Here is a 115031-nt window from a genome sequence, read left to right as displayed (position 1 = left end):
GACGCCGGGTACGCCGTCCCCACCGAACTGGGACGGCGCTTCACCAACGACGTGGTCGCCCTGTTCCTGGCCTGAAAACGCCTGGCCGCCGCACCCCGGCGTGGTTGCGCCGGCGGAAACGTGCTACATACCGGACCCGGAAAAAGTAAACGGCGATCACAGGATGTCATTGTCTGCTACCCCGTCGGCCAGCCCGGCGACGCTCGCTGCGGCCGCCCTGCCCACGCGTGTGCGCGACATCCTGGACACGCTCAAGACCTTGCTGTGGCAGGCGCTGGACGCGCCGCTGCAAGCGACCCTGGCCGAGCTGGAGCGCGAGCTGTTCGACCAGGCCGAGCGCGCGCGCAACAGCCAGCTGCAACAGGACATCTACCAGGAACTGCAGGGCCTGCGCGCGCGCCGCGAGCGTTTCGCGCCGTTCTACAAGGCGCAGCTGGAAGCGGCGCTGGCCACGATCCGGCTGCCGCCCGACCCCAGCGGCCCGCGCCGGCAGGAAAAGGCCAACGCAGCGATGCAGATGCTGACCCTGGTCGCCGACGTGGACATCGACCGCGACATCGTGCTGCACGACATCGCCCGGCGCGAGGCCGCGCGCGCCAGCATCCCGCTGCAACTGCTCGGCCAGCGCTTCGGTGTGCTCGCCGCGCGGCCGGCGTTCGAGGCCGAGCACACCCCGCTCGGCCCGCACCTGCTGTGCCGGATCCTGCGCGAGGCCGGCGAGGAACTGCGGCTGGGGCTGGACGCGCAACTGACCCTGTATCGCGCCTTCGAACGACAGGTGCTGGCGCGCTACGGCGAGATCGTGGAGCGCGCCAACGTGTCGCTGACCCATGCCGGCGTGCTGCCCGGGCTGGTCTATCTGCCGTACGTGGCGCGGCCGCCGGCCGAGCCGGCCGCCGGCGCACGCGGTGCGGCGCGGCCGTCCCCCGCCATGCGCCCGGCCACCGGCTGGTCGGGGCAGGCGGCGCCCAGCGCTTGGTCCAGTCCGAGTTCCGGTGCAGCGGCCAGCGAGGCCCGGCCCGGCACGCCGGCGATGCCAGCCACACCAGGCCCGCCACCCGCGGCCGCGGCCGCAGCGCAGCAGCGCGCGTCCGGCGCCGCGGCGACGGCGGCCACCACCCCGGCGGCGACGGCCACCGGCAACGAACCGGCCGACCTGGCCACGCTGCGCCAACTGCTGGCCGTCGCGCGCGACCGTGCGGCGGCAGCGGCGCCGGCCGGCACTGCCCATGTCGCATCGGAAGGCGGCCAGTACGACGCGACCGCCGCGGCGACGCCCGCCGCGGACGGCGTCGCCACGTCGGCCACGCCACGCACCACCGCGGCGACCGGCACGTCCGCGGCAGCCGCCAACGGCACTGCCCCCGCCGTGCCGACCGCTTCGCTGCTGCAGGCGCTGGGCGAGCTGCAGGCGCAGCCGCCCGCGCACAGCGCGCAGGCCGGACTGCGTGGCCGCCGCCAGGTCCGCGACGTGCAGGCCGCCTTGCTGGCCACGCTGCGCGCCGAGCATGGCGCGCAGGCCGCGCTGGCGCCGCAGGATGCCGACACCTTCGAACTGCTCGGCCTGCTCTACGCCGAGGTCGAGCGCGAAGTGCGCAGCGAAGCGCCCGCCGCCGCGCTGCTGGAACGCCTGCAGGTGCCGCTGGTGCGCGCCGCGCTGCAGGATCCCGCGTTCTTCGTGCGCCACCAGCATCCGGCGCGCGAACTGCTCAACGCGGTCGCCGAATCCGGCGCGACCTGGCTCGGCGAAGAAGACACCGATCCGCAACTGCTGTTGAAGCTGAACCAGACCGTGGACCGGGTGGTCGAGGACTACGAAGGCGACGAGAGCGTCTTCGAACAGGCCCACCAGGACATCCAGGCGCAGTACCGCGCGCTGGCGCACAAGGCCGAGATCGCCGAGCGCCGGCACATCGAGGCCGCACGCGGCAAGGAGCGGCTGGAGGTGGCCAAGCAGTTGGCCAATGCCACGCTGGACGACCTGTGCCGGACCTGGCAGCCGCCCAAGTTCGTGCAGGCGCTGCTGAAGCAGGCTTGGTCCGACGTGCTGACCCTGACCCTGCTTCGCCAGGGCGAGGACTCGGAAGCGTGGCGCGAGCGCCAGCAGCTGACCCAGTGCATCGCCGAGGTCAGTTGTCGCGACAACGGCGGCGATCCCGATACCGGCCTGGCCGACGAGGTGCGCAGCGCCTTGCTGCAGGTGGGCTACCACCAGGACGAAGCCGCCGCGATCGCACGGCGCCTGTCCACCCCGGGCGGCGGCGACGAACTGGTCTCGCGCACCGAACTCAGCGCCAGGCTCAAGTCGCGCACCCGCCTCGGCGACCAGGGCGAGGACGAGCGTCCGCTGCTGGCGCCGCGCAACGAGACCGAGCAGGCCGCGTACGCGCGCTTGCGCAGCCTGCCGTTCGGCACCTGGTTCGAGTTCGTCACCAACCAGCAGGGCGACCTGAAACGGCAGCGCCTGTCCTGGTACAGCCCGATCACCGATCGCGCGCTGTTCGTCAACCAGCGCGGGCACAAGACCGCCGAATATTCGCTGGACGCGCTGTCGCGGTTGCTGGCGCAGGGCCAGGCGCGGATCGTCACCGAAGACCGCGCGCGGCTGATCGACCGCGCCTGGCACGCCACCGTGCGCGCGCTGCGCACCCTGGCCGGCGCACCTGCGCCCAACGCCCCCCTGGAGGACGCATGATCGCCGAAGCCCGCCGCTCGCCGCGCCGACAGGTCCCGGACATGGTGCCGGTGCTGGACATGATGGAAGACGCCGTGGTCGGCCGGCTCGGCAACGTGTCCGAGAGCGGCATGCTGCTGCTGGCGTCGGCCCCGCTGCACGACGACGCGCTGTACCAGTTGCGCTTCGCGATCCCGCAACTCGGCCGCGACACCCAGATCGACGTCGGCGTGCACCTGCTGTGGAGCGAACGTTCGCATGCGCCGGGCCAGTCCTGGGCCGGCTTCCGCTTCCTGACCATCTCGCCCGCGCACCGCGAACTGCTGCGGCAGTGGATCAAGGCGGGGCCGGCCGGGTAGCGCATCGGGCACCTGTCCGCATCGCCGGCGACATGGTGCGGAAGCAACACCGATGAGACAAGCAAAGCCGGACGGGCGGCGGACGCGGGGACTGAAGCCTCCACCACCAGTCCGTGGCCTGCTGCTGCAGGCGCGGCTTGAACAGATGCGCACTACGCACGAACGTGACGTCGCGGCACGTGCCCGCCGCCCACCCACCTGTGGGAGCGACTTCAGTCGCGACGGGCGTTACCGGTAGCGCCCGTCGCGACTGAAGTCGCCCCCACAAATCCCGATCGCGGCGCCACGCCCTCCTCGCTCCTGGAGCGGCGCTGGCGCCGATCGCGTTGGCAAGCGCCGCGACGTTTGCGGCAAACTGGGCGCCTGCTTTTCGCATCGCCGACCGAGCCTTCGCCATGATCCAGCACGACCCCAGCGCCCTGTATGCCGACCACCTGCGCACGCTGGCGCAACGCGCCGACACCGCGCTGGCGCGCGGCGGCTTCGACCATCTGCTCGTGCCCAGCGGCACCCTGCACTACCAGCTGTTCGACGACCGCGACTATCCGTACGCGGTGAACCCGCAGTTCAAGGCCTGGCTGCCGTTGACCCGGGTGCCGAACAGCTGGCTGGTGTACACGCCCGGGCGCCGCCCGCAGGTGATCTTCCACCAACCGCGCGATTACTGGCACGTGGTGCCGGCTGCGCCGAACGGCTGGTGGGTGGAGCATTGCGACATCCACGTCATCCGCAGCCCGGAAGAGGCGCTGGCGCTGCTGCCCGCGCCGGCGGCGCGCTGCGCGATCCTGGGCGAGGCGCAGAGCGCGCTGGGCGACTACGTGCCGAACAATCCCGACGCGGTGGTCCAGTACCTGGAGTACCACCGCGCCTACAAGACCGCCTACGAACTGGAACTCATGCGCCAGGCGCAGCACCTGGCGGTGCGCGGCCACCGCGCCGCCGAAGCCGCGTTCCGCGACGGCCGCAGCGAGTTCGAGATCCACATGGCCTATTGCGGCGCGGTCGGCCAGGACGCCAACGACCTGCCGTACGGGAACATCATTGCGCTCAACGAGCACGGCGCGGTACTGCACTACACCGAACTGGAGCGGCAGGCGCCGGCGCAGCGGCGCAGCTTCCTGATTGATGCCGGCGCCTCTGCGCACGGCTACGCCAGCGACATCACCCGCAGCTACGCCGCCGACACCGGCAGCGAGTTCCAGGCGCTGATCGACGCGGTCGACGCCGCGCAACTCCGCATGGGCCAGGGCGTGCGCGCCGGCGTGGACTACAAGCAGCTGCACCTCGACGCGCACCTGGCGCTGATGGGCGTGCTCAAGGACTTCGGGGTGATCACCGTGTCGCCGGAAGCCGCGCTGGCCACCGGCGTCAGTGCCGCGTTCTTCCCGCACGGGCTCGGCCACCCGATCGGCCTGCAGGTGCACGACGTGGCCGGCTTCGCCGCCAGCGACCGCGGCGGCCGCATCGAGCGCCCCGCCGGCCATCCCTACCTGCGCATGACCCGCGTGCTGGAACCGGGCATGGTGGTGACCATCGAACCGGGCGTGTACTTCATCGACATGCTGCTGGACGAAGCCAGACAGGCCGGCCACGCCGCCAGCATCGACTGGGCGCGCGTGGCGCAGTTCAAGCCCTACGGCGGCATCCGCATCGAGGACGAAGTGGCCTGCACCGACGGCGATCCGGAGAACCTGACCCGCCCGGCGTTCGCCGCGGCGGCCTGACCGCCACGCGTGTTGTTCGCCGGGCAGCGCAAGCACGGCGAGACTGTCGGCCTTCCCTCGGGTTTCTGGGCAGCTGGCGGCACGGAGGCTCGTTGCCGCCAGCGCGCAATGAGCGTACCGCGGCTGCCTGCTGCGTCTACCGGCAAGCCCGCAGTACCCGCGAATGACGCCGGCCTACGAGCGGGGATGGCCGTATCCATGACGCCAAACGCTGTTCTATTTGCCCGCGCGAAGCGCAACGTGCCGGTGCTGGACTGATGCCGCGCGTGGAAGCGAACGCTTCGGCTGTCCGACGACGGCCAGCGCAAGCCGATGCATTCCACCAAGGAAAGGGCCGCTCGTAGCCGCTGATCGCATGTCCTTGCGGAGGGCGAGAAGACATCGCGGCACCGCCTACGACACGCAGCGCCAGCCGCCGCGGATCGCCCACCAGTCACCGGACCGCCGCTTCCCGATCGCGCGCAGCCAAGCGCGCAGCCACATTGACATACGCGACGTATGAAAATAACATACGTTGCGTATGTCAACTGGCCACCACATGCCACGCCGCCGTTCCCGCACCGAAATGATCGAGGACACCCGCGCCAAGCTGCTGGCGGCGGCGCGGCGCGCGTTCGCCGCGCAAGGCTTCGCGCACACCTCGATGGACGACTTCACTGCCGACGTGGGCCTCACCCGCGGCGCGCTCTACCACCACTTCAACGGCAAGGAAGGGCTGCTGACCGCGGTCATCGAACAGATCGAGGTCGAGGTCGGCGCACGCCTGCAGGCGGTGTCCGATGCGGCGCCCTCGCCGTGGGAGGGGTTTCGCCGCCGCTGCCGCACCTATCTGGAACTGGCGCTGGAGCCGGAGATCCGCCGCATCATCCTGCAGGACGCGCGCGCCGTGTTCGGCGACGTCCCGCCGGCCGCGCAGTCGGTAGGGATCGGCGCATTGCAGGCCGCGCTCGAGACCCTGATCGCCGCCGGCACGGTGGCGCCGCTGCATGCGGGGGTGATGGCACGCATGCTCTACGGCGCCATCACCGAAGCCTCGTTCTGGATCGCCGAACCGGAGGGCGACCAGCAGGCGCGCCTGGCCGATGCGCTCGACGGCCTGGAACGGCTGCTCGGCAGCCTGCTCGCCCGCTGAACGATCGCATCCGCACGCTGCCAGGATTCCCCTCATGCAATGGCGCACCACCGCACACCGCTTCGGCTTCGTGGCCAAGCTGTTCCATTGGACCACCGCCGCCGCGTTCATCGGCGCCTACGTGGTCGTCTACTACGTCATCTGGTTCATGGACGACACCTCCGACGCGTCCTTGCCGGTGCTCAACCTCCACTGGGTGCTCGGCCTGCTGGTCGGCTTCCTGGTGCTGCCGCGGCTGCTGTGGCGGTGGCTGGACGTGCAGCCGGACGATCCGCCGGGATCGCCGCTGGAACACCGGCTCGCGCATGCGGCGCACTGGGGCCTGTACGCCCTGCTGATCGTCATGCCGCTGACCGGTTACGTGGGCACCGGTGCCGACACCGACGTCGGCCTGTTCCGCGTCACCGGGTTCAACGACACCCGGCTGTTCGCGTGGATCAGCCAGCGCTTCGCGCTCAGCTGGGAAGCGTTCGAAGCGCCCATCGATGTCGTGCATCACTTCATCGGCAAATGGATCGCGTGGCTGGTGGTCGCGCTGCACGTCGCCGCAGCGCTGTTCCACCACTGGGTGCGCCGCGACGACGTGCTCGCGCGCATGCTGCCGTGGCGGACGGCGCGCGCTGCGCCTGCGTCCGCAGCGGCCGCCGAGAGCGGCACTCCGGCGCCCTGAGCACCGACGTCCGGCGGCCGCGGCCTGCCGCGCGAATCACAGGCGCGGCAGCGCGACCGGTTCGCCCGCCGGCAGCGGCCAGCGCAGCAGGAAGCTGGTGCCGCCCGTGCCCGAGGGCCGGCAGGTCGCATCGCCGCCGTGCGCCTCGGCGATGGCCTTGACCACGGACAGGCCCAGCCCGCTGCCGCCGCTCTTGCGCGAGCGCGAAGGATCGCCGCGGCGGAAGGCCTCGAACACGCGCGCGGCGACGTCCGCATCGATGCCGGGGCCGTCGTCCTCCACGCTCAGCTCGCACACGCCGTCGCGGTTGCCCGCGCGCACCCGCAACGCGCCGGGTTCGGCGTACGCGAGCGCGTTCTGCAGCAAGGCCATCAGGGCCTGGCGGATGCGCACCGCATCGCACACGACCTGCATCCGCGGATCCAGCTCCACCTGCAGCACGAAACCGCGCGCGGCCAGGCCGCCGGCGAAGGCGTGGACGACGGCGGACAGTTCCTGCGCCAGGTCGGCCGGCGCCAGGTGCAGTTCCAGATGGCCGCTGTCGTTGAGGCTGAGCACACGCAGATCCTCGATCAGCCTGCTCAACCCCTCGACCTGGCGCAGCAGCCCCTGGAACGTCTCGACCTCGGGCTCGAACACCCCTTCCGCCAGGCCCTGCAGGCGCCCGCGCAGGATGGTGACCGGCGTGCGCAGTTCGTGGGCGATGGCCGCGTTCCAGAACTCGCGCTCGCGGGTCATGCGCTGCAGGCGCTCGGCCATCGTGTTGAAGTCGCGCACCAGTTGCGCGGTCTCGCCCAGCGCATGTTCGTCCATCGCCGCGCGCGCCTGCAGGTTGCCCTGGGCGATCTCGCGCAGGCTGTGCGCTACCGAGTTCAGCGGCAGCAGGATCCGGCGCGACAGGCGCACGGCCACCAGCACCGCCACCGCCAGCGCCGCCACCGCAGTGCAGACGATCCATGCCAGCTCGACGCGTGACGGCATCCATGTTTCGGAAATGCTGCCCGGCAGATACGCCACGGCCAGCGCATAGAACACATAGGAACCGACCACCGACAGCAGGATGATCCCCAGCGCCAGCACGCCCAGCGACAGCACGACCTGCCGGCGCAGCCCCGGTTCCTGGCTCACGCGCCGTGCCCGAACCGGTAGCCGACGCCGCGCACGCTGGCCGGCGTGCCCTGCACGCCGAGGGCCTCGAGTTTCTTGCGCAGCTTGCTGATGTGGCTGTCGACCGTGCGTTCCTGGCTGTCGCCCTCGGGCAGGCACGCGCTCAACAGCTCGGCGCGACTGAACACGCGCCTGGGCGCGCGCATCAGCCGGCTCAGGATCTTGAACTCGGTCAGGGTCAGGTCCAACGTGTGGCGCCGCTCGCCGACGCGCACGCTGGCGTGGTGCTGGTCCAGATCGAGATGGAACGCGCCCACCCGAAGCGCGCGCGCTTCGGTCGCGCCGTTGGCCTGGATCCGCCGCAGCACCGCCTGCACGCGCGCCACCACTTCGGCCGGGTTGAACGGCTTCACCACGTAGTCGTCGGCGCCCAGGCGCAGGCCCATCAGTTTGTCGATGTCGTGATCGAGCGCGGTGAGCATGATCACCGGGGTCTGGCCGCGATGGCGCAGCTCGGCGAGCACCTTCCACCCGTCCACGCCGGGCATCTGCACGTCCAGCAGGACCAGGTCCGGATCCAGCGTCAGATGCATGGCGAGCGCTTCGCGGCCATTGACCGCATGCGCTGTGCGCAACCCGCTGCGCGCCAGATACGCCGCCAGGATCTCGGCGATCTCGCGCTCGTCCTCGGCGATCAGGACGAGCGCGGCGGACGCGGGCACCGGTGACGGGCCTGAGGCGGAGGCGGGCATGTGGACGCTGGAATGCTTCGACGCTGAATGGTCGATGGGCCTCCATCATATCTCCACACTGCATCGAAAGCGCCGCAACCATCGCCTGTCACGCTTCCCGCTTCGCACTTCCGCCGCGCGCGTGCGGCGACACCATCGAGGCTCGTGAGGCATGTGCATGCGACAGTGGTACCGAAACCTGGCGACGGCCGGCCTGGCCGCGCTGGCGCTGGCCGGCTGCGGAACCGGCGGGCAGGACGCTGCCGCACCGCCACCGGCGCAGGTCACGGTGCTGACCCTGCGCCCGGAGCAGGTGACCGCAAGCGTCGACCTGCCAGGGCGGATTTCCGCAGTGCGCAGCGCGCAGATCCGCCCGCAGGTCGGCGGCATCGTGCAGCGGCGTTTCTTCGAACAGGGCGCCGAAGTAACACGCGGCGACGCGCTGTTCCAGATCAACCCGGCCCCGTTCAAGGCCGAGGTCGACAGCGCGGTGGCCGCGATGCAACGCGCGCAGGCCGCGCTGTCGCGCGCCAGCGGGCAGGCCGCACGACTCGAGCGCCTGGTGCAATCCGACTTGGTCAGCCGGCAGACGTACGACGACGCGGTGGCGCAACGCGACCAGGCCGCGGCCGACGTGGCCGAAGCGCGCGCGACGCTGGCGCGGCGGCGCCTGGACCTGGCGTTCGCGCGGGTCGATGCGCCGATCTCCGGGCGCATCGACCAGGCGCTGCTCACCGAGGGCGCGCTGGTCGCGCCGACCGACAGTGCGCCGCTGGCGGTGGTCCAGCAGATCGACCAGGTCTACGTCGACGTGCGCCAGCCAGCGACCGCGCTGGACCCGATTGGCGATGCGCCGGGCACGCAGGCGGCCGGCGACCACGGCCTGCCCGCACAGATCCTCGATCGCAGCGGGCAGCCCTCCGGCGTGAGCGGGCGCGTGTTGTTCTCCGGCATCGACGTCGATGCCAGCACCGGGGACGTGCTGCTGCGCATCCTGGTCGACAACCCGCAGCGGCGATTGCTGCCCGGAATGTACGTGCGCGCGCGGGTGCCGCGGGCCAGCTATGCGCAGGCGCTCACCGTTCCCCAGCAGGCAGTCACCCGAATCGGCGCGCAGGCGTACGTGTGGGTGGTGGATGCGCGCGGACGCACACACAGCGCCTCGGTCGAACTCGGCGAACTGGTCGAGCGCCGCTACCGCATCGCCTCCGGCCTGCACGCGGGGCAGCGGGTAGTCATCGAGGGCATCGAACGCCTGAGCGCCGGAGCGGCAGTCACCGCTCGCCCATGGAGTGGTCCGGCCAGCGCGGCCACGGCCGCAAGCGCGCGCTGAGCGGAGGAATCGAGCATGCCCCAGTTCTTCATCGAACGTCCGGTGTTCGCGTGGGTGATCGCACTGTTCATCGTGCTGTTTGGCGCCATCGCCATCGGGCAGCTGCCGGTCGCGCGCTATCCCTCGGTGGCGCCGCCGTCGGTGACCTTGTACGCGAGCTATCCCGGTGCCACGCCGCAGACGATGAACGATTCGGTGGTCGGCCTGGTCGAACGCGAATTGGCCGGCGTCAAGAATCTGCTGTACTTCGAGTCGTCGGTGGACACCTCCGGCACCGCGCAGATCACCGCGACCTTCAAGCCGGGCACCGATCCGGAGTTGGCGCAGGTGGACGTGCAGAACCGGATCAAGGCGGTGGAACCGCGCCTGCCGCAGGCGGTGCGGCAAAGCGGCCTGCAGGTGGAGTCGGCCGCCTCCGGCTTCCTGATGCTGATCGGCATGACCTCGCGCGACGGCCGCTACGACGAGGTCGCGCTCAACGACTACATGGCGCGCAACATCGTGCAGGAGCTGCGCCGGATCGACGGCGTCGGCCGCGTGCAGCTGTTCGGTGCCGAGCAGGCCATGCGCGTGTGGGTGGATCCGGACAAGCTGGTCGCCTACGGGCTGGCGATGACCGACCTGGCGCAAGCGATCGAACAGCAGAACGCGCAGATCGCGCCGGGCAGGGTCGGCGACGAACCGACCCTGCCCGGCCAGCGCCTGACCGTGCCGCTGACCGTCGTCGGGCAGCTGTCCACGCCGGAGCAGTTCGCCGCGATCGTGCTCCGCGCCAGCGCCGACGGCGCCAGGGTCGTGCTCGGCGATGTGGCGCGCGTGGAACTGGGCGCGCAGTCCTATGCATTCTCCAACCGCGAGAACGGCGCGGCCGCGACCAGCGCCGCCATCCAGCTTTCGCCCGGCGCCAACGCGGTGCGGACCGCGCAGGCGGTGCAGGACAGGCTCGACGAACTGGCCGCCAGCATGCCGGCCGGGATGGCCTACTCCATCCCGTTCAACACCGCGCCGTTCGTAAAGATCTCCATCGAGAAAGTGCTCCACACCCTGCTCGAAGCGATGCTGCTGGTGTTCCTGGTGATGTACCTGTTCCTGCAGAACGTCCGCTATACGCTGATTCCGGCGATCGTCGCGCCGATCGCGCTGCTCGGCACGTTCGCGGTGATGTTGCTGGCCGGGTTCTCCATCAACGTGCTGACCATGTTCGGCATGGTGCTGGCGATCGGCATCATCGTCGACGACGCCATCGTGGTGGTGGAGAACGTCGAACGGCTGATGGCCAGCGAAGGGCTCTCGCCCAGGGACGCCACGTCCAAGGCGATGCGGGAAATCACCGGCGCGGTGGTCGGCATCACCCTGGTGCTGACCGCGGTGTTCATCCCGATGGCATTCGCGGCCGGCTCGGTCGGCGTGATCTACAAGCAGTTCACCCTGTCGATGGCGGTCTCGATCCTGTTCTCGGCGTTCCTGGCGCTGACCCTGACGCCGGCGCTGTGCGCGACGCTGCTGCGTCCGCCGCAGCCCGGCCACCACGAGAAACGCGGCTTCTTCGGCGCCTTCAATCGCCGCTTCGAGCGCCTGACCGGCGGTTACGCAGCGCGCGTGGCGCGCATGGTCCGGCACAGCGGGCGCATGATGGCGGCGTTCTGCGTGGTCTGCGTCGCGCTGGTGTTCGCGGCGCGCCAGCTGCCGTCTTCGTTCCTGCCGGAAGAGGACCAGGGCTATTTCATGACCTCCATCCAGTTGCCGACCGGCGCCACCAGCGAGCGCACGCTCGATGTGGTGAAGGCCTTCGAGGCGCATGTCGCAACGCGCCCGGCGCTGGCCTCGAACCTGGTCATCCAGGGCTTCAGCTTCGCCGGCGCGGGGCCGAACGCGGCGATGGCCTTCACCATGCTCAAGGATTGGGACCAACGTGGCGGCGCCACCGCGGGCCAGGAAGCGGCGCTGGCCCAGCAGGCCATGCGCGGCACCGCCGAAGGCACGGTGATGAGCCTGATGCCGCCAGCGATCGACGAACTGGGCACGTCCTCGGGCTTCACCCTGTTCCTGCAGGACCGCGGCAACCGCGGCGACGCCGCGCTCATGGCCGCGCAGACGCGGCTGCTGGACCTGGCCGCGCACAGCAAGCTGGTCAGCGACGTCTATCCCGACGGCATGCCGCCGGGGAAGAGCATCCAGTTGCAGATCGACCGGCAGAAGGCCGAAGCGATGGGCCTGTCGTTCAGCACGGTCAGCGCGACCCTGTCGGCGGCGATGGGCTCGCTGTACGTCAACGATTTCCCCAACGCCGGGCGCATGCAGCAGGTGATCGTGCAGGCCGACGCGCCGGCGCGCATGCAGCTGGACGACGTGCTGGCGCTGCGCGTGCGCACCGCCTCCGGCGGCATGCTGCCGTTGCGCGAAGTGGTGGCGCCGGCGTGGATCGACTCGCCGCAGCAACTGATGCGCTTCCAGGGCTTTCCCGCCGTGCGCATCGCCGGCGGCGCGGCGCCCGGCATCTCCAGCGGCGAGGCGATGGCGGAAATGGAGCGGCTGGCGGCGCGGCTGCCGCCGGGCTTCGCCGTGGCCTGGACCGGGCAGTCGCTGCAGGAACGCCAGTCGGCGGCGCAGGCGCCGATGCTGACCCTGCTGTCGGCGCTGGTGGTGTTCCTGGTGCTGGCGGCGCTGTACGAGAGCTGGTCGATTCCGCTGTCGGTGATGCTGGTGGTCCCGCTCGGGCTGCTCGGCGCGGTGGCCGCGGTGATGCTGCGCGGCCTGCCGAACGACGTGTTCTTCAAGGTCGGCATGATCACCATCATCGGCCTGTCGGCCAAGAACGCGATCCTGATCGTGGAATTCGCCCGGCAGCTGCACGCCGGTGGCCAGGGCCTGGCCGAGGCGGTGGTGAACGCGGCGCGCCTGCGCCTGCGCCCGATCCTGATGACGTCGCTGGCGTTCGCGCTGGGCGTGGTGCCGCTGATGCTGGCCTCCGGCGCCAGCGCCGAGACCCAGCATGCGATCGGCACCGGCGTGTTCGGCGGCATGGTCAGCGGCACCTTGCTGGCGGTGTTCTTCGTGCCGGCGTTCTTCGTGTTCGTGCTCGGCCTGCAGGGACGTTTCGCGGCCTGGCGCGCACGGCGCGGCGCGGCGCGCTCAAGCGCACAGGAGTGAGCGCCGACGTGCCCTGCAACGGTGACGATCCGGAAAACCTGATCGGCGCCTGGCTCGCTCCGCCGCGGTCACTGCTTGCCGGTCAACGCATAAGGGCCGCGATTGAAGCTCATGGGCACCGTGTCGTAACGCCGCTGCCCTGCCGCAGCAGGATACGGCGCGGTCTTGAAATCGCGCGCCAACGCCTCGAGTCCGCGCGCCGCGCTCGGCGACGGCAATGCCTCGATCACCAGCGACGACTCGGGACGTCCGCCTTGCGGGTCGCCGCGGAGCAGGAACAGGGTCAACGCCGGGGTGACCGGCAAGTCCATCGGGCTATCGCGCACGGTCTTGCGCCGCTGGTTCTCGGCGCGTGGCGCAAGCCCGGCGCTCTCGCCCGTGCCCTGCGCGTGCAGCGCGTCGATCTGCGCGAACAGCATGCGGTCCAGCACCTTGCCCCGCTGCAGCCGGAGTTCGTTGAACCAGGCCAGGCCGATCGCGTTGCGATCGCCCGACGGCATGGCGGCGTAGCACCGCTCCAGCAGATAGGCGTGATACGCGGTATCGCGATTGAGCTGGCTGGGCCGAAGCGTGCGGCCGCTGGCCTCGCGTTCGCGCGCCGTGAGCTCGCGATCCAGTGCGATCCAGGCCTGCGCCCACTGCATCGCCGGCTTGGGGTTGCCCGCGGACAGTTCCAGTTCCGCCAGCGAGGCGAGCGCCAGCAACGGACACCGTGTCATCCCGAGGCATGTTTCCAGCCAATAGCGCGCGGTATCGTCGTCGCGCTGCACCAGATGCGCCGGATGCGCATCGCCGTGTCGGTAGAGCACGCCGAGGTAGAAGGCCGAAGCGCCGTCGCCGTTGCGCGCCAGCGCCACCAACTGCGCCAACAACTGCTCGCGGGCCGCAGGCACGGAGCGCACCGACAACAGCGTTTCCAGATCGGCCAGCGCCATGCTGGGAACGCCGGCCGCAACGCTGGCCGGCGCTGGCGCTGGCGCCGCATCGTGCGCCTGCGGTACCGCGCCCGCACTGGCTGCAAGCCACATCGTTGCCGTGAGCAATCCCGCCACCGTATTCTTCAACATTCATCCCCCCTCGTACCTGCACACTGTGCGCAGCGGACGACAAGCGCGCAAGCGACGTCAGCGCGCGGCCATCTCCGCCTCGATCTCCTCGGCGCTGCGCGCCAGCGCGGCGGTCAGCACGCGGTGGCCGTCGTCGGTGATCAGCACGTCGTCCTCGGTCCGGATGCCGATGCCGCGCCACTTCGCATCGACCTCCTTGTCGTCGGGCGAGACGTACAGGCCGGGCTCGATGGTGAACACCATGCCCGGCTCCAGCAGGCGCGATTCGCCGGCCAGCTTGTAGTCGCCGACGTCGTGCACGTCCAGGCCCAGCCAGTGCCCGGTCTTGTGCCGGTAGAAGCGCCGATAGTCGCCGCTGGCCAGGTTCTGCTCCAGGCTGCCCTTGAGCAGCCCCAGGCGCAGCAGGCCCTCGGTGAGGGTCTGCACCGCGGCCAGGTGTCCGGCCTCGTAGGCCACGCCCGGCCGCGCCTGCGCCAGCGCCGCCGCGTGCGCGGCGCCGACCAGGTCGTGCAGCGCGCGCTGCTCGGCGCTGAAGCGGCCGCTCACCGGGAAGGTGCGGGTGATGTCGGCGGCATAGCCGCGGTACTCGGCGCCGGCGTCGATCAGCACCAGCTCGCCGTCGCGCAGGCGCGCGGCGTTGGCGCGGTAGTGCAGCACGCAGGCGTTGGCGCCGGTGCCGACGATGCTGCCGTAGGCCGGCCAGGCATCGCCGGCACGAAATTCGCGCTCGATCTCCGCCTGCAACTGGTATTCGTGGACGCCCGCGCGCGCCAGCCGCATCGCCGCGCGATGCCCCTCCACGCTCAGGTCGGCGGCCACCTGCATCAGCGCGATCTCGTCGCGCGACTTGAACAGGCGCTGCTCGTGCAGCAGGTGGCCCAGCTCCAGGAACTCGTGCGGCGGCTGCGCGCCGTGCCGCACCTGTTCGCGCACGCGCTTGACCCAGCCGATCAGCTTGAGGTCGAAGTCGACGTCGCGGCCGAAGTGGTAGTACACCCGCGAACGGCCTTCCAGCAGCCCGGGCAGGATCTCGTCGAGGTCCTCGATCGGGTACGCATCGTCCATGCCGTAGCGCTCGACCGCGCCGTCCTGGCCGGCGCGCGGGCCGTCCCAGGCCTCGCGCTCGGGGTCGCGCTCGCGGCAGAACAGCAGCGCCTCGCCGTGCTTGCGGCCCGGCACCAGCACCAGCACCGCCTCCGGCTCGGGGAAGCCGCACAGGTACCAGAAATCCGAGTCCTGCCGGTACGGGTAGTGGGTGTCATGGCTGCGCACCCGTTCCGGCGCGCTCGGCAGCACCAGGATGGCGTGCTCGCCGGCCATGTCCATCAGGTGTCTGCGCCGGCGCGCGTATTCGCCCGCGCCGATCCCGGTGAGTCGCTTCATCGCTCAGTTCAGGCGTTGCCGGTGGCGCGGGCCGAGCACGCAGTCGCTGTGCAGCAGCAAGGCCGCCACGCGCACGAATTCCTCGATCTCTGCCAGCGCGTCCTCGTCCTCGTCGGCGCTGTCGAAATCGTCGGTGCTGGCCTGCGCCAGCCGCGCCAGGTCCTGCAGCGCCTCCTCGCCTTCTTCGGACAACGGCGGCTTGGCGCCGGCGGCCAGCCCGAAGCCGCCGAGAAAGCCGCGGCACCAGTCGAACAGGCCGTCGGCGCGTTCGGACAACGGCGCGCCGGCGTCGGCCAGCACCAGGTCGAAGGCGAAATCACGGTCCTCCAGCTGCGCGACGGTGGCCTCGCGCAGCCGGTCCAGCGCATCGCCGGGGCGCGGCGTGGCGACGCCGGCATCGGCCAGCACCGCCGCCGGCCAGGCCGCCAGGTCGGCGCCGCCGCCGGCCAGCCAGCCGCACAACGCGCCGTGGAGTTCGGCCGCCGACGCGGCCAGGCCCAGTTGCTGGCTGGCTTGGTGGACGTCGTCGGCGGTGGGAAGTTCGGTCATGGACGCAAGGCCTGTTGGGCGCCGATCGCCGGAGCGGGGCGCAGCGGTGGATCGGGCCGCGCAGTGTAGCAATCCGCATGCGCCGCGCTGCTTGTGAAGGCTTCCGACCGGCGCCTACACTCCACCACCCTTTCCTGCTCGAAGCCCCTACCCGCCATGTCGATCGAGCACGTCGCTGCGGGAATCACGGGTCATGCCGGCATCGACTGGCGTTGGGGCTGGGCCGCCGCGGCGGCGATCCTGGCCGTGGCCACGGGGGTGGCGGTGCTGCAGGCCTTGCACTGGCGGCGGCGCATGCAGCAGCAACTGCAGCGCCAGCAGCAGCTGCAGCAGCGCGACCACCACCTGAAACTGGCGCTGTGGGCCTCCGGCGAGCACTTCTGGGACTACGACCTGCAGCAGCGCAAGCTGCGCCGGATGCGCGCCGACGAAGCGGCGCCGCACGCGCAGGAGATCACCATGGTGATCCGCGAGGACGACCCGCTGCGCATCCATCCCGACGACGTGCCGCAGGCCGAACGCGCGCTGCGCGAGCACCTGCAGGGGCTGACCCCGGTCTACGTGGCCGAGTACCGGGTGGACCTGGCCGGCGATGGCGTATGGCTGTGGGCGCGGGTCCGCGGCCGCGTGGTCGACTACGGCGCCGACGGCAAGCCGCGCCGGCTCGCCGGCACCGCGCGCGACATCACCTCGCACCGCCAGGCCGACCTGGAGCGGCGCATCGCCAGCGAAGTGCTGCGCAGCATGAGCGAAGCGGTCGCGGTGCTGGACGAGGAATCGCGCTTCATTTCGGTCAATCCGGCCTTCACCCGCATCACCGGCTACAGCGAACGCGAAGTGCTGGGCCAGCCGATGGCGCTGCTCGACCACGCACCGGACGTGCCGGTCCCCGCCGCGTTCGAGAATGGCCGGCAGTGGCGCGGCGAAGCCTGGAAGCGGCGCAAGGACGGCCAGGAGATCCTCTGCCACGTGCGCCGCAACACCGTCGTCGACGCCGATGGCCGGCACAGCTTCTACGTGGTGGTGCTGGAAGACATCACCGACCAGAAGCGCGCCGAGCAGGAACTGCGCTACCTGGCCAACTACGACACGCTGACCAGCCTGCCCAACCGCGCCTTGCTGTCCGAGCGGCTGGCGCGCGCGATCGTGCGGGCGCGGCGCCAGGGCAGTTCGGTGGCGGTGTTGTTCCTGGACCTGGACCGGTTCAAGGACATCAACGATTCGCTCGGCCACGCCATCGGCGACCGGGTGCTGCGTGCGGTCGCCGAACGCCTGCAGCAGGCGGTGGGCCCGCAGCACACGGTCGCGCGCCTGGCCGGCGACGAATTCACCGTGGTGGTGGAGGACGTCGCCGACCAGGCCCAGGCCGAGGCCGTCGCCGCGCGCGTGCTGACCGCGTTCGATCCGCCGCTGCAGCTGGACGACCGCCGCGAAGTGGCGATCTCCTCCTCGATCGGCATCTCGCTGTTCCCGCAGCACGCGCTGTTGCCCAGCGAACTGCTCAAGCACGCCGACACCGCGATGTACCAGGCCAAGGCCGCCGGCCGCCGCAACATCCAGGTGTACTCGGCGCGCATGGACGAGGCCACCCGCCACCGCGCCACGCTGGCCAGCACCCTGCGCAAGATCCCGCTCGACCAGGAACTGAAGCTGGTCTACCAGCCGCGCTATTCGCTGCGCGAGCAGCGCGTGGTCGGCGTGGAAGCGCTGCTGCGCTGGCACAGCGCCGATTTCGGCACGGTCTCGCCGAGCCAGTTCATTCCCCTGGCCGAGGAGACCGGGCTGATCCTGGAGATCGGCGAGTGGGTGCTGCGCCAGGCCTGCACCACCTTGCGCGGCTGGCGCGAGCTGGGCCTGACCGAGTTGTGCATGTCGGTCAACGTCTCGGCGATCCAGCTCGAGCGCGGCGACCTGCCGGCGCTGATGGCGCGGATCCTGGCCGAGACCGGGGTGCCGGCGAACAGGGTCGAACTGGAACTCACCGAAAGCGTGGTGATGTCGCAGGTCGGCAAGAACGCGGCCACCCTGCACGCCTGCCGCGCGCTGGGCCTGGCCCTGGCGATCGACGACTTCGGCACCGGCTATTCCTCGCTGGCCTACCTGAAGCGGCTGCCGATCAACACCCTGAAGATCGACCAGGAATTCATCGGCGACCTGACCCGCGACCCGGACGACGAGGCGATCACCAGCACCATCATCGCCATGGGCCACTCGCTGGCGCTGAAAGTGGTGGCCGAAGGCGTCGAGCTGCCCGGCCAGCTGGCGTTCCTGCGCGAGCACGGCTGCGACGAGATCCAGGGCCACCTGGTGGCGCCGGCGCTGGAGCCGGAGGTCTGCCTGCAGTTGCTGCGGCAGCCGTTGCTGCTGCCCGCCTGAGCGGCGGCCGTCGCGGCGCCGCGCGGCGTCTTGACCGCCGCTCGGGCGCATGCCTATCGTGGGCGCCATGGACACCCCCGAAACCCTCGCCCAGCTACGCACCCTCGCCACACGCGTGGAAACGCTGGTCGAGCGCTGCCAGCGCCTGGCCGACGAGAACCGCAGCCTGCGCCAGCAGCAGGAGCAGCTGATCGGCGAGCGCTCGCAGCTGCTGACCAAGAACGAGCAGGCGCGCTCGCGGGTCGAGGCGATGATCACCCGGCTCAAGTCGTTGGAGCAGCACACGTGAGCGAACCGGTCAGCGTCCGCATCCTCGATCGCGAATACACCGTCGGCGTCGAGGCCGAGGAGCGCGACAGCCTGCTCGCCGCCGCGCGCCTGCTCGACGCGAAGATGCGCGAAGTGCGCGGCAGCAACCGCATGGCGGCGGTGGACCGGGTCGCGGTGCTGGCCGCGCTGAACCTGGCGCACGAACTGCAACAGCTGCGCGACGAGCAGACGCGGCGCGATCATGAGATGACGCGCACGCTGGCCGATCTCAATCGCCGCCTGGACGGCGTGGTCGATACGGCGCGCTGATCCGCGCATCGCATTTCGATCATCAACGTGAATTGCGCCGTACCGCGCGACCGACGAACGGACTAGCCAAGCGCGGCGACGGCGCTATACTTCGTTTGCGTTCTCTGCTGTGAACGACAGCGTGTGCAAACATTCGCCTTGTCCCTTAATTACGACCACGGGATGGCGACGGAATCGGGTGTGCAGGTCCGCCTCGTAGCGGGAAGCCCGATGGTTCCCCAGCTATCCCACTTGAACCCCGGGTTCAAGGTCGTTTCGCACGCATCGTCATGGCGGAGAATGCAATATCCCGGAAACGGCGCCGCAAGGCGCCGTTTCCTTTTGTGTGTCCGCGTGTTGTGCGCGCATGCCGTGCGCCATGCGCGTGGGTTTCCGCCCATGCCGCACGCCGCCACGCCGCGACCAGCCGCCGCACAAGCCTGGGATACTGTCGCCCCCACCCAGGAGACGCCGCATGCCTTCGCTCGCCCAGCTCGTCGACCGCTTCGACCCGGCCGCCGGGTTCGACGTCCCCGCCAGCTGGCGGCAGGGACGTACCGCCTTCGGCGGCCTGTCCGCGGCGCTGGCGCTGCAGGCCGCGCTGCGCGCCGCGCCTTCCGCGCTGCCGCCGCTGAAGTCGGCGCACATCTGGTTCGTCGGCCCGACCGATGCCGCCCTGCGTTTCGATGCGCGCCTGCTGCGCCAGGGCAAGTCCGCCACCTCGATCGCGGTCGACTGCCTGGCCGGCGAACAGGTCGCGTTGCGCGCGGCGCTGCTGTTCGCGCAGCCGCGGCCCAGCGGCATCGTCCACGACTTCATGCCGGCGCCGCCGGCGGTGTGCGCACCCGACGCCGCCGCGCCGATCGCCGACAGCGCCGCCACCCCGGCGTTCGTCGCCAATTTCGAGATGCGCCTGGCCGGCGGCGCGCTGCCGGTCTCCGGCGCCGCCACCCCGGAACTGCTGGTGTGGGCGCGCCATCGCGACGGCGGCGGGGTGGACCCGAGCGTGGCCCTGGTCGCGCTCGGCGACTGCCTGCCGCCGGCGGCGATGGCCTGCTTCACCGAACCGGCGCCGGTCAGTTCGATGACCTGGACCCTGGATTTCCCGCAGCCGGCAACCGCCGGCGACTGGTTCCTGCTGCGCTCGGCCAGCCGGCACGCCGCCGACGGCTATTCGCTGCAGGACATGCAGATCTGGGACCGGGCCGGGCGGCTGGTGCTATCGGGCCGGCAGACGGTGGCGATCTACGCCTGACGCGCTGCAGGCGCCGCCCAGTAGCCAGTGCGCACCTGGGCACCGACAATGGCGCCCTCTCCTGCCGCCCTGCCCGATGACTTCCGACGACCGCGACCTCCTGCGCCAGCACTTGCGCGCGCGCCGCCGCGCGCTCCCCGCCGCCGCGCGCCTGGCCGCCGCCGACGCGCTGGCGCTACGCCTGCTGGACCTGCCGTTCGCGCCGCAGCACGGCCACGTCGCCGGCTATTGGGCGCTGGACGGGGAGATCGCGCTGCACCGCTGGCAGCTGAGCCTGCCGTCCACGGTGCAGTACTGCCTACCGGTGCTCAGCGGCAAGACCCTACGCTTCGCGCCGTGGCGCCCGGGGCAGCCGCTGACCGCCAACCGCTACGGCATCCCCGAACCCGACGTCGCCGCCGAAGCGACCCTGGCGCCGGAGCAGATGGCGCTGGTGGTGGCGCCGCTGGTCGGCTTCGACGCCGGCGGCGGACGCCTGGGCATGGGAGGCGGCTGGTATGATCGCAGCTTCGCATTTCGCCAGCGGCACGCGCCTCCGCCCTGGCTGGTCGGCGCCGCCTTCGCCGTGCAGCAGGTCGCCGCGCTGCCCGTCGCCGCCTGGGACGTGGCGCTGGATGCGGTCTGCACCGACTCCCTCACCCTCCTGACCGCGACCGATTCCCCCGCATGACCGCACGCAAGCGCTACTGGCTGATGAAGTCCGAACCGGACGCCTTCTCGATCGACGACCTGCAGCGGGTCGGCACCGAACCCTGGAACGGGGTGCGCAACTACCAGGCGCGCAACTTCATGCGCGACGGCATGAAGCTCGGCGACGGCATCCTGTTCTACCACTCCAACTGCAAGGTACCGGGCATCGTCGGCACGGCCACGGTGGCCAGCGCGGCCTATCCGGACGTCACCCAGTTCGATCCCACCTCCGACTACCACGACCCCAAGGCCACCCGCGAACAGCCGCGCTGGTACCTGGTGGACGTGGCCTTCGAGCGCAAGCTCGCGCGCACCATCGCGCTGGACGAGATCAAGCAGCACGCCGACGCGCTCGGCGAAGGCTTTCCGCTGACCGCGCGCGGCAACCGCCTGTCGGTGTTCCCGGTCAGCGCCGCGCAGTGGAAGCTGTTGCTGGCGCTTGAGTAGCCGGGATTGGGGATTGGGCATCGGGGATTCGTCTCCTGCCCTGCCCGCCGGCCGCTTTTCACGAATCCCGAATCCCCAATCCCGAATCCCGAGCCTCCAATGTCCGAAAGCAAACGCCTTGCCGCCGAGAAAGCCGTCGAATACGTCGAGGACGGCATGATCGTCGGCGTCGGTACCGGCTCCACCGTGGCCTACTTCATCGACGCGCTCGGCCGCATCGGCCACCGCATCAAGGGCGCGGTCTCCAGCTCCGAGCAGAGCACCGCGCGCCTGCGCCAGCACGGCATCGAGGTGCTGGAGCTGAACCACACCGGCAACCTGTCGCTGTACGTGGACGGCGCCGACGAGTGCGACCCGAACCGCTGCCTGATCAAGGGCGGCGGCGCCGCGCTGACCCGCGAGAAGATCATCGCCGAGGCCAGCGAGCGCTTCGTCTGCATCATCGACCCGAGCAAGCAGGTCCAGACGCTGGGCGCGTTCCCGCTGCCGATCGAAGTGATCCCGATGGCGCGCAGCCTGGTCGCGCGCGAGATCCTGGCGCGCACCGGCGGCCAACCGGTGTGGCGCGACGGCGTGGTCACCGACAACGGCAACGTGGTGCTCGACGTGCACCACCTGCAGATCACCGACCCGGTGGCGCTGGAGCGCGAACTGAACCAGATCCCCGGCGTGGTCTGCGTCGGCCTGTTCGCGCGCCGCCCGGCCGACGTGGTGATCGTCGGCGGCGAACCGCCGCGCGTCCTGTAGGACGCGCGCGGGATTGGGGATTCGTAAAGGCCAGAATCTCTTCCCGGCCTCCGGATCCGCTGTTGCGAATCCCCAATCCCGAATCCCGGCCCTATTGACTCGCCAAGCACCATGCAACAAGGTGCGCGCTGATCCCACCTTCCCGGCAACGCCATGTCCCTGTTTCGCGCCCTGTCCGTCCTCGTCCTGCTGACCCTCAGCGGCTGCGCCAGCGCCGGCGGCACCTGGGTGGAACTGGCCGGGCACCGTTACCAGGTCGAGCTGGCCCAGGACGATGCGACCCGCGCGCGCGGGCTGATGTTCCGCGAGCAGATGGACGCCGACCACGGCATGCTGTTCATCCACGACCGCGAGGAGCCGCAGGCGTACTGGATGAAGAACACCAAGATCGCGCTGGACATCCTCTACTTCGACAACCAGCGCAAGCTGGTGGCGCAGCAGCGCGACGTGCCGCCGTGCTCGGCCGGCAACGCCTGCCCGCCCTATCCGAGCAACGCGCCGGCGCGTTACGTGCTGGAACTCAACGCCGGCCAGGCCGCGCAGATCAAGCTGCAGAACGGCGCCGAACTGAGCTTCGGCCCCGGCATCCCCAAGGCGCGCTGAACCGCGCCGACGTGGGGAAAAGCGCCACCGTCGTGGCGCTGAACCCGACACCGCTGTCGGGAACTTCCGGACTTGATCGCGCCGCACTTTGCGGCCAGTCTTGGTCCATGGTGGACCGACTGACATTGCCGAGCTGGAATACCCTGGCCGCGCTGGACGACGACGCGCTGCCACTGATGGCCACCGCGCTGCTGATCGCCCGCGACGAGTATCCGGAGCTGGATGCCGAGCACTACGACACGCTGGCGCAGAACCACGCCGAGCACCTGCGCCACGAGGTGGCGATGATCGAACCGTGGCCGCTGAAGATGGCCGCGATCAATCGCCACCTGTTCGAAGAACTCGGCTACAGCGGCAACCACGACGAGTACTACGACCCGCGCAACAGCTACATGAACCAGGTGTTCGAGCGCCGCCTGGGCAATCCCATCTCGCTGGCGCTGGTGCAGATGGAAGTGGCGCGGCGGCTGGACATCCCGCTCGACGGCGTGTCCTTCCCCGGGCACTTCCTGGTGCGCCTGCCGGTGGACGACGGCCTGCTGGTGATGGACCCGTTCAACGGCGGCCGCCCGCTGGCGGTGGAGGAACTGCGCGAACGCGCCCGTCCGCACCTGGGCGGCGAGACCCCGGACGACCGCGCGCTGCTGCAGATCCTCGACCCGGCACCGCACCGCGCGATCCTGACCCGGGTGCTGCGCAACCTGCACGGCGTCTACGCCGAACGCGACGAATGGGACCGCGCCGCGCGCAGCGCCGACCGCGTGCTCAAGCTGATGCCCGACCAGCCCGAAGCCCTGCGCGACCGCGGCCTGGCCTACCTGCAGATGGACTACGTCCCCGGCGCGCGCCGCGACCTGGGCCGCTACCTGCAACTGAACCCGGAAGCCAACGACGCGCTGCCGATCCGCGAACGCCTGGTGGAACTGAGCGCGCGGGCGCAGCGGATGCATTGAGGGCTGGGATTGGGGAGTCGGGATTGGGGATTCGCTAAAGCGGCCTCAGCGGTTACCCGGCGATTTGCTTCGCCTGTAGGAGTGGCTTTAGCTCCGGCGCATGCCAATGAATCAGGTCGGAGTTGAACCGCATCCCACAGGATGCGGCGAATCTGCAGCCATCGCCGAACCGGCTTTTGCGAATCCCCAATCCCGACTCCCCAATCCCGGCCTTCAATCCATCTCCACCATCTCGAAATCGTCCTTGGTCACGCCGCAATCCGGGCAGGTCCAGGTATCGGGCACGTCTTCCCAGCGGGTGCCGGGGGCGATGCCTTCTTCCGGCAAGCCGTCGATTTCCTTGTAGATGAAGCCGCAGACGACGCACATCCAGGCGCGGTAGGTGGTGGCAGTGACGTCGCTCATCGGATAATCGCGGATCTGCAGGCTGGGCGGAGCGGCATTGTCCCACCCTCGCCTGCGCACCGGAAGGCTCCTCCATGAATGCATCACCGCCGCCCCGTGGCATCTACCTGATCACGCCCGACGACGCCGACGGCGAACGCCTGCTGGCGCGCGTGGCGCCGCTGCTCGGCCACGGCCCGACCTGGCTGCAGTACCGCAACAAGCGTGCCGACGCGGCGCAGCGCCTGGCCCAGGCGACGGCGCTGCAGGCGCTGTGCGCGCAGGCCGGGGTGCCGCTGATCGTCAACGACGATGTCGACCTGGCGCTGGCGGTGGGCGCGGCCGGCGTGCATCTGGGCGAGGACGACGGCGACTTGGCCGCCGCGCGCGCGGCGCTCGGCCCCGATGCGCTGATCGGCGCGTCATGCTACGCGGACCTGGCGCTGGCCCGGGCCGCGGTCGCCGCCGGCGCCAGCTACGTCGCCTTCGGCGCGTTCTTCCCCAGCCTCAGCAAAGCCACCACCGCGCGGGCCACGCCGGCGCTGCTGGCCGCCGCCGCGGACCTGGGCGTGCCGCGCGTGGCCATCGGCGGCTTGACCCCGGACAACTGCGGCCCGGCGATCGCCGCCGGTGCCGACCTGCTCGCGGTCATCAGCGGCGTCTGTTCGGCGCCCGACCCGCTCGCCGCGCTGCGGGCGTATCGCGCGTGCTTTCCGGAACTGCGCTAGCCGGTGTCCACGGAGGGCGGTGCCTGAAGGCGCGGCGACCTCATGCCATCGGTCCGGGCGCATCGGCCACGCACGGTGGGCGCACTCCTCGCGCCGGGCCGCGCCGCTGCGCCGGCGCCCTGCCGGTTCACTTCAGTTCGGCGATCGCGGCCGGGTCGGCCTGCGCCTGCACCCGCTCGAGCAGCCGCAGCAGGTTGCCGCCCCAGATGTTGGCGATCTGTCGTTCGCTGTAGCCGGCCTGCAGCAGGCGCTCGGTGATTCGCGGCAGTTGCGAGACGTCCTCCAGCCCGGCCACGCCGCCACCGCCGTCCCAGTCCGCGCCCAGGCCGACATGGTCGGGACCGGCGACCTCGAGGATGTGCAGGATGTGCTTCATGTAGTCGTCGAAGGTGGCGCGCGCGACGCCGTATTTGGCGTCCAGCGCCTTGCGCTTGGCCATCACCTCGCGGTACTGCGCGGGCTTGATCGCCTGGCGTCCGCCGTAGCCGGCGAACAGCGCGCGCAGTTCCTCGCCATAGGCGGGATCGCGGTTGCCCGGGATCAGGTAGCCGGACAGCGAATTGACCTGGATCACGCCGCCCTTGGCCGCCAGCTTGCGGATGCGTGCGTCGTCGATGTTGCGCGGATGTGCATTGAGCTCGCCTGACGCGGTGTGCGACAGGATGATGGGGGCGGTGGACAGTTCCAGCAGTTGGTCGAACACCGCGTCGGAGGCGTGCGACTGGTCGAGCACGATGCCCAGGCGGTTGGCCTGCGCCACCAGCGCCCTGCCCTTCGGGCTGAGCCCATGCCACTGCGGCCCCTTGCTGTCGGTGGAGGAATCGGCGAAGTCGTTGTTGCTGGTATGCACCAGCCCGAGCATGCGCACGCCGAGCCGGTAGTAGGCGCTCAGCAGCGTCGGATCGGCGGCCAGCGGCGAGGCGTTCTCGATGCTGATGTAGACCGAGCGCCTGCCGGCGGCCTTGATCCTGGCCGCATCCCCGGGCGCGGTGGCCAGTTCGAATTTGTCCGGGTGGGCGGCGACCATCTCGCGGATCTGCGCCAGGCGCTGCAGGCCGAAGTCGCGCGCCTGGCGATTGCCCGCGTCGCTGCGTTCGCCCTGCGCCGTGTAGATCACCCAGAAGCCGCCGTCCAGGCCGCCTTCGAGCATGCGCGGATAGTCGACCTGGGTGCCGTCTTCATCGTAGTGGTGGTGGTCGAGGATGTTCCAGCCGGGGCGCGCGAGATTGGCCGGCGTATCCAGGTGCGTGTCCAGCACCGGGAAGCGCGCATGCAGCGCACGCGCGCGCGACAGCCCGTCGGCGGCCGGCAGGTCGCCGCAGCAGCAGGCCAGGCACAACAGCAGCAGCAAAGGACGGAGTTTGGGCATCGGGTATCCGTTCGTACGCAGCGCGGGCATCGGCGGTCCGCGCCGGTGCCTTCGCCAGGGGGAAAAGGGTCCGGCCCGCCGCGCGGCGGGCCGGTGCGTGGATCAGAAGTCGTAGCTGAGCGTGACCCGGCCCGAGCGCGGCGCTTGATACGCTACTACCTGGTCCCACAGCGGGTTCGTGCTGTTGTCGGGAAGCTGCGAGAACGGATAGATATTGGTCGCGGTCTGCTCGTTGGTCACGTTGAACACGTCCAATCGCAACGCCAGCTTGCCGCTGGCGAACGCAGGCTTGTAGGTCACGCCCAGGTCGAGCTGGGCGATCCAGCCCAGGCGCCCCTGCGAGCCCGGAGGCGACGGTTCGCCGGTGCCGGTTTCGGCGTTGTAGCAGAAGTGGTAAGGACCACCGGTGATCGCGCTGCCGCCATATCCGGCCGGGTCCCTGCCGGGGTAGTTGTCGCCGTAGTAGTTGCCCAGGCAGTTGCGCGGCGCGCCCGAGATCAGGCTGAAATTGGCCGATGCGCCCCACTGCGGCGTGAACTGGTAGAAACCCAGCAGCTTCAGCTGATGGCGGTGATCGTTGGATTGATCGCCGTTGAAGTGCTCCATCAACGCCGCATGGTCCCAGCTCTGCGTGGTGGAGACCGAGGCCTGGCCCTGGTAGCTGCCCAGCGCGCCGCCGGTGCGCCACAGGTCCGAGCGCACCTGGCCTTCGGTGGTGCCGTAGCTGTGCGACCACACGTAGTTGGCCTTCGCATACCACTTGCCGTCGAACGGACGCTCCAGATTGAATTCAAGCGCCGAGTAGTTGCGCTTGAACTCCGGGAAACCCGCCGCCTGGCGGCTCACCGACACCTCATGGAACTGCCCGTCGGTGCCGATCACGCCCCAGGTGTTGGTCTGCCCGGGATTGATCAGCGCCGCGCCGGAGACTTTCGACCAGTCGATGGTGACACCCTGCGCGGCGGCGGCCTCGATCAGCGCGGTGTTGGAGACGTCGTAGTTCTGGTCGTCGATACCGGCGTTCAGGCGGCGATGGGTGCCGCGGAACCCGAACACCCAGCCGCTCTCCAGCTGCTTGGTGAAGCCCAGGATGATCTCGTCCTGGTTCTCGCCCTCGATGTCCTTGGCCACCGCCGTGCGCACGTCGGCGACGCGGCCGAAGCGCGAGTTGGCCGACACCGCAGAGCCCAGCTGCTGGGCGAGGACCGGCGTGCCATCGGCATTGACGCCGCTGTAGGTGAAGTAGGTGTCGGTGTTGATCGCCGGCGTGAACAACCCGACCGGCGACAAAGGCAGGCCCAGATAGTAGCGGCCGACGCTGCCGAACACCTTCAGGCTGGAATCGCCGTTGACGTCCCAACTGAAACCCAGCCGCGGCGCCCAGGCGTCGTCGACATCGATGTAGGCGGCGCCGAACGGGGTGTAGTTGGTGAACTCGTCCTTGCGCAGCCCGAGGCTGAGCAGCAGGTTGTCGGTGACCTGCCATTTGTCTTCGATGTAGTACGCGCGCTGCTTGGCTTCGTAGGAATAGAGGCTGGTGTTGACGGTACGGATGACGTAATAGCCCTGCGCCCCGTAGACCGGATCCACCAGGCCCGGACTCGGCGCGCCGACGCCGCCGGCCTCGTTCGCCGACTGGCTCACCAGACCGCCGGTCTGCAGGCCGAGCGGATCGCTGGTCTGGCCGTACGTCCACGAATAGCCGGGGCCTGACAGGATCGACCCCACGTCCGTGCCCTTGGACTTCTGGTTGTCGATGCCGAAGTTGAGCGTGTGCTTGCCCACGCGCCATTCCAGGTTCAGCCGCTGGTTGTCCTTCTCGTATTCGCGGTCCGGCGAACTCACCGAGGTGACCAGCTGCCGGCCGACGATCGGCGCGCCGCCGACGTAGGCAGGGTTCTGCAGCGCCGCGCTGATGATCACCGGCCCGTTGCCGGCGTCGTAGTTGTAGGGGGTCAGCTCGTCCGGGGTCTTCATCTTGCCGTACAGCGCGGTCAGGGTGATGTTGTCGCCGAAGTAGCCGGTGTATTTTCCGGAGAACAGCGTCGGCCCAGTCTTCCACGTGGACTCGTCGGTGAGGTAGCTGCCGCGCTCGCGATTGACGTAGTCGTAGCGGTAGATGGAACCTTGGGTTTCGGCTTCGTCGCTGGCGCCGGTCACCTCCAGCAGGTGGTTGTCGGTGATGTACCAGTCCAGCTTGGCGTACCAGCGCTTCTGTTCGTAGTCGTAGTCGGTCAGGCCGCCGGTGCGGCCGTTGTCCGAATCGCGATTGGAGACCGTGCGCACGCCGTCGGAATCCACCTTCTCCGCGGCCAGGAAGAAGAACAGCTTGTCCTGGACGATGGGGCCGCCGATGTAGGCGCTGTACGTGGTCTGGCTGGCTTCGGCCTCGCTCTGCGGCTGGTACAGGCCGTTGGCCGAGCGTGCGTACCGGTAGGCGGCGTTGTTCACGCTGCTGCCCTGGCTGTCGGGACGCCAGTACAGATCGCGCTGGTTGGCCTTGAGGCCGTTCGGCTCCCAGATCACCGCCGCGCCGAACTTCCATTCGTTGCTGCCGCGCTTGCCGATCTGGTTGATCACCCCGCCGTTGGAGCGGCCGTACTGCGCGCCGTAGCCGCCGGTGAAGATTTCCTGCTGATCGATGGCGCCATACGGCAGGGTCAGCCCGCCCAGGCTGTTGCTGGCGGTGGTGGTGTTGAAGCCGTTGAGATAATAGGCGTTCTCGCTGGCCGCCGATCCGCCGAAGCTGGGCAGCGAGCCGCCGAGCGGGCCGTTGTCGAAGCCGCCGCTGTTGACGACCACGCCAGGCGCCAACAGCGCGATGGCTTCGGCGGTGCGTCCCAACGGCAGCTGCTGCAGTTGTTCGGCGGTGATCACGGTGCGCGTGTCCACGCTGCTCACGTCGATGGGCGACAACCCCGACGCGTTCACGGTCACGCCTTCCAGGGTCTGCACACCGGCCGCAGAGAACGACACGTCGGTGCTCGCGCCGACGGTGATGCTGACGTTCTCGCGGGTCTGCACCACCGCACCGTCGCGTTTGACCGTCACCTTGTAGGTGCCCAGCGGCAGGTTGCCGGCCTGATAGCGGCCACGCGCGTCCACCGGCACCTCGCGACTGAACCCGCTGTTGTTCTCCACCAGCACGGTCTGGTTGGCGCCTTCGGCGACGCTGCCGGCAATGCTGCCGGTGGTGGACTGTGCAAAGGCGCCGCCGACGGCGGCGGTCAGCGCGAGCGCCAGGGCGCTCTTGCGGATCAATCGATTCATGCTCTCTCCCCGAAGATGTGAAAGTCGTTGACGGCCCAACGAGACCCAGCGCGACGCCGGGCGGCGATCCGTCCCGGCACTCTGGAAAAAACCTGCCCGATGCATGGCCGATGCCGATTGGCGATCGGGTCGTGCGTCCCCTGGCCGCTTCGATACTAGGCAGCCCATCACGTCGTGGACCCACCCGCGACGGGTAGGTGCGCAGCCGGCGGGTAGGCGACATGGCACGTGCAGGCGGGAGCCGCGACAATAGGCGGCATCGCTCCGCGCCCGGCCCACTCGGCCCGGCCAGCATCGCCAAGGATTTTTCGCCCATGAACCATTCCCGCTCGCACGCCCTCTTCAGCCAGGCGCAGTCGCTGATCCCCGGCGGCGTCAATTCGCCGGTCCGCGCCTTCAAGTCGGTGGGCGGCGAACCGTTCTTCGTGCAGCGCGCCGACGGCCCCTACCTGTACGACGTGGACGGCAACCGCTACATCGACTACGTCGGCTCGTGGGGCCCGATGATCGCCGGGCACAACCACCCGGCGGTGCGCGAGGCGGTGCAGCGCGCGATCGGCAACGGCCTGTCGTTCGGCGCGCCCTGCGCGGCCGAGGTGACGATGGCCGAAACCATCACCCGGCTGGTGCCCTCGTGCGAAATGGTGCGCATGGTCAACTCCGGCACCGAGGCCACGCTGTCGGCGGTGCGGCTGGCGCGCGGCGCCACCGGACGCAGCCGCATCGTCAAGTTCGAGGGCTGCTACCACGGCCACGGCGACTCGTTCCTGGTCAAGGCCGGCAGCGGCATGCTGACCCTGGGCGTGCCGACCTCGCCGGGCGTACCAGCGGGCCTGAGCGAGCTGACCGCCACGCTGAGCTACAACGACGTCGAGGGTGCCACCGCGCTGTTCGACGAGATCGGCGGCGAGATCGCCGCAGTGATCATCGAGCCGGTGGTCGGCAACGCCAACTGCATCCCGCCGCGCGCAGGCTACCTGCAGCACCTGCGCGACCTGTGCACGCGCCACGGCGCGCTGCTGATCTTCGACGAGGTGATGACCGGTTTCCGGGTGGCGCTGGGCGGCGCGCAGGCGCACTACGGCGTGGTCCCGGACCTGACCACCTTCGGCAAGATCATCGGCGGCGGCATGCCGGTCGGCGCCTACGGCGGCCGCGCCGACCTGATGCGGCAGATCGCCCCTTCCGGGCCGATCTACCAGGCCGGCACGCTCAGCGGCAATCCGGTGGCGATGGCCGCCGGCCTGGCGATGCTGGAACTGGTGCAGGCACCGGGCTTCCACCAGCGCCTGGACGCGGCCACCGCCGCGCTGTGCGCCGGGCTGGAACAGGCCGCCGCGGCCGCCGGCGTGGCGGTCACCACCAACCAGGTCGGGGCGATGTTCGGCCTGTTCTTCACGACCGAGAAAGTGGAGACCTACGCCCAGGCCACCGCCTGCGACACCGCCGCATTCAACCGCTTCTTCCACGCCATGCTCGCGCGCGGCGTGTTCCTGGCGCCGTCGGCGTACGAGGCCGGCTTCCTGTCCAGCGCCCACGACGAGGCCGTGATCGAGGCGACGTTGGCCGCGGCGCGCGAGGCATTCGCCGTGGCCGCCGCCGGCTGAGCGAAAACCGAGCACCCGGTCGCGACTTTGCTTTTGTTGCGGCCGTGTCATAAGTTCGACATTCAAGGCCAACGGACGGCGTCAGGGCGGGGGCCCGTGGAATCACGCGGCACGCGAGCTTTCCGCGCTCTGCGCGGCAGGCCGGCACGTGCCCGGTTCCGTACCGTCACCCGAACCGCCAGAGGGCGCAAGGGCGACAGCTGCAGACACTTCCTGGCGACATGCTCAAGCCTGTCACGCTGTTGAATCCGCGTTCCTCGCCAGCCGGGCACGACAGCCCTGCCGTGCCCGACTGGGTGCTGGCCGACAAACTGGCGCCGCCGCGCTCGCGCGTGGCGGCGGTGGCGCGCGAAGCGTTGCTGCAGCGCCTGGACCGCGCCGCCGAACTGCCGCTGACCCTGCTGCTGGCGCCGCCCGGCTTCGGCAAGACCACCGTGCTCGGGCAATGGCACCAGCGCCTGCGCGAACGCGGCGACGCCGCAGTGGCGTGGCTGTCGCTGGACGAGGACGATGCCGATCCCGGACGCTTCCTCGCCTACCTTGCGCTGGCCGCGCGCGGCGCCGGCGTCGAACTGGGCGCGCCGCTGCAGGCCGCGCTGCAGCAGCAGGGCCAGGACCTGGACGTGGCCGCCACCCTGCCCGGCCTGATCCGCGCGATCCGCGCCGCGCCGCGCCGCCTGCTGGTCATCCTCGACGACTACGACCGCGGCCATGCCGCCGCGCTCGACGACGCGGTGACACGGCTGGTCGAACATGCCGGCGGCCAGCTGCACCTGCTGCTGGCGACGCGGCGCGCGCCGGCGCTGCCGCTGGCGCGCTGGGCACTGCAGGGCCAATTGGAACGCATCGGTGCGCGCGAACTGGCGCTGGACGAAGCCGAGACATTCGCGCTGCTGGGACCGCACGTGCCGGCCGCGACCGCCCGCCAGCTGCGCCGGCAGACCGAAGGCTGGGCGGTCGCGCTGCAACTGGCCGGACTATGGCTGGGCGGCGACGAACAACGCCGCGACGACCTCGGCCGCTTCTCCGGGCGCACCGCCGAGCTGGCGGCCTACCTGGCCGAACAGGTGCTCAACGACCTGGACCCGGCGTTGCGCGCGTTCCTGCTGCAACTCTCGCCGCTGGAGCGGTTCAACGCCGCGCTCGCCGACGCGGTGCGCGAACGCGACGACAGCGGCCGCCTGCTGGAGCGGCTGGCGCACTTCCAGGGCCTGCTGGTGGCGCTGGACGGCGAGCACGAATGGTTCCGCTTCCATCCGCTGTTCGCCGATTACCTGTATCAGCAGTTGGAGCGCGACACGCCCGGGCTGGCGCCGCAGCTGCACCGGCGCGCCGCACGCTGGTTCGATGCGCACGGACAGTTGCCCGAAGCGGTACGGCATGCGGTGCGCGGCGGCGCGATCGACAGCGCCGCCGACTGCATCGCCCGCGCCGGCACCTGGCAGCTGCTGCTGCGCCACGGCACCGCGTCGGTGCGCGCGCTGCTGCGCCGGTTCCCGCGCAGCAGCATCGGCGAACGGCCGGCGCTGAACCTGACCCAGGCCTACCTGCACATGAAGCTGGGCGAATTCGCGCATGCGCAGACCCTGCTGGAACGCTTCCGCGATTTTCCCGAGCCGGTGCGCGCGCCGTTCGAGCGCGACTACACGGTGGTGGTGGCGCTGCTGCGCGATCTGCTCGACCAGGTCTGCGCCAACCCGCGCGGGCAGGCGCAGATCGCCGCGCAGGCGGCGGCGCTGGACGAGGACGACCATCTGGGCCGCGGCACCCTGTGGTGCATCTGCGCCACCACCGCGCTGGGCCGCGCCGATTTCGCCGCCGCCGAACGCTATGCGCAGCTGGCCGGCACCGCGATGCAGGCCAGCGGCAGCGAGGTCGGCGCCAGCTATGCGCTGATCCATCTGGCGCAGAGCCACTACTACCGCGGCCAACTGGAGCGGGCCGAGGCCATCTGCCGCCAGGCGCTGGCCATCGCCCAGCGCCAGCAACAGCTCGACCCCACCCTGCAGGCGGTGGGCCAATGCCTGCTGGCGCAACTGCAATGCGAGCACGGCCGTTACGACGACGCCGCCGACTGCCTGCAACCGGCGCTGGGCTTCCTCGAGCAGCACGACGGCTGGCTGGACGTGTACGCCGCCGGCTACGAGACCGCGCTGGTGCTGGCGCGGCAGCACGACCGCAGCGGCCGCGCCGCGCTGGACCTGCTCGACCACATCGACCGCATCGCGCATGCGCGGCACCTGGGCCGGCTCGCCGACCTGGCGCTGGCCTGGCGGCTGCACGTGCTGCTCGACCAGCCGCCCTCGGCGGCGATCGACGTGCTGGTCGCGCGCGCCGGCGGCGAGGCGCGTTTCGCGCACGCGCTGAGCCAGCCGCAGGATTGGCGTTTCCTGGCCGCGCTCGGCTTCGCCCTGGCCCGCTGGCATCGTCTGGGCGGCCGCACCCGCGCCGCGCTGGCGGTGCTGCAGGGCGTGGAGGCGGCATGCGTGGCCGCCGACAACCGCGTGCATCTGGCGCGCGCGCGTGCGCGCATCGCGCTGGTGCTGCACGACCGCGGCGAGTCCGCCGCGGCCCTGCCCTACCTGCGCCACACGCTGCAGCACGTCGCCAGCACCCAGGCCTGGCAATGCCTGCTGGAACTGGGCGTGCCGGGCAAGGCGTTGCTGCGCATGGCACGCCAGCAGGATCCGCAAGCGGCGCCGAACACGACCCTGGCCATGACCATCCAGACCCTGCTCGACAAGCTGCGCCACGGCCAGGACAGCGCTGCCGAGCTGTTCAGCGAACGCGAACTGGAAGTGCTGGCGCTGCTGGCGCAGGGCGCCGCGAACAAGCAGATCGCGCGACGCCTGGCGTTGTCGGAGAACACGGTCAAGTTCCACCTGAAGAACCTGTACCGCAAGCTGGAAGCCGGCACCCGCGAAGCCGCGCTGGCCAGCGCGCTGCAACGCGGCCTGCTGCAGCGCATGGCACCGCCGGATGCCGCACTGGACTGAGTGCGATCTCGCAATCGCGAGAGTGGTCGCTATTTTGTGGGAGCGACTTCAGTCGCGACAGGCGTTACCGAGAAAGCCCGTCGCGACTGAAGTCGCTCCCACAGGTTGAGTCGGCGCTGACGCAGGCCGAAGCCTGCGGCGCCATCATGTTCGAAAGGCTCTGCAGATCGCTGATCGCAACCTGCAGCGCAACTGCGGCCGCTCAGCCGAACACGAACTTGCCCTTCATCATCGCCCAGTGCCCGGGGAACGAGCAGAAGAACGTGTAGTCGCCGCCCTTGCTCAGCTTGGCGGTGGAGAACTTGACCGTGTCCGACTGCCCGGCACCGATCACCTTGGTATGCGCGATGATCCGCGCATCGCCCTTGGGCAGATAGTTGTCGGCCAGGCTGGAGCTGGTGCCGGCATTGGCCACCGCCTGGAAGTCCGCGGTCTTGGTCAGCACCCAGTTGTGGCCCATCACCGCGGCGGCGAGCTTGCCGCTGTGCTTGAGCGTCAACGCCACTTCGGTGCAGTCGGCGGCGACCTTGATCTGGGTCTGGTCGAAGGACATCTGGTCGGTGCCGGTGATGGTCACCGCGCAGGTCTTGGCCCAGGCGGCCGGCGCGAACGCGAGCGCGGCAAGGACCAACAGGGGAGACAGGAACTTCGCTTTCAAGACGGACTCCTTGGACAGTGGGAACGGCAAGCGCGAGCAACCTCGCCACCGATGCGACGCGCGTGCAGCGACGTCGCCAAGACTGTCTGCCTTTGCACAAATGTTTGTCAACGACGATCGCTCGTGCACTGCAGCATCGGCGCAGCGGGCAGTGTCGTCCTTTCCTAGGCGGATCCCGCCGCGCTCGCGCATACGGAGCACGCGCGCAGCGCGCAATCCCGCGCAGCAGCGGTCACGTGGATGGGGTCCGCCCGAATGCAGGACACGTTTTAAGCGCTGCAGAAGAATGCGTGCAATGGATCGTACAGCGCCATCCTCGGCGCCGGCACCGGCAACGGCCCGCGCTTGCCGGCCGCCACCTGCGCGAACACGTGCTTGAACCGCGCCATCTCCGGCGCGGTGCCGATGGTGATGCGCGAGCGGTTCGGCCACAACGCCCAGCTGCGGCCGACGAACACGCCATGGGTCGCCATCGCATCCATGAACTCCTTCGCCGGGCGTTTCACGTCGACCATGAAGCAATTGCTTTCCGAGGCGGTACACGCATGGCCCTGCGCGCCGAGCCAGCGCACCACGTCGTTGCGGATGGCGCTGTTGAGCGCGCGCCGCTGCGGCACCAGCGCCGGATCGCGCAGGCTGGCCAGGCCGGCGGCGACCGCGGTCACCGGCAGGCTGTTGACGCTGTAGAACTTCAGCTTGGCCAGCAAGTCCGGCCGCGCCACCGCATAGCCCAGGCGGATCCCGGCCATGCCGTAGAGCTTGGAGAAGGTGCGCAGCACGATCACATCGTCGCCGGCGGCGACGCGATCGACCATGCTGCTGGCGCTGTCGGAGAAATGCAGGTACGCCTCGTCCACCACCAGCACGCTGCCCTTGGGCTTGTGCGCCAGCGCGTAGTCCAGGTCCTTGCGCGCCGTCACCGAACCGGTGGGATTGTTCGGGTTGCAGATGTAGATCACCCCGGCGTTGGCGTCGGCGGCGCACATCGCCTGCACGTCGTGTGCGTCGTCCTTGCGCAGCGGCACCTTGATCACCTTGGCGCCGTTGCGCGCAGCGGCGCGCCAGCCGGATTCGAAGGTAGGGTCGGCGGTGACCAGCGACGCGCTGGGCGAAGTGAACGCCAGCATGGCGTAGTCCAGCGGCTCGGTGGAGCCGGCATAGGCCATCAGGTGATCGATGCCGACGCCGAGCTGGTCGGCGAGGGTCTGCAGCAATTCCAGTTGCAGCTCGCCCAGGTAGCGTCCGCCGCTGGACGCGATCGCGGCGATCGCGCGCTGCGCGGCCGGCGACGGCCCGCCGGGATATTCGTTGGCGTTGATCAGCACTGGCGCCAGCTCGGCGCGGGCCGCTTGCGCCGCGCCGGGCGCGGCCTGCGCCAGCCACGGCGCGCCGAAGCCGGCCGCGGCGACGAGCGCCGATTCCTTGAGAAACGTGCGGCGCGAACGCGACGGTCGTTGCATGGCGGATTCCTCGAAAACATGGTGGAAAAGGGGGTGCCAACGCGATTTGGACAAGCCGGCCTGGCGTGGCCACGCACGACCGCCCCAGCACCGGACACGGCCACGCGGCCGGCCGCATTGCCGACAGGCGCTACGGACGCACCGCGACGACTTCGATCTCGATGCGGTACAGCGGATTGCCCAGCGCGGCGATCTGGAACGCCGAGCGCGACGGCAGGTTGGGCTGCTCGGGAGTGCCGAAGAACTGCCGGTAGCCCTCCATGAAACCGGCGAAATCCATCTTCCCGTCCAGCGCCGGATCGCCGACCAGGAACGCCTGCATCTTGACCACGTCGCGCATGCCCAGGCCCATGCCTTCCAACTGCGTCTTGATCTGCGACAGCACGCTGATGGTCTGCGCCTTGGTGTCGCCGTAGGCGGCGGGAGAATCTTTCGGCGCGGCGGGGTCGATCGGCCGCGGCACCGCGCCGCTCAGATAGACCGTGGTCTTGCCGGCCGGAATCTCCACCGCCGCGGAAATCGGGAAGTCGCTGTTGGGGATCTTGTGGCGCACGATCTCGGCGGCGCTAGCCAGGGCGGGCAGCCACAGCGCGGCGCACAGGCCGGCACGGAGCGAGCGGGAAACGGACGAACGGCGCATGCGGAATTCCTCGCGATCGAAAAAGGGAATGGAGCGGTGACGGCTCAGTGCCGCAAGGTGCGCACCTCGTCGGCGCTGAGCTTGCCCGGATAATCATTGCCGAACTCGCTGCGCACGTAGTGCACGACCTCGGCGACCTGCCGGTCGTTGAGCATGCCACCGAAACCGGGCATGCCGCCGCGGCCGTCGAGCACCATCATCGCCACATATGGCGCCGCGGCCACCTTGGGGTTGCCGGCCAGCGCCGGATATTCGCCGCCGCCGCGCGCGCCCTGTCCGCCCGGCATGTGGCAGCCCTGGCAGATCGCCGCGTACACGGTGGCGCCGGAGGCGGTGGCGAAGGTGGCCTGCGGATACAGCGGGGTGGCGTCGGAACTCTGCGCCGCGACCGGGCCGATCGCCGGCGGCAGCATCAGCGCCAGCACCCCGGCGGCGGCCGCCGCAGCGAGCATCCAGTGACGGTCGAGCTTCATGCGTGGGCTCCGTTGACGGCACGGCGATGCAGGCGCTCGATCGCATCCAGCGCCGAGGTGATGGCCCCTTCCTGCCAGGCCGGAATGTACGAGGCGTGTTCGCCGGCGAGGGCGATCCGGCCATCGATCTGGCACAGGTTCTCGTAGTGCTCGGCGCGCGCCGCGTCGCTCCACATGCCGAAGCAGCCGTGGGTGAACGGCACCCGGTGCCAGCCCACGGCGATGCCGTTGTCGAATTCGCGCGGATACTGCGGATGCAGTTGCGTGCCGTACTCCACCGCCTTGGCCACGCGTTGCTGCGGGGTCATCGAGGTGAACTCGAACGCCTCCAGTCCCCACACGTAGGCGCCGAGCAGCACGCCCTTGCCGGCGCTCTGGAAGCCGGTGCTCGGATAGCTGATCAGGGTGATCGGCAGGTCGGTGTAGCTGATGCCGCCGTAGATCGCCTCGTCCTCTTCCCAGAAGCGGCGCTTGAACTGCAGCCCCACCTTCACCGACGCCGCGTACGGCACCTGGCCGATCGCCGCGGCCATCTTCTCGCCCACCGCCAGCGGAATGCGGCTGAGGATCGACAGCGGGATCGTGCACACGCACCAATCGGCTTTCGCCAGCTGCTCGGCGCCGTTGCCGTCCTGGTAGGCGACGCTGACCCCGTGCGCGTCCTGGTCGATGCGGGTGACCCGCGCGTTGTAGCGGATCGCATCGCCGAGCTCGCGCGCAAACGCCTTGCCGATCTGATCCATGCCGCCGACCGGCTGGAACATCGCGGTCTGCATCTCGTAGTTGTTGCCCGCCGCCAGCGTGGTCCACAGCCGCGAGCGCAGGATGTCCTGGGCGGTGAACGGTTCGGAAAATTCCGGTTTGCCGGACAGCCCGCCGCCGGGATATCGGGCGAAGCCGCGGCGCTCGCTGCTCTCGCGACCCCTGACGTAGCCGAAGTCCTTGTCCAGCGCGCCCCAGTTGCGCAGCGACTCGAGCAGGATCTCCCGGTCCTCGCGCTGCACCTGCGCATCCAGCGCGCCCTGCCGGGTGCTCTTGGCCAGCAGTTCGGCCACGTGCCCCTTGTAGTCGGCGTCGATGTCGCGGAAGCGCTGCGGCTTGCCGCCGAATCCGGCGCGGCTGTGCAGCAACGCGTTGAAGTTGACCTGCACGAACGGTTCCAGCGCCACCCCGAACTGCTTGCAGTAGGACAACACCGCCTTGTGATGGTGCGGGATGCGCCACGGGCCGGGATTGAGGTACATGCCCTCGTCGAACCCGCACTGCTGCTCGAAGCCGCCCAGCTCGGTGTAGCGATCGCCGCCGCGCAGCGTCCAGTTGCGGCCGCCGGGACGCGCGTTGTACTCGAGCACCTGCACACGATAGCCGGCCTTGCGCAGCTCGTAGGCCGCGGTCAGCCCGGCCAGGCCGGCGCCGAGCACCAGCACCGACGCGCCCTTGGCATCGCCGTCCAGCCGCGGCACGCCGCCGAAGCGCGATTCGGCGGCCAGGCCCAGGCTGTGCATCGCCTGGTACATCATCGCGCCGCCGCCGGCCAGGCCGATCCTGGCGAGCAATTGGCGGCGGGTCATGGCGCCCCTGGTGGTTGCTTGCATCGTCGACATCGCCTCACGGAGTGCGGATCGACCATAGCCGCCGCGACGGCGGCGCAGGCCGCGTGCGGCGGGTAGGTCGCGATGGAGCGGGTAGGGCCGCGGATGGCGCGGCATTACGCGGGCGAGCACTCCGCTGGCGGACGTACCCTCACCCCAACCCCTCTCCCGGGAGAGAGGGGCTCGAACCACTCAGAAGCGGTAGGTCAGCTTGGCGTAGTAGCGCGCGCCGAAGTAGCCGATCGGGCTGCCGGTCAGGTACGGCGAGTTGTAGTAGCTGAGGTAGTTCTTCTCGAGGTAGCCGTATGCCGCTGCCGGGACCTTGTCGGGATATTTGTTGAACACGTTGTCGCCGCCGACGCTGACGGTCAGCTGCTCGTTGGGCCGGAACGTCAGTTCGACGTTGGTCAGCGCCATCGTGCCGATCTTGTGCTTGTAGTACGGTGCGCCGTTGACGTCGACCACGTCGAGCTGGCTCAGCACGCTGTCGGGGAAGATGTCGCCGTTCCACTCGTCGTACGGCGCGATCAGCTGGTACTGCGGGCCATAGATCGCCTCGGTCACGCGCAGGCTGAACTTGCCCACATTGAACGTGGCGCCCAGGTTGACCCGGTACTTCGGCGCGTTGTTCTCCAGGTTGGTCAGGGTCGCGGCGCTGTACATCGTGGCGCCGCCGAGCACCTCGGGCGCTGGCTTGGCGCTGAGCACCTCGGTCTTGTTGTAGTTGGCGGCCAGCACCCAGTCGATCGAGCCCCAGTCGAATTCGGCGATGTAGTTGGTCACCCAGTCCACGCCGGTGCTGCGGGTCTTGAGCGCATTGTTGAAGATCGCCACCGAGATGTTCTGGCGTGCGGTGGCGTCGAGCGAACCGCCCGGCGCCGCCGGGTCGATACCGCCGAGGTAGCCGAAGTCGACCAGCGCCTGGCCAAGCGCGGCGTTGTAGGCGTCGTCGGGGGTGCCGTCGCCGTTGGTGTCGCCCGGCTGGCCGGCCTTGGAATACTCGAAGGTGCCGACGCCGATGCGGTCGGAGATGGTGATGCGGTAGAAGTCGAGCGTGCTGTCGAAGTTGGGCATCGGCCGGAACACGAGACCGAGGCTGTAGTTGGTGCTGGTCTCCGGCTTCAGGCTGCCGAAGCCCAACGCCGCCGCGGCCGCACTGTTGGGCTGCAGCGTCGGGGTGGCGCTGGTCGGGCCGACCTGCACCGCCGAGTAGTAGCCTTCCTGCAGGGTCGGCGCGCGGAAGCCGGTGCTGGCGGTGGCGCGCACCGCGAAGGTGTCGCTGAGGTCGAAACGCGTGGTCAGCTTGCCCACCGCCTTGCTGCCGAAGTCGCTGTAGTCCTCGTAGCGCCCGGCCACGTCGACCAGCCATCTCTCGGTCGGGTTGAACACCACGTCGGCGTACGCGGCGTAGCTGTGGCGGCTGTAGGAACCGGTGTTGAACAAGGGGTTGTAGCCGGGGAACGAGGACGCGCCGGCACCGTAGTACGAGGTCGGATCGCCCGGATCGATGCCGTACTGGTCGCGCCGGTACTCGACGCCGGCATTGAACGTGAGCGGCTGCGACAGCCCCACGTCGAAGTCGTGCGTGGCATTGAGGTTGGTGGTCCACTGGCTGGCCCAGAACGTGCCGTCGTAGAAGTCCTCGGGCGAGGCGCCGAACTCCTGCCACAGGCTGAAGTTCATCGAATTCAGCGTGTACACGTCCATCTTGTTCTTGCCGTAGCTGCTGGAGAAATCCCACGACCAGCCGGCCAGCACGCCCTTCAACCCGGCGCTCAGGTCGTAGTCGACTTCGTCGGAGGCTTCGGACGGATTGAAGCCCAGCGGATACTTGTGCGAGACCTCGCCGCTCGCCGGATCGACGTAGCCGCCGTCCTGGCTCGGACGGCGGTAGTTCTCCTCCGACTGCGCGGTCTTCTTGCCGAAGCTGCCGAAGGCATAGAACTCGAGGGTGTCGCTCAGCACCGCGCCGGAGTTGAAGAACAGCGTCTTGCGGTGCACTTCCGGCGGATTGAGCCAGGCGTTGACGTTGGGGAAGCGTCCGTTGAGGGTCATGCCCTGGACGTCGTCGGCCAGGAACTCGGCCATGTCCGGATTCACCGCCGAGCAGTCGGCGTAGTTGGCCACGCAGTCGGCGTAGCTGTACGAACCCAGCCGGTACACGGTCTTGCGGTTCTCGACCTCGGCGCTGAGGCTGAAATACGCATCGTCGTTGCCGAAACCGATGTTGGCGCCCCACGTATCGGTGCCGCCGCCGCCATCCTTGTAGCCGGCGTAGCCGGCATCCACCTCGCCACCCTCGTGGTTCTTCTTGAGGATGATGTTGATCACCCCGGCGATCGCATCCGAGCCGTACAGCGCGGCGGCGCCGTCGGTCAGCACCTCGACATGGTCGATCGCCGCGGCCGGGATGAACGACAGATCGGCCGAGGCCGCGCCGGTGGTGACGTTGACGTTGGACGTGATGTGGCGGCGCTTGCCGTTGACCAGCACCAGCGTGTGGTTGGGCGACAGGTTGCGCAGGCTGGCGGTGAGCGTCTGGCTGGCCATGTCGCTGCCGGTCTGGTTGGCGTTGTAGGACGGCACCTGGTTGGCGATGGCATTGATCAGGTCCGGCGCGGCCGACTGCTTGAGCATCTCCGCGCTCACCAGCTGGATCGGCGCCGGGCTGTCGGTCACCGCCATGTTGGTCTTGCGCGTGCCGGTCGAGATCACCGTGATCGCGTCCAGCGTCTTGGCCTCGCCGCCCGGCTCCTCCGCCAGCGCCGGCGCGCCGGCCAGCAGCAGCGTCAGTGTGGCCAGCCCGCGGCCGTGACGCGCATTGCACAGTCCCCTGCCCACCGATTCCGCCAGACGATCGGATTGCAAACGCTTGCTCATGTCCAAGACCCCCGTGATGACGTGGATGTGGCGTGGATGCGCACCGGCCCCCGGACCGGCGACGGCCGCGATCGCGGCGTGCAGGGACCATAGCCAGCGCGCAGCGCCGGGCGGCCGCATCCGACGGGTAGGTGCGCAGCGCCCGGGTGGGCAGGCGCCGGCCAGGGCCACGACGCGGGTAGCGGCATCCGTCGCCGCGGGTACTGCGTTAATCTCGGCCGCTGCCGCTACGGACCCCGCACATGCTTCAGCTCCGCCGCTCGTTCTCGCGCCACGCGCCATGGCCGTGCTGATCCAGCCGCGCCCGCAGCTGCTGCTGCTCGATTTCGACGGCGTACTGGCGGGCTACGCGCGCGCGGCGCGCATCGCGCATCTGGCCGACCACAGCGGCTGCGATCCGGCGCGGGTGCGGCAGGTGCTGTTCGCCTCCGGGTTGGAAACCGCCTACGACGGCGGCGACATCGCCACGCCCGATTATCTGCAACGGCTCGGCGCGGGCCTGGGCGCGCACGTGAGCGAGGCCGACTGGATCGCCGCGCGCGTGGCCGGCAGCCGCGGCGACCCTGGCGTGATCGAACGCGTGCTGGCGCTGGCCGACCGGATCGACATCGGCGTGCTGACCAACAACGGCGCGCTGATGGCGCAGGCGATCCCACGGATCGTGCCGGCGCTGTTCCCATTGCTGCAGGGGCGCGTGCTGTGCAGCGGCGCACTCGGCGCACGCAAGCCGCAGGCCGAGGTCTACCGGCGCGCGCTAGCCCACTTCGGCGCCGCAGCGCGGCACGCACTGTTCATCGACGACCTGTTCGTCAACGTGCGCGGCGCACGCGCGACCGGCATGGCCGCAGAAACCGCCAGCGGCACCCGCGCCCTGCGCCGCGCACTGGCGCGGCACGGCTTGCCCTGACATACCGCGAGCAACCGGCAAATTCGCCGTCGCTGTCGCTTTGCTATCGCGTCCATTGCAGCGAACTGCGGCTGCTGTTGCTATTGCTATTGCTATTGCTGTTGCTATTGCTGTTGCTGTTGCTGTTGCTGTTGCTGTTGCTCAGGATTTTGATCTTGCCGTTCGGGGCCCCCTAGAGCGCGGCGAGGTGGACAGGTACAACCCCCGCAGGGGGCGCCACGCAGGATGCGTGGCGTTTTCCGCTGGCACATGGATGTGCCATCGGAAAATTCCTGTCCACCTCGCGCACCCGGAGCGCAGCGGAGGGCGCGCGACCGGGGTGTGCTTTCTTTTGGTTACTTTTCTTTGCACAAGCAAAGAAAAGTAACTCGCGCAAAGCGCGAAAGCTCTGCTTTTTCTGTTGCCCGAATCACAAACCAGCCAACACCCCAAGTCATCCGACTCACCGCTTCCCGACGTACTCCTGCAACGCCACCCGCAACCGCTTCAACCCTTCAGTCACTTCCTGATCCGTGATATTCAACGAAGGCACGAAGCGCAACACATCCGGCCCCGCCTGCAACGTCAACAACCCATGCGCCGCAGCGTGATCGAGGATCACCCCGGCCTGCCCCGCATGCGCCTGATTCAACACCGCGCCCAGCATCAAGCCACGCCCGCGCACCTGCGAAAACAGCTTGAACTCCTCGTTGAGCGCAGCCAACCCCTGCCGCAGCGCCGCCGCCTGCCGCGACACATTCGCCGCGATCGGCGCCGACGCCAGCTTGCGCAGCGCCACCCGCGCCACCGCCGCCGCCAGCGGATTGCCGCCGAAGGTGCTGCCGTGCGCACCGAACTGCATGGTCTCGGCGACCTTCGGCCCGGCCAGCAGCGCACCGATCGGGAAACCGCCGCCCAGCGCCTTGGCCAGCGTCACGATGTCCGGCGTCACGTCGTCCTGCCAGTGTGCGAACAAGGTGCCGGTGCGGCCCATGCCGCACTGGATCTCGTCCAGCAGCAGCAGCGCACCGTGGTGGTCGCACAGCGCGCGCACCTGCGCCAGGAAACCCGGCGCGGCCGGCATCACCCCACCCTCGCCCTGCACCGGCTCGATCATCACCGCGGCCACGTCGCCGGCGGCCATCGCCGTTTCCAGCTGCACGATGTCGTTGAAATCCACGTAGCGGAAACCGCCCGGCAGCGGCTCGTAGCCTTCCTGGTACTTCGGCTGCGCGGTGGCGGTGACCGCGGCCAGGGTGCGGCCGTGGAAGCTGCCGCGGAACGTGACGATGACCCGCCGGTCCGGCGCGCGGCCCTGGCTGGCCGCCCACTTGCGCACCAGCTTGATCGCCGCCTCGTTGGCCTCGCTGCCGGAGTTGCACAGGAACACCTTGCGCGCGAAGCGCGAGGCGGCGACCAGCTCCTCGGCCAGGCGCAGCGGCGGCTCGCTGTAGAACACGTTGCTGGTGTGCCACAGCTTGCCGGCCTGCTCGAGCAGCGCCGCGGTCAGGTCCGGATCGTTGTGGCCGAGTCCGCACACCGCGATGCCGGCGGACAGGTCGATGTAGTCGCGGCCTTCGCTGTCCCACACCTTGGCGCCCTGGCCGCGCTCCAGCACCAGCTGGCGCGGGCGGTAGATCGGCAGGTAGTAGTGCTGGCCAAGGGCGATCAGGTCCGCGGCGGAGGAAGCGGTCATCGAAGGAACATCCTGCGGGAAAGCGTTCGATTATAAGACCGCCGGCGGCGCCTGCCGGGATCGCCGGCGGCGGCCCGCCCGACACTTCTGGGCCACGGCCCGGCATCCACCGCGGCGGAGCGCGAGCCGGTTCGCACGCCCACCAAGATTTCACCGGCGCGCCGCCTCCGGCTCGTCCGCCCGGCGCCGCGATCGCGATGCGGGGTCGGTTAGCATGAGGGCATGCGACTGTTCACCGATCCCCAGCTCGCCCCGGCGAGCGAGCACGGCTGGCGGCGACGCTGGTTCGACATCATCTATCGGCACGATACCCGGCCCTCGCGCAACTTCGACCTGCTGCTGGTCGCGGCGATCGTGGCCAGCGTCGCGGTGATCATGGCCGACAGCGTCCCGGCGCTGCACGCGCGCTACGCCCGCCCCATGTACGTGCTGGAATGGGGCTTCACCGCACTGTTCACCGCCGAATACGTGCTGCGCCTGGCCACGGTGAAGCGGCCGCTGCGTTATGCGCTGAGCTTCTGGGGCGTGATCGATCTGCTGTCGACCCTGCCCACCTACGTCTCGTTCCTGCTGCCTGGCGCGCAGACCCTGCTGGTGGTGCGCGTGCTGCGGGTGCTGCGGCTGTTCCGCATCCTCAAGCTGACCCGCTACGTCGAGGAAAGCAGCCTGCTGGTCGACGCGCTATGGCGCAGCCGGCGCAAGGTGTTCGTGTTCCTGTTCGCCGTGATCACCCTGGTGGTGATCTTCGGTGCACTGATGTACGTGGTGGAAGGGCCGGCCAACGGCTTCACCAGCATCCCCACCGCGATGTACTGGGCGGTGGTGACGATGGCCACCGTCGGCTTCGGCGACATCGCCCCGCTCACGCCGCTGGGCCGCGCGATCACCTCGGTGCTGATCCTGATCGGCTACAGCATCATCGCCGTGCCAACCGGCATCTACACCGCCGAGCTCGCCAACAGCCTGCGCGACGCCGACCGCGATCGCGCGCCGGACCAGCGCAGCTGCGCGCGTTGTGGCCTGCAAGGCCACGACCGCAGCGCCGGCTATTGCCGCAACTGCGGCCAACCGCTGCCCGACGCCACGGCCTGAAGACTCACCACACGCCGGTGTTCGGCATCGACGCCCACGGTTCGGCCGGGGCCAGCGCCGCGCCCTTCTGCAGCAGTTCGATCGAGATCAGGTCCGGGCTGCGCACGAAGGCCATGCGCCCGTCGCGCGGCGGGCGGTTGATGACGATGCCCTGCGCCTGCAGGTGCGCGCACGTGGCGTAGATGTCGTCGACCTCGAACGCCAGGTGGCCGAAGTTGCGCGCGCTGCCGTAGTCCTCGTCCGAGCCCCAGTTGTAGGTCAGTTCGACTTCGGCTTCCGGGTTCTCCGGCGCGCCGAAGTACACCAGGGTGAACTTGCCGGCTTCATTGTCGATGCGGCGGGTCTCGTGCAGGCCCAGGCCTTCGGTGAAGAACTTGCTGGTCTTCTCCAGGTCGTGGACGCGGATCATGGCGTGCAGGTATTTCATGGCGACAACTCCAGTGGATGGGGGAAACGGCAGGATCGGCAGACGCTACGACAGGGATCCCGCACAAGCGCATAGGGTAGCGCCCGCGACGTGCAGGCGCGGGCAAGCGCGGCGAGCGGCAGGCGCTACCGTGCGCAAGGCAGCGCTCAACGTCAGCCTCTCCAAGGCCTTTTCGCAACCATCGGCGCACGCAGTCTCCCGCAGGAGAAAACGGTGCCTCGGGTCATCCGCCGCGGCGAACGAATGCGGCGCTTCCCAGGCTGCGGATGGGATCGTGTCGGGGCTGAAGCCCCTCCTACAGGGCACCGGTCAGTTCATCCAGATCCCTGTGGAAGTGGCTCCGGGCGACCACCGCCATCCGTCGCAATGAGCAGTTGCCACGAGCGCATCGGTGAACCCACCGGCTGCGGACCCCGTCGAGGTTGAACCCCCCTGCAGACAGATGCGCCAGCACGCCGCGCATCGCCACCGCACGGTTCCTGCCTGGTCACGCCGTCTTGCCGCTCCGGCGCATGCCGGCGCATTCAATCCAGGAACAGGTCCGGCAGCAATGGCTGCGACGGATCCAGCGCATAAGCGGACAGGTCGGTCACCCCGGCCGCGGCCAGCACCTCGTCGTCGATCAGGAACTGGCCATGGAACCCGGCCGCCGGCCGGGTCAGCAGCGCATGCGCCGCGTCGGCCATGATCTCCGGACGACGCCCGTTGCCTGCGCTGACGCCCGGGATCATGTTCAGCGCCTCGGTGGCGATCAGCGTGCGCGGCCACAGCGCGTTGACCGCCACCCCCTGCGGGCCGAATTCGCCGGCCAGGCCCAGGGTCACGAAGCTCATGCCCATCTTGGCCAGCGTGTAGCCGGTGTGCGGCGCCCACCATTTCGGATCCAGCGACGGCGGCGGCGCAAGGGTCAGGATGTGCGGATTGGCGCTGCGCAACAGATGCGGCAGACAGGCCTGCGCGCACAGGAAACTGCCGCGCGCATTGACCTGCTGCATCAGGTCGAAACGCTTCATCGGCGTGTCCAGCGCGCCGCGCAGCCAGATCGCGCTGGCGTTGTTGACCAGGATGTCGATGCCGCCGAACGCCTCGACCGTGGCCGCCACCGCTGCGTGCACCTGCTCCTCCTCGCGGATGTCGCACTTCAGCGCCAGGCCGCGCCCACCGGCCGCCTCGACCGCCGCCGCCGCGCTGTGAATGGTGCCGGGCAGCTTCGGATTGGGCACCGCCGACTTGGCCGCGATCGCCACGTTGGCGCCATCGCGCGCCGCACGCAGCGCGATCGCCAGGCCGATGCCGCGCGAGGCGCCGGTGATGAACAGGGTTTTGCCTTGCAACGTCATGGGATTGGGGATTCGGGATTGGAGACTCGTCGCAGCTTAGCGCTTGTGGCCTGGGGCAACCCAGACAACCAAACGCCTACCAATCCCGAATCCTCAATCCCAAGCCCTCGGGAGATTCGAAGACTCCCCACAACTCAAGACCCTGCCGCCCTGCCAGGAAAATCCGCAGCCACAGCCATGCGCCGTTACCAATCCCGAATCCCAAATCTCCAATCCCGGCCTCTCAGGGCTTCGGCCCCTGCCCCTCGTTGTCTTCCCACTTGAGCAGGCGCCGGGTCACGAACCGGTAGACCGGCTTGCCGGTGGCGAACCACAGTTCGCGCACCCAGGAGTGGCGCTTGAGCAGGCGCAGTTCGACCGGGGTCAGTGCGTGCCGGCAGTACATGCGCTTGTGCTTGAGCAGGTGGCGCAGGTCCTCGCGCGCCAGCAGCCGCATCCAGCGCGCGCGCGGCGCGCCGCGCACCGCCAGCTGGAAGTCGATCAGCGCCGGGCTGCCGTCCTCCAGCACCAGCCAGTTGGCTTCCTTGGCCAGATCGTTGTGCGCCACGCCGCGCCGGTGCACCTGCTGCAGCAGGCGCCGCGCGGCGCGGAAATAGGCCAGGTCGCCGCGCGGCGGACGCTGGTACATCGCGTCGCCGGCCAGGTAGCTGCGGTCCAGGAAGGTGCCGTCCCAGCCGCGCAGCTGCGGCGTCGCCGCCATGCCGGACAGCTGCTGCAATGCCCGCGCCTCGCGCCGCGCCAGCCACCAGGCCGGCAGCCGCAGCCACCACGGGGCGGCGGTCAGATCGCGGCGCACGAACACGCCCGCGCCACCGTCGCGCACCAGCAGGATGCGCCCGAAGCTGTCGGACTTGAGGATCTGGGTGGAGGCGGCCGGCGCGCGTGTCATCACCCCAGTTTAAGCGGATCGCCATGCTCGCCCACTTATAATCCCCCCATGAATGCATCATGGATCGACGCCACGCTGGAGTGGGTCGCAGCGCATCCCCTCCTGGCCGGCGCGGTCATCTTCGCGATCGCGTTCTGCGACGCGGTGATCGTGCTGGGCACGATCGTGCCGGCGCTGCCGCTGCTGTTCGCGATCGGCGTGCTGATCGGCCTGGGCCAGATTTCCGGTCCGTACGCGGTGGTCAGCGCCGCCCTCGGCGCGCTGGCCGGCGACGCGCTCAGCTACTGGGTCGGCCATCGCTGGGGCCACCAGCTGCGCAACTACTGGCCGTTCCGGCGCTATCCGCAGCTGCTGGACCGCGGCGAAACGATGTTCCGCCGCAACGCCTTCAAGAGCATCCTGATCGCGCGCTACGTCGGCGCGATCCGTCCGTTCGTGCCGGCCGTGGCCGGCATGATGAAGATGCCGCTGCGCCGCTATTTCCTCGCCAGCAGCGTCGCCGCGGTGACCTGGGCGCTGCTGTTCCTGGGCCCGGGCTGGCTGCTCGGCCAGGCCTACGACGCGGTCGCCGCGGTCGCCGGGCGCCTGTTCCTGGTGCTGGGCCTGCTGGTGCTGGCACTGGGGCTGGTGTGGGCGATCGTGCTGTACGGCTATCGCTGGTCGGCCGGGCACATGGACGCGCTGCTGGCGCGCGGCCTGGACTGGTCGCGCCGGCACCCGCTGCTGGGCCGCTATCCGATCGCGGTGTTCGATCCGCAACGGCGCGAATCGGTGCCGCTGGCGATGCTGGCGGTGATGCTGCTGGCGCTGGGTTGGGGCTGGTTCGCGCTGCTGATGGTGGTGGTGGGCCACGGCGAGCCGCTGTCGCTGGACCTGGCCGTGCACGACCTGATGCTGGCGCTGCGCAACCCGCTGGCCGACTACCCGATGACCGCGCTGGCCTCGCTCGGCGACTGGCAGGTGCTGGTGCCGGCCACCACGCTCGGCCTGGCCTACCTGATCTGGCGCCAGCGCTGGATGGCCGCGGCGCACTGGCTGGCGGCGCTGGCCTTCGGCCTGGCCCTGACCAAGCTGCTCGGCACCACCGTGCACGTGGTGCGCCCGCCGGCGGCCAGCAGCGGCTTCGGCTTCCCGTCGGTGGCGGTGACCATGGCCACGATCAGCTTCGGCTTCTTCGCCGTGCTGATCGCGCGCGAACTGCCCGGGCGCTCGCGGGTGTGGCCGTACCTGCTGTCGGGCGTGCTGGTGACGCTGATCGGTTTCGCCCGCCTGTACCTGGGCGCGCATTGGCTCAGCGACGTGGTCGGCGGCATGCTGTTCGGCATCTTCTGGCTGCTGGTGCTGGGCATCGCCTACCGCCGCCGCTTCAACCGCTCGTTCTGGATGAAGCCGCTGGCGTGGCTGTTCTACGGCGGCTTCGTCGCCGCCGCGCTGTGGTATGCGCCGCGCGACCTGGAGCGCAAGCTGGCCAAGTTCGAACCGCCGCCGCCGGTGCGCATGGATCTGGCGGCGAGCGCGTGGTGGCGGGACGAATGGCGCCTGCTGCCGTCGCGGCGCAACGAGTTCGACGACAGCCAGCGCTGGCCGCTGGACCTGCAGGTGGCCGGGCCGTTGGCGCCGCTGCAGCGCCAGCTCCAGGCCGCCGGCTGGCGCGTGCAGACGCAGGCCGGCTGGCAGCAGGCGCTGCAGTTGCTCGACTACAAGGCCCAGGCCGAACAGGTCCCGGTGCTGCCGGCGACGCTGGACACCCAGGTGGAATCGCTGCTGATGCTGCGCAGCGGCCCGCGCCCCGGCGAACTCTACGCGCTGCGCCTGTGGCCGGCACCGGCGCGGCTGCAACCGGGCAACGTGCCGTTGTGGCTGGGCAGCGCGCAGAGCCTGCGCTACGAACGCCACTTCAACCTGATCGGCCTGTGGCGCCCGCTGCGCGGCGCCGACCCGGCGCTCAACGCGGTCACCGAGGCGCTGAGCGCGCTGCCCACGCGCAAGGACATGCACCGCCCGTCGGATGTGCCGGTGCTGCTGGTGCGCAGCGAGGGCGAGGCGCCGGTGGAGGCCGAGTAACGCGTCCCCTTCTTCAGCCGTTACCGCCAGGGTCGTGTAGCGAAGCCATGTAGGAGCGACTTCAGTCGCGACAGGCACTACCAACAAACCTGTCACGCCCGATGATCAAGGCCACCTTGCGTTGCACCTACACGTTCGGTGCCATGGTGTGGAACGACCCGGTCGCGATGGCGCATGTCGCGGCTGAAGCCGCTCCTACAAAACGCCGGGCGCCTGGCATTCGGCAGAAAGCACCTGGCAGGCGCATGGCAACTCGCCCACGCACCCGCCACCGATACCCCGCCAATCCCCAATCCCGAATCCCGAATCCCAGTCCTCAGGGTATCCACCCCAGCAACTGCTCCAGCCGCTCGTGCGGATCGTCTTCCTGCAGCAGCGCCAGGCGCTGGCGCTCGTCCAGCGGCAGCAGTTCGGCCAGGCGCCAGCCGACCCAGGCCGCCTGGTCGAGCAGGCGCGGGCCGGCCACCGGGTACACGTCGGCGGCCTGGTCGAGGATGCTGTCCAGCACGGTCGACAACAACGCGTGTTGCGGCTGTAATTCGTCGTCCTCGTCCGGCTCGCGCCAGTGCACGTCGCCGACCACCAGGCCGTTGTCGCGCACGCGGCTGCGCAGCACGTGGAAGCGGCGCTCGCCGCGCAGGCTCAGCACCAGCACGCCATCGGCGCCAACGTCGAAATCGACGATGCGCGCCTCGGTGCCGTAGGCCGCCGGCACTGCCGGCGTGCCGGTCTCGGTGCCCTCCAGGATCAGGCACACGCCGAAGCCGCTGTCGTTGCGGCCGCATTCGCGCACCATGTCCAGGTAGCGGCGTTCGAACACACGCAGCTTGATCGCCGCACCCGGCAGCAGCACCGCGTGCAGCGGGAACAGCGGCAGCGTGCTGCGCTCCTCGCTCATGCGCACGCTCCGTCGTGCCGCACGCTCACTGCAGCGCCGCCAGGAAGCGCCGCGGCGCGCCGTCGAAACCGCCATTGGACATGAACACCACATGGTCGCCGGCCCGCGCCTGCGCCTGCAGCGCCGCCAGCAACGCCTCCACGTCCGCGGCGGCACAGGCCTGCCCGCGCACCGTGGCGATCACCTTGGCCGCGTCCCAGGCCAGTTCCGGCCGCTGCAGGAACACCACCGCATCGGCCGCGTCCAGCGCCGGCGCCAGCGCCTGCGCGTGCGCGCCCAGGCGCATCGAATTGCTGCGCGGCTCCATCGCCACCACGATGCGCGCCGCGCCGACCTTGGCGCGCAGGCCTTCCAGGGTGGTGCGGATCGCGGTGGGGTGATGCGCGAAATCGTCGTAGACGGTGATGCCCTGCGCCTGCCCGATCACTTCCATGCGCCGCTTGACGCTGCGGAACCGCGCCAGCGCCGGCATCACCTGCGCCGGCGCCACGCCGACCGCGTGCGCCGCGGCCAGCGCCGCCAGCGCGTTCATCACGTTGTGCCGGCCGAGCAGCGGCCAGCGCACTTCGCCCAGTTCCTGGCCGTGGTGCAGCACCGCGAAGTGGCTGCCGTCGGCGGCCAGCGCGCGTGCGCTCCACTCGAACGCCGGATCGAAACCGAAGCGCTCCACCGGCGTCCAGCAGCCCATCGCCAGCACCTCGCGCAGATGCGCGTCCTCGCCGTTGACGATCAGTCGCCCGCGCCGCGGCACGGTGCGCACCAGGTGATGGAACTGGCGCTGGATCGCGGCCACGTCGGGAAAGATGTCGGCGTGGTCGTATTCAAGGTTGTTGAGGATCGCCACCAGCGGCCGGTAGTGCACGAACTTGCTGCGCTTGTCGAAGAACGCGGTGTCGTACTCGTCGGCCTCGACCACGAACAGCGGCCGCTGCGCCGCGGTCGCGCCTTCGCCGCCGTCCGCAGCGGACGCGTTCGCAGCGGCGGCCGGGGACGCGGTGCGGCCCAGCCGCGCGGACACGCCGAAATCCTCGGCCACGCCACCGATCAGGAAGCCCGGCTCGCGGCCGGCGGCCTGCAGCAGCCAGGTGAGGATGCTGGTGGTGGTGGTCTTGCCGTGGGTGCCGGCCACCGCCAGCGTGTCGCGCCCGGGCAGCACCTGCTCGCTCAGCCACTGCGCGCCGGAAGTGTAGGCGCGGCCGGCATCCAGCACCGCCTCGACCGCGGCGTTGCCGCGCGACAGCGCATTGCCGACGATCACCTGCTCGCAATCGGCGCCGATGTGCTCGGGCAGATAGCCCTGCTTCAGCGCGATGCCGAGCTGCTCCAGTTGCGTGGACATCGGCGGATAGATCGCCTGGTCGCTGCCCTCGACCGCATGGCCGAGTTCGCGCGCCAGCGCGGCGACACCGCCCATGAACGTACCGGCGATGCCGAGAATATGGATCTTGCTCATGCGCCGATTGTCGCCGATCCCCCGGCGCGCGCAAACCGGCGCGACGGCGGCAGGGCCCGCCGCCGCCCAGCATCGGCAAGGCGCGCGCGCCACCGAGTGCATGCGGATGGCAACCGCGTCAAGTAGGGAATTCCCCACACCCCCTGCAGAAAACTCCCGATAGGCAAGTCGGGAGCCGACATCGAAAATGAACAGGCCAGCCGCAGCACCCTGCGGTCCTACTCCCCAAGAGGCCATCCCCAAGGGAGCTCATGTTGCGGGGCCCTGAGCAAGCCCGTTCGCTGGCACCTGACGGTTCCGGCCTCCCGCCCGCGTCCACGCGTGGCGGGAGGCATGGATTTGGTCTTGGCCCACTGCTGGCGCCGGATGACGTTGAATCCTGCGCAGAATGCGGCTCGCCGACGACATGGCGCGGACGCGCGGCAGTCGAAGTTAGGACGACGCCTGGCGGGCTTGAGCGCTGCGCGCACCCCGCACACGCCTGCCTTACGTCCTTATCCCTTGCAGGAGCGGCTTCAATCGCGACGAGCGAAGTGTGAGAGGTGCAGACTTCGGACACAGCCTGTCGGGGCTGAAGCCCCTCCTACAGTGCACCCAGTTAGTTTGCCGCACGTCCCTGCAGGAGCGGCTTCAGCCGCGACGAGCGAAGTGGGGCACTTCCGGCGGCGCAATGCGTTGGGACTGAAGTCACTCCTATAGTGCACCCAGCCGACTGGCCGCCAGCTTTCTGTGGAAGCGACTTCAGGCACGACGAGCGCAGCGGCAGGCCGCGCAGTATTGGACAGGACAGCGTCGGGACTGAAGTCCCTCCTACAGTGCACCCAGCCAGTACACCCAGCGAACTGGCCGCTAGCCCCTGCTGTGGGAGCGACTTCAGTCGCGACGAGCACAGCGGCGGACCGCGCAGTATTCGGGCAGGCTGCGTCGGGGCTGAAGCCCCTCCCACACTGCCCCAGCCAGCGAAGCGCGCGGCGCTTGCAAGAGCGGTTTCAACGGCGACGAGCGCAGCGGCGGACGTGCCGGCGACGGATACGGTCGAGGCGAAAGCCCCTCTACAGTGCACCCGCCCAGCGAAACGCGAGCCTCCTGTAGGAGCGGTTTCAACCGCGACGAGCGCAGCAACGAGCCTTCCGGCGACGGATAAGCTCGGGGCTCAAGCCCCTCCTACGGTGCACCAGGCCAGGTTGCCGCAGCTTACGCAGGAACGCCCCGGGAGCATTCGTGCCGAGCGCCGCATCGAGGCGGCCGCCCGGCACAGGCCGCCTCAGCGGCCGATCGACGCCAGAATGCGCGCCAGCACGTCATCCTGCGAGCCGACGCCGTCCACGCGCGCCAGGGTGCCGCGCTTGTCGTAGAAGCCGATCACCGGCGCGGTCGAATCGTTGTACACCTGCAGGCGCTTGCGCACCGACTCGGGATTGTCGTCTTCGCGGCCTTCGGCCTTGGCGCGGCCGGCGATGCGCTCGACCAGCAGTTCGGTGGCCACGTCCAGCTGCACCACCGCGTCCAGCGGCTGGCCGATCTTGGCCAGCAGTTCGTCCAGCGCCGAGGCCTGGGCCAGGTTGCGCGGATAGCCGTCGAGGATGAAGCCGTTGGCGACGTCGTCGCGGCCCAGGCGCGACTCGAGCATGCCGAGCAGGATGTCGTCGGAAACCAGGTCGCCGCGCGCCATCACTTCCTTGGCCTGCACGCCCAGCGCGGTGCCGGCGGCGACTTCGGCGCGCAGCAGATCGCCGGTGGAAATGTGCGGAATCTGCAGCTTGTCCTTCAGGCGGGCCGCCTGCGTGCCCTTGCCCGATCCGGGCGGTCCCAACAGAACCAATCGCATCAACCTGACTCCTCGAGGAAATTACCGTGCGCGGCCGGCGGCGTTAGACTCGGGGGCCACGCCTGCGCTGTACCGCAATTTCCCCAGCTTACCGCATCCGGGCAATGTCCCGGCAATGTCCCCACCCCAGGAGCGAGCCCCGACCATGGCCCAAGGCACCCTGCTGTACGCCCAATCCGGCGGCGTCACCGCCGTCATCAATGCCAGCGCCGCCGCCGTGATCGGCGAGGCGCGCGCGCGCAAGGTCAAGGTCCTGGCCGCGCGCAACGGCATTCTCGGCGCGCTGCGCGAGGAGCTGATCGACACCTCCAAGGAGTCGGCCGCGGCGATCCGCGCGCTGGCGCACACGCCCGGCGGCGCGTTCGGCTCGTGCCGCTACAAGCTCAAGTCGCTGGAGGCGGACCGGGCCAAGTACGAGCGCCTGCTGGAGGTGTTCAAGGCGCACGACGTGCGCTACTTCCTCTACAACGGCGGCAACGACTCGGCCGATACCGCCTGGAAGGTGTCGCAGCTGGCAGACGCCTTCGGCTACCCGCTGCACTGCATCGGCGTGCCCAAGACCATCGACAACGACCTGGCGGTCACCGACACCTGCCCCGGCTTCGGCTCTGCCGCCAAGTACACCGCGGTGTCGGTGCGCGAGGCGGCGCTGGACGTGGCGGCGATGGCCGAGACCTCGACCAAGGTGTTTGTCTACGAAGCGATGGGCCGCCACGCCGGCTGGCTGGCTGCCGCGGCCGGGCTGGCCGCGCAGTCGCCGGACGACGCGCCGCAGATCATCCTGTTCCCCGAGCGCGCCTACGACGAAGCGGCATTCCTGGCGCAGGTGCGCAAGGTGGTGGACAAGGTCGGCTGGTGTGTGGTGGTGGCCAGCGAAGGCATCCAGACCGCGGACGGGCGCTTCGTCGCCGATGCCGGCGGCGGCACCGACGCGTTCGGCCACAGCCAACTCGGCGGCGTGGCCTCGTATCTGGCCGGCAAGGTCAAGGCCGAACTCGGCTACAAGGTGCATTGGACCCTGCCCGACTACCTGCAGCGTTCGGCCCGCCACATCGCCTCCAAGACCGACTGGGAGCAGGCGCAGGCCGCCGGCAAGGCCGCGGTGCAGTTCGCACTGAAGGGCATGAACGCGGTGATGCCGGTGATCGTGCGCAGCAGCGACGCGCCCTACCGCTGGAAGATCGAGGCCGCGCCGCTGAGCAAGATCGCCAACCATGAGAAGAAGATGCCGCCGGCGTTCCTGCGCAAGGACGGCTTCGGCATCACCGACAAGGCGCGCCGCTACCTGCAGCCGCTGATCCGCGGCGAGGCCTATCCGCCCTACGATCGCAACGACGGCCTGCCGAAGTACGTGGCGCTGAAGAACGTGGCGGTGAAGAAGAAGTTGCCGGCCTGGGAGGAGTGAGGGGTGGCGCTGGTGCCGGAACTCGGGACTCGGGACTCGGGACTCGGCCATCAGCGTGCTTCGCTTGTCGCCGAAGAACAGTGCTGCTTCGGTGAAGCCTGGTCGCGGACGCCAGCCATCGCATTCGCGACGCGCCGGATGAGTGCTGAGCGACATCAGTCCGGCTGGCGCAGGAGCTTCTTCAGACCGCCCTGGACGATCTCCGCGAATACCTTCGGCTCGCCGTAGGCGCGCGCGGTGAGCATCGCGCCGTACACGATCGACATGAACGCTGCCGCCTCCAGGCGGGCGGAGCCTTGCAGCTGGAACCGGCCCAGTTGCGCGCCCTTGGTCAGCACGATTTCCAGCCAGTTCGACAGGTCGCGAAAATGCGCACGCACGTGCTCGGCCAGATCGTCGGGCAGGGTGGGCAATTCGCTGGCGAGCATACCGGCGACGCAGAACGGGGCGGACGCGTCGGCGATGCACCTCTCCCAGTAGCCGGTGTAGAAGCCGAGCTGTTGCTCGGGATCGAAGACACCGCTTTCCAGCATTCGCGTCTGCGCGACGATCAGCGCGCGGGATTCCTCCACCACCGCCCGCGCCAGATCGGCCTTGGCAGGAAAGTGGTGGTGGATGCTCGCCTTGCGCACCTGCACCTGTTCGGCGATGTCGGCATAGCTGAAGCCGTTGTAGCCCCGCGTCTGGATCAGGTAACGGGCCGAATCGATGAGTTTCTGCTGTGTCGTCGTCATGAGGCGATTCTACCACCTGGTAGGTAGCCTACCAAGCCCGATCAGCCCATACGACCTCTATAGCAGCCCCCAAATATAATTCATTGACTATTTATCTACCTACTAGTAGGGTGACAACATTCCTCAAGGTCGCTCCCCATGAACTCACTTCGCAACTTCTACTTCCTGCGCGCTGGCGTCGCTTTTGCCTGGGTGGCCGCAGTTCTTCTCTCCGCGCCCGCACCCGTGGCGCTCGCCGCAACGCTGCTGGCGTTGTACCCGGCCTGGGATGCGTTCGCGAACGTTCTGGATGCGCGCCGCAGCGGCGGACTCCAGGCCAACCCCGGGCAGACGTTCAACGCGCTGGTCAGTGCCGTCACCGCCGTCGCCATTGCCATCGCCTTCGCGATGCACGGCAACGCGGGCGGCGTCCTGGTCTTCGGTGCATGGGCGCTGCTGGCCGGACTGTTCCAGCTCGCCGTCGGCATCCGCCGCCGCAAGCTCGGCGGCCAGGCCTTCATGATGGTCAGCGGCGCCCAGTCGGCGCTTGCCGGCATCTTCTTCGTCGTCCAGTCGTTCGGCACTGCGCCGGCGCTCGCCCAGCTCGCGCCTTACGCTGGATTCGGCGGCGTCTATTTCTTGCTCTCCGCGCTGTGGCTGAGCTTCCGCAAGCCGCGTCCGGCCTCCTCGGGTTCCTGAGGCCTCCCGCCAGAACGCGCCGCCAGCTCGGAGAATTCTTGTCCAGGTGCACAGCGCAACGGATTCGCGGCGAAGGATGCGGTTACGCTGCCGCGTGCCAACCGGCATCCGCTCTGCGAACCGACGACGAGGAACCAGAATCGACATCGATTGGCACAACGGTCCGATCACGCGCGCGACGCCGGTCGACGAGACCTACCGGAATACGCAGGCCGTACGCCGGTTCCTCGCCGGCGCGTGCGGGGCCGAGTTCAAGTTCGATCGCGCCTTCATGGCGTGGATCAAGGACGGCGCCGCCCAAGAACATGGGCGAGGTCGCCGACGAATGGATGCGGCGACGGCGCGACGGGCTGGAATCGATTCGGTAACCTGCACTGGCGCACGTGGTCCATGCGCCGATCGAACAACGACGGTGAGCGGCAGCATGCGAAGCAGGTTGAGAGACGCGTTGCCAGGCCGCCACCAGCGACGCGGTGAGCGGTGAGCGGTGAGCCGGGGGTAGCCTGCGCATCGAGCCATGCGAGCGCATGGCACTACCGATGCCCATGGATGGCATGGTCAGCACCATGCGCGCGAGCACCCAACGGCAGCCGTCCCGTAAGCCTGCCGCCACGCACCCGACTCAGCGGCAGGCAGTCCCTTCCACTTTCATCTGCGCGGTGAACTGCGGCACCTGCGCGATCGCGCCGGCCGCCGCCTGCTTCTTCGCCTCTTCCAGATAGATCCGCGACTGGCCCTGGCCGTCCAGATCCGCCTTGGTCGCCACCGGCTTGCGCCAGACCCGCACCACCGCCTGCTGCGACGGGCAGGCCGCGCTGGGCACGCGGATCACATCGTTGAACTTCCACCCCGTCGCCTCGCTGGGCTTGGCCTGGTCGAACTCCACCAGCTTGGCGCGCGGCTGGCAGGTGGGGCTGCTGCGGACCGCGGAAAACTTGTAGGGCTGCGCGGCCTCGCCGGTGTACACACCTTCGAAACGCACGCAGGCCTCGGGAATCTGCCGGATCGTGTGCACCACGCCCACCGCCTGCGCGGCACCGGGCTGGCGCTGCAGTTCGGGCACCGGATCGGCGGCCATCGCCAACGGCGCGCAGGCGCACAGGCCCAGGGCCAGGGTCGAAGCGAGTGCGCGCATCCGCGCCGGGGTCGTCGATTGCATGGGCGTGCTCCTTGAAAGCGATGCGCAACGCTGCCACGCGCCGACTGAACGAGGCGCCAAGGCAGGCAAGGCGCCCGCCGCTGGCGATGGGCAGGACCCGGGCGCATACTCGGTCCGGTTCAAGCCAGGTCGAACATTGCGATACGCACCACCGGCGCATTGCGGCCGCGGAGTCGTTGCATGCCTCAGACTCCTTCCGGTGTGATCCCGTTGTACGTCCCACCGCTTGGGCGTCATCCACATCCTTGGGAGGGGTCATGCTGGAACGATATGCGGTCACCGTGGCACTGGCGTGCGCGGCCTTGGCAATACTCTATGGCATCGTGTCCACACGCTGGATCCTGGCGCAGCCAGCCGGCAACGAACGCATGCGGCAGATCGCCGATGCGATCCAGGAAGGCGCCCGCGCCTATCTCAACCGGCAGTACCAGACCATCGCCATCGCCGGCGTAGCGCTGTTGCTGCTGGTCGGCTTCTTCCTGAGCTGGTACACCGCCGGCGGTTTCGCCATCGGTGCGGTGCTGTCGGGCGTGGCCGGCTACATCGGCATGAACCTGTCGGTGCGCGCCAACGTGCGCACCGCCGAGGCGGCGCGGCGCGGGCTGGGGCCGGCGATGGACGTGGCGTTCCGCGGCGGCGCGATCACCGGCATGCTGGTGGTCGGGCTCGGCCTGATCGGCGTGGCCGGCTACTACGGCGTGCTGCAATGGCTGGGGCGCAGCGTCGAGGAAAGCCTGCACGCGCTGGTCGGCCTGGCCTTCGGCAGTTCGCTGATCTCGATCTTCGCGCGGCTGGGCGGCGGCATCTTCACCAAGGGTGCCGACGTCGGCGCGGACCTGGTCGGCAAGGTCGAGGCCGGTATCCCCGAGGACGATCCACGCAACCCGGCGGTGATCGCCGACAACGTCGGCGACAACGTCGGCGACTGCGCGGGCATGGCCGCCGACCTGTTCGAGACCTATGCGGTCACGGTCATCGCCACCATGCTGCTCGGCGGGCTGATGGCGGCCGAGGCCGGACGCAACGCGGTGCTGTATCCGCTGGTGCTCGGCGGCGTGTCGATCGTCGCCTCGATCGTCGGCACCTTCTTCGTGCGCGTGCGCCCCGGCGGCTCGATCATGGGCGCGCTGTACAAGGGCGTCATCGTGTCGGCGGTGCTCGCCGCGGCGGCGTTCTGGCCGGTGACCCAGCAACTGATGGGCGATACCGCCGCCGGCGCGACCAAGCTCTACGGCTGCGCGTTGATCGGCCTGGTGCTGACCGGATTGATCGTATGGATCACCGAGTACTACACCGGCACCCAGTACAAGCCGGTGCAGCACGTGGCGCAGGCCTCGACCACCGGCCACGGCACCAACATCATCGCCGGGCTCGGCATCTCCATGAAATCCACCGCGCTGCCGGTGATCGCGGTGTGCGCGGCGATCTGGGGCGCGTTCGCGCTGTCGGGCCTGTACGGCATCGCCATCGCCGCCACGGCGATGCTGTCGATGGCCGGCATGATCGTCGCGCTCGACGCCTACGGGCCGATCACCGACAACGCCGGCGGCATCGCCGAGATGGCTGAACTGCCGCCGGAAGTGCGCGCGGTGACCGACCCGCTGGACGCGGTCGGCAACACCACCAAGGCGGTGACCAAGGGCTATGCGATCGGCTCGGCCGCACTGGCCGCGCTGGTGCTGTTCGCCGACTACACGCACAACCTGCGCGCCGCGCACCCTGGCGAAACCTTCGCCTTCGACCTGTCCGACCACACGGTGATCATCGGCCTGCTGCTCGGCGGGCTGATCCCCTACCTGTTCGGCGCGATGGCGATGGAAGCGGTGGGCCGCGCCGCCGGCGCCGTGGTCGAGGAAGTGCGGCGCCAGTTCCGCGAGATCCCCGGCATCATGGAAGGCACCGGCAAGCCGCAGTACGACCGCGCGGTGGACATGCTGACCCGCTCGGCGATCCGCGAGATGATCGTGCCGTCGCTGCTGCCGGTGGCGGTGCCGGTGGTGGTCGGGCTGCTGCTCGGCCCGCGCGCGCTCGGCGGCCTGCTGATCGGCACCATCGTCACCGGACTGTTCGTGGCGATCTCGATGACCACCGGCGGCGGCGCCTGGGACAACGCCAAGAAGTACATCGAGGATGGCCATTTCGGCGGCAAGGGCAGCGAGGCGCACAAGGCCGCGGTCACCGGCGACACCGTCGGCGATCCGTACAAGGACACCGCCGGCCCGGCGATCAATCCGCTGATCAAGATCATCAATATCGTGGCGTTGCTGATGGTGCCGCTGCTGTAGGGCCTGTCATTGGACGCATCGGCGCTGGCGACCCGCCGGCGCCGGTGCATCTGCTCCGCGGTTACAGGCAATCGATCAGGCCGTCGTTGACGCTGCGCTGGCTGTGCGGCAACGGCGCAAACAGCGGATGCTCTCCCGCCAGGGCCTTGTACAGCGCCACCAGCCGGGTCTGCGGCAGCAGCGGCGTCGGGCATTGCCAGAGCTTCGCATCGACCAGCACCTGCCCGGTGGCCGGGTCGATGCTGGATTCGCTGGCGCCGAAGGTCCATACGCACTGGCCGAGCACGCCGTCGCGCTGGCGCACCGAGCAGCGGTAGCGCAGCGGCTGGTAGTCGCTGTACTCGCCTTCGCAGAAGGTGTCGCCGCAACTCTGGTCGAAGTCCTCGGCCAGCCGCCGCTCCAGGTCGTAGAACGCCTCCCAGCCTGCGCCCGGGGTGGGATAGTCGACCGCATCCACGTAGACCTGTTGCGCCTGCGCCCGTGGCGCGCCGAGGGCCAGCAGCGCGACCGTCAACAGCATGCCCATCGAAAACCGGATTCCCTTCATTGCCTTGCTCCTTGGGGGTGGACTGTGGACACAGCGTCGCGTCGCGCCCGGCCGGGCACCATCGGAAATCCTCCCATGCGCGTGGGTACGGAGCCCGAAAACCTTGTAGGAATAGGCTGAGGTGTGTCGATGCGCATCGGGGGTAGATCGCCCCACGCTGGGGCGCGTGTCGGCGAGGAAAAACCAAGGAGCTCACGCCGCACGAGCTGGTGATGCCGCTACGTCGGGCGCCCCCAAGCCGGCCCGGCGGCGGTCACATCCGCCGCTCGGCGCATGACTTGGCCCACGCGCGCCCTTGGCGACTACGCCGCCACGCACAGTCACCTGGCGCCGCATCCGGCAGCCTGGCCGGCCAGATCGCAGGCCCTCCCCGTTCTCGCTGCATTGCAACAGCCAACCGACTAGAATGCAGACCTCTTTGAAGCCACTCCACTGGAGCTAGCGCATGGGTCTGGAACTGGTCACCTCCGGCAAGAATCTCCCGGAAGAAATCAACGTCGTCATCGAAATCCCCAAGGATTCGGAGCCGGTCAAGTACGAAGTGGACAAGGCCAGCGGCGCGATCTTCGTCGACCGCATCCTGTCCACGCCGATGCGCTATCCCTGCAACTACGGCTATGTGCCCAACACCCTGTGCGGCGACGGCGACCCGGCCGACGTGCTGGTGGTGCTGCCGCTGCCGCTGGTGCCCGGCTGCGTGGTGCGCTGCCGCCCGGTCGGCGTGCTGAAGATGAGCGACGAGGCCGGCAGCGACGAGAAGATCCTGGCGGTGCCGGTGGCCAAGGTGTTCGAAGGCTACGGCCACATCGAGGACATCGCCCAGGTGTCGGGCCACTGGATGGAGCGCATCGGCCACTTCTTCGAGCATTACAAGGATCTGGAGAAGGGCAAGTGGGTCAAGCTGGACGGCTGGGGCAACGCCGCCGAGGCCAAGCAGATCCTGCTGGACGCGGTCGAGCGCTACAAGGCCGGCGCCTGAACCCGGCGCCGCGGCGGGCGTCCGTCCGCCGCGGCTGACCCGCTTCACGTTTTACGACGGCGAACGCTGCCGCATTCCGGGGTTTGGGGTACATTGCGGATCGAATGTCCGGCTGGTCGAACGCCAGCCGGTCTCTATTGGGGGATAGTCTCTTGCGCATCCTGTTCGTCGGCGACGAAGCGAGCCTGCCGGCCGAAGTCACCGAATACATCCGCGAATTGGGCGAGGACTGGCAGGTCCAGACCGTGACCGACGGCAATGCCGCCATCGCCGCCGCCGCGACCGTGCAGCTGGATGCGGTGATCGCCGCGCCGGCGCTGCCGGACCTGACCACGGCCACCCTGCTCGGCCAGATCCGCACGCTGAGTCCGGAAACCATCCGCATCGCGCTGATCGAGGCGGAGCAGAGCAATCGCGCGCCCCCGGCGCGGATCATCGGCGTGGCGCATCGGTTCCTGCCGCTGCCGCTGTCGCCGGAGATGCTGCTCGAGGCGGTCACCAGCATCGAGGAACTGCAGGAGCTGCTCGGCAACCCGATCCTGCGCGCCAGCATCGGCCGCATCGAGAAACTGCCGTCGCCGCCGCATCTGTACCTGAGCCTGATGCACGCACTGGAACAGGACGACGGCAGCAATGCCGCCGACCTGGCCAAGCTGGTCTCGGCCGATCCGGCGATCGCGGCCAAGGTGCTGCAGCTGTGCAACTCGGCGTACTTCTCCAACGGCCGCACGATGTCCGACCTGCGCACCGCGGTGACCCGGCTGGGCATCGCCACCTTGCGCGACCTGGTCCTGGCCAGCGAAGTGTTCTCGGTGCAGGCGTTGTCCAACGCCGAACGCAACGCGCTGCAGCAGCGCTCGCTGCTGGCCTCCAAGCTGGCCTCGAAGATGCTGCCGTCCTCCAGCGCCGAACTCGGCGCGACCGCGGCGCTGCTGGCCGACATCGGCCTGCTGCTGCCGGGCATCCGCAACGAGCGCGAGCCGGTCGACCCGAACGACGATCGCCCCGGCCATGCCGAGGCCGGCGCCTATCTGCTCGGCCTGTGGGGCCTGCCGATGCCGATCATCGAGGCGGTAGCGTTCCACCGCCAGCCGCAACGCTCCAGCACGCGCAGCTTCTGGGTCACCGGCGCGGTGCACGTGGCGATGGCCTTGGCCAGCGGCACGGAGATCGACGAGGACTACCTGGCCAAGACCGGCGTGCTGAACAAGCTGCCGACCTGGCGTGAGCAGGCGGAAAGCCTGATGGGGCTGACTTCGGCGTAGCGCCGCGTCGGCTGCCCTCGCAGCACAAGACGCCTCCCGGGGCTGGTTTCGCCAGGACGACCCGACATCGCAATTGACGCATGAGCGGCAGCGCAACGCTGCCGCTGCCGCTGCCGACGGTCTTTGTCGACGCTACCGATACACATGTACCCGCCATCGGCGCGAGCGGTCCAAGGGACTGACAGCCCGGCTTCCCGATGTCCGCATCCGCCGTGTTCGTCAACAACTGGCGCGCCATCGATGCCTCGTGCGCGGCGTCGGCGCCATGCCAGCTTGTGCAGCGACACCTGCTAGACACGGATTTCGAGCGTTCCCGGCTCGGCCGTTTGTGGGAGCGACTTCAGTCGCGACGCGCTACCGGGAATGCCCGTCGCGGCTGAAGCCGCTCCTACACAAAAACAACTTCTCGCGCATCGCCCGCCGCCGCGATCGGCGGATATCGCGGACAAAAAAAGACGGGCCTTGCGGCCCGTCTTTTTTTATTGCTCAGACGCCAGTGGATCAGAAGCGCTGGGTGTACTTCATGTAGAGCATGCGACCGATGTCGAAGCTTCCGTTGTACGAGAAGTTCGAGTTCGGCTGGCTGTACATGATCGGGCCTTCGTGGTTGAACACGTTGTTGGCACCCAGCGACACGGTGGCATCCCACGGCGCGTTGTAACGGACCTGCACGTCGTGGAACGTGTTGGAACCGACCGTGCGCGACGGCTGCTCCAGCGTGTACGCCGAGGTGAAGCCCGGCTCGTTGCACTCCGAACCGCCTTCCAGATCGTACGCACATGCCTCGCGCAGACCGGAGTAGTAACGCACGCCCCAGTTGACGCCGAAGTTGCCGTAGCTCCAATCCACGTTCAGGTTGGAACGGACGCGGAAGTTGGAACCCCAGTCGCTGCTGCCCCAGCCGTTGCGCTGTTCGACCGGCGTTTCCGACTCGTTGTCGCGCTTGTATTCCTGGTAGTCCACGTAGGTGGTCTTCCAGTCGAACACGAAGTTGCCGAAGCCGGTGTCGGCCAGGCGATAGCGCACGCCCAGATCGTAGCCCGCGGTTTCCTGGTAGCCGCCGTTGATCAGCGTACGGGTCACGTCGGTGACCTGGCCGCTGGTGGCGTCACGCACGAAACGGTCGCAGGCCGCGCCGATGTTCTGCACGTAGCACTGGTTGAGGATGGAGGTGACCGACTCGGCGGCGATGACGTCGTCGATGCGGATCTTCCACCAGTCCAGGCTGATGTCCAGACCGTTCACGTAGCCCGGGCTGTAAACCAGGCCCAGCGTGTAGGTCTTGGAGGTTTCCGGCAGCAGCTCCGGGCTGGAGCCGGACAGGTACGCGTAGTTCGACTGCGACCCGGGGCCGCTGGCGTCCACGCCGCCGGAGGCTTCCTGGCGGAAGTTCGCCGGCACCACGGCGCCGCAACGCCCGGCCACGCCCGCGTTGCGGGTCGCCGCACCGAACAGGGTGTCGCACGGATCGGTGTAGGAGTCGAAGGTCTCCGAGGTGCCGCCGTACAGATCCGACACGGTCGGCGCACGGAAGCCGGTGGCGTAGGTGCCGCGCACCAGCAGGTCGTCGATCGGCTTCCACTTCAGGCCGAACTTGCTGTTGGTGGTGTCGCCGAAGGTGTCGTAGTCGGAGTAGCGGCCGGCCACATCGAACGACAGTTCCTTGGCAAACGGCATGTCGGCCAGCACCGGGATGTTGAACTCCAGGTACACCTCATCCAGCGAGTAGCCGCCCTTGGTCGGCGCGCCGGCCAGGTCGGTGCTCAGGCCGGACTGCAGCAGCGCGTCGGGATCGTAGCGCGCGTCTTCGCTGCGGTGCTCGATACCCGCGGCCATCGCCAGGTCGCCGGCCGGCAGCGCCATGATGGTGCCGCTGAGGTTGGCGCTGTAGACCTTGGTGGTGCTCACCGAGGTGTCGTGCGACGGCAGGAACAGGTAGGCCTGCAGGGCCGGATCGGCCAGCGAGCCGGCACCGGTGGCGCCGTTCGGCAACAGCGGGTTCCACGGCATGCAACCGGCGATCACGTTGCCGGCCGAGCCGCACTTGACCACGCCGTCGCTGTCCAGGAACGACGGGCCGACCGCGTTCTGCACATTCGGCACGAACAGGTTGCCGGTGCCGGTCTTGGTGCCCTTGTTGCGGTTGTAGACGTAACCGACGTCCCAATCCCAGTAGTTGTCGCCCAACTGGAACGACCCTTCGAGCCCGCCGCTGAAGCGGAAGGTGTTCAGCTCCGAACGGGTCTGGCGCGGCACTTCCCAGGTACGACGCATGAAATCGACGTCCTGGCCCGGCAGCGGATTGAAGTAGCTCTCGCCCGACAGCGGGGTGTCGTAGGCGACCGAACGGTACGGATAGCCGGCGATCTGCTGCAGCGTCTCGCGCTCGGTGTACAGCACGCTGGCGGTACCGCGGACGTTGTCGGTGAAATCGAAGTTGCCGTTGGCGAACACCGAGCGGCGCTCGATCCCGGTCTGCAGGAACATCTGCTGGCTCGGGTTGGACAGGTCACCGTTGCCGAACTCATGGTAGTCGGCGAAGTTGCGCGGATTGCCGCCCGGATTCACCGAGTACATGTTGCCCGCACCGTCGATCAGCACGCCCTTCTCGCTGATCGCGCTCCAGCCGTTGGCGTCCGCGTCGGTCGGAACCGGGTGGAAATAGCCGTTCGGCGAGGCGCTGTAGTCGCGATCCTTGGCGTAGACCGGATCTTCCTTGCTGTACTCAGCGCCGAGGGTCAGCGAACCGCGATCGTTGCTGGCGCCGTAGACGAAGTTGTAGGTTTCCTTGTGGCCGTCGCCCTGGCCGTACTGGCCGACGTAGGCGCTGGCTTCCAGGCCGTCGAAGTTCTTGCGGGTGATCACGTTGATCACGCCGGCGATGGCGTCGGAGCCGTACAGCGCCGAGGCGCCGTCGGTCAGCACTTCCACGCGCTCGACCATCGAGGTCGGAATCGAAGCCAGATCGGTGTAGCCGCCGGAGCTGACGCCCATGCGCTTGCCGTCCAGCAGCACCAGGGTGCGCTGCGGGCCGAGGTTGCGCAGATCGACGTACTGGCCGCCGACTTCTTCGCCCGAGGACAACGCATCGGCGCGGCTGATCGCCGGCGAACCGGTCGCCGACAGGTTCTGCACGATGTCGGCGACGCTGGTGTAGCCCTGCTTCTCGATATCGGCACGCTGCAGCGCGATCACCGGCTGCGCGGTCTCGGAACTCGCCTGACGGATGCGCGAACCGGTGACCTCGATGCGGTCGAGGTTGGTCGGGTTGCCATCGGTGGCGGTGGACTCTTGCGCGCCGGCAATGGCCGGCGTCAACGCGATCGCGATGCTGGCGGGCAACAGGCCCAGCCGCACTGCGGAAGTGCGAAGGTTCATCAATCTCTCCAGGGTAACGTTAGGGGCGTGTTAAGCGCCCTCGGCACGTTACGTTCCGGTGAGCATGGCTGCTTTGCCGCGGCCGTTCGCAGACTTTGCCGAATCTGGCGGCACCGCCGTCTCTTGTCGATATTGCGAAGCGGAGACGCCGAAGCGCGCACGGAAGGCGCGAGCGAAACTGCAGCAGTTGTCGAAACCGCTGGCCGCGGCGACCTCGCCGATCATCATCGTGGTGTCGCGCAGCAGATCCGCGGCGCGTTCCAGCCGCAACCGCGCCGACAACGCCTGCGGGCTTTCCTCATACAGGCTCTGGAAGGTCTTGGACAGATACCAGCTGGAGAAGTTGGTCAGCTCGGCCAGTTCGCTGATCCGCACCACGCGGTCGCGGTGCCCTTCCAGGTACAGATGCGCGCGCTGCATGCGCCCGAACACCTGGCGCTTGCGCACCCGCGAACGGCCCGGGCACCGCTGCACGCGGTGCGACAGTTCGTCCTGCATCGAGGCCAGGTGCAGCAGCACCGGGCGCATCGCCAGCACGTCGCCCGGCCGCGCTGCCGCCTGCCGCCACAGCCGCAGCGCGATCCGCGCCTCGCGCGCCGGCAGCAGGCCGCGGCCGGTGTACAGGGTCGCGTCGGCCATGCGCCCCAGCGCCTTCAACGCATCGGCGTCCAGGCTCAGGCCGATGCACAGGCCATCGCGATCGGCCTGCACCAGCGGCCGCGAATCGCGCTCGAAGGCCAGCCACTGGCCGCGGCGCAGTTCGAAGCGGCCTTCCTTGGCCTCGATCCAGGCGCTGCCGCGCAGCTGGATCCACACCGTGAACGCGGCGGCCGAGGCCTGCAGGCTGCCCAGCCGCGCCGCGCCCAGGCAGGCCGACCCGCTCGGCGCGTCCTCGTTGTCCAGAATCCGTTGTTGCCCACGATCGGCCATGAACACGTGCCGCATCCGACGCACCCGCTTTGCTTGAACCGGCGCGCAGTCTTGCCGGATGTGGCGGCAGGGTCAGGACGATGTGGCGATGTTTGTCCGAAATCGGCACGAAGCCGTCACGAACAACTTACGATGCTCATTTTCCCTTGTGCGGCAACCACTTGGAGGTCACCACCGAGAACCAGCCGGCGCTCTCGGGCATGCGCATGAAGCCGATGTCGCTACCATCCTCCACCGCCAGCGACGCATACACGTCGCCGCTGTGCGGGTCGATGCTGAAGCCGTTGACCGAACTGAGCCGGTCGCGGTCCAGGCACACGCTGTCGCCGAGCCCGCCACCGATCCGCGCCAGCCGGCTGGCGCACTCGCCGGTCGGGAACAGATAGCGCACCTCGCCGGCAGCGCCGATCGCCCAGGTCCGGTAGCGCCACAGCGACGGCACCGCCGTGTCGACCGCCGCGACGCTGGCCGGGCTCAGCGCGACATCGGCGCGCCACAGGCCGCTGCGCGCCATTCGGGTGAACAGCACCTGCCCGCCGTGCGGATCCATGCGCAGCTGCGAGACGTCGTCCAGTGCGGCCAGCCGCCGCCACGGCTGGCTGCGCCGGTCGTACAGCTGCAGGCGGGTGCGTCCGTTCTCGCCGAGCAGCACCAGCAACTGCGCCGGATCGGCGGTGTACAGCGCCTGCAGCGGCTCGCCGGACGGCACCGGCAGGGGCACGACGCTGCCCGACTGCGGCCGCACTTCGTAGATCACCGAGCGTCCCTGCGCGTCGCGGCCGCTGACCAGCAGCGACTGGCTGTCGGCCGACCACGCCGGCGGCTGCCGGTTTTCAGGGCGCAGCCCTTCGATCAGGCGCAGCGATTGCGGCCGGGTCACGTCGCCCCACCACAGCGCGTAGCTGCCGGAGCGGTCGGAGGTGAAGACCAGCTGGCGGCCATCGGGCGCGATCACCGGCTGGCCGTCGCGCCCGGTGGAGGCGAACAGGCGCTGGCTGTCGCGCTTGCCGCGGCCATCGCCGGCGGCGATGCGATACAGCGCGAACTGCGGGCGCCGGTGCACGAAGCCGAGGCGCCCTCCGTCGCGCGACAGGGTCGGCGACTGCGCGTCGCCCAGGTCCAGATCGCGCAGGCGCCGCGAGGCGGTGTCCAGCCGGTACAGGCGGGTCTCGCTGTCGACCCGGCGTCCGAACACGATGCCGCGGCCGTCCTGGGTCCAGTCCCAACCGCGGATCTCGGCGAACTCGCGGGTCAGCGGCTCGGCGCGGCCACCCGCGGCTGGGATCCGCCACAGGCCGCCCATCTGCGGGTTGCGCACGAACGCGATCCACTGCCCGTCGGGGGAATAGCGCGGCATGTAGTCGAACTCGCCGGCGGCGACCGTGTAGGGCAGCGCGCGCCAGCGGCCGCTGGCCAGGTCGAGCACGCGGATCCCGCGGCCGGGTTGGCGCCCGGTCATGCTGCCGAACAGCAACCCGCGCCCGTCGGGGGTCCAGGCGAAGCTGAGCAGCTCGGTGCCGTCGCAGCGCACCGCCGGGCGCGCCGCGCGATGCCCATCGGCGGCCGCCACCATCACCTGGCACTGGCCATCCGGCCCGAGCCGGGCGAAGGCGATGCGGCCGCCGTCCGGCGACCAGGCCGGCAGGCGGTCGGAATAGCCCGCGCCCGGCACCAGCAGCGGACGCGGCGGCGCGCTGCCGGCGGCACGGCCGGTCGCCTGCACCAGCAGTTGCGTGCCGCCGCGACCCTCGATCCCGGCGGCATACACCACCTGGGTGCCGTCCGGCGACAAGGCCGGCTCCAGTTCGAAGCCCGGCATCGTGGTGATCAGCCGGTACGGCCGCTCCGGGCTGCCGACCACCCGCTCCTGCTCGCCGTCGACCGGATCCGCAGCGCCATGCGGCAGCCACCACAGCAGCATCGCCAGCAGCATCACGCCGGCCCCGGCGACGGCGGCCAGCGCCACCTGCACGCGGCGCGGCGGCGGGCGTGGCGCAGGCGGCACCACGGCCGGCGGCGGCAAGGCGGCGGCAGGCGCCTCGGCGGCGGCGCGTCCGCCGTCGGCCAGCGCCGCAGCGGCCAGCGCAGGCGCGTCCGCCTCCACCTCCGGCAACGCCTGCACCGGCGCCACCAGCCGATAGCCGGTCTTGGCCAGGGTCTCGATGTAGGCCGGCGCGTCGTCCTTGGCGCCGGCGGCGAAGGCCTTGCGCAACTGGGTGACGGCCTGGGTCACCACATCGTTGGTCGGCAGCGTGTCCGGCCACACCTGGGCCAGCAGCGTCTCGCGCTCCACCACCTGCCCCGGTTGCGCCAGCAGCACGCGCAGCACGCCGATCGCCTTGGGTGTGAGCCGCTGCGGCCGGCGCGCGCGCGGCGCATGCACTTCGCGCAGCGACAGCAGCACCAGGCAGTCGCCGACCTGCATCCGGTCGGGAAGCGGCGGGGTGGCGGGGGATGGCGAGGACATGCGCGACTAAGGCAACGACGATCTGCGATGGGGTGGGAACCACGTCACGGCGCGGAGGCGCCATGTGGCGCCAACGGGCAGATTCGGCAAACCAATGCGACGAATGCAGCCAGGCGTGGCGACGCCGACAAATTCTACCCTAGTCGTTGCCGCCGCCAATCGCGGCGAAGCAACTACAGGCTCTCTCTCCGCCGACGACGCTCACATAAACGCTGCAAGATTACGCGCCCACTTGGCGCGTTTTTTTTAGCTGCGATTCAGGCTTTCGGTTTGTGCGTGATGGTGAGCCCAATCAGCCGCGACACCACCAGCGCGATGTACATCACTCCTGCGAACTGTTCGAGCATGACCAGCGAACGCGCCAGCGGCTTCACCGGCACCACATCGCTCAGGCCCACCCCGGACAGCACGCTGAAGCTCAGGTACAGCAGTTCCATCCAGGTTCTGGGCGAGGATGCGTCCACCGCGGCGGTGAAGCTGCCGGGCAGCCACTGCTGGCACACCGAGAACGCGAAGGCGAACGCCCACGCCAGCAACGTGAAGGTCGCGCCGGCCGCATACAGTTCGTCGCGGGTGACCTCGTGGTCCTGCAGCATGTAGGCGATCAGGCTGACCGCGGTATAGAAGTACAACAGGCTTTCCAGCAACTGCGCGAATGCGCCGAGTGTCACGCTGTCGAGCATGGCCGCCGCGATCGACAGCACCACCGACGGCACCGCCAGGCACCAGGCGATCCACAGCATCGACGGGCTGCGGTTGACCACCCACACCGCCAGCGCCAACACCACGATGCCGAATGCGCCGAACAGGGCGCGCCCGGCCGCGGTGTCTTCCATCAGCGGATACAGCAGCAATCCCAGCAATTGCACGCCCAGCAGCAACGCGGACGGGTGGCGGCGCAAGGCGAGCGCGTAGCGGAGCATGCTGAATTCCGGAGGTGACGTGCGCGCATCATAGACAAGCGCACGCCACCACGGCGGCACGCGGCGCTAGCCCTGCCGATAGACCTCGGCGCCGGCGTCCAGGAACTGCGCCGATTTCTCGGCCATGCCGGCCTGCAGCGCGTCGGTTTCGCCGACGCCGTGTTCGGCGGCGTAGTCGCGCACGTCCTGGGTGATCTTCATCGAGCAGAAGTGCGGCCCGCACATCGAGCAGAAATGCGCCAGCTTGTGCGCGTCCTTGGGCAGGGTCTCGTCGTGGAATTCCTTGGCCTTCTCCGGATCCAGGCCCAGGTGGAACTGGTCGTCCCAGCGGAATTCGAAGCGCGCCTTGCTCAACGCGTTGTCGCGCACCTGCGCGCCGGGATGGCCCTTGGCCAGGTCCGCGGCGTGCGCGGCGATCTTGTAGGCCATGATGCCGTCGCGCACGTCCTGCCGGTTGGGCAGGCCCAGGTGTTCCTTCGGCGTCACGTAGCACAGCATCGCGGTGCCGAACCAGCCGATCATCGCCGCGCCGATCGCCGAGGTGATGTGGTCGTAGCCGGGCGCGATGTCGGTGGTCAGCGGCCCCAGCGTGTAGAACGGCGCCTCGCCGCATTCGCGCAGCTGCTTGTCCATGTTCTCCTTGATCAACTGCATCGGCACGTGGCCGGGGCCTTCGATCATGGTCTGCACGTCGTGCTTCCAGGCCAGCTTGGTCAGCTCGCCCAGCGTCTCCAGCTCGCCGAACTGCGCCGCGTCGTTGGCGTCGGCGATGCAGCCCGGGCGCAGCCCGTCGCCCAGCGAGAAGGCCACGTCGTAGGCCTGCATGATCTCGCAGATGTCCTCGAAGTGGGTGTAGAGGAAGTTCTCCTTGTGATGCGCCAGGCACCACTTGGCCAGGATCGAGCCGCCGCGCGAGACGATGCCGGTGACGCGCTTGGCGGTCAGCGGCACGTAGCGCAGCAGCACTCCGGCGTGGATGGTGAAGTAGTCCACGCCCTGCTCGGCCTGCTCGATCAGCGTGTCGCGGAAGATCTCCCAGGTCAGTTCCTCGGCGCGGCCGTCGACCTTCTCCAGCGCCTGGTAGATCGGCACGGTACCGATCGGCACCGGCGAGTTGCGCACGATCCATTCGCGGGTTTCGTGGATGTGCTTGCCGGTGGACAGGTCCATCACCGTGTCGCCGCCCCAGCGGATCGACCACACCAGCTTCTCCACTTCCTCGGCGATGCCCGAACTCACCGCGCTGTTGCCGATGTTGGCGTTGATCTTGGTCAGGAAATTGCGGCCGATGATCATCGGCTCGCTTTCCGGATGGTTGATGTTGGCGGGCAGGATGGCGCGGCCGCGGGCGATCTCCTGCCGCACGAACTCCGGCGTGATCGCGTGCTGGATGCTGGCGCCGAAGGCTTCGCCGGGATGCTGCTGGCGCAGCAGCGCGTCGCGCACCGCTTCCAGCCGCTGGTTCTCGCGGATCGCGACGAACTCCATCTCCGGAGTGACGATGCCGCGCCGCGCGTAGTGCATCTGGGTGACGTTGGCGCCGGCCAGCGCGCGCCGCGGCAGGCGCCGGGCCGGGAAGCGCACCGCGTCCAGCCGCGCGTTGTGCTCGCGGCCGCGGCCGAAATCGGAGCTGAGCTGGGCCAGCGCCGCGGTGTCGCCGCGTTCTTCGATCCAGCGCGCGCGCAGCGGCGCCAGGCCGGCGCGCAGGTCGATGCTCGCGTGCGGATCGGTGTAGGGGCCGGAGGTGTCGTAGACGGTGACCGGCGGGTTGTCCTCGCCGCCGAACAGGGTCGGGGTGCGGGTCAGCACGATCTCGCGCATCGGCACGCGCAGGTCCGGGCGCGAGCCCTCGACATGGATCTTGCGCGAGCCGGCGATCGGCCGCGTCACCGATTCGGAGAGCCGCTCGGCCTGCTGGATCAGCGTGGAGGGGATTGCGTTCATGGCCTTCGTCCTGTGCGAGCCCTTGGCGGGCGGGACGAAGCGGCGGCGCATGCCCGCCGCGCGCACGGAGCCCGGGCGCATGGCATGGCTGCGAAGCTTCCCTACGGCGGTATGAGCCGCGTCAGGTTCGAAGGGACTGTCTCAACCCGCCGGCCGTGTGGCCGCAGGTACCCCCGCTTCGGCACGGATTAGAGCACGAAACGCGCAGCGTCCCAACTCCGTCCCGCCATGCGCCGAACGCAGGCCGCTTCGCTGGCGCCGATCTGGACGCAGTCACACCCGCCGGCCATGATGCGCCCCCATCCCGACCGGACGCTACCGACCATGCCCTCCACCATCGCACGCCGCCCCTTGAGCGACAGCGAGGCCGCCGAACTCCAGGCACGCACCCCGCCGAGCTGGGAGCAGCTGCGCTTCCGTGCCGGCGAGGAAGGCTTCGATGCCTGCGACGGCCCGTTGCTGCTCGATGGCGCGCTGGAGATCGAGGAAAACGTGCTGGTGGTGCTGGGCGACCTGGAGTGCGACATCCTGTTCGTCAACGACATCGCCAGCCTGATCGTCGCCGGGCGGCTGCGCGCCCGCGCGGTCATCGGCAACGGCGGCATCTACGTGCTCGGCGACCTGGACTGCCAGACCCTGGTCGGCCTGTCCTACGGCGATCGCATGTTCGGCTGCGCCGGGCACGCCCGCGTGGGCGCGTTGCTCGAAGACGCGCACACCTTCGCGTTCGTCGGCGGTTTCGAGGCCGACCTGGTCGCGCCGGTGTCCAATGTCCTGAGCCTGCCGGCGGACGCGCGCATCGCGCGCGATTTCAGCGACGGCATGACTCCGCAGCAAGCGCGCGAGGCGTTCGTCGAGGCCGTGCTGGAGGACGACGCGCTCGACATCGACAGCGTCTGCGGCGAACTCTGGGAAGGCCGCTCGCCGCTGCGTTGAGCCTGCGCGTGGCGGCCGGCTGAATCGGCGCACAACCGGGTCCGCTTCTTGTCAGTGCCGCCACGCGCGCAGCGCCTTGCGGCACACCACGGCGAACTGCCGGGCGTAGCCTGGGCCCCACAAGAACGACGACTCTCTCTCCCTGCCACCGGTCATGCCGGTGGCTTTTTTTTGTCCGGCGTCCGCGCGCGGCGCTCACTCCAGCACGTAGGCCACGCGCAAGCCGCCCCAGTGGCGGCCGCGCACGTACACCGGCACCGACAGGTCGAACAGGATCTGCCCGGTGTCGCGCCGGTACACCTGCAGCAGATAGGGCTGGGTGTGGCGGCCGACGCTGCGCCCGACCCGGTCGGTGAACATGCGCTTGGTGCGGTTGCCGACCAGGTCGCGGGCGCGGTCGCCGCTCAGCGGCTGGCTGAAGCGCAGATTGTGGGTCGGCACGTAGCCGTCCGCAGTGGCGCAGATCGCGAACACGATCCACGGATGCGCGGCCAGCAGCGGTTCCTGCAACGGCGGCAGCAGTTCGTCGCACAGCGCGTCGAAGGCGGTGCGGTACTTGGGCGGATCGATGCCCGCGATCGGCGTGTAGTCGGTGGAGAACAACGCCTCCTCGCCGATGCGGCCGCGTGAGATCGCCTCGGCCAGCGCCTGCCCGATCCTGCCGGCGGTGGCCGTCGCCAGTTCGCGGATGCGCGCGTGGCGCGGCTGCTGCATCGGATCGGCCGGCAGCCGGAACAGGCCCACGCAGTCGTGCAGCGTGGCGCTGCCCGCGGCCAACGCCGCGCTGCGCTCGACCACCTGCGCCACATGCTCCAGATTGCTGCGACTGAGCCCGACCACGTGCTCGACCGCGCGGTCGATGCCGCCGATTTCCTCGCTCTGCGCGGCGACGCGGGTGGCCACGGTCTCCATCGCCGCGCTGGCGCGGCCCAGCAGTTGGCCGATGCCGCCGAGCACCTGCTCGGTGCGCTGCGCCGAGGCGGCGCTGTCGTTCAACGCGCTGCCGGTCTCGCCGATGATGGTGCGCACGTCGCGCGCGGCGGCGGCGGCGCGTTCGGCCAGGCGCCGGATCTCGCTGGCGACTACGGCGAAGCCGCGCCCGGCGGCACCGGCATGCACCGCCTCGATGCTGGCGTTGATGGAGAGGATGTTGGTCTGGAAGGCGACCGCGTCGATCACCTCGATGACCTCGGTGGCGCGCGCCGAACGCCGCTCCACTTCGCGCATGGCCTGGCCCAGCGTGCGCGCCGCCTCCACGCCCTGGCGCGCGCTGTCGTCGGCGCTGGCCGCCACCGCGATCACCGCGCGCAGTTCCTGGTCCATCTCCTGCAGGCCCTGCAGCAGCCGCCGGGTGGTCGCCACCACCGTCTGCAACGCCTCCATCTGGGTCTGCGATTGCTGCGCCAGCTCCTCGTTCTCGGCGACCACGTGCGGCACGTCGGCGGCGATCTGCAGCGACAGCGCCACCGCCTGGCGGATCGCCTCGGCCAAGTTGCCGAACCCGGCCGACAGGCGCCGCCCGGCCATCGCCTCGGTGTCCTGCGCGGACAGCGGCGTGCTCAGGCCCAGGTCCAGGTCGCAGCCGGTCAGGCGCTCGCCGACGCGCTCCAGCAGCGCCTGCGCTTCGGCGCCGGCCTGCAGCCGCTGCGCCAGCGCCTGCAGCGCCGGGCTGGTCGCGCCCTGCGCCTGCCCGGCGCCGAGCAGGGCCACGTCGCGCAGCAGCGCGGCGGTCTCCGGATGCGGCAGCGACAGCAGCCAGCCGTCGCCGTCGCGATCGCGCTGGTAGCGCACGCGCCGCGCCGGATCGTCCGCCGACGCCAGCCAGCTGCCTTCGGCGCCGGCCAGCGATGCCAGCGGCAGGCCCCACACCGCGTCGCAGGGTTCGCCGATCAAGCCGTCCGCGTGTACTCCGAGCAGGTCCAGCGCGGCGCGATTGGCGGCGGCGATCCGCCCTTGCGGGTCCAGCCGCAGCAGCGCCACCGGCGCATCCGGCAAGGCCGCGGCGTGTCCGGCGTCAGCATCCGGACTGCGTGTGAACAACGACATCGTCTTCCCCTCCAGGAATTCCACGCCATGGTATCGGCCGCCACCGCGCAACCTGAGGGCATGCGCGCAAGCGCGACCGGCGTCATGCTCGTTCAGGTGCCGGCCGCCGCCCCGCCCGTTCCCGTCTGTCGCACTCTTCGCGGCGGCGAAGACCGTCCGGGGACGCGCACGGCGGCGGAGGTCGTGGCGATTCCCAGGTTCAGCCCGAGATGCGTCGGTCGGCGGTATGCTCTGGCGATACTTCTGCATGGGCGGCATGAAGCACGCTCACGCCATGCGCAGCGGATCGCGCCATAACGGCACCGTGACGATCCGCCCGGTACCCTTGCCTGCTTCGTTCCTGCGTTGCCCTTCACTGCCGCCGCAACGCTTGCAGACCGGCAACCGCTGCGTGCCGCTCGCGCCTGCGCATCGCTGCGAGGCCGGCACGCTCCCTCTCTCGATTCTTGATCGGAGACGCTCCTTCATGGTGTTCCGTATTTCCATCGCGCTGGTGGCCTTGCTGGTGCTGATCGCCGGCCTCGCGCCCGGCCCGTTCGACGACGTGGTGCAGGCGGCGCTGGCCCAGGTCATCCGCGGCGCCGGCTGGATGTACCTGCTGGTGGTGTTCCTGACCCTGGCCTTCATGCTGTATCTGGCCTTCGGCCGCTTCGGCCATCTGCGCATCGGCGGCGAGGACGCCGAGCCGGACTTCTCGCGCGCCAGCTGGCTGTCGATGCTGTTCGCCGCCGGCATGGGCATCGGCCTGGTGTTCTGGGGCGCGGCCGAGCCGATCTCGCATTTCCTCAAGCCACCGGAAGGGCTGGCACCGGAGAGCATGGAGGCCGCACGCGCGGCGATGCGCTACGCGTTCTTCCACTGGGGCCTGCATCCCTGGGCGATCTATGCGCTGATCGGCCTGGCGATGGCCTGGTTCCAGTACAACCGCAACGGCCGCGGGCTGGTCAGCGACATGCTGCAGCCGGTCATCGGCCGCCACCACCGCGGCTGGTTCGGCCACGCCGTGAACATCGCCGCGGTGGTGGCCACCGCGATCGGCGTGGCCACCACGCTGGGCTTCGGCACGATCCAGATCGCCGCCGGCCTGCACCGCGTGTTCGGCGTGCAGGCGAGCATCCCCGTGCAGATGGGCATCATCGCCGTGGCCTTCGTGCTGTACATGGCCTCCACCGCCAGCGGCGTGGAGCGCGGCATCAAGTGGCTGTCCAACTTCAACCTGGCGCTGGCCGCGCTGCTGCTGGCCGCGGTGCTGGTATTGGGCCCGACCGGCTTCATCTTCGACGCCTTCACCACCACGCTGGGCTCCTATCTCAACCAGCTGGTGACGATGAGCCTGCGCATGTCGCCGTTCTCCGGCAGCAAGTGGGTGGCCGAATGGACCATCTTCTATTGGGCATGGTGGATCGCCTGGGCGCCGTTCGTCGGTGCGTTCATCGCCCGCGTCTCGCGCGGACGCAGCATCCGCGAGTTCGTGGTGGGCGTGGTGCTGGCCCCGACCCTGCTCGGCTTCGTGTGGTTCTCGGTGTTCGGCGGCGCTGCGCTGTGGGCGCAGCTGTTCGGCCACGTCGACATGCTGCAGGCGCTGGGCAACGGCTACGAGACGGTGCTGTTCACCCTGTTCGACAGCCTGCCCGGTTCGCTGCTGCTGTCCAGCGTGGCGTTGCTGTTGCTGACGATCTTCTTCGTCAGTTCGGCCGACTCGGCGGTGCTGGTGCTGGCCAGCATGTCCACCGACGAGGCCGGCGACCCGCCGCTGGCGCGCAAGCTGGTGTGGGGCGTGGCGGTGGCGCTGATCGCGGCGGTGCTGTTGCTGGCCGGAGGCCTGGACGCGCTGCAGGGCATGATCACCATCGCCGCGCTGCCGTTCGCGGTGCTGATGGTGCTGGTGATCGTTTCGCTCTACCGCGTGCTGGACGCCGAGCACACCCGCGAACGCCGCCGCGCGCAGCGTACCCGGCACATGATCGAGGCATGGATCGCCCGCGAACAGGCGGCGCAGGAACAGACGCGCGGCGAGGCGGAACGCGCGCAAGCGCAGGAGTGAGCGCGCGGGCTGGCCTGGCGCGTCCAGCGGCCGGCCCGCGCGCGCCAGGCCAGCCCGCGGCGCCGGCTCAGTAGCCGGCGGCCTGGCCGTCCTTGCGGCTTTCCGAGGCGCCGTAGTACACGCCGCTGGCCGGATCGCGGGCGATCGCCTGGTAGCCGCCGTACGGGCCGTCGGCGAAGATCACCCGGTGGCCCTTGCGCATCAGCGCGCGGACCGTGTCGTAGGAGAAGCCCGTCTCCAGGTTGAGCTCGCCGCCATCGCGCATCGCCGCGGCCTGCCCGGTCGGTTCGGTGGAGCCTTCGTGCTGGATGCGCGGCGCATCGCCGGCTTCCTGCAGGTTCATGTGGAAATCGACCAGGTTCATCACGATCTGCACGTGGCCCTGCGGCTGCATCGCCCCGCCCATCACCCCGAAGCTCAGCCACGGCTTGCCGTCCTTGGTCACGAACGCCGGGATGATGGTCTGGAACGGACGCTTGCCCGGCGCGTAGCCGTTGGGATGATCTTTCTTCAGCACGAACATCTCGCCGCGGTCCTGCAGGATGAAGCCCAGTCCCGGCGGCGCCATGCCGCTGCCCATGCCGCGGTAGTTGGACTGGATCAGCGACACCATCATGCCGTCGGCGTCGGCCACGGTCAGGTAGATGGTGTCGCCCTCTTCCAGCTGCTTGGGCGTGCCCGGCTGCACTTCCTTCAGCGCCTTGTCCATCGAGACCAGCGCGCGGCGCTGCGTGGCGTAGTCCTTGGAGAGCAGCCTGGCCAGCGGCGCCGGCTGGAACGCCGGATCGGCATAGAAGCGCGCGCGGTCGGCGAAGGCCAGCTTCTTGGCCTCGGCGAACAGATGGATGTGCTCGGCCGAGCCGAACGCGATCTTGGAGAAATCGTAGCCCTCCAGGATGTTGAGCATCTGCAGCGCGGCGATGCCCTGGCTGTTGGGCGGCAGCTCCCACACGTCGTAGCCGCGGTAATTGGTGCTGACCGGCTCGACCCATTCGCCGTGGTGGCTGGCCAGGTCCTCGTAGCTGAGGAAGCCGCCGTTGGCCTTGAAATAGGCGTCGATGGTGCGCGCGATCTTGCCCTTGTAGAACGCGTCGCGGCCGCCATCGGCGATCTGCTGCAGGGTGTCGGCCAGGTTCGGGTTCTTCCACAGCTCGCCCTTGCGCGGCGCATGGCCGTCGATGGTGAACTGCTCCTTGAAGCCGGGATACTGCGACAACCGCGGCACCGAGCGGTCCCAGTAATAGGCGATGGTCTCGGCAACCGGATGGCCTTCGCGCGCGTAGCGGATCGCCGGCGCCAGGTTCTGCGCCATCGGCCTGCGACCGAAGCGCTCGTGCAGCGCGAACCAGCCGTCCACCGCGCCCGGTACCGACACCGGCAACGGCCCGGTCGGCGGGATGTCCTTCAGTCCGCGGCGCTGGAATTCGGCCAGGGTCAGCGACTTGGGCGAGCGGCCCGAGCCGTTGTAGCCGTAGAGCTTGCGCGTCTTCGGATCCCACACGATCGCGAACAGGTCGCCGCCGACGCCGTTGCCGGTCGGCTCCATCAGGCCGAGCGCGGCGTTGGCGGCGATCGCCGCGTCCACCGCCGAACCGCCCGCCTGCATCGTGTCCAGCGCGATCTGCGTGGCCAGCGGCTGCGAGGTGGCGGCCATCGCGTGCGGCGCGATCACTTCCGAACGCGTGGCGAACGGCTGCCCGGTGATGCGGTCGGCCGCGTGCAGCGACGGCGGCACGGCGAGCGCGGCGCACAGCAGCGCCAGGCGGATCGTCGGAATGGACATGCGCAACTCCCCTTGGTGGATACCGCGCCACCCTACCCGACGCGGCCGCGTCCTGCAGCGGCGATGCATCAGCGGTGGCGATGCCGGGCACGATGCGACGCCGGATCGGCATCGCGACCGGCACTGGCGGTGCCTGCGGACATGCTTACTTACGCAGCGCTTACGCGCGGCTTACGTGGCGGTTACGGCGCGGGCCTATCCCTGCATCGCGCATGCCTGCCGCATGCGTACCCGCGTCATCCGGCGCGGGGCCGTCATGCGGATCACCCGGCCATGCTCCCCCCCTTTCGACGCATCGCGCTCGGCGCCGCGATGCTGCTGCCCGCCGCGGTGGCGCCCGCCGACGCCGGGCCCGCCTCGCCGGCACGCCTGAGCGCTGCCGCGGCACGACCGCTCGGCGGCATCAGCGGCCTGCCGCTGTGCAGCGCCGATGTGCGCGACCTGCTGCTGGCGCCGGTCGCGCGCGCGGCCCATGCCGTCCCCGCGACCGACGCCGTGCCGGCCGATTGCCGCGGCGCAGCCAGTGCCGCGCGCTGCCTGCGCACGCACGGCACCGATCGCGACGGCCCGGCTGCCGGCGGCGCCGCATGAGCACGCGCGCGGCCAAGCGTCGATCTTGCCGGCCCATTCCGGCGATGCGATGCCTGCGCCGCCTTCCGCTCGCGCGAAGACGCCGCAGCGTTCCCCGCCCGAACGCTTGCGGTCGGCGGAATATCGAGAGGTTGTGGATGGCATCCAGCCAGCGGGCGACGCCGTCGGCCGGTCGCGCGTGTCGCGACTGACGTCGCTCCCACAAGATGGTGCCTGCTAGCGCGTCGCCTGCAACCGGGTTGGCGACGGAACAGCCTTGTCTGCCGTTGCGCGCAAGCGCTCAGCCTGGCGGCACGATGCCCGCGCGCAGGGCCGCGGCCAGAAGGGCGGTATCGGTCGCCGGTGCCACGCCCAGTTCGCGGCGCAGCCGGCGCTGCAACTGCTCGAATTCCAGCCATGCCAGCTCGGGCGCGCCGGCGCTGGCCAGCGTGCGCATCAGCCCGCGCGCATAGCGTTCGTTGCACAGGTCCAGCGCCGCCAGACGCCGCGCCAGGCCGATGGCCGGGCGCAGCTGCCCGGCCGCCAGCAGCGCATCGCGGCGGCGTTCCAGCCAGCATGCCGAATACGCCGCGCACTGCGCGCGCGCCGCCTGCAGCCAGCTCTGGAACTCGCTGCAGTCGTCCAGCTCGATGCCCTCCAGCAGCATGCCGCCGGCATCGCCGGCGCTGCCCGCTTGCAGCGCATCGGTGTCGCAGTTGGCGCGCGGGTCCAGCGACAGCGTGGCGCGCGTGCACCGCAGCCACGCTTCGCGATCGATCGCGCGCAGCGCGCGGCGCAGGTCGCCGACCACTTGGCGCAGGTTGGTCAGCGCCGCAGGCTCGGGCAGCGTCGGCCACAACAGGCAGGCCAGCGCCGCGCGCCGATGCGCGCGCCGCTGCAACGCCAGGTAGGCCAGCAGCGCCCAGCTCTTGCGATAGCGCAGGTCCACCACCTGCACGCCGCCGCCCAGCGCCGGCTCGCCGAGCAGGCGGATCGCCGTGACCTCGGCGGCATCGTCCACGGTCGACGCGCCGTCCGGCATCCACAGCGCGCCGGGCGCGCTGTCCGTGTCGTGGCCCATTCGGTGTGGCCGATCCATGCCGCCCCCTTGCCGTGATGCGCCGTCGCCCGCGCTGCCCACCGGCACGAACCGTGACCGGCATCCCGCCCCGCGCCGCAATGCGGCCCCGGGGTTCGGCAGCGACTATGCCCAGGCGGCAGGGGCGCCGCTTGATCGCTCTTGCGGTGCGGTGGTCAGCCCTGCAGCGGCAGCACCACGTCCAGGTCGTGGCGGCCATCGCGCGGGCGCCATGGCGGCTGGCGGAAGAACTGGTAGCCGCCGTTGGCGTCGGCGGCGAAGGTCTCGCCGGCGCCGTGCAGCCAGGCGAAGCTCAGCGCGCGGTAGCTGTGGAACAGCTCGGTGTAGGCGCCCTGGTGGCGCAGCGACACGTAGCGCCCGGGTTCGAAATCGATCGCGGTCAGCGCGCTGCCGCCCGCGTCGATGCCGGTGTCCACGATCGCGCAGTCGTAGCGCAGCATCGGTGCCGGGGTGATCTCGGGCGTGTCCTTGATCACGCCGACCGCTTGGCACGCATCCGGGTCGACGCCGATCCCGCGCAGGACCTCGGCGAAGCGCCGCCAATAGTCCTCCACCTCGGTCCACGGACCGAAGAAGCGCAGTGCCAGCAGGCGCTGGCCGCCGTGCCGGGCCACGCGCGCCTGTGCGGCGCGTTCGGCGTCGCCCGGCGCCGGACCGACCGACACCTGCCGCGCGAAGGCGCGGTACTGGCTGGGCACCAGTCCGAACTGGCGCTGGAACGCGCGGATGAAGGCCTCGTGGCTGGCATAGCCGCAGGTCAGCGCGATGTCCAGCACGGGCGTGTTGCTCATCGCCAGGTTCATCGCCGCGCGGTCCAGGCGCACCCGGCGCAGGTAGGCGCTCGGGGTCTCGCCCATGGCCTCGAGGAACGTGCGCTGGAAATGGAACGGGCTCAGCCCGACATGGCCGGCGATTGCATCCAGCGACAGCGGCCCGGCCGGGTTGCGCTCCATCAGCCGCAATGCGGCGGCGATGCGCGCATCGTCCAGCAGCGTCGGCAACGGCGCCTTGCGCTGCAGGTGCGGCGCCGCAGCCGGCGGCGGATCGCCGAGCAGGCTCCACTCATAGGCGATGCGTTCGGCGCTGGCGGCCTCGTCGGGCGCGGCGGGCGGTTGTTCGTCGGTACGATCCATCGGCAGGCTCCGGCAGGGGCGGATATTGTCGTCGCTGCGCGGTACGCCCGCACCTGCCGGCGACGGGCCATCGCGATGCCATGCCGCCGCGCGCTTGCCGCGCCTGGAACGGTGATCCCTCACCTTGCGCGCAACCGGTCACAGGAAGCGGCACCGATGGAATCTGCGCAGGCATCGCATGCACTGGCGCTTCAACCGACGGTGCGACGGGAGGTCGCCGATCACCTGCGTCGCGGCTCATGGCCGACCCCGGCCAAGGCTGCTTTAGCGCGGTGGCGCGAACTCGATCGGCCAATAGTGGAAAGGCGTTGGTTGCGCGCATCGAGGCAGCGTTCTTGCAGCGCTCACCAGTGGAAAGCGCAGCGAAACCGCCTAGCGCGACGCCAGCGCCTGGCCGGCGAGCAGGCGACGCAGCGCGTCGGCCTCCGGCGCCAGCTGCGCGGTCAGCACCGGCTGCGCCTGCCGCAGTTGCGCCTGCGCCTCGCCATGGCGTCCGGCGGCGAGCAGAGCCTCGGCCAGCGCGACCCGCGACATCGCCGTCGGCACCGCGTCCGCGCCCAGTTCGGTCTGGTTGGCCTGCACCAGCCGCTGCCAGTCGCGTACCGCCTGCGCCACGTCGCCGGCGCGCTGCGCCAGTTCCGCGGCGAGCGCGTCGCGGCGTCGCTGCAGTTGCGGCGACGGCCATCCCGACGCCGGTTGCAGCGCGTCCAGTTCGCGCCGCGCGCGCGTCAGGTCGCCGCGGCGCATCGACCATTCGATCCGGGTCATGCCCTGGATCAGCCGCCGTGGATGATCGGCCGGGTACAGCCGCGCCATGCCGTCGGCGGCGCGCGTCAGCAGCGGCTCGGCTTCCGCCAGACGGTCCTGGCGCATCAGCATGCGGCCGAGGTTGCCTTCGGCGTTGAGCGTCATCGGATTGTCCGCGCCCAGGCGCTGGCGCCGGATCTGCCACGACTGCCGGTACAGGGCTTCGGCCGTGGCCAGCGCGCCGCGCGATTCTTCCAGCGTGGCCAGATTGTTGAGGTAACGCGCGTGGTCGACGCTGCCCTCCAGTCCCAGCCCGGGCAACAGCGCCAGCGCGCGCGCGTAGTGGCTGCGCGCGGCGGCGTAGTCGCCGGCATCCTGCTGCACCGAGGCCAGTTCGTTCTCCGCGCTGGCGACCTGCTCGCTGCGCTCGCCGTACAGCGCGCGCGCCAGCTCCAGGTTCTGCGCCAGCTGCGCCGCGGCCGCGCCGAGCGCGCCCTGTTCGGCCAGCGACTGCGCCAGCGCTTCGGCGCTGTTGAGATAGTCGACGCTGCGCGTGCCGTACTCGCGCTGCTTCATCGCCAGGGCCTGGCGAAACCACTGCTCGGCCTGGGCGTACTGGCCCTGCGCCTTGAACACCAGGCCAAGGTTGTGCAGCACGGTGGCCACGCCGCCATCGACCTTGACCCCGGGCTGCCGGCGCAGCGCCAGCGAGCGCTGCAGCATGGCCTGCGCCTCGGCATAGCGCGCGGCGCGGTGCAGGCCCAGCCCCAGCGCATTGGTCGCCTTGGCCAGCGCATCGAGATCGCCGCTGCGCGTGGCCAGCGCCAGCGCCTGCCGGCCCGCCGCCTGCGCATCGTCGCCGCGTTCGCCATTGGCCAGCAGCGTCGCCAGATCGCTCCACGCCGCCGCCGCCAGCGCGGGCTCGTCGACCTGCGCGCTCTGCAGTTCGGTCGCCGCCTGGCGCAGCATCGCCTCGGCGCGTTCTTCCTGGCCGAGATTCATGTAGGCCAGGCCCAGCGTCGCGCGCAGCCGCGCGCGCACCGCCGGCGACTGCGCCAGTCCCTGGTCCAACTGCATCGCGCAGCTGTCCAGCACCTGCCGCGCGCTGATGGTCTCGGTGCCGCGGGCGCCGCGCTTGCGCGGATCGGCGGCATCGAACGCGGCGGTGAGGAACTGGCTCACCTGCTGCGCGATCGCCGCTTCGCGCTGCGCCTGCGCGCGCGTATCGAGCAGCCGCCACATGAAGCCGCCGCTGAGCAGCAGCATCGCCGCGACCGCCGCGCTCTCCTTCCAGCGCCGGCGCAACAGCCGCGACAGCGCATAGCGGCGTCCGCCGCGGCGCGCATGCACCGGATAACGGCCGAGATAGCGCTGCAGATCGGCGGCGAGGTCGGCGACGTTGGCATAGCGCTGCGCCGGATCCGCCGCACAGGCCTTGGCCGCGATCGCGTCCAGATCGCCGCGCAGTTTCCGGCGCAGCGCCGGCAGCTGCGTCAGCGCGCTGGGTCGCGGGCAGGCGCCGGCGCTGGTCTGCGCCGGCAGGCGTTGCCCGGCCAACACTTCCACCAGCATCACGCCCAGGCTGTAGACGTCGCCGGCCACGCCCACCGGCTGCCCGGCCAGCAGCTCCGGGCTGGCGTAGGGCGGCGTGCAGAAGCGCCCGCGCTCGGCGCCGTCGGCCGCGTCCTGCAGCCGGGCGATGCCGAAGTCCAGCAGCACCGGCTCGCCGTCGGCGCGGACCAGCACGTTGCCGGGCTTCAGGTCGCAGTGCAGCACCAGGCGCTGGTGCGCCGCCTGCACCGCACGGCAGATGCGCAGGAACAGCTGCAGCCGCGCCGGCAGGTCCGGCGCCTGCGCCTGCAGGTAGCGGTCCAGGGCGACGCCGTCGACGTACTCCATCACCAGGTACGGCTGTCCGCCCGGGGTGGCGCCGCCGTCGTACAGGCGCGCGATGTTGGGATGCTGCAGGCTCGCCAGGATCTGCCGTTCGGCGGCCAGCCGCTGCGCGGTCAGCGCGTCGGGCAGGCCGCGCAGCAGTTTCACCGCCACCTGCCGCTGGTACTGCTCGTCCGCGCGCTCGGCGACGAACACGCTGCCCATGCCGCCGCTGGCCAGGAAGCGGGTCAGCCGCCACGGGCCGAGCCGGTCGCCCACCCCCAGTTCCGGCGCGGCCATGCGCCCGGCCAGCGCCCGCAACGGCTCGGCCAGTTGCTGCAGCTGCACGGTCTGCGCGGCGAGCAGGTCCAGCACCTCCTGCACCAGCGCCGGATCGTGGCTGAGCCGCTCCAGGGTCGGCTGCCACTGCGGCGGCGGCAGGTCGCAGACCGCTTCGAACAAGTGCCGCACCTGTTGCCAGCGTTCGCTCATGGGCGGCCCGGTTCGGCGCTGAGTTCGCGCTTGAGCCAGGCGCGGGCGATGCGCAGGTCGCGCTCGACGGTCGGCACCGACACCTCCAGCAGGCAGGCGATCTCGTCGTGGGTCATGCCGCCGAAATAGGCCAGCTCCACCGCATGCGCCGCGCGCGGATCGAACCCGGCGAAGCGCTGCAGCGACTGGTGCAGGGCCAGCACCTGGTATTCCTCGCTGGCCGCGGCGCCGTCGTGGTCGGCATGCGACAGGGTCATCATCATCGCCCCGCCGCCGCGCTTGGCGGCCAGGTTGGCGCGCGCGTAGTCGACCAGCACCGCGCGCATCTTCAACGAGGCCAGGGCGAAGAAATGCACGCGGTCGCGGTATTCCACGTTGGCGTCGAGCATGCGCAGCAAGGCCTCGTGGACCAGTGCGGTCGGCTGCAGCAAGGCATCGTCGTGGCGCGCGGCCATGCGCGCGGCGGCCATGTCGCGCAGCGCGGCATAGACCAGCTCCAGCAACTGCGCCTCGGCCTGGGCGTCGCCGCCGCGCCAGCGCTGCAGCAGGCGGGTGACCTGCTCGCTGTCGGCCACCGCCGACGCGGAGGCCTTGCGCGCGACAGCCACGGGAAGAGGTTCGGAGTGCATGCGCCGGATTCGTCGAACGGGAAAGGGCGGCCTGCCGACGACCGCATGGCAGGAGCGGCGCCAGATTACCGCAGGATCGCGACCGCCTGTTGACGCCGGATGGCATGCCCCAGCGAAGCGCGCCCGGAGCGGATATTCCGCGCAATCGGCCACGCGTGCGCTGTGCCGGAGCACCGTTTCAGGCGTAACGATGCTGTCCTGGTGCGGCTTTCGGCACATTCGCCAGCGCGCATCGGCGACGGGGTTGACAGTGCCGCAAAGCCCATGTTTATCTCGCTGCATGTTGCATCGCCACACCAGCCCGAAGCCGACCCGCCTGCCCGCCGCGCTGCGCGCGGACGCCGCCGCGTCGCTCCTCGTACTCGTGCTTATTACCTCGCCCACAAGTGCGGGACGAACCGGCGTGTAAGCGACAAGCAGCCTGGATTCGATCAGACCCCGCACCGGCAACGGCGCGGGGTTTTTCATTTTAGTAACCGCGAAACGCAAACCCCTTCCTACCCACACCGTCCCGAGGAAATCCGCCCCATGACCAGTTCCGCCCAGCCCACCACCAAGATCGCCATCGTCGGCTACGGCAGCCAGGGCCGCGCGCACGCGCTGAACCTGCGCGAGTCCGGCTTCGACGTCACTGTCGGCCTGCGCGCGGGCGGCCCGACCGAAGCCAAGGCGCAGGCCGACGGCTTCGTGGTCAAGAGCCCCGCCGAGGCGGTCAAGGACGCCGACCTGGTCGCGGTGCTGACCCCGGACATGGTGCAGAAGACGCTGTACGACGAGGTGCTGGCGCCGAACATGAAGCAGGGCGCCTGCCTGCTGTTCGCGCACGGCCTGAACGTGCATTTCGACATGATCAAGCCGCGCGCCGACCTGGACGTGGTGCTGGTCGCGCCGAAGGGCCCGGGCGCGCTGGTGCGCCGCGAGTACGAGATCGGCCGCGGCGTGCCGTGCATCTGGGCGGTGTACCAGGACCAGAGCGGCAAGGCCGAGCAGTTCGCGCTCGAGTACGCCGCCGGCCTGGGCGGCGCGCGCGCCAACCTGATCAAGACTACCTTCAAGGAAGAGACCGAGACCGACCTGTTCGGCGAGCAGGCGGTGCTGTGCGGCGGCGCCTCGTCGCTGGTCCAGGCCGGTTTCGAAGTGCTGGTGGAAGCCGGCTACCAGCCGGAAATCGCCTACTACGAAGTGCTGCACGAACTGAAGCTGATCGTGGACCTGTTCTACGAAGGCGGCATCACCCGCATGCTCGAGTTCGTTTCCGAGACCGCGCAGTACGGCGACTACGTCAGCGGCCCGCGGGTCATCGACGCGGCCACCAAGGAGCGCATGCGCGACGTGCTGACCGACATCCAGAACGGCACCTTCACCAAGAACTGGGTCGCCGAATACGAAGCCGGTCTGCCGAACTACAACAAGTTCAAGCAGGCCGACCTGGAGCACCCGATCGAAGTGGTCGGCAAGCAGCTGCGCGCCAAGATGGTCTGGTTGAACGGCGAGGCGGCTGCCGCCAAGCCGGCCACCGGCCAGCAAGCCGCGTAATCCGCGGCTCCCCCACCCGCTTTCACCGAAAGGTCGCCACCGTATGAACTCCTCCGCTCACGGCACGCCCCGCAACGGCGCGCGCTGGCTGACGCAGGCCCTGGAAGCCGAAGGCGTGGACACGCTGTTCGGCTATCCGGGCGGCACCATCATGCCGTTCTACGACGCGCTGGTAGACAGCCAGCTCAAGCACATCCTGGTCCGCCACGAGCAGGGCGCGGCACTGGCCGCCAACGGCTACGCCCGCGCCAGCGGCCGGGTCGGGGTCTGCGTCGCCACCTCCGGCCCGGGCGCCTCCAACCTGGTCACCGGCATCGCCGACGCGATGCTGGACTCGGTGCCGATGATCTGCCTGACCGGGCAGGTCGCCACCCCGCTGCTGGGCACCGATGCGTTCCAGGAACTGGACGTGTTCGGGCTGACCCTGCCGATCGTCAAGCACAGCTTCCTGGTGCGCCGCGTGGACGACCTGCCGCAGGTGGTGCGCGACGCGTTCCGCATCGCCCGCGAAGGGCGTCCAGGGCCGGTGCTGATCGACCTGCCCAAGGACGTGCAGCTGGGCGACGCCTCGCACCTGCCCGACCACGTGCCGGCCGAAGTGCCGGTGCCGCCGTCGCCGCACGCCGAGGCCCTGGCCGAAGCGCTGGCGGCGATCGCCGGCGCCGAGAAGCCGGTCATCTACGGCGGCGGCGGCATCGCCCTGGCCGACGCGGTGGACGCGTTCCGCCAGTTCGTCGACAGCACCCGCATCCCCACCGTGCTGACCCTGCGTGGGCTGGGCGCGTTGCCGCACGGGCATCCGCACTACCTGGGCATGCTCGGCATGCACGGCACCCGCGCCGCCAACATGGCGGTGCAGGAATCGGACCTGCTGATCGTGGTCGGCGCGCGTTTCGACGACCGCGCCACCGGCAAGCTGGCCGAGTTCGCCCCGTTCGCGCGGGTCATCCACCTGGACGCCGATGCCTGCGAGATCTCCAAGCTGCGCCATGCCGACATCGCGGTGCCCGGCGACGTGGCCGAAGCGCTGCGCACCCTGTGCACGGCCACCAGCACCTGCGAGGCGTGGCACGCGCGCTGCATCGGCCATCGCGAGAAGTTCGGCGCCCGCTACGACGCGCCGGGCGAGGACATCTACGCGCCCGGCCTGCTGAAGCGGCTGAGCGAGCTGGCCCCGGCCGACACCATCATCGCCTGCGACGTCGGCCAGCACCAGATGTGGGTCGCGCAACATTGCCGCTTCAACCATCCGCGCAACCACCTGACCAGCGGCGCGCTGGGCACGATGGGCTTCGGCCTGCCGGCGGCGATGGGCGCGCAGTTCGCCTGCCCGGACCGCACCGTGGTGCTGGTCAGCGGCGACGGCAGCTTCATGATGAACGTGCAGGAGCTGGTCACCATCGCGCGCTGCAAGCTGCCGGTGAAGATCGTGCTGCTGGACAACAGTTCGCTGGGCATGGTGCGGCAGTGGCAGGAACTGTTCTTCGCCGAGCGCTACAGCGAGATCGACCTGTCCGACAACCCGGATTTCGCCGCGCTGGCGCAGGTGTTCGGTATCCCGGCCAAGCGCATCACCGCGCGCGGCCAGGTCGAGGACGGGCTGGCCGAACTGCTGGCGCAGCCGGGCCCGGCGCTGCTGCACGTGGCCATCGACGCGCGCGCCAACGTGTGGCCGCTGGTGCCGCCGAACACCGCCAACAGCACCATGCTGGAAAGCAATCCCGCGACCCAGCGCCAGGAGACCCCCCATGCGATACCAGCTTGACCTGGTGCTGAAGCCGGCCGAAGGCGCGCTGCTGCGCGCGATCGGCATGGCCGAGCGGCGCGGCTTCGCGCCGCTGTCGATCACCGGCGCGCCGGTGGCCGACGACGCCGGCCGCTGGCACCTGCAGATGGTGGTCGACGGCACTCGCCCCGGCGAGAGCCTGCGCCTGCAGATGGAGAAGGTGTACGACTGCGAGTCGGTGCGGGTGACTGCGTTGGATGGGGTGCCGTGAGGCGCACGGGACCAGGGACCGGGGACCGGGGACCCGGGATGGGCATTGCCGGCGCCTCGTGCGTCGCGCGCCGTCCGCAAGCTTCCGCTCGCCCGCGGAGGGGCCTTCTTCCATGGAGGTCGCTTCTTCGCGCCAACCCGCTTTTCCGGGTCCCTGGTCCCCGGTCCCCGGTCCCGCAGCCGCAACAGCCCCATGCCTGACCCCGGCCGCCCCGCCCCGCAGGAACCGGACGTAGGCGACGTAGCGGTCAGCGTCGCCGACGTGCTGGCCGCGCAGGCGCGGCTGCGCCGTTACCTGCCGCCGACGCCGGTGCATTACGCCGAGCGCTTCGGCGTGTGGCTGAAGCTGGAGAACCTGCAGCGCACAGGGTCCTACAAGGTGCGCGGCGCGCTGAACGCGCTGCTGGCCGGGCTGGAGCGGGGCGACGAGCGCACGATCATCTGCGCCTCGGCCGGCAACCATGCGCAGGGCGTGGCCTGGGCCGCGCACCGGCTGGGCGTGCAGGCGATCACGGTGATGCCGCACGGCGCGCCGCAGACCAAGATCGCCGGCGTCGCGCACTGGGGCGCCACCGTGCGCCAGCACGGCAACAGCTACGACGAGGCCTTCGCCTTCGCCCGCGAGCTGGCCGAGCAGAACGGCTACCGCTTCCTGTCCGCGTTCGACGACCCGGACGTGATCGCCGGCCAGGGCACGGTCGGCATCGAGCTGGCCGCGCATGCGCCGGACGTGGTGATCGTGCCGATCGGCGGCGGCGGCCTGGCCGCCGGCGTGGCCCTGGCGCTGCGCTCGCAGGGCGTGCGCATCGTCGGTGCGCAGGTCGAAGGCGTGGATTCGATGGCGCGGGCGATCCGCGGCGATATCCGCGCCGTGGACCCGGTGCCCACCCTGGCCGACGGCGTCAAGGTTAAAATCCCCGGGTTCATCACCCGCCGGCTGTGCGCCAGCCTGCTCGACGACGTGGTGATCGTGCGCGAGGCGGAACTGCGCGAGACGCTGGTGCGCCTGGCGCTGGAGGAGCACGTCATCGCCGAGGGCGCCGGCGCGCTGGCGCTGGCCGCCGGCCGCCGCGTCTCCGGCAAGCGCAAGTGCGCGGTGGTGTCCGGCGGCAACATCGACGCCGGCGTGCTGGCGACGCTGCTGTCGGAGGTGCGCCCGCGCACGCCGCGCAAGCCGCGCCGCCGCAACACCGAGCGACTTCGCAGCCAGCTCGCCGCCGCTCCGCCCGCTCCACGCCGTCCCATGCCCACGCCACCCCATCCGCCAGCCACCGCCGCCGTAGAGGAAACCATCTGGTGAACACTTCGTCTTCTTCCCAGACCCCCCGCATTCGCATTTTCGACACCACCCTGCGCGACGGCGAGCAATCCCCCGGCTGCAGCATGACCCCGCCGCAGAAGCTGGTCATGGCCCGCGCCTTGGCCGAGCTGGGCGTGGACATCATCGAGACCGGCTTCCCGGCCAGTTCGCAGTCCGACCGCGAGGCGATGGCGCTGATCGGCCGCGAACTGCGCGAGCCGACCCTGGCGGTGCTGTCGCGCTGCCTGGCCACCGACATCGAGATCTCGGCACGCGCGCTGGAGGCGGCGGCCAAGCCGCGCCTGCACGTGTTCCTGTCGACCAGCCCACTGCACCGCGAGCACAAGCTGCGGATGAGCCGCGAGCAGGTGCTGGAATCGGTACGCAAGCACGTCTCGCTGGCGCGCCAGTACGTGGACGACGTGGAATTCTCGGCCGAGGACGCCACCCGCACCGAGGAGGATTTCCTGGCCGAGGTCGCCGCGGTGGCGATCGCCGCCGGCGCCACCACCATCAACCTGCCCGACACGGTCGGCTTCACCACGCCCGAAGAGATCCGCGGCATGTTCGCGCGGCTGATCGCCAGCGTGCCCGGCGCCGAGCGGGTGATCTTCAGCACCCATTGCCACAACGACCTGGGCCTGGCCGTGGCCAACTCGCTGGCCGCGGTGGAAGGCGGCGCGCGGCAGGTGGAATGCACCATCAACGGCATCGGCGAGCGCGCCGGCAACTGCGCGCTGGAAGAGATCGCGATGGCGCTGAAGGTGCGCAACGCGTTCTACGAGATCGACACCGCGATCAACACCCAACGCATCGTCGCCAGTTCGCAGCTGCTGCAGCGGCTGGTCGGCATGCCGGTGCAGCGCAACAAGGCGATCGTCGGCGGCAACGCCTTCGCCCACGAGTCGGGCATCCACCAGCACGGCATGCTGCGCCACCGCGGCACCTACGAGATCATGCGTCCGGAAGATGTGGGCTGGGAGTCCTCGCAGATGGTGCTGGGCCGCCACAGCGGCCGCGCTGCGGTCGAGCAGCGCCTGCGCGCGCTGGGCTACGTGCTGGAGGAAGCCGAACTGAACCTGGCGTTCGAGGCGTTCAAGGCGCTGTGCGAGCAGCAGCGCGTGGTCAACGACGCCGACCTGCAGGCGATGATGCAGGATGCGCCGGAAAGCCAGGGCTACCGGCTCGCGTCGATGACCGTCAGCGACCGCGGCCAGCGCGCCAGCGCGCAGGTCGAGCTGTCCGATCCGGACGGCCAGCGGGTCACTGAGCGCGCCGAAGGCGATGGCCCGGTGGATGCGCTGTTCGCCGCGCTCGCCGCCGCCACCGGCGTGCAGCTGACCCTGGACAGCTACCAGGTGCACAGCGTCGGCATCGGCGCCGATGCGCGCGGCGAGGCCAACCTCAGCGTGCGTCACGGCGAAGTCGAGTACGACGGCACCGGCACCAGCCGCGACATCATCGAGGCCAGCGCGCTGGCCTGGCTGGACGTGGCCAACCGCGTGCTGCGCCAGCGCCAGGGCGCGCACGCCGGCGCCGCGACGGCGGCCGCCTGAGCGGCCACGCCCCCGTCATCGTCGCCATGCACCCTGCTCCGTTCCCACCCTCGCCCAGCGTCCCTGCCAGGTAGTCCCGTAATGTCTTCGACCCCCCGTACCCTGTACGACAAGCTGTGGGACGCGCACGTCGTCGTCCCCGAAAGCAGCACCGCCCCGGCGGTGCTGTACATCGACCTGCACCTGATCCACGAGGTGACCTCGCCGCAGGCGTTCACCGAACTGAAGTCGCGCGGCCTCAAGCCACGCCGGCCCGACCGCACCAAGGCGACGATGGACCACTCCACGCCGACCCTGCCGCGCGGCGCCGACGGCAAGCTGCCGTACTACACCAAGGCCTCCGAGGCGCAGGTGGACATGCTCGCGCGCAATTGCGCCGACTACGGCATCGAACTGTTCGACATGGCCTCGGACAACCGCGGCATCGTGCACGTGATCGCGCCCGAGCAGGGCTTCACCCAGCCCGGCATGACCATCGTCTGCGGCGACAGCCATACCTCTACCCATGGCGCGTTCGGCGCGCTGGCGTTCGGCATCGGCACCAGCGAGGTCGGCCACGTGCTGGCCACGCAGTGCCTGCTGCAGCGCAAGGCCAAGACCATGGCGATCAGCGTCGACGGGCCGCTGGCGCCGGGCGTGGGCGCCAAGGACGTGATCCTGCACATCATCGGCGTGATCGGGGTCAACGGCGGTACCGGCCACGTGCTCGAATACCGCGGCTCCACCATCGAAGCGATGGACATGGAGCAGCGCATGACCCTGTGCAACATGTCGATCGAGGCCGGCGCGCGCGCCGGCATGGTCGCACCTGACCAGATCACCTTCGACTGGATGGCCAAGACCCCGCGCGGACCGAAGGGCGCGGAGTTCGACGCCGCGGTGCAGCGCTGGTCGCAGCTGCGCAGCGATCCGGGCGCGCGCTTCGACGTGGACGTGCGCATCGACGCGCGCGACATCCGCCCGACCCTGACCTGGGGCACCCACCCCGGCACCGCGATCGCAGTGGACGTGCCGATCCCGGCGGCGCAGGACGCGGCTGCGCAGAAGGGCCTGGACTACATGCATTTTGAATCCGGCCATGCGCTGATCGGCACCCCGGTGGACGTGGTGTTCGTCGGTTCCTGCACCAACGGCCGGCTCAGCGACATGCGCGAAGTGGCGCAGGTGCTGCGCGGCCGCCGCGTCGCGCCGAACGTGCGCATGCTGGTGGTGCCGGGCTCGGAGATCGTCAAGCGCCAGGCCGAGGCCGAAGGCATCCACGAGGTGGTGCGCGCCGCCGGCGCCGAATGGCGCGAGTCCGGCTGCTCGATGTGCATCGCGATGAACGGCGACCTGGTCGCGCCGGGGCAACTGGCGGTGAGCACCAGCAACCGCAATTTCGAAGGCCGCCAGGGCCCCGGCGCGCGCACCCTGCTGGCCTCGCCGATGACCGCGGCGTGGGCCGCGGTGAATGGCCAGGTCAGCGACCCGCGCACGCTGTTCGCGGAGGTCGCGTGATGGTGCCGCACATCGCCGCGCTCGCGGCCACGCTGACCTTCGTCGCCGCGACCACCCGCGCCTTCGCCCACCGCGGCAAGCCACTGCTGCCGCCGCACGTGCCGACCCCGGCGCTGCCGCCGGCGATGCAAGCCGACGCGGCCGCCGCACCTGCCACCGTGTCCCAGGAGACCTGCTGATGGCCGGATTCGCCGCCCTCACCTCGGCCAGCGTGGTGCTGCGCCAGACCAACATCGACACCGACCAGATCATCCCGGCGCGGTTCCTGTCCACCACCGAGCGCGCCGGCCTCGGTCGCAACGCGTTCAACGACTGGCGCTGGCAGGCCGACGGCACACCGAACCCGGAGTTCGCGTTCAACCAGCCGCACAACGCCGGCCGCCAGATCCTGCTGGCCGGGCGCAACTTCGGCTGCGGCTCCTCGCGCGAGCACGCGCCATGGGCGCTGACCGACCTGGGCCTGCGCGCCATCGTCAGCAGCGAGATCGCCGACATCTTCCGCAACAACAGCCTCAAGAACGGGCTGCTGCCGATCGTGCTGGCCGAGGCCGACGTGCAGACGCTGATGCAGCGTCCGGACGACGCGCTGACCGTGGACGTGGCCGCGCGCGAACTGCGTACGCCCGATGGCCGGGTCTACGCCTTCCCGCTCGACGAGTTCTCGCAGACCTGCCTGCTCGAAGGCGTCGACGAACTCGGCTACCTGCTGCTGCGCGAACCCTTCATCGAACAGTACGAGGCCGCCCATGCACGCTGACATCGTCGTCCTGCCCGGCGACGGCATCGGCCCGGAAGTCACCGCCGCGGCGGTGTCGGTGCTGCGCACCATCGCCCGCCGCTACCAGCACACGTTGGAGTTCCACGAACACGACATCGGCGGCATCGCCATCGACCGCCACGGCGAGCCGCTGCCGGCGGCGACGCTGGCCGCCTGCCAGCAGGCCGACGCGGTGCTGCTGGGCGCGGTCGGCGGGCCGAAATGGTCCGATCCCAATGCCAAGATCCGCCCCGAGCAGGGCCTGCTGGCGATCCGCCGCGGCCTGGGGCTGTTCGCCAACCTGCGCCCGGTCAAGCCGCACCCGGCGGCGCTGGACGCCTCGCCGATCAAGTCGCATCTGCTCACCGGCGTGGACATCGTGGTGGTGCGCGAGCTGACCGGCGGCATCTACTTCGGCGACAAGACCCGCAGCGCCACCGACGCCAGCGACCTGTGCCGCTACAGCGTCGAGGAGATCGAGCGGGTGCTGCGCAGCGCGTTCCGGCTGGCGCAGCAGCGCCGCAACCACGTCACCTCGGTGGACAAGGCCAATGTGCTGGAGACCTCGCGGCTGTGGCGCGACGTGGCCGCGCGCATCGGCCGCGACGAGTTCCCGGACGTGCGCCTGGAGCACCAGCTGGTCGATTCGATGGCCATGCACCTGCTGGCCAAGCCGCGCGAGTACGACGTGATCGTCACCGAGAACATGTTCGGCGACATCCTCACCGACGAGGCCTCGATGCTGGCCGGCTCGCTGGGCCTGCTGCCGTCGGCGTCGCTGGGCGAAGGCCGGATCGGCCTGTACGAGCCGATCCACGGCTCGGCCCCGGACATCGCCGGCAAGGGCATCGCCAATCCCTACGCCACCATCCTCAGCGCCGCGCTGCTGCTGCGCCATTCGCTGGGCCTGAGCGCCGAAGCCGAGGCGATCGAACAGGCCGTGGACGCCGCGCTCGACGCGCAGGCCTTCACCGCCGACCTCGCCGCGCCGGGCCAGGGCATTTCCACCAATGCGGCGGCACGCGCGGTGGTGGAGCGGCTGCAGGCGGCTGGGATTCGGGAGTAGGGATTGGGGATTGGTAAGGCGTTCGGCCGCTGCGGATAGGCGGCGGCCGGTTCGTCGCGTGGAATCGCTCCTGTAGGAGGGGCTTCAGCCCCGACAGGAACCAACGCCGCAGGCCCGCCGTGCCGTGTGTCGCGGCTGAAGCCGCTCCTACAAGAGCGTGTTGTCATCTAGCGACTGCGCTTGCCCCCTACCCGATCACCCGATCGCGTCCCTCGCGCTTGGCCTGGTACAGGCGCTGGTCGGCCAGGGCCAGCAGTTCGCGGCGGGTCTGCAGCGTCGGGGCCAGGCAGGCGAAGCCGATGCTGGCGGTGCATTGCAGTGCACGGCCGTCGCCATCGAGGACCACGATCGCGGCGACGCGGCGGCGCAGCTCGTCCAGCCGCGCCCGCGCCTGTTCGCGGTCCAGGCCCGGCAAGACCAGCAGGAATTCCTCGCCACCATGGCGCGCGGCGAACGCCTGCTCGCCGAGGCTGGCACGCAACGCCTCGCCGACCCGGCGCAGCACTTCGTCGCCGAGTTCGTGGCCGTGCGTGTCGTTGATCCGCTTGAAGTTGTCGATGTCCAGCAAGGCCACGCACAGCGGCGCCGGCTTGGCCAGCGCGCGCTCCAGCGCCGCGGTCAGGTGCGGGTCGGCGGTGCGCCGGTTCGGCAGGCCGGTCAACGCATCGTGGCCGGCCTGGTGGGCGAGCTTGCGCACCAGTTCGTCGCGTTCGCGATCGGCCAGCTTCAGCGCCAGGTTCTTCGCGCGCAACTCGTGGGTACGCTCGGCGATGATGCGGTTGAGCCGGCGCTGGCGGCGCAGGTAGCGATGGCTGCGGCTGCGGTACCACCACATCAGCAGGCCGCTGCAGGCGATCGCCGCGATCACCACGAACGGACCGCGCTGCCAGAACGGCGGCACCAGCTCCAGTTGCAGCGAGGTGCGCCCGACCAGCGCGCTGCGCGACCAGTCCATCGCGCTGGTGGTGGCCTGTATCTCCAGGCGATAGCTGCCCGGCGGCAGGTTGGTGTAGACCGCGGTCTCGCTGCTGCCGGCGTCGATCCACTGCCGGTCGAAGCCATGCAGGCGATAGCGGTAGCGCACCTTGTCCGGCGAGCGGAAGCTCAGCCCCGCATAGTCGACGGCGAGCCGGCCGACGCTGCCGTGCAAGCGGTAGTCGTGGCGCAGCGGCTGTTCGCGGCCGTCGACCTGCAGCCGCTCGACCACCACCGCCGGCGCGCGCAGCGCCTGCCGGCTGGGCAGCGCCGGGTCGATCAGGGCCAGGCCGGCCGAGGTCGGGATCAGCAAGGTGCCGTCGCGGGTCAGCCAACCGGCCGGCGCACTGCTGCCGTTGCCCTGGCTGCCGGGCATGCCGTCGCTGCGGTCGACCGCGTCCACCGCCAGTTGCGTGCGGCGGCCGGCACCGAGTTGCGCGATGCTGTCGCGGGCGATGCGGAACACGCCCTGGTTGCTGGTCGCCCACAGATGGCCGTGGCCGTCGTCGATGATCCGGAACAACTTGTCGCGCGGCAGCCCGACCCGATGGTCGTAGACCTGGAAGCGGTCGCCGCGCAGCCGCAGCAGGCCGCGGTCGCTGGCGATCCACAGCGAGCCGTCGGCATCGCCCAGGAAATCGAACGCGTTGTGCGCCGGGAACGCGGCGCCGCTCGGCCACGCCCGCAGCGCGCCGCTCGCCGACAGCGAGGCGATGCCGTCGCTGGTGCCGATCCACAGCACCCCGGCACGGTCGCGGTACAGCGCCTGCACCTGCGCCGCCGGCAGCCCGTCGGCCACGGTGTACACGCGGCTGCGACCGCCGCGGCGATGGATCAGGCCGGCATTGCTACCGATCCACAGGCCGCCGTCCGCATCCTGCAGCAGTGCGCGCACCATCGTGCGCGGCACGCCGGCCTCGGTCCCGAGGCGCTGCCGGACCGCGCCGTCGGCCGCCAGCAGCAGCACGCCCTGGTCGTAGGTGCCGACCCACATGCCGCCGTCGTTGGCCGGCGCCAGCGCCAGCACCGACGGGTCGCGACCGCCGGTGGCGATGCGCAGCGCGCCGACGCGGCCGCGCTGCCATCGGTCGAGCCCGGCCGCATGGCCGATCCAGATCGCGCCGTCGGCGCTCTGCCGCACCACGCGCACGTAGTCGCCGGAGAGGCCGTCGCGCCGGGTCAGGCCGCCGGCATCGCCCGCGGCGACGCGAAACAGGCCGTCGGTGCTGCCGGCCCAGATCAGGCCTTCGCGGTCTTCGATCAACGCCGGGCTGACCACGCCGGAGATCGACAGCATCTCCTCGCTGGCGCCGTTGCGCGAACGCCGCAGCAACTGCCCGCTGGACAGGCTGGTCCACAGCTGGCCCTGGCGATCCTGCAGCGCGGCGTCGACCCGCTGGCCCTGGCGCAACCACTGCAGCGTGCCGTCGGCATGCAGCCAGAACACGCCGGCATCGCCGGCGACCAGCAATCCGCCGTCGCGGTCGTGGCCCAGGCGCCGCACCGGCGCCGCGCGCATCGCCGCGGTGCGGCCCCAGCGCTGCGCGCGCGTCGTGGCGGGGTCGAGGCGGAACAGGCCCTGCGCGGTGCCGACCAGCACGCCGCCATCGGCCTGCTGCAGCAGCGCCGCGACCCGCGTCTTCGGCAAACCGGCCGCAGTGCCGACGGCGCTCAGGCGGCCATCGGCCTCGATCCGGTACAACCCGTCCTCGCTGCCGACCCACAGCGCACCGTCGCGGTCGCGCAGCATCGAGACCACCGACAGCCGCCGCGCACGCGCATCGCCCAGGTGCTCCCAACTGCCCTCGGCATAGCGGAACACGCCGTCGTAGGCAGTGCCGATCAAGACCCCGCCCTCGCGCTCGGGCACGATCACGAACACCCCGGACATCTCCATGCCGGGCGTGTTCTGCCGATCGAAGACGGTGAAGCCGCGGCCATCGAAACGTGCCACGCCCTCCCAGGTGCCGATCCACAGCAGGCCGTCGCGGTCCTGCGCCAGCGCATGCACCAGGTTGTGCGGCAGGCCTTCCTCCATGGTCCAGCGCACCACCGTGGGCCGCTCGGTGATGGCATGTTCGGACAGGGCCAGCGCCGCCTGCTGGGCGCCCGCACCCGCCGCGCAGCAGGCGCACAGCAGCGCCAGCAGCAGGCAGACGCGCACGCGGCGGCGCAACGCATGCGCGCCGCCGACAGTCGAATGACGGTGTGCCCCCTGCTCCATTGCCTTCCGATCGCGCCGCGCCAGCGCGCAGCCATCCCCTACCATGCAAGGAATGCAATTTATCACTGCGCGTTCGCCGCCGATGTCAGGACGTTCCCTACGCCGCGGGTGCTGCGGCACGCTGCGTTCAGCATCGTCCGGGCGGCGTGTACACGGCTTTTTCGGGCCAAGGCGGCGCACGGGTCGCACCCGACGGTCTGGCCAGCAGGCGCCATGAAGATCGCCGCAGCCAATAGTGCACTACACGGTATAGTATAAATATCGAACCGACTGGTCTAGTATTGCCGCCATGGTCAGCAAACCCTCCGTCGTCCCCTCCCCCAAATCCTCCACCCGTGCCGCCGGCCCGGGGCGGCCCAAGGACATGGGCAAGCGCGCGGCGATCCTGGAAGCGGCCAAGCAGTTGTTCACCGAACTGGGCTTCGGCGGGGTCAGCATGGACGGCATCGCCGCGCGGGCCGGCGTGTCCAAGCTCACCGTCTACAGCCACTACGGCGACAAGGAGACCCTGTTCGCCGAAGCGGTCCGCGCGCAGTGCCAGGCGCTGCTGCCCGACGACCTGTTCGGGCATGCGCGCAAAGGGCCGCTGCGCGCGCAACTGGTGGAGATCGGCCTGGCGTTCTTCGCGATGATCGGCAGCGACGCGGCCATGGCGACCCACCGCATGATGCTCGCGCCCGGCACCGGCGACGAACACGTGCGCGAGATGTTCTGGAATGCCGGTCCCAAACGGACCCAGCAAGACCTGGCGCAGCTGCTGCAGGCGCATGTCGCCGCCGGCGAGCTGGAGATCCCCGACCTGCCCCTGGCCGCCTCGCAGTTCTTCTGCCTGGTCAAGGGCGAACTGCACTCGCTGATGATGTGCGGCCTGTGCCGCGATCCCAGCCAGGCCCGGATCCAGGCCCATGTGCAGGCCAGCGTCGACTTCTTCCTGCGCGCCTATGCGCCGCGCTGAGTCCGCCCCGGCAGGCCGGCCCGGTGACTTCCGGCACTGCGCGCCATGGCCCGCCTGCGGCGATGCTGCAGCATACGCACGGCCTTTGGGCCGGCTAAAATGCGCGACCCACCGCGTTGGATGCCCCAGATGACGATCGACTACTCCCAAGCCCGCGAAAAGATGGTTGAACAGCAGGTGCGTCCCTGGGACGTGCTCGACCTGCGCGTGCTCGACGTGCTGGCGCGGCTGCCGCGCGAGCTGTTCGTGCCGCAGGCGCATCGCGCGGTGGCCTACGCCGATCTGGAGATCCCGCTGGGCCACGGCCAATACATGATGAAGCCGGTGATCGAAGGGCGCATGCTGCAGGCGCTGGACCTGCAGCCGGGCGAGGATGTGCTGGAGATCGGCACCGGCAGCGGCTTCGTCAGCGCCTGCCTGGGCGAGCTCGGCCGCGACGTGGTCAGCCTGGAGATCGAGCCGGCCCTGGCCGCCAGCGCGCGCGCCAACCTGGATGCCGCCGCGCTGGGCAGCAACGTGCGCATCGAAACCGCCGACGCGTTCGGCTGGCACAGCGAGCGCCGCTTCGACGTGGTCTGCGTCACCGCCGCCGTCACCGAAATCCCGGCGCAGTTCCTGGCCTGGCTGCGTCCCGGCGGCCGCCTGTTCGCGATCCGCGGCCGCGCCCCGGTCATGGACGCGGTGCTGGTCCACGCCGATGCCGGCGCGCCGCGCGTGGAATCGCTGTTCGAAACCGATTTGGCGTACTACCTGCGCGGTGCCGCGCCGGTCCCCCAGTTCACATTCTGATCCATCCAAGGAAGCCGCAATGATCCGCCGATCCCTCGTCCTGGCGCTGGCCGCCGCGCTGTCTCCGTTGGCCGCCAACGCCACGGACCTGCTGCAAGTCTACGAAATGGCGCGCAACAGCGATCCGCAGCTGGCCACCGCCGAATCGAACCGGCTGTACAACAAGGAAGGCGAAGTGCAGGCGCGCGCGGCGCTGCTGCCGCAGTTGAACGGCTCCGCCTCGCTGCAGCGCAGCCACAGCGAGATCGAGCGCGGCACCGGCGAACTGGCCGGCACCGGCAAGAGCCGCAGCTACGCGATCCAGGGCCAGCAGACGCTGGTCAACTTCGCCCAGTTCGCCACCCTGCGCGCGCAGAAGGCCAACAGCCTGGCCGCCGACTACACGCTGGAATCGGCCAACGACGACCTGATCGTGCGCACCTCGGCGGCCTACTTCAACGTGCTGGTGGCGATCGAGTCGCTGGTCGCCGCGGAGACCAACGAAGCCGCCGCCAAGAAGCAGTTCGACTACGCCGACAAGCGCCTGGAAGTGGGCCTGGCGCCGATCACCGACGTGCACGAAGCGCGCGCCGAGTACGACCAGGCGCGCGCCGATACGATCACCGCGCGCAACTCGCTGCAGGACCTGTACCAGGCGCTGACCGAGATCACCGGGCAGCCGGTGCGCGACCTGCGCAGCCTGCCGGAGGACTTCCGCCCGCAGCTGCCGGCCGAGAGCAGCAACATCGACGGCCTGATCGCCTCGGCGCTGGACAAGAACCCGTCGCTGCGCGCCTACCAGTACCAGGTGCAGGCGGCCGAGAACAGCGTCTCCGCCGCGCGCGCCGGCCACCTGCCGACGCTGAACCTGGCCGCCAGCGTCGGCCGCGACGCCAGCTGGGGCGACGGCGTCTCCGGCAGCAACTCGCCGCGCTCGGACAGCAACGTCATCGGCGTGACCCTGAACATCCCGATCTTCGCCGGCGGCGCGACCCAGTCGGCGGTGCGCCAGGCGCTGGCGCAGCGCGACATCGCCCAGGACACCTACGAGCTGCAGAAGCGCGCGCTCGATCGCAACACCCGCAACGCGTATCAGACCGTGGTCGCCGGCATCAGCGAAATCGAGGCGCGGCGCCTGGCGGTGGTCTCGGCGCAGGCCGCGTACGACGCCTCGCAGGTCGGTCTGGAAGTGGGCACGCGCACCGTGCTGGACGTGGTGCAGAACCAGCGCACGCTGTACCAGGCGCAGCTGGCCTATGCGCAGGCGCGCTACAACTTCCTGCAGAACCGCCTGCTGCTGAGCCAGGCGCTGGGCTCGCTGGACGTGGCCGAGGTGCAGTCGATCAACGCGCTGCTGACCCAGAGCGCCGAATCCAAGCTCAACTCCGGCAGCAGCACCCAGTAACGCCGATACCGGCGTCTGTGCGACACCGCGAACGGCGGGCCTTCGGGTCCGCCGTTTTTGCTTGAGGGCCGGCACAGTGGCCAGGGACAATGCCTGGTGGCACCGAGGACTCCGAGCAAGATCCTGGGATGAGGGACTCGCTGGCGCTGATGCCGCGTTTTCGATGAGCGCCTTGGCATCGCGAGCGCTTCATCTTTCTGTCGCGGCTGAAGCCGCTCCTACAGTGGCAGCACCGCATTTTTGTAGGAGCGGCTTCAGCCGCGACAGAAAAGGCGCGCGCCAGTGATGCCCTGTCGCGCAGATTCCGGCCGCGAGATTCTCGAGGTTCCTTTCAGCCCCGACGGGCTTTACCGGCTACGCATGTCGCGACCGGAGCCGCTCCCACGACACGTCTGCGGCCGCAACGCCCAGGACGCAACGCCTATTCGCCCGGCGGCAGATCCGGCGCCACCGGCGGCAGATCGTGCGCGATCAGTTGCAGCGCCCGCTGCAGCGCGCCGCGGCCGTTGGCGACCAGCGCGCACCCGGCCTCGGCCATGCGCGCGCGCGCGGCGGCATCGCCCAGCAAGTCGTGCAGCGCCGTGCACACCGCCGCGGCGTCCTCGCAGATCCCGACCGCGCCGGCCTCGCGCATACGCCGCGAGATGTCGGCGAAATTGTGCAGGTGCGGCCCGGTCACCGACGGCGTGCCGACCGCGGCCGGCTCCAGCAGGTTGTGCCCGCCGATCGGCTGCAGGCTGCCGCCGACGAAGGCGACCTGGGCGCAGGCATAGAACGCCATCAGTTCGCCCAGCGTATCGATCACGAACACGTCGTCCTCGGCGCCGGGCCACTGCTGCTGGCGGCGCGTGGCCACGCGCCAGCCCTGGTCGCGCGCCAGCGCCTCGACCTTGGCGAAGCGCTCGGGATGGCGCGGCGCCCACAGCAGCAGCAGGTCCGGCCACTGCCGGCGCAGTTGCCGGTGCAGCTCGATCACCGCCGCCTCCTCGCCCTCGTGGGTGCTGGCGGCGATCCACACCGGCCGCGTCGGCGCCACGCGTTCGCCGAACGCGGCGACGAACTCCGGCAAGTGCTCGGGCACGGCGATATCGAATTTCAGGTTGCCCAGCGCGCGCACCTGCTGCGGGCGCGCGCCGAGCTCGATGAAGCGTTCGGCGTCCGCCTGCGACTGCGCCGCCACGCAGGTGACGGTGCGCAGCGCGCGCCCGATCAACGGCCGCAGCAGGCGGTAGCCGCGCAGCGAGCGTGCCGACAGCCGCGCATTGAGCACATACACCGGGATGTCGCGATCGCGGCAGCCGAACAGCATGTTCGGCCACAGTTCGGTTTCCAGGATCAACGCCAGACTCGGGCGGAAGTGCTGCAGGAAACGGCCCACGCTGCCGGGCACGTCGTACGGCAGGTAGACGTGGTCCAGCGCATCGCCCCACAGCGCGCGCACCCGCTCGGACCCGGTCGGGGTGATGGTGGTGATCACCCAGCGGATGTCCGGGCGCAGCACGCGCAGCGCGTTGACCACCGGCGCGGCGACGTTGACCTCGCCCACCGACACCGCGTGCAGCCACACTCGCGGCCGCCCGCGCGCCTGCGGATACGAGGCGTAGCGCTCGTCCCAGCGCTGGAAGTACTGGCGCACGCGGAAACCGCGCCAGACCAGGTGATAGACGGTGACCGGCAGCAGCATGTACAGCACGGCCGAATACAGGCCGCGCAGCAGCCGCTCGATGAAATCGTTGCGCATCGCGGAAGCATAGCGGGTTGCGCCGCGCAGGCGGCAGACGATCGCGACCGCCATCCCTGCACGCGCCATCGCGACGCGGCGCCGACGCCGCGTTGCTCGCTCCCGGCTAAACTTGGCGCATGTCCGACCCATCCCCCGCCCTTCCGGCCGCCGCCACCACCGCCGCACCGCCGCCGCGTTCGCCGCGGCACTGGCCGACCTGGTTGCTGCTCGGCATCGCCGTGGCCCTGGCCCGGCTGCCCTGGTTGCTGCAGCGCGCGCTCGGCCGCGGCGTCGGCTGGATCGCGCTGCGCCTGGCCGGCACCCGCCGCCACGCCGCCGAAGTGAACCTGAAACTGTGCTTCCCCGAGCAGAGCGAGGCCTGGCGCACGCGCCTGCTGCACGACAGCTTCGATGCGCTGGGCGTGGGCGTGTTCGAGTTCGCCCGCGCCTGGTGGGGCAGCATCGCCCCGATCCGCCGCCGCACCCGCATCGAAGGCCTGGAGCACCTGCGCGCGCTGCAGGCGCAGGGCCGCGGCGTGCTGCTGGTGTCGGGCCATTTCATGACCCTGGAGATGTGCGGGCGGCTGCTGTGCCAGTACGTGCCGCTGGCCGGCATGTACCGCCGCCACCGCAATCCGGTGTTCGAGTGGGCGGTCAAGCGCGGCCGCCTGCGCTACGCCATCGCCATGTTCGCCAACGAGGACCTGCGCGGCAGCGTGCGCCACCTCAAGCGCGGCGGCTTCCTGTGGTACGCGCCGGACCAGGACATGCGCGGCAAGGACACCGTGTTCGTGCCGTTCTTCGGCATGCCCGCCTCCACCATCACCGCCACCCACCAGTTGGCGCGGCTGACCGGCTGCGCGGTGGTCCCGTATTTCCACCGCCGCGAAGGCGCCGACTACGTGCTGCGCATCGCCCCGCCGCTGGAAGATTTTCCGTCGCAGGACATGATCGCCGACACCGCGCGGGTCAATGCCGCGATCGAGGCCATGGTGCGCGAGGCGCCGGCGCAATACCTGTGGATCCACCGCCGCTTCAAGCGCCAGCCCTGCGGCCGCAGTACGTTCTACGCGCGCGATTGAGCAGGGTGCGCGTTGCGCCGATCGCGCTGCGGATGTTCAGTCAGTAGGACTGGTTGGGTGCAGGCGCAGCCTGCACTCGAAGACCGCGAGACGCAGCCTTAGCCCCTCTCCCACCGGGAGAGGGGTTGGGGTGAGGGTCCGGCGCGAAGCGGCTCGCTGATCTGGGTTCCCGAGGCTTTGCCCGTACCCTCATCCGGCCCTTCGGGCCACCTTCTCCCGGTGGGAGAAGGGAACAGCCTAGCCCCTCTCCCACCGGGAGAGGGTTGGGGTGAGGGTACGGCGCGAAGCGATCAGCCCGCCGCAGGCGAACCAGCCCCCGCAGCGCCGTCGGCGTCGTCCTCCGCCGCCAGCAGCGCACCGACATACAGCCCGACCAGCATCAGCGCCAGCGAGCCCCAGAACGACGAATAGAACGCCAGGTGGGTGTTGAACGGGAACACCGTGGCCAGCAGCGCCAGCATCGCCGGCCGCGCCCGTTCGCGCGCCTGCGGCGAGGCGTAGCGCCACGCGCGCCAGGCCTGCGCGGCGCCGGCCAGCCACAGCAGCAAGCCGATCGCGCCGGTCTCGCTGAGCACTTCGAGCACGATCTGGTGGGCGTGGAAGGCCGGCTCGCGGCCCCAGGCGCCCCCATGCGCAGGATCCGGGTCGCAGGCGACATAGGCTTCGCGGAACCCGCGCACGCCCACGCCGTTGAGCGGATGCTGGCGGATCATGCACCAGGAGGCGCTCCAGATCTGCGTGCGCCCGGCCAGCGCCGCGTCGAGATCGGCCGGACGCCCGCTCAGCGCCAGCGTGGTGCGGGCGAAGCGCTCGCGCACCTGAGGCGAAACCGCGCCGAGCACGCCGGCGACCAGCACCGCGGCCACGCCCAGCGCCAGCAGCCGGCGCATGCCCAGCAAGCGCCAGCCCGACAGCAGCAGCACCAGCGCGTAGGTGATCCACGAGGCGCGCGACCCGGCCAGCACCAGCACCACGCCCACCGCCGCGGCGGCGCACAGCCAGCCCCAGGCGCCGCCGCGGCGCCCGGCCAGGAACAGCAGGAACGGCGACAGGCTGGCCAGCACCTGGCCGAACTTGAGGTTGCACGGCCCGAACACCCCGCTGAGACGGTCGGCCAGCGCGATCTCCTGCGGCGTGCACAGGCCGTGGTGGCTGATCGCCCACTTCAGCTGGTCCATCGACCAGAACAGCGGACTGCTGCCGCACAGCGCCTGCGCCAGTGCATCGGCGGTCCAGATCGCGGCGATGATCGCCAGGCCGTTGAAGGTGGTGCGGCGGCCACGCGGCGTCGCCACCGCCATCGCCACCAGCCACAGGAACGGCAGGAAGCGCAGGTCCACCGCCGATTCGCGCAGCGCCAGCGGCACGTCCACCGCGTCCAGCGCCGACAGCGGCTGCGGCAGCCAGTAGCTCAGGAACAGCAGCGTGGTCAGCGCCCACGCCGGGCCACTGAGCAGGCTGGCGCCGCCGCGGAAACGGCTGTGCAGCAGCCGCGCCAGGGTGACCAGCGCGCCCAGCGCCAGCACCCCCGCGGCCAGGCCCGGCGCCGGCCACAGCGCCACGAACGCCAGCACCCACACCGGCGCCCAGCGTTCGTTGCGCGCCGGAGTCAGCGGCGCGAGCAGGGAGGAATCAGTCGTGGAATTCGTCATACACGGCCAGGGTCGCGCGCTGCATGGCCTGCAGCGTGTAGGGAATCTGCGCCGGCGGCGTCGGCGGATGCGCCAGCAGGCGCGCCGCGGCGGCGTGCAGCGCCGCCGGATCGAAGGCCGGCACCGCGCCCTCGGGCTGCAGCTGCGCCAGCAGTTCGCCGGCGCCGCCGTGCGCCCAGCCCAGCACCGGCCGCCCCACCGCCAGCGCCTCGACCACGGTGCGGCCGAACGCTTCGGGCTTGCGCGACAGCTGCAGCACCAGGTCGCTGGCGGCATAGGCCTCGGCGATGCGCGCGGTCGGCGCGGTGAACGCGACCGCCTCGGCGATGCCCAGCGCGGCGGCCTGCGCTTCCAGCTCCTGCATGTAGGCCGCGCGCCCGGCCTCGCGCGCGCCGGGCAGCCACAGCCGCGCGTCGCTGCCGTCGGCGCGCACTGCGGCGAGCAGGCGCAGCGCGTCGGCATGGCCCTTGAGGCGAGTGCCCCGACCGGGCAACAGCAGCAGCGGGCCGTGGCCGGCCGTGGCCGGTGCCTGGGTCGCGGCCCAGGCGCGCGCCGCAGGATCGGGCTGCGCACGGCGCGGGAACTGCGCCGGGTCGATGCCGCGCGGGATCACCCGCAGCCGCGCCGGGTCGGTCTGCGGGTAGTGGCGCAGCACGTAGTCGCGCACCGTGGCGGACACGCAGATCACCCGCTCGCCGCGGGCCATGATCGCGCTGTAGCGGCTCGGCGAATTGAGCCCGTGCACGGTGGTGACGAAGCGCGGCCGCTGCGCCGCGGGCAAGCCGCGCAGCGCGTGCCACCCCAGCCAGGCCGGCAGCCGCGAGCGCGCGTGCACGATGTCCGCCCGCTCGCGCACGAACAGGCGGCGCAGCGCCGGCACGTGGCGCAGGCTCAGCAGCGATTTGCGGCCGATGTCCAGGGCGATGTGCTCGGCGCCGGTCGCGGCCAGCGCCGGCAGCAGGCGGCCGCCAGCCGAGACCACCAGTGCGCGGTGCCCGGCCGCGACCAACGCCGCGGCGATTTCCAGGGTGGAGCGTTCGACGCCGCCGGATTCGAGCGCCGGCAGCAGTTGCACCACGGTCAGGCGGTGCATCGCGCCGGCGGTCAGTCGACCAGCACGAAGACCGCGCCGCAGTAGGGGCACTGGGCTTCGTTGCCCGGCTCGTCCTCGACCGGCAGGTACACCCGCGGGTGCGAGTTCCACAGCGCCATCTCCGGCGTCGGGCAGCTCAGCGGCAGCTCGGCGCGGTGCACGGTGTAGCGCTTCTCTGCATTGGCGGGCGCGGTGGCGGTATGGCTCATGGCGGTAGGCACGGCGGGAGGGGACAGCGAATTCTAGCAGCCCGTCCCGCGCGCGCGCCGGGGCGGGCGGCGCGCGCGCATGCGCCGCCGGCCATGACCTGGACGTGTCCTTGCGTAGCGGCTTGATGCCAAGCGATGACATCCACTATGCTCGGCGGTACGCGGCGCAAACCTGCCGCTCCGAGGTGTCCCGTGGATATAGGTGTGCGATTGATGCAGGCGCGGCGCAATGCCGGTTTCACGCTGCGCGAGCTGGCGGCCTTGCTTGGTGTGGCGCATAGCACCCTGGGTCACTGGGAGAACAATCGTTCGGTTCCCAATGCCCGGCATTTGCTGAAGATTGCCGAACTTACCGGCGTCGATGCCTACGTGCTGCTGACCGGCAAGCCGTCCAAGCTGAACCAGGGCGACCACGAAAGCCTGCCGCTGCCGGCCGGCAAGCGCCTGGCCTGAGGGCCCCGCGGCGCCGCTGGCGCCGCGTTAGATCCTGCGCAGCCGCGCGGCGGAAGCCGCCATGGCGTCAAGCCTGCGCCCGCCGAGAGCGGCTCATCCGCCTCGGACTCTAAACCGTTCATGCAACGCACGCCGACGGCGTGGACGCGGGAGGCGTCTGTGCGACGCCGCCGCGCACATCGGCATGGATTACGCCGGGGCTCGACCCGCCGTTACTTCGATCGGTCAGTTTTGACGCCTGCGCGAGGCAACCCACCCCGATCGCTGGCAAGCCCGATCGCCACATCCTGGCGCGACGGGCTGGCCCGATGCGATGGCATCCGAACACGCGCCGCAGAGAGACACCGCACGCCCGCTCGGCATGGAGTGCCGACAGCAAAACGCGCAGCCACCACGGCTGCGCGCGCATGTACATCGAACGCCCGAAGCCAGCGCTTACGGCGCGCTCTTCTCCGCTTCCAGCTGCTTGCGGATCTGCGCATCGACCGCGGCGATCGCGGTCATGTTCATCACCCGGCGCGAGGTGGCGCTGGTGGTGAGGATGTGCACCGGCTTGGAGATGCCCATCAGGATCGGGCCGATCGCCACGCCGTCGGTGAACACGCGCACCAGGTTGTAGGCGATGTTGGCCGCTTCCAGGTTCGGCAGCACGAACAGGTTGGCGCGCCCCTTCAGCGTGCTGTTGGGCATGATCTGCTTGCGCAGCGCCTCGTCCCAGGCGGTATCGCCCTGCATCTCGCCGTCGATGTTGAGCTCGGGCTTGCGCTTGAGCAGCGCCTCGCGCACCTGGCGCATCTTCAGTGCATCGCGCGAGTCGTGGCTGCCGAAGTTGGAGTGCGACAGCAGCGCGATGTTCGGCTCGATGCCGAACAGCTTCAGCCGGTATGCGGCCTGCAGCGTAGCCTCGACGATCTGCTCCACGCTCGGATCTTCCTGCACGTGCGTGTCCAGGAAGAAGAACGCGCCCTGCTGGTTGATCACCCCGGTCATCGCCGAGGTCGAACTGACCCGCGGCTCCAGCGGGATCACGCTGCGCGCGTAGCCGAGCTTCTTGTGGAAACGGCCGACCACGCCGGTCAGCAGCGCATCGGCTTCGCCGCGCGCGACCATCACCGCGGCGATCAGCGTCGGCCGCGAGCGCATCAGTTCCTTGGCCGCGGTGACGGTGACGCCGCGGCGCTCGGTCAGCGCGTGGTAGTACTGCCAGTAGTCGTTGAAGCGCGGATCGTCGTGGATGTTGGTGATCTCGAAGTCCACGCCGGCGGTGATGCGCAGGCCCAGCCGCTCGATGCGCGCCTCGATCACGTCCGGGCGGCCGATCAGGATCGGGAACGCCAGGCCTTCGTCGATCACGCTCTGCACCGCGCGCAGCACCACTTCCTCTTCGCCCTCGGCGTAGACCACGCGCTGCTTGTCGGCGCGGGCGCGGTCGTACACCGGCTTCATCATCAGGCTGGTGCGGTAGACGAACTGGCTGAGCGTGTCGCGGTAGGCGGCCATGTCGGCGATCGGGCGCGTGGCCACGCCCGAATCCATCGCCGCCTGCGCCACCGCCGAGGACAGCTCGACCAGCAGGCGCGGATCCAGCGGCCGCGGGATCAGGTAGTCGGGACCGAAGCTCGGGGTCTCGCCGCCGTAGGCCGCGCCCAGGTCGGAGGCCTCGCGCCGCGCCATCGCCGCGATCGCCTTGACGCAGGCGATCTTCATCGCCTCGTTGATGCCGGTGGCGCCGACGTCGAGCGCGCCGCGGAACAGGTACGGGAAGCACAGCACGTTGTTGATCTGGTTCGGGTAGTCCGAACGGCCGGTGCCGATGATCGCGTCCGGGCGCACCGCCTTGGCCGCCTCCGGGGTGATTTCCGGATTCGGATTGGCCAGCGCGAAGATCACCGGCTGCGGCGCCATCGTCGCCACCATTTCCGGCTTGAGGATGCCGGCGGCAGACAGGCCCAGGAAGATGTCCGCGCCCTCGACGATCTCGGCCAGGGTGCGCTTGTCGGTGTCGCGCGCGTAGCGCAGCTTGTCCGGGTCCAGGTCGGTGCGGCCGGTGTGGATCACGCCGTCGCGGTCCAGCGCCAGGATGTTCTCCGGCTTCAGCCCCAGCGACACCAGCATGTTGACGCAGGAGATGCCGGCCGCGCCCATGCCGGTGGTGGCGAGCTTGACGTCCTCGATCTTCTTGCCGGTCACCACCAGCGCGTTGAGCACCGCCGCGCCGACGATGATCGCGGTGCCGTGCTGGTCGTCGTGGAACACCGGGATGTTCATCCGCTCGCGCAGCTTGCGCTCGACCACGAAGCACTCGGGCGCCTTGATGTCTTCCAGGTTGATGCCGCCGAAGGTCGGCTCCAGGCTGGCGATGATGTCGACCAGCTTGTCCGGGTCGTTCTCGTCGATCTCGATGTCGAACACGTCGATGCCGGCGAACTTCTGGAACAGCACGCCCTTGCCTTCCATCACCGGCTTGGACGCCAGCGGGCCGATGTTGCCCAGGCCCAGCACCGCGGTGCCGTTGCTGATCACCGCGACCAGGTTGCCGCGCGCGGTCAATGCGCTGGCCTGCTGCGGATCGGCGACGATCGCCTCGCAGGCGAACGCCACGCCCGGCGAATAGGCCAGCGACAGGTCGCGCTGGGTCAGCATCGGCTTGGTCGCCGACACCTTGATCTTGCCCGGCGGCTGCTGGCGGTGATAGTCGAGGGCGGCCTGTTTGAAATCGTCGTTTGACATCGAGGCTTCTGTAGTCGAGAGGCGCGAGGACCCAGGATTCTACTCCCTGGGCCATGGCCAAGCCTGTCTTGCGGCTGTCGCCGCGCAGGCCGGGGCCGGAAACGCGAAGCGCCGGCAAGGCCGGCGCGCGCGCAGGGCGATGAAACTCAGCGGATCGCGGCAGGCTCGGCCACGACCGCCGGCAGCGCGTCTTCGCCGCCGTCCAGGGCAATGCGCAGGCGATCGCGGTCCAGCGCGTTCTCCCAGCGCGAGACCACCACGGTGGCGACCGCGTTGCCGATGAAGTTGGTCAGCGAGCGGCATTCGCTCATGAAGCGGTCCACGCCCAGGATCAGCGCCATGCCCGCCACCGGCACTTCCGGCACCACCGCCAGCGTCGCCGCCAGGGTGATGAAGCCGGCGCCGGTGACGCCCGCGGCGCCCTTGGAGCTGAGCATCGCCACCAGCAGCAGCGCGATCTGGTGACCCAGGGTCAGCTCGGTGTTGGTCGCCTGGGCGATGAACAGCGCGGCCAGGGTCATGTAGATGTTGGTGCCGTCCAGGTTGAACGAATAGCCGGTGGGCACCACCAGCCCGACCACCGACTTCTCGCAGCCGGCCTTCTCCATCTTCTCCATCAGCGACGGCAGCGCCGATTCGGACGAGGAAGTGCCCAGCACCAGCAGCAGTTCCGCCTTCAGGTAGCGGATCAGCTTGAAGATCGAGAAGCCGCACAGGCGCGCCACCGCGCCCAGGATCACCAGCACGAACAGCAGCGCGGTCACGTAAAACGAGCCCACCAGCCAGGCCAGGTTGATCAGCGACTCCACCCCGTACTTGCCGATGGTGAAGGCGATCGCGCCGAACGCGCCGAGCGGTGCGGCGCGCATCAGGATGTGCACCAGCTTGAACACCGGCGCGACCAGCGCCTCCAGCAGGTTCAGCACCGGCTTGCCGCGCTCGCCGACCATCGCCAGCGACACACCGAACAGCACCGCCACGAACAGCACCTGCAGGATGTTGTCGCCGACGAACGGGCTGAGCAGCGTCTTGGGGATGATGTCCATCAGGAAGCCGACCAGGGTCAGCTCGTGCGACTTCTCCACGTAGCTGTGCACCGCGCTCTGGTCCAGGTCGGCCGCATTGATGTTCATGCCGGCGCCGGGCTGCACCACGTGCGCGACGATCATGCCGACCACCAGCGCCAGCGTGGAGAAGAACAGGAAATACACCATCGCCTTGACGAAGACACGGCCCACCGTCTTCAGGTGGGTCATGCCGGCGATGCCGGTGACGATGGTCAGGAAGATGACCGGCGCGATGATCATCTTCACCAGCTTGATGAAGGCGTCGCCCAGCGGCTTGAGCTTCTCGGCGAAGGCCGGTTCGAAGTGGCCGAGCAGCGCGCCGAGCACGATGGCGACCACCACCTGGAAATACAGCTGCCGGTAGAACGGCACATGCCGATGCACGAGGCCGCCGGCCGGGGAAGTTGGGATATGCATGCAGAGCGCTCCGGAACGGGACGAACCGGGGACCCGACGCAGGTCCCGGAATGCTGCCTTTGTACGCGGCGCCGGCTTCTAAGCAGATAACCTATTGGTACTAGTTCCCTGTTCGCGGCGCCGTCGGCGCAGTTACAGTGTCCCGGCACGCTCACGGGAGGGAGATGCGACACGCAACGCCGGCGCCGGGCCGCGCCCCGCCGATGCTGCGTCGCGCACCGATCTGCCGCCGGCGCTGCCGGTGTCGCATGCGTATTCAGGGGCGATGCGCCGTCGCAGGATCGCAACATCGCTGTAAAGAACCGCCGGATGCGTCCGCTATTGCATGCGGGCGGCTCGTTGTTCCGACGGATGCGCCCGCACCGCGGCCGAGGGTCGGCCGCGGTCGGCAACTCGTTGCACCGCCCGCGCAAGCCCGTCCCGTTCAATCGAGTGCCGGCGCGCTTTTTTCCTCATCAAGAAGACATCACACCATGCGCCATACCCTTCTCTTCGCTGCGCTGTGCCTGACCGCCGCCGCTCCCGCCGTCGCCAGCGGCTTCGACGATTGGCCGACCAAGGTCGCCTTCAACGACGGCACCGAACTGGCCCTGACCGGCAACTACGGCTACGACTGGAACAACTTCTCCGACGACGACGCGCGCCTGGAAGACGACAATGCGTTCCGGCGCAAGGAATTCGGCGCCACGCTGAAGAAGAAGGGCGTGTACGACGCGATGGTGTACTTCGACTTCCAGTCCAAGCTGTGGCTGGACGTGTTCTTCCGTTTCGAGACCAAGGCGCTGTTCGGCAGCGACTACGGCAAGGTGCGGCTGGGCTACATCAAGGTGCCGGTCGGCCTGGAAGGCGTGACCAGCTCGCGCGCCGACAGCTTCATGGAGACCGCGCTGCCGATCCAGGCGATCTACCAGGGCCGCCGCACCGGCGTGGAGTGGACCTTCGAGCGTCCGCAGTACCTGCTGCAGGCCGGCGCGTACGGCGGCAAGGACCTGCAGGGCGACAACCCCGGCACCACCCAGGCGGTGCGCGGCGTGTGGACCCCGTTCAAGGCCGAGGGCGACGTGCTGCACCTGGGCCTGGCCTATTCGCAGGAAAACCCGCGCGGCTACCACAACGGCCTGGACGTGAGCTTCAGCCCGCGCGTGCGTCTGCGTGCGCGCCCGGAAGCCGGCCTGACCGACGTGCGCCTGGTCGACTCGGGCACCTTGGTCGATGCCGACCAGGTGCGCCGCACCGGCCTGGAAGCGATCTGGATCAAGGGTCCGTTCTCGCTGCAGGGCGAGGCGCTGCGCGCCGAGGTCACCCGCGACAACGGCCGCCCCGACTACACCGCCGACGGCCAGTACGTCTTCGCCAGCTACGTGCTGACCGGCGAGTCGCGCCCGTACAGCGCCGGCAACGTGGCCAACATCAAGCCGGCCAACGCCTACGGCGCGGTCGAGCTGCTGGCCCGCTACAGCCGCCTGGATCTGGACGACGGCAGCATCCTCGGCGGCCGTGAGCACAACTGGACCCTGGGCGCCAACTGGTACCTGACCAGCCACTTCAAGTTCCAGGCCAACTACGTGCGCGCCGATGCCGAACGCGCCGGCGTGCGCACCAAGCCGGACTCGTTCGACCTGCGTGCGCAGGTGCAGTTCTGATCGACGCGCGCTGATCGGCACGCCCTGATCGGGACGTGCTGATTCGTGCGTGCTGATCCGCACGTGCTGGTCGGCCCGATCGGCGATGCCCGATCGGGGTTGGATTCAACAGGAAACCACAACTCGGCACCGCCGGCCCTCTCCACCGGGCCGGCGGTGCCGAGCTGCGTCCGCCATCCAGCCCCAATAGCGCGATCGCATCGGCGCCACAGGTGCCGCCTGCCCGACCGATCGCCACCAGCGCGCACGCCGCTGCCGCTAAGCTGACGGCCATCGTCCGGCCGCGTCCCTCCGCATGTATTCCGCTTCGCGCTATCGCCACCTCGCCCTGCTCCTGCTCGTCGTCCTCGGCGGCATGGCGCTGGCGATGCTGTCGGCCGGGCATTTCGCCGAACAGCGCGCGCTGCGCGCCGAGAGCCGGCAGCTGCGGCAACAGCTGGACCTGTACGCGCAGACCCTGCAGCAGCGCATCGACCGCTATCGCACCCTGCCGCAGGTGCTGGCGCTGGATCCGGAACTGCGCGACGCGCTGACCCGGCCGCTGGACCCGGCCACGCACCAGCGGCTGAACCTGAAGCTGGAGCGCGCCAACGACGTCACCCGCTCCTCGACGCTGACCCTGATCGGCGCCGACGGCGTCGCCGTGGCCGCCAGCAACTGGCGCCTGGCCAGCAGCAACGTCGGCGCCGACTACAGCTTCCGCCCCTACGTGAAGCAGGCGCTGGCGCAGGGCAGCGGGCG

At 70.0% G+C, this 115031-nt stretch carries 90 protein-coding genes, 1 other RNA gene and 1 riboswitch (2 of these 92 cut by a window edge); of the genes, 49 read left to right on the top strand and 42 right to left on the bottom strand.

All coding sequences use genetic code 11. The features are described from left to right. The 6 genes from hemW to VDQ83_RS05360 all read left to right on the top strand — a co-directional run. Window positions 1-75 carry the final stretch of a radical SAM family heme chaperone HemW gene (hemW, locus tag VDQ83_RS05385; RefSeq protein ID WP_309914424.1) on the top strand. It extends 1083 nt beyond the left edge of the window, so only the last 75 of its 1158 coding nucleotides appear in the window; its start codon lies off the left edge, out of view; it ends in the stop codon at window positions 73-75. Window positions 76-163: 88 nt separating this feature from the next. Beyond that, window positions 164-2695: a DUF1631 domain-containing protein gene (locus VDQ83_RS05380; protein ID WP_455434131.1), complete on the top strand. Its 2532-nt coding sequence runs from the start codon at window positions 164-166 to the stop codon at window positions 2693-2695. After that, window positions 2692-3033: a PilZ domain-containing protein gene (locus tag VDQ83_RS05375; protein ID WP_263395594.1), complete on the top strand. Its 342-nt coding sequence runs from the start codon at window positions 2692-2694 to the stop codon at window positions 3031-3033. The genes VDQ83_RS05380 and VDQ83_RS05375 overlap by 4 nt, the downstream gene beginning before the upstream one ends. A gap of 395 nt (window positions 3034-3428) precedes the next feature. Continuing rightward, entirely contained in the window at window positions 3429-4757 is a 1329-nt protein-coding gene (gene pepQ, locus VDQ83_RS05370; protein WP_455434130.1) for a Xaa-Pro dipeptidase, read from the top strand. A 538-nt stretch (window positions 4758-5295) separates the two neighbouring features. Beyond that, window positions 5296-5889: a TetR/AcrR family transcriptional regulator gene (locus VDQ83_RS05365; RefSeq protein WP_455434129.1), complete on the top strand. Its 594-nt coding sequence runs from the start codon at window positions 5296-5298 to the stop codon at window positions 5887-5889. 34 nt (window positions 5890-5923) lie between these two features. Then, on the top strand, window positions 5924-6559 hold the full coding sequence (locus tag VDQ83_RS05360; protein WP_309914408.1) for a cytochrome b: 636 nt from the start codon (window positions 5924-5926) through the stop codon (window positions 6557-6559). Window positions 6560-6595: 36 nt separating this feature from the next. On the opposite strand, the gene VDQ83_RS05355 is transcribed toward VDQ83_RS05360, so the two are convergent. Together VDQ83_RS05355 and VDQ83_RS05350 are read right to left on the bottom strand one after the other, a co-directional pair. Next, the gene (locus tag VDQ83_RS05355; RefSeq protein ID WP_309914406.1) at window positions 6596-7687 is read right to left on the bottom strand and encodes an ATP-binding protein; all 1092 of its coding nucleotides are present in this window, start codon (window positions 7685-7687) and stop codon (window positions 6596-6598) included. Further along, window positions 7684-8418: a response regulator gene (locus VDQ83_RS05350; RefSeq protein ID WP_455434128.1), complete on the bottom strand. Its 735-nt coding sequence runs from the start codon at window positions 8416-8418 to the stop codon at window positions 7684-7686. Before VDQ83_RS05350 ends, VDQ83_RS05355 begins: the two co-directional genes overlap by 4 nt. A gap of 157 nt (window positions 8419-8575) precedes the next feature. Between VDQ83_RS05350 and VDQ83_RS05345 the strand changes: the two genes are divergently transcribed. Both VDQ83_RS05345 and VDQ83_RS05340 read left to right on the top strand, forming a co-directional pair. Next, window positions 8576-9730, top strand: coding sequence for an efflux RND transporter periplasmic adaptor subunit (locus tag VDQ83_RS05345; RefSeq protein WP_455434127.1), 1155 nt, complete (start codon window positions 8576-8578; stop codon window positions 9728-9730). 15 nt (window positions 9731-9745) lie between these two features. Then, window positions 9746-12880, top strand: a complete 3135-nt coding sequence (locus VDQ83_RS05340) for a multidrug efflux RND transporter permease subunit (RefSeq protein WP_455434126.1) — start codon at window positions 9746-9748, stop codon at window positions 12878-12880. A gap of 68 nt (window positions 12881-12948) precedes the next feature. Here VDQ83_RS05340 and VDQ83_RS05335 read toward each other — a convergent pair whose 3' ends face one another. The 3 genes from VDQ83_RS05335 to VDQ83_RS05325 form a co-directional block, all read right to left on the bottom strand. Further along, entirely contained in the window at window positions 12949-13815 is an 867-nt protein-coding gene (locus VDQ83_RS05335) for a hypothetical protein (protein ID WP_455434125.1), read from the bottom strand. Between the two features lie 189 nt (window positions 13816-14004). Next, window positions 14005-15330 carry an aminopeptidase P N-terminal domain-containing protein gene (locus VDQ83_RS05330; RefSeq protein ID WP_309914391.1) on the bottom strand — a complete coding sequence of 442 codons (1326 nt, stop codon included), beginning with the start codon at window positions 15328-15330 and terminating at the stop codon, window positions 14005-14007. Window positions 15331-15333: 3 nt separating this feature from the next. Beyond that, window positions 15334-15879: a YecA/YgfB family protein gene (locus tag VDQ83_RS05325; RefSeq protein ID WP_455434124.1), complete on the bottom strand. Its 546-nt coding sequence runs from the start codon at window positions 15877-15879 to the stop codon at window positions 15334-15336. Between the two features lie 156 nt (window positions 15880-16035). Between VDQ83_RS05325 and VDQ83_RS05320 the strand changes: the two genes are divergently transcribed. From VDQ83_RS05320 to VDQ83_RS05275, 10 genes are all read left to right on the top strand, one after another. After that, complete coding sequence (locus VDQ83_RS05320; protein WP_455434123.1) at window positions 16036-18255, top strand: putative bifunctional diguanylate cyclase/phosphodiesterase; 2220 nt, start codon at window positions 16036-16038, stop codon at window positions 18253-18255. A 67-nt stretch (window positions 18256-18322) separates the two neighbouring features. Next, window positions 18323-18544 (top strand): TIGR02449 family protein, encoded by a 222-nt coding sequence (locus tag VDQ83_RS05315; protein WP_455434122.1) that lies wholly within the window; start codon window positions 18323-18325, stop codon window positions 18542-18544. After that, window positions 18541-18834: a cell division protein ZapA gene (locus VDQ83_RS05310; RefSeq protein WP_263395603.1), complete on the top strand. Its 294-nt coding sequence runs from the start codon at window positions 18541-18543 to the stop codon at window positions 18832-18834. Before VDQ83_RS05315 ends, VDQ83_RS05310 begins: the two co-directional genes overlap by 4 nt. A 98-nt stretch (window positions 18835-18932) precedes the next feature. Continuing rightward, a non-coding RNA gene (gene ssrS / locus VDQ83_RS05305) (6S RNA) lies at window positions 18933-19117 on the top strand. Window positions 19118-19288: 171 nt separating this feature from the next. After that, window positions 19289-20068: a thioesterase family protein gene (locus tag VDQ83_RS05300; RefSeq protein ID WP_455434121.1), complete on the top strand. Its 780-nt coding sequence runs from the start codon at window positions 19289-19291 to the stop codon at window positions 20066-20068. Window positions 20069-20144: 76 nt separating this feature from the next. Next, window positions 20145-20738: a 5-formyltetrahydrofolate cyclo-ligase gene (locus VDQ83_RS05295; protein ID WP_455434120.1), complete on the top strand. Its 594-nt coding sequence runs from the start codon at window positions 20145-20147 to the stop codon at window positions 20736-20738. Further along, on the top strand, window positions 20735-21205 hold the full coding sequence (locus VDQ83_RS05290; RefSeq protein WP_263395606.1) for an EVE domain-containing protein: 471 nt from the start codon (window positions 20735-20737) through the stop codon (window positions 21203-21205). The genes VDQ83_RS05295 and VDQ83_RS05290 overlap by 4 nt, the downstream gene beginning before the upstream one ends. 99 nt (window positions 21206-21304) lie before the next feature. After that, complete coding sequence (gene rpiA, locus VDQ83_RS05285; protein WP_263395607.1) at window positions 21305-21952, top strand: ribose-5-phosphate isomerase RpiA; 648 nt, start codon at window positions 21305-21307, stop codon at window positions 21950-21952. Between the two features lie 153 nt (window positions 21953-22105). Beyond that, entirely contained in the window at window positions 22106-22555 is a 450-nt protein-coding gene (locus VDQ83_RS05280; RefSeq protein ID WP_309914368.1) for a DUF192 domain-containing protein, read from the top strand. A 38-nt stretch (window positions 22556-22593) separates the two neighbouring features. Continuing rightward, window positions 22594-23508 carry a SirB1 family protein gene (locus tag VDQ83_RS05275; RefSeq protein WP_455434147.1) on the top strand — a complete coding sequence of 305 codons (915 nt, stop codon included), beginning with the start codon at window positions 22594-22596 and terminating at the stop codon, window positions 23506-23508. A gap of 213 nt (window positions 23509-23721) precedes the next feature. Here VDQ83_RS05275 and VDQ83_RS05270 read toward each other — a convergent pair whose 3' ends face one another. Then, window positions 23722-23997, bottom strand: a complete 276-nt coding sequence (locus VDQ83_RS05270; RefSeq protein WP_455434119.1) for a rubredoxin — start codon at window positions 23995-23997, stop codon at window positions 23722-23724. Here VDQ83_RS05270 and thiE point away from each other — a divergent pair. Beyond that, window positions 23988-24620 (top strand): thiamine phosphate synthase, encoded by a 633-nt coding sequence (gene thiE, locus VDQ83_RS05265; RefSeq protein WP_455434118.1) that lies wholly within the window; start codon window positions 23988-23990, stop codon window positions 24618-24620. The genes VDQ83_RS05270 and thiE overlap by 10 nt on opposite strands. 127 nt (window positions 24621-24747) lie before the next feature. Here thiE and VDQ83_RS05260 read toward each other — a convergent pair whose 3' ends face one another. Both VDQ83_RS05260 and VDQ83_RS05255 read right to left on the bottom strand, forming a co-directional pair. Next, a complete protein-coding gene (locus VDQ83_RS05260) occupies window positions 24748-25989 on the bottom strand; it encodes a dipeptidase (protein ID WP_309914357.1) in 1242 nt (413 codons plus the stop codon). Window positions 25990-26091: 102 nt separating this feature from the next. Next, window positions 26092-29259: a TonB-dependent receptor gene (locus VDQ83_RS05255; protein WP_263395613.1), complete on the bottom strand. Its 3168-nt coding sequence runs from the start codon at window positions 29257-29259 to the stop codon at window positions 26092-26094. A gap of 314 nt (window positions 29260-29573) precedes the next feature. Here VDQ83_RS05255 and hemL point away from each other — a divergent pair, with 314 nt between their 5' ends. Together hemL and VDQ83_RS05245 are read left to right on the top strand one after the other, a co-directional pair. Further along, window positions 29574-30866, top strand: coding sequence for a glutamate-1-semialdehyde 2,1-aminomutase (hemL, locus tag VDQ83_RS05250; RefSeq protein WP_455434117.1), 1293 nt, complete (start codon window positions 29574-29576; stop codon window positions 30864-30866). A gap of 221 nt (window positions 30867-31087) precedes the next feature. After that, complete coding sequence (locus tag VDQ83_RS05245; protein WP_455434116.1) at window positions 31088-33862, top strand: LuxR C-terminal-related transcriptional regulator; 2775 nt, start codon at window positions 31088-31090, stop codon at window positions 33860-33862. A gap of 202 nt (window positions 33863-34064) precedes the next feature. Here VDQ83_RS05245 and azu read toward each other — a convergent pair whose 3' ends face one another. From azu to VDQ83_RS05215, 6 genes are all read right to left on the bottom strand, one after another. Beyond that, a complete protein-coding gene (gene azu, locus VDQ83_RS05240; RefSeq protein WP_286038028.1) occupies window positions 34065-34505 on the bottom strand; it encodes an azurin in 441 nt (146 codons plus the stop codon). 284 nt (window positions 34506-34789) lie between these two features. Next, complete coding sequence (locus tag VDQ83_RS05235; RefSeq protein ID WP_455434115.1) at window positions 34790-35980, bottom strand: pyridoxal phosphate-dependent aminotransferase; 1191 nt, start codon at window positions 35978-35980, stop codon at window positions 34790-34792. A 130-nt stretch (window positions 35981-36110) separates the two neighbouring features. Next, complete coding sequence (locus VDQ83_RS05230; RefSeq protein WP_455434114.1) at window positions 36111-36620, bottom strand: RidA family protein; 510 nt, start codon at window positions 36618-36620, stop codon at window positions 36111-36113. Between the two features lie 44 nt (window positions 36621-36664). Next, window positions 36665-37072 carry a c-type cytochrome gene (locus tag VDQ83_RS05225; protein ID WP_455434146.1) on the bottom strand — a complete coding sequence of 136 codons (408 nt, stop codon included), beginning with the start codon at window positions 37070-37072 and terminating at the stop codon, window positions 36665-36667. A 17-nt stretch (window positions 37073-37089) separates the two neighbouring features. Beyond that, window positions 37090-38688: an FAD-dependent oxidoreductase gene (locus VDQ83_RS05220; RefSeq protein ID WP_455434113.1), complete on the bottom strand. Its 1599-nt coding sequence runs from the start codon at window positions 38686-38688 to the stop codon at window positions 37090-37092. 189 nt (window positions 38689-38877) lie between these two features. Then, window positions 38878-41565: a TonB-dependent receptor plug domain-containing protein gene (locus tag VDQ83_RS05215; RefSeq protein ID WP_455434112.1), complete on the bottom strand. Its 2688-nt coding sequence runs from the start codon at window positions 41563-41565 to the stop codon at window positions 38878-38880. 280 nt (window positions 41566-41845) lie between these two features. Between VDQ83_RS05215 and VDQ83_RS05210 the strand changes: the two genes are divergently transcribed. Beyond that, window positions 41846-42472 (top strand): HAD-IA family hydrolase, encoded by a 627-nt coding sequence (locus VDQ83_RS05210; protein WP_455434111.1) that lies wholly within the window; start codon window positions 41846-41848, stop codon window positions 42470-42472. Window positions 42473-42914: 442 nt separating this feature from the next. Here VDQ83_RS05210 and VDQ83_RS05205 read toward each other — a convergent pair whose 3' ends face one another. Then, window positions 42915-44147 carry an acetylornithine transaminase gene (locus tag VDQ83_RS05205; RefSeq protein ID WP_455434110.1) on the bottom strand — a complete coding sequence of 411 codons (1233 nt, stop codon included), beginning with the start codon at window positions 44145-44147 and terminating at the stop codon, window positions 42915-42917. 222 nt (window positions 44148-44369) lie between these two features. Between VDQ83_RS05205 and VDQ83_RS05200 the strand changes: the two genes are divergently transcribed. Then, window positions 44370-45239 (top strand): ion transporter, encoded by an 870-nt coding sequence (locus VDQ83_RS05200; protein WP_455434109.1) that lies wholly within the window; start codon window positions 44370-44372, stop codon window positions 45237-45239. Between the two features lie 4 nt (window positions 45240-45243). Here the strand turns inward: VDQ83_RS05200 and VDQ83_RS05195 are convergent, their stop codons facing one another. From VDQ83_RS05195 to VDQ83_RS05185, 3 genes are all read right to left on the bottom strand, one after another. After that, the gene (locus VDQ83_RS05195; RefSeq protein ID WP_263395624.1) at window positions 45244-45666 is read right to left on the bottom strand and encodes a VOC family protein; all 423 of its coding nucleotides are present in this window, start codon (window positions 45664-45666) and stop codon (window positions 45244-45246) included. A gap of 524 nt (window positions 45667-46190) precedes the next feature. Further along, the gene (locus tag VDQ83_RS05190) at window positions 46191-47006 is read right to left on the bottom strand and encodes an SDR family oxidoreductase (RefSeq protein ID WP_455434108.1); all 816 of its coding nucleotides are present in this window, start codon (window positions 47004-47006) and stop codon (window positions 46191-46193) included. A 223-nt stretch (window positions 47007-47229) separates the two neighbouring features. Beyond that, entirely contained in the window at window positions 47230-47895 is a 666-nt protein-coding gene (locus VDQ83_RS05185) for a serine/threonine-protein kinase (protein ID WP_263395626.1), read from the bottom strand. A 48-nt stretch (window positions 47896-47943) separates the two neighbouring features. On the opposite strand from VDQ83_RS05185, the gene VDQ83_RS05180 reads away from it, so the two are divergent. Continuing rightward, window positions 47944-49959, top strand: a complete 2016-nt coding sequence (locus VDQ83_RS05180) for a VTT domain-containing protein (protein WP_455434107.1) — start codon at window positions 47944-47946, stop codon at window positions 49957-49959. 316 nt (window positions 49960-50275) lie between these two features. Here the strand turns inward: VDQ83_RS05180 and VDQ83_RS05175 are convergent, their stop codons facing one another. The 3 genes from VDQ83_RS05175 to VDQ83_RS05165 all read right to left on the bottom strand — a co-directional run bounded on the left by VDQ83_RS05175 (window position 50276) and on the right by VDQ83_RS05165 (window position 54138). Next, window positions 50276-50857 carry an LON peptidase substrate-binding domain-containing protein gene (locus VDQ83_RS05175; protein WP_455434106.1) on the bottom strand — a complete coding sequence of 194 codons (582 nt, stop codon included), beginning with the start codon at window positions 50855-50857 and terminating at the stop codon, window positions 50276-50278. A 25-nt stretch (window positions 50858-50882) separates the two neighbouring features. Further along, window positions 50883-52310: a UDP-N-acetylmuramate:L-alanyl-gamma-D-glutamyl-meso-diaminopimelate ligase gene (gene mpl, locus VDQ83_RS05170; RefSeq protein WP_455434105.1), complete on the bottom strand. Its 1428-nt coding sequence runs from the start codon at window positions 52308-52310 to the stop codon at window positions 50883-50885. A gap of 1264 nt (window positions 52311-53574) precedes the next feature. Beyond that, window positions 53575-54138 (bottom strand): adenylate kinase, encoded by a 564-nt coding sequence (locus VDQ83_RS05165; protein ID WP_309914313.1) that lies wholly within the window; start codon window positions 54136-54138, stop codon window positions 53575-53577. 145 nt (window positions 54139-54283) lie between these two features. Here VDQ83_RS05165 and VDQ83_RS05160 point away from each other — a divergent pair, with 145 nt between their 5' ends. After that, entirely contained in the window at window positions 54284-55543 is a 1260-nt protein-coding gene (locus tag VDQ83_RS05160) for a 6-phosphofructokinase (protein ID WP_455434104.1), read from the top strand. A 155-nt stretch (window positions 55544-55698) separates the two neighbouring features. Here VDQ83_RS05160 and VDQ83_RS05155 read toward each other — a convergent pair whose 3' ends face one another. Then, window positions 55699-56277 (bottom strand): TetR/AcrR family transcriptional regulator, encoded by a 579-nt coding sequence (locus VDQ83_RS05155; protein ID WP_455434103.1) that lies wholly within the window; start codon window positions 56275-56277, stop codon window positions 55699-55701. Window positions 56278-56415: 138 nt separating this feature from the next. Between VDQ83_RS05155 and VDQ83_RS05150 the strand changes: the two genes are divergently transcribed. Both VDQ83_RS05150 and VDQ83_RS05145 read left to right on the top strand, forming a co-directional pair. After that, a complete protein-coding gene (locus VDQ83_RS05150; RefSeq protein WP_455434102.1) occupies window positions 56416-56955 on the top strand; it encodes a hypothetical protein in 540 nt (179 codons plus the stop codon). A gap of 76 nt (window positions 56956-57031) precedes the next feature. Continuing rightward, on the top strand, window positions 57032-57439 hold the full coding sequence (locus VDQ83_RS05145; protein WP_309914304.1) for a DUF6434 domain-containing protein: 408 nt from the start codon (window positions 57032-57034) through the stop codon (window positions 57437-57439). 138 nt (window positions 57440-57577) lie between these two features. Here VDQ83_RS05145 and VDQ83_RS05140 read toward each other — a convergent pair whose 3' ends face one another. Further along, window positions 57578-58090 carry a hypothetical protein gene (locus VDQ83_RS05140; protein WP_455434145.1) on the bottom strand — a complete coding sequence of 171 codons (513 nt, stop codon included), beginning with the start codon at window positions 58088-58090 and terminating at the stop codon, window positions 57578-57580. Window positions 58091-58371: 281 nt separating this feature from the next. Here VDQ83_RS05140 and VDQ83_RS05135 point away from each other — a divergent pair, with 281 nt between their 5' ends. Continuing rightward, complete coding sequence (locus VDQ83_RS05135; RefSeq protein WP_309914301.1) at window positions 58372-60399, top strand: sodium-translocating pyrophosphatase; 2028 nt, start codon at window positions 58372-58374, stop codon at window positions 60397-60399. A gap of 61 nt (window positions 60400-60460) precedes the next feature. On the opposite strand, the gene VDQ83_RS05130 is transcribed toward VDQ83_RS05135, so the two are convergent. Then, window positions 60461-60946 (bottom strand): hypothetical protein, encoded by a 486-nt coding sequence (locus VDQ83_RS05130; RefSeq protein WP_309914297.1) that lies wholly within the window; start codon window positions 60944-60946, stop codon window positions 60461-60463. 445 nt (window positions 60947-61391) lie between these two features. On the opposite strand from VDQ83_RS05130, the gene ppa reads away from it, so the two are divergent. After that, window positions 61392-61925, top strand: coding sequence for an inorganic diphosphatase (ppa, locus tag VDQ83_RS05125; protein WP_179567039.1), 534 nt, complete (start codon window positions 61392-61394; stop codon window positions 61923-61925). Between the two features lie 104 nt (window positions 61926-62029). Beyond that, window positions 62030-63190: a response regulator gene (locus VDQ83_RS05120; protein WP_263395637.1), complete on the top strand. Its 1161-nt coding sequence runs from the start codon at window positions 62030-62032 to the stop codon at window positions 63188-63190. 501 nt (window positions 63191-63691) lie between these two features. Here the strand turns inward: VDQ83_RS05120 and VDQ83_RS05115 are convergent. From VDQ83_RS05115 to thiC, 5 genes are all read right to left on the bottom strand, one after another. Beyond that, window positions 63692-66568, bottom strand: coding sequence for a TonB-dependent receptor plug domain-containing protein (locus tag VDQ83_RS05115; RefSeq protein WP_455434101.1), 2877 nt, complete (start codon window positions 66566-66568; stop codon window positions 63692-63694). Window positions 66569-66616: 48 nt separating this feature from the next. Beyond that, window positions 66617-67513 (bottom strand): helix-turn-helix transcriptional regulator, encoded by an 897-nt coding sequence (locus VDQ83_RS05110; RefSeq protein ID WP_455434100.1) that lies wholly within the window; start codon window positions 67511-67513, stop codon window positions 66617-66619. Window positions 67514-67634: 121 nt separating this feature from the next. Continuing rightward, window positions 67635-69965, bottom strand: coding sequence for a winged helix-turn-helix domain-containing protein (locus VDQ83_RS05105; RefSeq protein WP_455434099.1), 2331 nt, complete (start codon window positions 69963-69965; stop codon window positions 67635-67637). Between the two features lie 257 nt (window positions 69966-70222). Further along, entirely contained in the window at window positions 70223-70888 is a 666-nt protein-coding gene (locus VDQ83_RS05100) for an ion channel (RefSeq protein ID WP_263395641.1), read from the bottom strand. Between the two features lie 66 nt (window positions 70889-70954). Continuing rightward, the gene (gene thiC / locus VDQ83_RS05095) at window positions 70955-72832 is read right to left on the bottom strand and encodes a phosphomethylpyrimidine synthase ThiC (protein ID WP_455434098.1); all 1878 of its coding nucleotides are present in this window, start codon (window positions 72830-72832) and stop codon (window positions 70955-70957) included. 80 nt (window positions 72833-72912) lie between these two features. Continuing rightward, a riboswitch (TPP riboswitch) is annotated at window positions 72913-73017 on the bottom strand. A 139-nt stretch (window positions 73018-73156) separates the two neighbouring features. Between thiC and VDQ83_RS05090 the strand changes: the two genes are divergently transcribed. Further along, window positions 73157-73768, top strand: coding sequence for a hypothetical protein (locus VDQ83_RS05090; protein WP_455434097.1), 612 nt, complete (start codon window positions 73157-73159; stop codon window positions 73766-73768). 195 nt (window positions 73769-73963) lie between these two features. On the opposite strand, the gene VDQ83_RS05085 is transcribed toward VDQ83_RS05090, so the two are convergent. Next, entirely contained in the window at window positions 73964-75814 is a 1851-nt protein-coding gene (locus VDQ83_RS05085) for a methyl-accepting chemotaxis protein (RefSeq protein ID WP_455434096.1), read from the bottom strand. Between the two features lie 466 nt (window positions 75815-76280). On the opposite strand from VDQ83_RS05085, the gene VDQ83_RS05080 reads away from it, so the two are divergent. After that, complete coding sequence (locus tag VDQ83_RS05080; protein ID WP_455434095.1) at window positions 76281-77858, top strand: BCCT family transporter; 1578 nt, start codon at window positions 76281-76283, stop codon at window positions 77856-77858. 67 nt (window positions 77859-77925) lie between these two features. Here VDQ83_RS05080 and ggt read toward each other — a convergent pair whose 3' ends face one another. Continuing rightward, on the bottom strand, window positions 77926-79641 hold the full coding sequence (gene ggt, locus VDQ83_RS05075) for a gamma-glutamyltransferase (protein ID WP_455434094.1): 1716 nt from the start codon (window positions 79639-79641) through the stop codon (window positions 77926-77928). Window positions 79642-79914: 273 nt separating this feature from the next. Here ggt and VDQ83_RS05070 point away from each other — a divergent pair, with 273 nt between their 5' ends. Continuing rightward, a complete protein-coding gene (locus VDQ83_RS05070) occupies window positions 79915-80232 on the top strand; it encodes a hypothetical protein (protein WP_455434093.1) in 318 nt (105 codons plus the stop codon). 280 nt (window positions 80233-80512) lie between these two features. Here the strand turns inward: VDQ83_RS05070 and VDQ83_RS05065 are convergent, their stop codons facing one another. The 4 genes from VDQ83_RS05065 to VDQ83_RS05050 form a co-directional block, all read right to left on the bottom strand. Continuing rightward, window positions 80513-81292: an AfsR/SARP family transcriptional regulator gene (locus VDQ83_RS05065; protein WP_455434092.1), complete on the bottom strand. Its 780-nt coding sequence runs from the start codon at window positions 81290-81292 to the stop codon at window positions 80513-80515. A gap of 173 nt (window positions 81293-81465) precedes the next feature. Next, on the bottom strand, window positions 81466-82443 hold the full coding sequence (locus VDQ83_RS05060; RefSeq protein WP_455434091.1) for a helix-turn-helix domain-containing protein: 978 nt from the start codon (window positions 82441-82443) through the stop codon (window positions 81466-81468). A gap of 372 nt (window positions 82444-82815) precedes the next feature. Then, a complete protein-coding gene (locus VDQ83_RS05055; RefSeq protein ID WP_455434090.1) occupies window positions 82816-85557 on the bottom strand; it encodes a tetratricopeptide repeat protein in 2742 nt (913 codons plus the stop codon). Beyond that, on the bottom strand, window positions 85554-86186 hold the full coding sequence (locus tag VDQ83_RS05050) for an ECF-type sigma factor (RefSeq protein WP_263395651.1): 633 nt from the start codon (window positions 86184-86186) through the stop codon (window positions 85554-85556). Before VDQ83_RS05050 ends, VDQ83_RS05055 begins: the two co-directional genes overlap by 4 nt. A 528-nt stretch (window positions 86187-86714) precedes the next feature. Between VDQ83_RS05050 and ilvC the strand changes: the two genes are divergently transcribed. The 9 genes from ilvC to leuB all read left to right on the top strand — a co-directional run bounded on the left by ilvC (window position 86715) and on the right by leuB (window position 95894). Next, window positions 86715-87722 (top strand): ketol-acid reductoisomerase, encoded by a 1008-nt coding sequence (gene ilvC / locus VDQ83_RS05045; protein ID WP_455434089.1) that lies wholly within the window; start codon window positions 86715-86717, stop codon window positions 87720-87722. A 43-nt stretch (window positions 87723-87765) separates the two neighbouring features. Further along, on the top strand, window positions 87766-89487 hold the full coding sequence (gene ilvG, locus VDQ83_RS05040; RefSeq protein ID WP_455434088.1) for an acetolactate synthase 2 catalytic subunit: 1722 nt from the start codon (window positions 87766-87768) through the stop codon (window positions 89485-89487). Continuing rightward, the gene (locus tag VDQ83_RS05035) at window positions 89471-89719 is read left to right on the top strand and encodes an ACT domain-containing protein (RefSeq protein WP_455434087.1); all 249 of its coding nucleotides are present in this window, start codon (window positions 89471-89473) and stop codon (window positions 89717-89719) included. The genes ilvG and VDQ83_RS05035 overlap by 17 nt, the downstream gene beginning before the upstream one ends. 192 nt (window positions 89720-89911) lie before the next feature. Beyond that, window positions 89912-91018, top strand: a complete 1107-nt coding sequence (locus VDQ83_RS05030) for a threonine dehydratase (RefSeq protein WP_455434086.1) — start codon at window positions 89912-89914, stop codon at window positions 91016-91018. After that, on the top strand, window positions 91015-92574 hold the full coding sequence (locus VDQ83_RS05025; RefSeq protein ID WP_263395656.1) for a 2-isopropylmalate synthase: 1560 nt from the start codon (window positions 91015-91017) through the stop codon (window positions 92572-92574). Before VDQ83_RS05030 ends, VDQ83_RS05025 begins: the two co-directional genes overlap by 4 nt. Window positions 92575-92655: 81 nt before the next feature. Further along, on the top strand, window positions 92656-94071 hold the full coding sequence (leuC, locus tag VDQ83_RS05020) for a 3-isopropylmalate dehydratase large subunit (RefSeq protein WP_455434085.1): 1416 nt from the start codon (window positions 92656-92658) through the stop codon (window positions 94069-94071). Continuing rightward, window positions 94071-94250 (top strand): hypothetical protein, encoded by a 180-nt coding sequence (locus tag VDQ83_RS05015; protein WP_455434084.1) that lies wholly within the window; start codon window positions 94071-94073, stop codon window positions 94248-94250. The genes leuC and VDQ83_RS05015 overlap by 1 nt, the downstream gene beginning before the upstream one ends. Then, entirely contained in the window at window positions 94250-94828 is a 579-nt protein-coding gene (leuD, locus tag VDQ83_RS05010; RefSeq protein ID WP_455434083.1) for a 3-isopropylmalate dehydratase small subunit, read from the top strand. The genes VDQ83_RS05015 and leuD overlap by 1 nt, the downstream gene beginning before the upstream one ends. Then, window positions 94818-95894, top strand: coding sequence for a 3-isopropylmalate dehydrogenase (gene leuB, locus VDQ83_RS05005; RefSeq protein WP_455434082.1), 1077 nt, complete (start codon window positions 94818-94820; stop codon window positions 95892-95894). Before leuD ends, leuB begins: the two co-directional genes overlap by 11 nt. 187 nt (window positions 95895-96081) lie before the next feature. On the opposite strand, the gene VDQ83_RS05000 is transcribed toward leuB, so the two are convergent. Next, the gene (locus VDQ83_RS05000; RefSeq protein WP_455434081.1) at window positions 96082-99093 is read right to left on the bottom strand and encodes a diguanylate cyclase; all 3012 of its coding nucleotides are present in this window, start codon (window positions 99091-99093) and stop codon (window positions 96082-96084) included. A 289-nt stretch (window positions 99094-99382) separates the two neighbouring features. On the opposite strand from VDQ83_RS05000, the gene VDQ83_RS04995 reads away from it, so the two are divergent. The 3 genes from VDQ83_RS04995 (at window position 99383) to VDQ83_RS04985 (ending at window position 102221) form a co-directional block, all read left to right on the top strand. Continuing rightward, window positions 99383-100048: a TetR/AcrR family transcriptional regulator gene (locus tag VDQ83_RS04995; protein ID WP_263395662.1), complete on the top strand. Its 666-nt coding sequence runs from the start codon at window positions 99383-99385 to the stop codon at window positions 100046-100048. Window positions 100049-100177: 129 nt separating this feature from the next. Next, a complete protein-coding gene (locus tag VDQ83_RS04990) occupies window positions 100178-100837 on the top strand; it encodes a protein-L-isoaspartate O-methyltransferase family protein (protein WP_263395663.1) in 660 nt (219 codons plus the stop codon). Between the two features lie 19 nt (window positions 100838-100856). Beyond that, window positions 100857-102221 (top strand): TolC family outer membrane protein, encoded by a 1365-nt coding sequence (locus tag VDQ83_RS04985; RefSeq protein ID WP_263395664.1) that lies wholly within the window; start codon window positions 100857-100859, stop codon window positions 102219-102221. Window positions 102222-102642: 421 nt separating this feature from the next. On the opposite strand, the gene waaA is transcribed toward VDQ83_RS04985, so the two are convergent. Continuing rightward, window positions 102643-103962, bottom strand: a complete 1320-nt coding sequence (gene waaA / locus VDQ83_RS04980) for a lipid IV(A) 3-deoxy-D-manno-octulosonic acid transferase (RefSeq protein WP_455434080.1) — start codon at window positions 103960-103962, stop codon at window positions 102643-102645. 119 nt (window positions 103963-104081) lie between these two features. Between waaA and VDQ83_RS04975 the strand changes: the two genes are divergently transcribed. Then, window positions 104082-105026, top strand: a complete 945-nt coding sequence (locus VDQ83_RS04975; RefSeq protein ID WP_455434079.1) for an LpxL/LpxP family Kdo(2)-lipid IV(A) lauroyl/palmitoleoyl acyltransferase — start codon at window positions 104082-104084, stop codon at window positions 105024-105026. Between the two features lie 290 nt (window positions 105027-105316). Here the strand turns inward: VDQ83_RS04975 and VDQ83_RS04970 are convergent, their stop codons facing one another. The 3 genes from VDQ83_RS04970 to VDQ83_RS04960 are packed head-to-tail and all read right to left on the bottom strand — an operon-like array spanning window position 105317 to window position 107980. Continuing rightward, a complete protein-coding gene (locus VDQ83_RS04970) occupies window positions 105317-106678 on the bottom strand; it encodes an O-antigen ligase family protein (protein ID WP_455434078.1) in 1362 nt (453 codons plus the stop codon). After that, window positions 106659-107771 carry a glycosyltransferase gene (locus VDQ83_RS04965; protein ID WP_455434077.1) on the bottom strand — a complete coding sequence of 371 codons (1113 nt, stop codon included), beginning with the start codon at window positions 107769-107771 and terminating at the stop codon, window positions 106659-106661. The genes VDQ83_RS04970 and VDQ83_RS04965 overlap by 20 nt, the downstream gene beginning before the upstream one ends. A gap of 11 nt (window positions 107772-107782) precedes the next feature. Further along, the gene (locus VDQ83_RS04960; RefSeq protein ID WP_263395669.1) at window positions 107783-107980 is read right to left on the bottom strand and encodes a zinc-finger domain-containing protein; all 198 of its coding nucleotides are present in this window, start codon (window positions 107978-107980) and stop codon (window positions 107783-107785) included. A 192-nt stretch (window positions 107981-108172) separates the two neighbouring features. Here VDQ83_RS04960 and VDQ83_RS04955 point away from each other — a divergent pair, with 192 nt between their 5' ends. Then, window positions 108173-108433: a helix-turn-helix domain-containing protein gene (locus VDQ83_RS04955; protein ID WP_263398520.1), complete on the top strand. Its 261-nt coding sequence runs from the start codon at window positions 108173-108175 to the stop codon at window positions 108431-108433. A gap of 435 nt (window positions 108434-108868) precedes the next feature. On the opposite strand, the gene VDQ83_RS04950 is transcribed toward VDQ83_RS04955, so the two are convergent. After that, complete coding sequence (locus VDQ83_RS04950) at window positions 108869-111163, bottom strand: NADP-dependent malic enzyme (protein WP_263395670.1); 2295 nt, start codon at window positions 111161-111163, stop codon at window positions 108869-108871. 146 nt (window positions 111164-111309) lie between these two features. Next, a complete protein-coding gene (locus VDQ83_RS04945) occupies window positions 111310-112647 on the bottom strand; it encodes a dicarboxylate/amino acid:cation symporter (protein ID WP_309914196.1) in 1338 nt (445 codons plus the stop codon). A 473-nt stretch (window positions 112648-113120) separates the two neighbouring features. Here VDQ83_RS04945 and VDQ83_RS04940 point away from each other — a divergent pair, with 473 nt between their 5' ends. Together VDQ83_RS04940 and VDQ83_RS04935 are read left to right on the top strand one after the other, a co-directional pair. Beyond that, window positions 113121-114290 (top strand): OprO/OprP family phosphate-selective porin, encoded by a 1170-nt coding sequence (locus VDQ83_RS04940; RefSeq protein ID WP_455434076.1) that lies wholly within the window; start codon window positions 113121-113123, stop codon window positions 114288-114290. 295 nt (window positions 114291-114585) lie between these two features. Beyond that, window positions 114586-115031, top strand: partial view of a hybrid sensor histidine kinase/response regulator gene (locus VDQ83_RS04935; RefSeq protein ID WP_455434075.1) — the beginning only. It continues 2203 nt past the right edge of the window; the window shows 446 of its 2649 coding nt (coding positions 1-446); its start codon is at window positions 114586-114588; its stop codon lies beyond the right edge, outside the window.

It is taken from the genome of Xanthomonas sp. WHRI 7945 (assembly GCF_035026585.1).
This window is presented reverse-complemented; position numbering and strand designations above follow the sequence as displayed.

What these genes read in the sequence shown, in the direction of transcription:
- ppa (WP_179567039.1), top strand. Translation starts at nt 61,392, where the DNA reads ATGGGTCTGGAACTGGTCACCTCCGGCAAGAATCTCCCGGAAGAAATC.
- VDQ83_RS05105 (WP_455434099.1), bottom strand. Translation starts at nt 69,965, where the DNA reads ATGTCCTCGCCATCCCCCGCCACCCCGCCGCTTCCCGACCGGATGCAG.
- VDQ83_RS04965 (WP_455434077.1), bottom strand. Translation starts at nt 107,771, where the DNA reads ATGCACCGCCTGACCGTGGTGCAACTGCTGCCGGCGCTCGAATCCGGC.
- VDQ83_RS05255 (WP_263395613.1), bottom strand. Translation starts at nt 29,259, where the DNA reads ATGAATCGATTGATCCGCAAGAGCGCCCTGGCGCTCGCGCTGACCGCC.
- ilvG (WP_455434088.1), top strand. Translation starts at nt 87,766, where the DNA reads ATGAACTCCTCCGCTCACGGCACGCCCCGCAACGGCGCGCGCTGGCTG.
- VDQ83_RS05215 (WP_455434112.1), bottom strand. Translation starts at nt 41,565, where the DNA reads ATGAGCAAGCGTTTGCAATCCGATCGTCTGGCGGAATCGGTGGGCAGG.
- VDQ83_RS05000 (WP_455434081.1), bottom strand. Translation starts at nt 99,093, where the DNA reads ATGGAGCAGGGGGCACACCGTCATTCGACTGTCGGCGGCGCGCATGCG.
- VDQ83_RS05015 (WP_455434084.1), top strand. Translation starts at nt 94,071, where the DNA reads ATGGTGCCGCACATCGCCGCGCTCGCGGCCACGCTGACCTTCGTCGCC.
- VDQ83_RS05260 (WP_309914357.1), bottom strand. Translation starts at nt 25,989, where the DNA reads ATGCCCAAACTCCGTCCTTTGCTGCTGCTGTTGTGCCTGGCCTGCTGC.
- VDQ83_RS05150 (WP_455434102.1), top strand. Translation starts at nt 56,416, where the DNA reads ATGAACTCACTTCGCAACTTCTACTTCCTGCGCGCTGGCGTCGCTTTT.
- hemL (WP_455434117.1), top strand. Translation starts at nt 29,574, where the DNA reads ATGAACCATTCCCGCTCGCACGCCCTCTTCAGCCAGGCGCAGTCGCTG.
- VDQ83_RS05270 (WP_455434119.1), bottom strand. Translation starts at nt 23,997, where the DNA reads ATGCATTCATGGAGGAGCCTTCCGGTGCGCAGGCGAGGGTGGGACAAT.
- mpl (WP_455434105.1), bottom strand. Translation starts at nt 52,310, where the DNA reads ATGAGCAAGATCCATATTCTCGGCATCGCCGGTACGTTCATGGGCGGT.
- VDQ83_RS05065 (WP_455434092.1), bottom strand. Translation starts at nt 81,292, where the DNA reads ATGGGCCACGACACGGACAGCGCGCCCGGCGCGCTGTGGATGCCGGAC.
- VDQ83_RS04960 (WP_263395669.1), bottom strand. Translation starts at nt 107,980, where the DNA reads ATGAGCCATACCGCCACCGCGCCCGCCAATGCAGAGAAGCGCTACACC.
- VDQ83_RS05320 (WP_455434123.1), top strand. Translation starts at nt 16,036, where the DNA reads ATGTCGATCGAGCACGTCGCTGCGGGAATCACGGGTCATGCCGGCATC.
- VDQ83_RS05380 (WP_455434131.1), top strand. Translation starts at nt 164, where the DNA reads ATGTCATTGTCTGCTACCCCGTCGGCCAGCCCGGCGACGCTCGCTGCG.
- thiE (WP_455434118.1), top strand. Translation starts at nt 23,988, where the DNA reads ATGAATGCATCACCGCCGCCCCGTGGCATCTACCTGATCACGCCCGAC.
- VDQ83_RS05330 (WP_309914391.1), bottom strand. Translation starts at nt 15,330, where the DNA reads ATGAAGCGACTCACCGGGATCGGCGCGGGCGAATACGCGCGCCGGCGC.
- VDQ83_RS05300 (WP_455434121.1), top strand. Translation starts at nt 19,289, where the DNA reads ATGCCTTCGCTCGCCCAGCTCGTCGACCGCTTCGACCCGGCCGCCGGG.
- VDQ83_RS05070 (WP_455434093.1), top strand. Translation starts at nt 79,915, where the DNA reads ATGCTCCCCCCCTTTCGACGCATCGCGCTCGGCGCCGCGATGCTGCTG.
- VDQ83_RS05090 (WP_455434097.1), top strand. Translation starts at nt 73,157, where the DNA reads ATGCCCTCCACCATCGCACGCCGCCCCTTGAGCGACAGCGAGGCCGCC.
- VDQ83_RS05245 (WP_455434116.1), top strand. Translation starts at nt 31,088, where the DNA reads ATGCTCAAGCCTGTCACGCTGTTGAATCCGCGTTCCTCGCCAGCCGGG.
- VDQ83_RS05225 (WP_455434146.1), bottom strand. Translation starts at nt 37,072, where the DNA reads ATGCTCGCTGCGGCGGCCGCCGCCGGGGTGCTGGCGCTGATGCTGCCG.
- VDQ83_RS05325 (WP_455434124.1), bottom strand. Translation starts at nt 15,879, where the DNA reads ATGACCGAACTTCCCACCGCCGACGACGTCCACCAAGCCAGCCAGCAA.
- VDQ83_RS04990 (WP_263395663.1), top strand. Translation starts at nt 100,178, where the DNA reads ATGACGATCGACTACTCCCAAGCCCGCGAAAAGATGGTTGAACAGCAG.
- VDQ83_RS05030 (WP_455434086.1), top strand. Translation starts at nt 89,912, where the DNA reads ATGCCTGACCCCGGCCGCCCCGCCCCGCAGGAACCGGACGTAGGCGAC.
- VDQ83_RS05290 (WP_263395606.1), top strand. Translation starts at nt 20,735, where the DNA reads ATGACCGCACGCAAGCGCTACTGGCTGATGAAGTCCGAACCGGACGCC.
- VDQ83_RS05235 (WP_455434115.1), bottom strand. Translation starts at nt 35,980, where the DNA reads ATGCAACGACCGTCGCGTTCGCGCCGCACGTTTCTCAAGGAATCGGCG.
- VDQ83_RS05130 (WP_309914297.1), bottom strand. Translation starts at nt 60,946, where the DNA reads ATGAAGGGAATCCGGTTTTCGATGGGCATGCTGTTGACGGTCGCGCTG.
- leuD (WP_455434083.1), top strand. Translation starts at nt 94,250, where the DNA reads ATGGCCGGATTCGCCGCCCTCACCTCGGCCAGCGTGGTGCTGCGCCAG.
- VDQ83_RS05050 (WP_263395651.1), bottom strand. Translation starts at nt 86,186, where the DNA reads ATGCACTCCGAACCTCTTCCCGTGGCTGTCGCGCGCAAGGCCTCCGCG.
- VDQ83_RS05190 (WP_455434108.1), bottom strand. Translation starts at nt 47,006, where the DNA reads ATGACGTTGCAAGGCAAAACCCTGTTCATCACCGGCGCCTCGCGCGGC.
- VDQ83_RS05180 (WP_455434107.1), top strand. Translation starts at nt 47,944, where the DNA reads ATGAATGCATCATGGATCGACGCCACGCTGGAGTGGGTCGCAGCGCAT.
- VDQ83_RS05365 (WP_455434129.1), top strand. Translation starts at nt 5,296, where the DNA reads ATGCCACGCCGCCGTTCCCGCACCGAAATGATCGAGGACACCCGCGCC.
- VDQ83_RS05120 (WP_263395637.1), top strand. Translation starts at nt 62,030, where the DNA reads ATGTCCGGCTGGTCGAACGCCAGCCGGTCTCTATTGGGGGATAGTCTC.
- leuC (WP_455434085.1), top strand. Translation starts at nt 92,656, where the DNA reads ATGTCTTCGACCCCCCGTACCCTGTACGACAAGCTGTGGGACGCGCAC.
- VDQ83_RS05210 (WP_455434111.1), top strand. Translation starts at nt 41,846, where the DNA reads ATGGCCGTGCTGATCCAGCCGCGCCCGCAGCTGCTGCTGCTCGATTTC.
- VDQ83_RS05135 (WP_309914301.1), top strand. Translation starts at nt 58,372, where the DNA reads ATGCTGGAACGATATGCGGTCACCGTGGCACTGGCGTGCGCGGCCTTG.
- VDQ83_RS05185 (WP_263395626.1), bottom strand. Translation starts at nt 47,895, where the DNA reads ATGACACGCGCGCCGGCCGCCTCCACCCAGATCCTCAAGTCCGACAGC.
- VDQ83_RS05335 (WP_455434125.1), bottom strand. Translation starts at nt 13,815, where the DNA reads ATGGCGCTGGCCGATCTGGAAACGCTGTTGTCGGTGCGCTCCGTGCCT.
- VDQ83_RS05145 (WP_309914304.1), top strand. Translation starts at nt 57,032, where the DNA reads ATGCGGTTACGCTGCCGCGTGCCAACCGGCATCCGCTCTGCGAACCGA.
- thiC (WP_455434098.1), bottom strand. Translation starts at nt 72,832, where the DNA reads ATGAACGCAATCCCCTCCACGCTGATCCAGCAGGCCGAGCGGCTCTCC.
- VDQ83_RS05160 (WP_455434104.1), top strand. Translation starts at nt 54,284, where the DNA reads ATGGCCCAAGGCACCCTGCTGTACGCCCAATCCGGCGGCGTCACCGCC.
- VDQ83_RS05110 (WP_455434100.1), bottom strand. Translation starts at nt 67,513, where the DNA reads ATGCGGCACGTGTTCATGGCCGATCGTGGGCAACAACGGATTCTGGAC.
- VDQ83_RS05155 (WP_455434103.1), bottom strand. Translation starts at nt 56,277, where the DNA reads ATGACGACGACACAGCAGAAACTCATCGATTCGGCCCGTTACCTGATC.
- ilvC (WP_455434089.1), top strand. Translation starts at nt 86,715, where the DNA reads ATGACCAGTTCCGCCCAGCCCACCACCAAGATCGCCATCGTCGGCTAC.
- VDQ83_RS05295 (WP_455434120.1), top strand. Translation starts at nt 20,145, where the DNA reads ATGACTTCCGACGACCGCGACCTCCTGCGCCAGCACTTGCGCGCGCGC.
- VDQ83_RS04975 (WP_455434079.1), top strand. Translation starts at nt 104,082, where the DNA reads ATGTCCGACCCATCCCCCGCCCTTCCGGCCGCCGCCACCACCGCCGCA.
- VDQ83_RS04940 (WP_455434076.1), top strand. Translation starts at nt 113,121, where the DNA reads ATGCGCCATACCCTTCTCTTCGCTGCGCTGTGCCTGACCGCCGCCGCT.
- VDQ83_RS05350 (WP_455434128.1), bottom strand. Translation starts at nt 8,418, where the DNA reads ATGCCCGCCTCCGCCTCAGGCCCGTCACCGGTGCCCGCGTCCGCCGCG.
- VDQ83_RS05340 (WP_455434126.1), top strand. Translation starts at nt 9,746, where the DNA reads ATGCCCCAGTTCTTCATCGAACGTCCGGTGTTCGCGTGGGTGATCGCA.
- VDQ83_RS05220 (WP_455434113.1), bottom strand. Translation starts at nt 38,688, where the DNA reads ATGCAAGCAACCACCAGGGGCGCCATGACCCGCCGCCAATTGCTCGCC.
- pepQ (WP_455434130.1), top strand. Translation starts at nt 3,429, where the DNA reads ATGATCCAGCACGACCCCAGCGCCCTGTATGCCGACCACCTGCGCACG.
- VDQ83_RS05140 (WP_455434145.1), bottom strand. Translation starts at nt 58,090, where the DNA reads ATGCGCGCACTCGCTTCGACCCTGGCCCTGGGCCTGTGCGCCTGCGCG.
- waaA (WP_455434080.1), bottom strand. Translation starts at nt 103,962, where the DNA reads ATGCGCAACGATTTCATCGAGCGGCTGCTGCGCGGCCTGTATTCGGCC.
- VDQ83_RS05195 (WP_263395624.1), bottom strand. Translation starts at nt 45,666, where the DNA reads ATGAAATACCTGCACGCCATGATCCGCGTCCACGACCTGGAGAAGACC.
- VDQ83_RS05080 (WP_455434095.1), top strand. Translation starts at nt 76,281, where the DNA reads ATGGTGTTCCGTATTTCCATCGCGCTGGTGGCCTTGCTGGTGCTGATC.
- VDQ83_RS05200 (WP_455434109.1), top strand. Translation starts at nt 44,370, where the DNA reads ATGCGACTGTTCACCGATCCCCAGCTCGCCCCGGCGAGCGAGCACGGC.
- VDQ83_RS04950 (WP_263395670.1), bottom strand. Translation starts at nt 111,163, where the DNA reads ATGTCAAACGACGATTTCAAACAGGCCGCCCTCGACTATCACCGCCAG.
- VDQ83_RS05205 (WP_455434110.1), bottom strand. Translation starts at nt 44,147, where the DNA reads ATGACCGCTTCCTCCGCCGCGGACCTGATCGCCCTTGGCCAGCACTAC.
- VDQ83_RS05315 (WP_455434122.1), top strand. Translation starts at nt 18,323, where the DNA reads ATGGACACCCCCGAAACCCTCGCCCAGCTACGCACCCTCGCCACACGC.
- VDQ83_RS05100 (WP_263395641.1), bottom strand. Translation starts at nt 70,888, where the DNA reads ATGCTCCGCTACGCGCTCGCCTTGCGCCGCCACCCGTCCGCGTTGCTG.
- rpiA (WP_263395607.1), top strand. Translation starts at nt 21,305, where the DNA reads ATGTCCGAAAGCAAACGCCTTGCCGCCGAGAAAGCCGTCGAATACGTC.
- VDQ83_RS05360 (WP_309914408.1), top strand. Translation starts at nt 5,924, where the DNA reads ATGCAATGGCGCACCACCGCACACCGCTTCGGCTTCGTGGCCAAGCTG.
- VDQ83_RS05345 (WP_455434127.1), top strand. Translation starts at nt 8,576, where the DNA reads ATGCGACAGTGGTACCGAAACCTGGCGACGGCCGGCCTGGCCGCGCTG.
- VDQ83_RS05165 (WP_309914313.1), bottom strand. Translation starts at nt 54,138, where the DNA reads ATGCGATTGGTTCTGTTGGGACCGCCCGGATCGGGCAAGGGCACGCAG.
- VDQ83_RS04995 (WP_263395662.1), top strand. Translation starts at nt 99,383, where the DNA reads ATGGTCAGCAAACCCTCCGTCGTCCCCTCCCCCAAATCCTCCACCCGT.
- VDQ83_RS05280 (WP_309914368.1), top strand. Translation starts at nt 22,106, where the DNA reads ATGTCCCTGTTTCGCGCCCTGTCCGTCCTCGTCCTGCTGACCCTCAGC.
- VDQ83_RS05085 (WP_455434096.1), bottom strand. Translation starts at nt 75,814, where the DNA reads ATGTCGTTGTTCACACGCAGTCCGGATGCTGACGCCGGACACGCCGCG.
- VDQ83_RS05115 (WP_455434101.1), bottom strand. Translation starts at nt 66,568, where the DNA reads ATGAACCTTCGCACTTCCGCAGTGCGGCTGGGCCTGTTGCCCGCCAGC.
- VDQ83_RS05175 (WP_455434106.1), bottom strand. Translation starts at nt 50,857, where the DNA reads ATGAGCGAGGAGCGCAGCACGCTGCCGCTGTTCCCGCTGCACGCGGTG.
- VDQ83_RS05230 (WP_455434114.1), bottom strand. Translation starts at nt 36,620, where the DNA reads ATGCGCCGTTCGTCCGTTTCCCGCTCGCTCCGTGCCGGCCTGTGCGCC.
- VDQ83_RS04970 (WP_455434078.1), bottom strand. Translation starts at nt 106,678, where the DNA reads ATGACGAATTCCACGACTGATTCCTCCCTGCTCGCGCCGCTGACTCCG.
- ggt (WP_455434094.1), bottom strand. Translation starts at nt 79,641, where the DNA reads ATGTCCATTCCGACGATCCGCCTGGCGCTGCTGTGCGCCGCGCTCGCC.
- VDQ83_RS05060 (WP_455434091.1), bottom strand. Translation starts at nt 82,443, where the DNA reads ATGGATCGTACCGACGAACAACCGCCCGCCGCGCCCGACGAGGCCGCC.
- VDQ83_RS04945 (WP_309914196.1), bottom strand. Translation starts at nt 112,647, where the DNA reads ATGCATATCCCAACTTCCCCGGCCGGCGGCCTCGTGCATCGGCATGTG.
- leuB (WP_455434082.1), top strand. Translation starts at nt 94,818, where the DNA reads ATGCACGCTGACATCGTCGTCCTGCCCGGCGACGGCATCGGCCCGGAA.
- VDQ83_RS05035 (WP_455434087.1), top strand. Translation starts at nt 89,471, where the DNA reads ATGCGATACCAGCTTGACCTGGTGCTGAAGCCGGCCGAAGGCGCGCTG.
- VDQ83_RS05375 (WP_263395594.1), top strand. Translation starts at nt 2,692, where the DNA reads ATGATCGCCGAAGCCCGCCGCTCGCCGCGCCGACAGGTCCCGGACATG.
- VDQ83_RS05055 (WP_455434090.1), bottom strand. Translation starts at nt 85,557, where the DNA reads ATGAGCGAACGCTGGCAACAGGTGCGGCACTTGTTCGAAGCGGTCTGC.
- VDQ83_RS04985 (WP_263395664.1), top strand. Translation starts at nt 100,857, where the DNA reads ATGATCCGCCGATCCCTCGTCCTGGCGCTGGCCGCCGCGCTGTCTCCG.